Source organism: Actinomadura napierensis, from assembly GCF_039529375.1.
Lineage (GTDB): Bacteria > Actinomycetota > Actinomycetes > Streptosporangiales > Streptosporangiaceae > Spirillospora > Spirillospora napierensis.
Genome location: NZ_BAAAMR010000012.1, coordinates 1 through 113709 on the forward strand (window position 1 = coordinate 1; position 113709 = coordinate 113709).

At 71.0% G+C, this 113709-nt stretch carries 100 protein-coding genes, 1 tRNA gene and 7 pseudogenes (1 of these 108 only partly in view); 46 read left to right on the plus strand and 62 right to left on the minus strand.

Going from position 1 to position 113709, the window contains the following annotated elements; genetic code table 11:
• Nucleotides 1–79: 79 nt before the first annotated feature.
• Both ABD296_RS09340 and ABD296_RS09345 read right to left on the minus strand, forming a co-directional pair.
• Nucleotides 80–1240 carry an inorganic phosphate transporter gene (locus ABD296_RS09340; protein ID WP_344263701.1) on the minus strand — a complete coding sequence of 387 codons (1161 nt, stop codon included), beginning with the start codon at nucleotides 1238–1240 and terminating at the stop codon, nucleotides 80–82.
• The gene (locus ABD296_RS09345) at nucleotides 1237–1854 is read right to left on the minus strand and encodes a DUF47 domain-containing protein (RefSeq protein ID WP_151539314.1); all 618 of its coding nucleotides are present in this window, start codon (nucleotides 1852–1854) and stop codon (nucleotides 1237–1239) included. The genes ABD296_RS09340 and ABD296_RS09345 overlap by 4 nt, the downstream gene beginning before the upstream one ends.
• A gap of 217 nt (nucleotides 1855–2071) precedes the next feature.
• On the opposite strand from ABD296_RS09345, the gene ABD296_RS09350 reads away from it, so the two are divergent.
• On the plus strand, nucleotides 2072–2275 hold the full coding sequence (locus ABD296_RS09350) for a heavy-metal-associated domain-containing protein (RefSeq protein WP_344263705.1): 204 nt from the start codon (nucleotides 2072–2074) through the stop codon (nucleotides 2273–2275).
• 109 nt (nucleotides 2276–2384) lie between these two features.
• Here the strand turns inward: ABD296_RS09350 and ABD296_RS09355 are convergent, their stop codons facing one another.
• The 3 genes from ABD296_RS09355 to ABD296_RS09365 all read right to left on the minus strand — a co-directional run bounded on the left by ABD296_RS09355 (nucleotide 2385) and on the right by ABD296_RS09365 (nucleotide 7980).
• Nucleotides 2385–2579 (minus strand): hypothetical protein, encoded by a 195-nt coding sequence (locus ABD296_RS09355; RefSeq protein WP_344263707.1) that lies wholly within the window; start codon nucleotides 2577–2579, stop codon nucleotides 2385–2387.
• 244 nt (nucleotides 2580–2823) lie between these two features.
• Nucleotides 2824–7035, minus strand: a complete 4212-nt coding sequence (locus tag ABD296_RS09360) for an AAA family ATPase (protein ID WP_344263709.1) — start codon at nucleotides 7033–7035, stop codon at nucleotides 2824–2826.
• A 423-nt stretch (nucleotides 7036–7458) separates the two neighbouring features.
• Nucleotides 7459–7980 (minus strand): gamma carbonic anhydrase family protein, encoded by a 522-nt coding sequence (locus tag ABD296_RS09365; RefSeq protein WP_344263711.1) that lies wholly within the window; start codon nucleotides 7978–7980, stop codon nucleotides 7459–7461.
• A 343-nt stretch (nucleotides 7981–8323) separates the two neighbouring features.
• Here ABD296_RS09365 and ABD296_RS09370 point away from each other — a divergent pair, with 343 nt between their 5' ends.
• Together ABD296_RS09370 and def are read left to right on the plus strand one after the other, a co-directional pair.
• Entirely contained in the window at nucleotides 8324–9349 is a 1026-nt protein-coding gene (locus tag ABD296_RS09370) for a DivIVA domain-containing protein (protein WP_344263713.1), read from the plus strand.
• Nucleotides 9350–9463: 114 nt separating this feature from the next.
• Nucleotides 9464–9997, plus strand: coding sequence for a peptide deformylase (gene def, locus ABD296_RS09375; RefSeq protein WP_344263715.1), 534 nt, complete (start codon nucleotides 9464–9466; stop codon nucleotides 9995–9997).
• A 110-nt stretch (nucleotides 9998–10107) separates the two neighbouring features.
• Here def and ABD296_RS09380 read toward each other — a convergent pair whose 3' ends face one another.
• Both ABD296_RS09380 and ABD296_RS09385 read right to left on the minus strand, forming a co-directional pair.
• Entirely contained in the window at nucleotides 10108–11736 is a 1629-nt protein-coding gene (locus tag ABD296_RS09380; protein WP_344263717.1) for a sensor histidine kinase, read from the minus strand.
• Nucleotides 11736–12467 carry a response regulator transcription factor gene (locus ABD296_RS09385; protein WP_344263921.1) on the minus strand — a complete coding sequence of 244 codons (732 nt, stop codon included), beginning with the start codon at nucleotides 12465–12467 and terminating at the stop codon, nucleotides 11736–11738. Before ABD296_RS09385 ends, ABD296_RS09380 begins: the two co-directional genes overlap by 1 nt.
• A gap of 468 nt (nucleotides 12468–12935) precedes the next feature.
• Between ABD296_RS09385 and ABD296_RS09390 the strand changes: the two genes are divergently transcribed.
• Nucleotides 12936–13310 (plus strand): hypothetical protein, encoded by a 375-nt coding sequence (locus tag ABD296_RS09390; RefSeq protein ID WP_344263719.1) that lies wholly within the window; start codon nucleotides 12936–12938, stop codon nucleotides 13308–13310.
• Nucleotides 13311–13530: 220 nt separating this feature from the next.
• A complete protein-coding gene (locus ABD296_RS09395) occupies nucleotides 13531–14673 on the plus strand; it encodes a S1C family serine protease (protein ID WP_344263721.1) in 1143 nt (380 codons plus the stop codon).
• A gap of 222 nt (nucleotides 14674–14895) precedes the next feature.
• Here ABD296_RS09395 and ABD296_RS09400 read toward each other — a convergent pair whose 3' ends face one another.
• Nucleotides 14896–15729 carry an oxygenase MpaB family protein gene (locus ABD296_RS09400; protein WP_344263723.1) on the minus strand — a complete coding sequence of 278 codons (834 nt, stop codon included), beginning with the start codon at nucleotides 15727–15729 and terminating at the stop codon, nucleotides 14896–14898.
• Nucleotides 15730–15824: 95 nt separating this feature from the next.
• Here ABD296_RS09400 and arfB point away from each other — a divergent pair, with 95 nt between their 5' ends.
• On the plus strand, nucleotides 15825–16250 hold the full coding sequence (arfB, locus tag ABD296_RS09405) for an alternative ribosome rescue aminoacyl-tRNA hydrolase ArfB (protein WP_344263725.1): 426 nt from the start codon (nucleotides 15825–15827) through the stop codon (nucleotides 16248–16250).
• A 9-nt stretch (nucleotides 16251–16259) separates the two neighbouring features.
• Here arfB and ABD296_RS09410 read toward each other — a convergent pair whose 3' ends face one another.
• From ABD296_RS09410 to ABD296_RS09425, 4 genes are all read right to left on the minus strand, one after another.
• Entirely contained in the window at nucleotides 16260–17975 is a 1716-nt protein-coding gene (locus ABD296_RS09410; RefSeq protein WP_344263727.1) for an ABC transporter ATP-binding protein, read from the minus strand.
• Complete coding sequence (locus ABD296_RS09415; protein WP_344263729.1) at nucleotides 17972–19807, minus strand: ABC transporter ATP-binding protein; 1836 nt, start codon at nucleotides 19805–19807, stop codon at nucleotides 17972–17974. Before ABD296_RS09415 ends, ABD296_RS09410 begins: the two co-directional genes overlap by 4 nt.
• Nucleotides 19804–20184: a cupin gene (locus ABD296_RS09420; protein WP_344263730.1), complete on the minus strand. Its 381-nt coding sequence runs from the start codon at nucleotides 20182–20184 to the stop codon at nucleotides 19804–19806. The genes ABD296_RS09415 and ABD296_RS09420 overlap by 4 nt, the downstream gene beginning before the upstream one ends.
• A gap of 73 nt (nucleotides 20185–20257) precedes the next feature.
• The gene (locus ABD296_RS09425) at nucleotides 20258–21721 is read right to left on the minus strand and encodes an MFS transporter (protein ID WP_344263732.1); all 1464 of its coding nucleotides are present in this window, start codon (nucleotides 21719–21721) and stop codon (nucleotides 20258–20260) included.
• A gap of 165 nt (nucleotides 21722–21886) precedes the next feature.
• Between ABD296_RS09425 and ABD296_RS09430 the strand changes: the two genes are divergently transcribed.
• Together ABD296_RS09430 and ABD296_RS09435 are read left to right on the plus strand one after the other, a co-directional pair.
• Entirely contained in the window at nucleotides 21887–23029 is a 1143-nt protein-coding gene (locus ABD296_RS09430) for a sensor histidine kinase (protein ID WP_344263734.1), read from the plus strand.
• Nucleotides 23026–23685 (plus strand): response regulator transcription factor, encoded by a 660-nt coding sequence (locus ABD296_RS09435; protein ID WP_344263736.1) that lies wholly within the window; start codon nucleotides 23026–23028, stop codon nucleotides 23683–23685. The genes ABD296_RS09430 and ABD296_RS09435 overlap by 4 nt, the downstream gene beginning before the upstream one ends.
• 112 nt (nucleotides 23686–23797) lie before the next feature.
• On the opposite strand, the gene ABD296_RS09440 is transcribed toward ABD296_RS09435, so the two are convergent.
• From ABD296_RS09440 to ABD296_RS09450, 3 genes are all read right to left on the minus strand, one after another.
• Nucleotides 23798–24880 (minus strand): hypothetical protein, encoded by a 1083-nt coding sequence (locus ABD296_RS09440; RefSeq protein ID WP_344263738.1) that lies wholly within the window; start codon nucleotides 24878–24880, stop codon nucleotides 23798–23800.
• Nucleotides 24881–25058: 178 nt separating this feature from the next.
• The gene (locus ABD296_RS09445) at nucleotides 25059–25871 is read right to left on the minus strand and encodes a crotonase/enoyl-CoA hydratase family protein (RefSeq protein ID WP_344263740.1); all 813 of its coding nucleotides are present in this window, start codon (nucleotides 25869–25871) and stop codon (nucleotides 25059–25061) included.
• Between the two features lie 8 nt (nucleotides 25872–25879).
• The gene (locus ABD296_RS09450; RefSeq protein ID WP_344263742.1) at nucleotides 25880–26653 is read right to left on the minus strand and encodes an SDR family NAD(P)-dependent oxidoreductase; all 774 of its coding nucleotides are present in this window, start codon (nucleotides 26651–26653) and stop codon (nucleotides 25880–25882) included.
• A 164-nt stretch (nucleotides 26654–26817) separates the two neighbouring features.
• On the opposite strand from ABD296_RS09450, the gene ABD296_RS09455 reads away from it, so the two are divergent.
• Together ABD296_RS09455 and ABD296_RS09460 are read left to right on the plus strand one after the other, a co-directional pair.
• Nucleotides 26818–27666 carry an SDR family oxidoreductase gene (locus ABD296_RS09455; protein WP_344263744.1) on the plus strand — a complete coding sequence of 283 codons (849 nt, stop codon included), beginning with the start codon at nucleotides 26818–26820 and terminating at the stop codon, nucleotides 27664–27666.
• 7 nt (nucleotides 27667–27673) lie between these two features.
• On the plus strand, nucleotides 27674–28687 hold the full coding sequence (locus ABD296_RS09460; RefSeq protein WP_344263746.1) for a DNA topoisomerase IB: 1014 nt from the start codon (nucleotides 27674–27676) through the stop codon (nucleotides 28685–28687).
• 217 nt (nucleotides 28688–28904) lie between these two features.
• Here ABD296_RS09460 and ABD296_RS09465 read toward each other — a convergent pair whose 3' ends face one another.
• The 5 genes from ABD296_RS09465 to ABD296_RS09485 form a co-directional block, all read right to left on the minus strand.
• The gene (locus ABD296_RS09465) at nucleotides 28905–29663 is read right to left on the minus strand and encodes a metallophosphoesterase family protein (RefSeq protein ID WP_344263748.1); all 759 of its coding nucleotides are present in this window, start codon (nucleotides 29661–29663) and stop codon (nucleotides 28905–28907) included.
• Complete coding sequence (locus ABD296_RS09470; protein ID WP_344263750.1) at nucleotides 29660–29896, minus strand: BON domain-containing protein; 237 nt, start codon at nucleotides 29894–29896, stop codon at nucleotides 29660–29662. The genes ABD296_RS09465 and ABD296_RS09470 overlap by 4 nt, the downstream gene beginning before the upstream one ends.
• Complete coding sequence (locus ABD296_RS09475; protein WP_344263752.1) at nucleotides 29893–30534, minus strand: hypothetical protein; 642 nt, start codon at nucleotides 30532–30534, stop codon at nucleotides 29893–29895. The genes ABD296_RS09470 and ABD296_RS09475 overlap by 4 nt, the downstream gene beginning before the upstream one ends.
• A gap of 479 nt (nucleotides 30535–31013) precedes the next feature.
• Entirely contained in the window at nucleotides 31014–31409 is a 396-nt protein-coding gene (locus ABD296_RS09480) for an SCO5389 family protein (RefSeq protein WP_344263754.1), read from the minus strand.
• 68 nt (nucleotides 31410–31477) lie between these two features.
• Nucleotides 31478–32827, minus strand: coding sequence for a glycoside hydrolase family 1 protein (locus ABD296_RS09485; RefSeq protein WP_344263756.1), 1350 nt, complete (start codon nucleotides 32825–32827; stop codon nucleotides 31478–31480).
• Between the two features lie 1079 nt (nucleotides 32828–33906).
• Between ABD296_RS09485 and ABD296_RS09490 the strand changes: the two genes are divergently transcribed.
• Nucleotides 33907–34230 (plus strand): C40 family peptidase, encoded by a 324-nt coding sequence (locus tag ABD296_RS09490; protein ID WP_344263923.1) that lies wholly within the window; start codon nucleotides 33907–33909, stop codon nucleotides 34228–34230.
• A gap of 132 nt (nucleotides 34231–34362) precedes the next feature.
• Here ABD296_RS09490 and ABD296_RS09495 read toward each other — a convergent pair whose 3' ends face one another.
• On the minus strand, nucleotides 34363–35436 hold the full coding sequence (locus ABD296_RS09495; RefSeq protein ID WP_344263758.1) for an alkene reductase: 1074 nt from the start codon (nucleotides 35434–35436) through the stop codon (nucleotides 34363–34365).
• Between the two features lie 101 nt (nucleotides 35437–35537).
• Here ABD296_RS09495 and ABD296_RS09500 point away from each other — a divergent pair, with 101 nt between their 5' ends.
• Complete coding sequence (locus tag ABD296_RS09500) at nucleotides 35538–38171, plus strand: helix-turn-helix transcriptional regulator (protein WP_344263760.1); 2634 nt, start codon at nucleotides 35538–35540, stop codon at nucleotides 38169–38171.
• A complete protein-coding gene (locus ABD296_RS09505; RefSeq protein WP_344263762.1) occupies nucleotides 38168–39037 on the plus strand; it encodes an ADP-ribosylglycohydrolase family protein in 870 nt (289 codons plus the stop codon). Before ABD296_RS09500 ends, ABD296_RS09505 begins: the two co-directional genes overlap by 4 nt.
• On the opposite strand, the gene ABD296_RS09510 is transcribed toward ABD296_RS09505, so the two are convergent.
• Together ABD296_RS09510 and ABD296_RS09515 are read right to left on the minus strand one after the other, a co-directional pair.
• Nucleotides 39032–39733 carry a dienelactone hydrolase family protein gene (locus ABD296_RS09510; protein WP_344263765.1) on the minus strand — a complete coding sequence of 234 codons (702 nt, stop codon included), beginning with the start codon at nucleotides 39731–39733 and terminating at the stop codon, nucleotides 39032–39034. The genes ABD296_RS09505 and ABD296_RS09510 overlap by 6 nt on opposite strands.
• Before the next feature lies 1 nt (nucleotide 39734).
• The gene (locus ABD296_RS09515) at nucleotides 39735–40172 is read right to left on the minus strand and encodes a PaaI family thioesterase (protein ID WP_344263767.1); all 438 of its coding nucleotides are present in this window, start codon (nucleotides 40170–40172) and stop codon (nucleotides 39735–39737) included.
• Here ABD296_RS09515 and ABD296_RS09520 point away from each other — a divergent pair.
• Together ABD296_RS09520 and ABD296_RS09525 are read left to right on the plus strand one after the other, a co-directional pair.
• The gene (locus ABD296_RS09520) at nucleotides 40167–41453 is read left to right on the plus strand and encodes a cytochrome P450 (RefSeq protein ID WP_344263769.1); all 1287 of its coding nucleotides are present in this window, start codon (nucleotides 40167–40169) and stop codon (nucleotides 41451–41453) included. The two genes, ABD296_RS09515 and ABD296_RS09520, sit on opposite strands and share 6 nt — an antisense overlap.
• Nucleotides 41454–41496: 43 nt before the next feature.
• Nucleotides 41497–41572, plus strand: a tRNA-Lys gene (locus tag ABD296_RS09525).
• 236 nt (nucleotides 41573–41808) lie between these two features.
• Here the strand turns inward: ABD296_RS09525 and ABD296_RS09530 are convergent.
• Entirely contained in the window at nucleotides 41809–42999 is a 1191-nt protein-coding gene (locus ABD296_RS09530) for a tyrosine-type recombinase/integrase (protein ID WP_344263771.1), read from the minus strand.
• Nucleotides 43000–43600: 601 nt separating this feature from the next.
• Between ABD296_RS09530 and ABD296_RS09535 the strand changes: the two genes are divergently transcribed.
• Together ABD296_RS09535 and ABD296_RS50540 are read left to right on the plus strand one after the other, a co-directional pair.
• Nucleotides 43601–44719 carry a hypothetical protein gene (locus ABD296_RS09535; RefSeq protein WP_344263773.1) on the plus strand — a complete coding sequence of 373 codons (1119 nt, stop codon included), beginning with the start codon at nucleotides 43601–43603 and terminating at the stop codon, nucleotides 44717–44719.
• A gap of 281 nt (nucleotides 44720–45000) precedes the next feature.
• Entirely contained in the window at nucleotides 45001–45372 is a 372-nt protein-coding gene (locus ABD296_RS50540; protein WP_407061463.1) for an integrase core domain-containing protein, read from the plus strand.
• A gap of 21 nt (nucleotides 45373–45393) precedes the next feature.
• Here ABD296_RS50540 and ABD296_RS09540 read toward each other — a convergent pair whose 3' ends face one another.
• From ABD296_RS09540 to ABD296_RS09550, 3 genes and pseudogenes are all read right to left on the minus strand, one after another.
• The gene (locus ABD296_RS09540) at nucleotides 45394–45606 is read right to left on the minus strand and encodes a hypothetical protein (RefSeq protein ID WP_344263775.1); all 213 of its coding nucleotides are present in this window, start codon (nucleotides 45604–45606) and stop codon (nucleotides 45394–45396) included.
• 743 nt (nucleotides 45607–46349) lie between these two features.
• The gene (locus ABD296_RS09545; RefSeq protein WP_344263777.1) at nucleotides 46350–47969 is read right to left on the minus strand and encodes an acetate--CoA ligase family protein; all 1620 of its coding nucleotides are present in this window, start codon (nucleotides 47967–47969) and stop codon (nucleotides 46350–46352) included.
• Nucleotides 47970–48043: 74 nt separating this feature from the next.
• Nucleotides 48044–48991, minus strand: a pseudogene (locus ABD296_RS09550) (GNAT family N-acetyltransferase); the annotation flags it as partial.
• A gap of 623 nt (nucleotides 48992–49614) precedes the next feature.
• On the opposite strand from ABD296_RS09550, the pseudogene ABD296_RS50545 reads away from it, so the two are divergent.
• The 4 genes and pseudogenes from ABD296_RS50545 to ABD296_RS09575 all read left to right on the plus strand — a co-directional run bounded on the left by ABD296_RS50545 (nucleotide 49615) and on the right by ABD296_RS09575 (nucleotide 52770).
• Nucleotides 49615–50555 (plus strand): annotated as a pseudogene (locus ABD296_RS50545) (pyridoxamine 5'-phosphate oxidase family protein).
• Between the two features lie 118 nt (nucleotides 50556–50673).
• Nucleotides 50674–51501: a DUF6544 family protein gene (locus ABD296_RS09565; RefSeq protein WP_344263781.1), complete on the plus strand. Its 828-nt coding sequence runs from the start codon at nucleotides 50674–50676 to the stop codon at nucleotides 51499–51501.
• 116 nt (nucleotides 51502–51617) lie between these two features.
• On the plus strand, nucleotides 51618–52061 hold the full coding sequence (locus ABD296_RS09570; RefSeq protein ID WP_344263783.1) for a universal stress protein: 444 nt from the start codon (nucleotides 51618–51620) through the stop codon (nucleotides 52059–52061).
• A gap of 28 nt (nucleotides 52062–52089) precedes the next feature.
• Nucleotides 52090–52770 carry a CBS domain-containing protein gene (locus ABD296_RS09575; protein ID WP_344263785.1) on the plus strand — a complete coding sequence of 227 codons (681 nt, stop codon included), beginning with the start codon at nucleotides 52090–52092 and terminating at the stop codon, nucleotides 52768–52770.
• A gap of 24 nt (nucleotides 52771–52794) precedes the next feature.
• Here the strand turns inward: ABD296_RS09575 and ABD296_RS09580 are convergent, their stop codons facing one another.
• The 6 genes from ABD296_RS09580 to ABD296_RS09605 form a co-directional block, all read right to left on the minus strand.
• On the minus strand, nucleotides 52795–53787 hold the full coding sequence (locus ABD296_RS09580; RefSeq protein ID WP_344263787.1) for a tetratricopeptide repeat protein: 993 nt from the start codon (nucleotides 53785–53787) through the stop codon (nucleotides 52795–52797).
• Entirely contained in the window at nucleotides 53784–55088 is a 1305-nt protein-coding gene (locus ABD296_RS09585; RefSeq protein WP_344263789.1) for an MFS transporter, read from the minus strand. Before ABD296_RS09585 ends, ABD296_RS09580 begins: the two co-directional genes overlap by 4 nt.
• 39 nt (nucleotides 55089–55127) lie before the next feature.
• On the minus strand, nucleotides 55128–55334 hold the full coding sequence (locus ABD296_RS09590; protein ID WP_344263793.1) for a hypothetical protein: 207 nt from the start codon (nucleotides 55332–55334) through the stop codon (nucleotides 55128–55130).
• 218 nt (nucleotides 55335–55552) lie between these two features.
• Nucleotides 55553–56122, minus strand: a complete 570-nt coding sequence (locus ABD296_RS09595; protein WP_407061459.1) for a hypothetical protein — start codon at nucleotides 56120–56122, stop codon at nucleotides 55553–55555.
• 296 nt (nucleotides 56123–56418) lie between these two features.
• Nucleotides 56419–58155 carry a sensor histidine kinase gene (locus ABD296_RS09600; protein WP_407061460.1) on the minus strand — a complete coding sequence of 579 codons (1737 nt, stop codon included), beginning with the start codon at nucleotides 58153–58155 and terminating at the stop codon, nucleotides 56419–56421.
• A gap of 128 nt (nucleotides 58156–58283) precedes the next feature.
• On the minus strand, nucleotides 58284–59288 hold the full coding sequence (locus ABD296_RS09605; RefSeq protein ID WP_344263797.1) for an Acg family FMN-binding oxidoreductase: 1005 nt from the start codon (nucleotides 59286–59288) through the stop codon (nucleotides 58284–58286).
• Between the two features lie 214 nt (nucleotides 59289–59502).
• On the opposite strand from ABD296_RS09605, the gene ABD296_RS09610 reads away from it, so the two are divergent.
• From ABD296_RS09610 to ABD296_RS09635, 6 genes are all read left to right on the plus strand, one after another.
• Nucleotides 59503–60204 (plus strand): response regulator transcription factor, encoded by a 702-nt coding sequence (locus ABD296_RS09610; RefSeq protein ID WP_344263799.1) that lies wholly within the window; start codon nucleotides 59503–59505, stop codon nucleotides 60202–60204.
• A 249-nt stretch (nucleotides 60205–60453) separates the two neighbouring features.
• Nucleotides 60454–60606: a hypothetical protein gene (locus ABD296_RS09615; protein ID WP_344263801.1), complete on the plus strand. Its 153-nt coding sequence runs from the start codon at nucleotides 60454–60456 to the stop codon at nucleotides 60604–60606.
• Complete coding sequence (locus ABD296_RS09620) at nucleotides 60603–61220, plus strand: universal stress protein (protein ID WP_344263803.1); 618 nt, start codon at nucleotides 60603–60605, stop codon at nucleotides 61218–61220. Before ABD296_RS09615 ends, ABD296_RS09620 begins: the two co-directional genes overlap by 4 nt.
• Nucleotides 61180–61581, plus strand: a complete 402-nt coding sequence (locus ABD296_RS09625; RefSeq protein WP_344263805.1) for a pyridoxamine 5'-phosphate oxidase family protein — start codon at nucleotides 61180–61182, stop codon at nucleotides 61579–61581. The genes ABD296_RS09620 and ABD296_RS09625 overlap by 41 nt, the downstream gene beginning before the upstream one ends.
• An 86-nt stretch (nucleotides 61582–61667) precedes the next feature.
• Nucleotides 61668–61823, plus strand: a complete 156-nt coding sequence (locus ABD296_RS09630) for a hypothetical protein (protein ID WP_344263807.1) — start codon at nucleotides 61668–61670, stop codon at nucleotides 61821–61823.
• A 235-nt stretch (nucleotides 61824–62058) separates the two neighbouring features.
• Nucleotides 62059–62550, plus strand: coding sequence for a DUF2231 domain-containing protein (locus ABD296_RS09635; protein ID WP_344263810.1), 492 nt, complete (start codon nucleotides 62059–62061; stop codon nucleotides 62548–62550).
• A 46-nt stretch (nucleotides 62551–62596) separates the two neighbouring features.
• Here the strand turns inward: ABD296_RS09635 and ABD296_RS09640 are convergent, their stop codons facing one another.
• The 8 genes and pseudogenes from ABD296_RS09640 to ABD296_RS09665 form a co-directional block, all read right to left on the minus strand.
• Entirely contained in the window at nucleotides 62597–63277 is a 681-nt protein-coding gene (locus ABD296_RS09640) for a zinc-binding dehydrogenase (protein WP_344263812.1), read from the minus strand.
• Nucleotides 63278–63338: 61 nt separating this feature from the next.
• Nucleotides 63339–63650: pseudogene (locus tag ABD296_RS50550) on the minus strand (alcohol dehydrogenase catalytic domain-containing protein); the annotation flags it as partial.
• 97 nt (nucleotides 63651–63747) lie between these two features.
• Nucleotides 63748–64158, minus strand: a complete 411-nt coding sequence (locus ABD296_RS09645) for a hypothetical protein (protein ID WP_344263814.1) — start codon at nucleotides 64156–64158, stop codon at nucleotides 63748–63750.
• A gap of 334 nt (nucleotides 64159–64492) precedes the next feature.
• Nucleotides 64493–65134, minus strand: coding sequence for a TIGR03085 family metal-binding protein (locus tag ABD296_RS09650; protein ID WP_344263816.1), 642 nt, complete (start codon nucleotides 65132–65134; stop codon nucleotides 64493–64495).
• Nucleotides 65135–65276: 142 nt separating this feature from the next.
• Nucleotides 65277–65492, minus strand: a complete 216-nt coding sequence (locus tag ABD296_RS09655) for a hypothetical protein (RefSeq protein ID WP_344263818.1) — start codon at nucleotides 65490–65492, stop codon at nucleotides 65277–65279.
• Nucleotides 65489–65977, minus strand: coding sequence for a hypothetical protein (locus tag ABD296_RS50555; protein ID WP_407061461.1), 489 nt, complete (start codon nucleotides 65975–65977; stop codon nucleotides 65489–65491). The genes ABD296_RS09655 and ABD296_RS50555 overlap by 4 nt, the downstream gene beginning before the upstream one ends.
• A complete protein-coding gene (locus ABD296_RS09660; RefSeq protein WP_344263820.1) occupies nucleotides 65941–66084 on the minus strand; it encodes a hypothetical protein in 144 nt (47 codons plus the stop codon). The genes ABD296_RS50555 and ABD296_RS09660 overlap by 37 nt, the downstream gene beginning before the upstream one ends.
• A gap of 24 nt (nucleotides 66085–66108) precedes the next feature.
• On the minus strand, nucleotides 66109–68472 hold the full coding sequence (locus ABD296_RS09665) for a phosphoketolase family protein (protein ID WP_344263927.1): 2364 nt from the start codon (nucleotides 68470–68472) through the stop codon (nucleotides 66109–66111).
• Nucleotides 68473–68609: 137 nt separating this feature from the next.
• Here ABD296_RS09665 and ppk2 point away from each other — a divergent pair, with 137 nt between their 5' ends.
• On the plus strand, nucleotides 68610–69425 hold the full coding sequence (gene ppk2, locus ABD296_RS09670) for a polyphosphate kinase 2 (RefSeq protein ID WP_344263822.1): 816 nt from the start codon (nucleotides 68610–68612) through the stop codon (nucleotides 69423–69425).
• Nucleotides 69426–69438: 13 nt separating this feature from the next.
• Here the strand turns inward: ppk2 and narI are convergent.
• Nucleotides 69439–70111 (minus strand): annotated as a pseudogene (narI, locus tag ABD296_RS09675) (respiratory nitrate reductase subunit gamma).
• Between the two features lie 380 nt (nucleotides 70112–70491).
• Between narI and ABD296_RS09680 the strand changes: the two are divergent.
• A complete protein-coding gene (locus ABD296_RS09680) occupies nucleotides 70492–70656 on the plus strand; it encodes a hypothetical protein (protein ID WP_344263824.1) in 165 nt (54 codons plus the stop codon).
• A gap of 120 nt (nucleotides 70657–70776) precedes the next feature.
• Here ABD296_RS09680 and ABD296_RS09685 read toward each other — a convergent pair whose 3' ends face one another.
• From ABD296_RS09685 to ABD296_RS09725, 9 genes are all read right to left on the minus strand, one after another.
• The gene (locus ABD296_RS09685) at nucleotides 70777–71271 is read right to left on the minus strand and encodes a pyridoxamine 5'-phosphate oxidase family protein (protein ID WP_344263826.1); all 495 of its coding nucleotides are present in this window, start codon (nucleotides 71269–71271) and stop codon (nucleotides 70777–70779) included.
• Nucleotides 71272–71475: 204 nt separating this feature from the next.
• Complete coding sequence (locus tag ABD296_RS09690) at nucleotides 71476–71676, minus strand: hypothetical protein (protein WP_344263828.1); 201 nt, start codon at nucleotides 71674–71676, stop codon at nucleotides 71476–71478.
• Between the two features lie 498 nt (nucleotides 71677–72174).
• Complete coding sequence (locus tag ABD296_RS09695) at nucleotides 72175–72483, minus strand: hypothetical protein (RefSeq protein ID WP_344263830.1); 309 nt, start codon at nucleotides 72481–72483, stop codon at nucleotides 72175–72177.
• Between the two features lie 20 nt (nucleotides 72484–72503).
• Nucleotides 72504–72989, minus strand: coding sequence for a hypothetical protein (locus ABD296_RS09700; protein WP_344263832.1), 486 nt, complete (start codon nucleotides 72987–72989; stop codon nucleotides 72504–72506).
• Nucleotides 72990–73174: 185 nt separating this feature from the next.
• Entirely contained in the window at nucleotides 73175–74368 is a 1194-nt protein-coding gene (locus tag ABD296_RS09705) for a hypothetical protein (RefSeq protein WP_344263834.1), read from the minus strand.
• Nucleotides 74361–75095: a 4Fe-4S single cluster domain-containing protein gene (locus ABD296_RS09710; RefSeq protein WP_344263836.1), complete on the minus strand. Its 735-nt coding sequence runs from the start codon at nucleotides 75093–75095 to the stop codon at nucleotides 74361–74363. Before ABD296_RS09710 ends, ABD296_RS09705 begins: the two co-directional genes overlap by 8 nt.
• The gene (locus ABD296_RS09715) at nucleotides 75092–76567 is read right to left on the minus strand and encodes a hypothetical protein (protein ID WP_344263838.1); all 1476 of its coding nucleotides are present in this window, start codon (nucleotides 76565–76567) and stop codon (nucleotides 75092–75094) included. The genes ABD296_RS09710 and ABD296_RS09715 overlap by 4 nt, the downstream gene beginning before the upstream one ends.
• Nucleotides 76568–76581: 14 nt before the next feature.
• Nucleotides 76582–77316, minus strand: coding sequence for a hypothetical protein (locus tag ABD296_RS09720; RefSeq protein WP_344263840.1), 735 nt, complete (start codon nucleotides 77314–77316; stop codon nucleotides 76582–76584).
• A gap of 2 nt (nucleotides 77317–77318) precedes the next feature.
• On the minus strand, nucleotides 77319–78041 hold the full coding sequence (locus ABD296_RS09725; protein ID WP_344263842.1) for a hypothetical protein: 723 nt from the start codon (nucleotides 78039–78041) through the stop codon (nucleotides 77319–77321).
• A gap of 365 nt (nucleotides 78042–78406) precedes the next feature.
• Between ABD296_RS09725 and ABD296_RS09730 the strand changes: the two genes are divergently transcribed.
• The 7 genes from ABD296_RS09730 (at nucleotide 78407) to ABD296_RS09760 (ending at nucleotide 90788) form a co-directional block, all read left to right on the plus strand.
• Nucleotides 78407–80719: a serine/threonine-protein kinase gene (locus ABD296_RS09730; RefSeq protein ID WP_344263845.1), complete on the plus strand. Its 2313-nt coding sequence runs from the start codon at nucleotides 78407–78409 to the stop codon at nucleotides 80717–80719.
• Entirely contained in the window at nucleotides 80716–82233 is a 1518-nt protein-coding gene (locus ABD296_RS09735; RefSeq protein WP_344263847.1) for a hypothetical protein, read from the plus strand. The genes ABD296_RS09730 and ABD296_RS09735 overlap by 4 nt, the downstream gene beginning before the upstream one ends.
• A complete protein-coding gene (locus ABD296_RS09740) occupies nucleotides 82230–84197 on the plus strand; it encodes an AAA family ATPase (RefSeq protein WP_344263849.1) in 1968 nt (655 codons plus the stop codon). The genes ABD296_RS09735 and ABD296_RS09740 overlap by 4 nt, the downstream gene beginning before the upstream one ends.
• On the plus strand, nucleotides 84194–84775 hold the full coding sequence (locus ABD296_RS09745) for an FHA domain-containing protein (protein WP_344263851.1): 582 nt from the start codon (nucleotides 84194–84196) through the stop codon (nucleotides 84773–84775). The genes ABD296_RS09740 and ABD296_RS09745 overlap by 4 nt, the downstream gene beginning before the upstream one ends.
• A complete protein-coding gene (locus tag ABD296_RS09750) occupies nucleotides 84772–88539 on the plus strand; it encodes a CHAT domain-containing protein (protein ID WP_344263853.1) in 3768 nt (1255 codons plus the stop codon). Before ABD296_RS09745 ends, ABD296_RS09750 begins: the two co-directional genes overlap by 4 nt.
• 382 nt (nucleotides 88540–88921) lie before the next feature.
• The gene (locus ABD296_RS09755; protein WP_344263855.1) at nucleotides 88922–89779 is read left to right on the plus strand and encodes a hypothetical protein; all 858 of its coding nucleotides are present in this window, start codon (nucleotides 88922–88924) and stop codon (nucleotides 89777–89779) included.
• On the plus strand, nucleotides 89772–90788 hold the full coding sequence (locus ABD296_RS09760) for a hypothetical protein (protein ID WP_344263857.1): 1017 nt from the start codon (nucleotides 89772–89774) through the stop codon (nucleotides 90786–90788). The genes ABD296_RS09755 and ABD296_RS09760 overlap by 8 nt, the downstream gene beginning before the upstream one ends.
• Here the strand turns inward: ABD296_RS09760 and ABD296_RS09765 are convergent.
• On the minus strand, nucleotides 90777–91487 hold the full coding sequence (locus tag ABD296_RS09765) for a Crp/Fnr family transcriptional regulator (RefSeq protein WP_344263859.1): 711 nt from the start codon (nucleotides 91485–91487) through the stop codon (nucleotides 90777–90779). The genes ABD296_RS09760 and ABD296_RS09765 overlap by 12 nt on opposite strands.
• A 160-nt stretch (nucleotides 91488–91647) precedes the next feature.
• Here ABD296_RS09765 and ABD296_RS09770 point away from each other — a divergent pair, with 160 nt between their 5' ends.
• The 3 genes from ABD296_RS09770 to ABD296_RS09780 all read left to right on the plus strand — a co-directional run bounded on the left by ABD296_RS09770 (nucleotide 91648) and on the right by ABD296_RS09780 (nucleotide 95022).
• Complete coding sequence (locus tag ABD296_RS09770; protein ID WP_344263861.1) at nucleotides 91648–92181, plus strand: VOC family protein; 534 nt, start codon at nucleotides 91648–91650, stop codon at nucleotides 92179–92181.
• Between the two features lie 451 nt (nucleotides 92182–92632).
• Nucleotides 92633–93793, plus strand: a complete 1161-nt coding sequence (locus ABD296_RS09775) for an FxsB family cyclophane-forming radical SAM/SPASM peptide maturase (protein WP_344263863.1) — start codon at nucleotides 92633–92635, stop codon at nucleotides 93791–93793.
• A gap of 107 nt (nucleotides 93794–93900) precedes the next feature.
• Nucleotides 93901–95022, plus strand: a complete 1122-nt coding sequence (locus ABD296_RS09780) for an HEXXH motif domain-containing protein (protein ID WP_344263865.1) — start codon at nucleotides 93901–93903, stop codon at nucleotides 95020–95022.
• On the opposite strand, the gene fxsT is transcribed toward ABD296_RS09780, so the two are convergent.
• Entirely contained in the window at nucleotides 95019–97523 is a 2505-nt protein-coding gene (gene fxsT, locus ABD296_RS09785; protein ID WP_344263867.1) for an FxSxx-COOH system tetratricopeptide repeat protein, read from the minus strand. The two genes, ABD296_RS09780 and fxsT, sit on opposite strands and share 4 nt — an antisense overlap.
• A gap of 245 nt (nucleotides 97524–97768) precedes the next feature.
• Between fxsT and fxsA the strand changes: the two genes are divergently transcribed.
• Both fxsA and ABD296_RS09795 read left to right on the plus strand, forming a co-directional pair.
• Complete coding sequence (gene fxsA, locus ABD296_RS09790; protein ID WP_344263869.1) at nucleotides 97769–97939, plus strand: FxSxx-COOH cyclophane-containing RiPP peptide; 171 nt, start codon at nucleotides 97769–97771, stop codon at nucleotides 97937–97939.
• Nucleotides 97936–99783, plus strand: a complete 1848-nt coding sequence (locus tag ABD296_RS09795; protein WP_344263871.1) for an nSTAND1 domain-containing NTPase — start codon at nucleotides 97936–97938, stop codon at nucleotides 99781–99783. The genes fxsA and ABD296_RS09795 overlap by 4 nt, the downstream gene beginning before the upstream one ends.
• On the opposite strand, the gene ABD296_RS09800 is transcribed toward ABD296_RS09795, so the two are convergent.
• A complete protein-coding gene (locus ABD296_RS09800) occupies nucleotides 99761–99934 on the minus strand; it encodes a hypothetical protein (RefSeq protein ID WP_344263873.1) in 174 nt (57 codons plus the stop codon). The genes ABD296_RS09795 and ABD296_RS09800 overlap by 23 nt on opposite strands.
• A gap of 207 nt (nucleotides 99935–100141) precedes the next feature.
• On the opposite strand from ABD296_RS09800, the gene ABD296_RS09805 reads away from it, so the two are divergent.
• Complete coding sequence (locus tag ABD296_RS09805; RefSeq protein WP_344263875.1) at nucleotides 100142–101479, plus strand: helix-turn-helix domain-containing protein; 1338 nt, start codon at nucleotides 100142–100144, stop codon at nucleotides 101477–101479.
• Between the two features lie 109 nt (nucleotides 101480–101588).
• Nucleotides 101589–102386, plus strand: a pseudogene (locus ABD296_RS09810) (IS481 family transposase); the annotation flags it as partial.
• Here the strand turns inward: ABD296_RS09810 and ABD296_RS50560 are convergent.
• The 4 genes and pseudogenes from ABD296_RS50560 to ABD296_RS09825 all read right to left on the minus strand — a co-directional run.
• Nucleotides 102343–102510, minus strand: a pseudogene (locus tag ABD296_RS50560) (MBL fold metallo-hydrolase); the annotation flags it as partial. The pseudogenes ABD296_RS09810 and ABD296_RS50560 overlap by 44 nt on opposite strands.
• 63 nt (nucleotides 102511–102573) lie before the next feature.
• Nucleotides 102574–102963, minus strand: coding sequence for an IS110 family transposase (locus tag ABD296_RS09815; protein WP_344263877.1), 390 nt, complete (start codon nucleotides 102961–102963; stop codon nucleotides 102574–102576).
• Between the two features lie 544 nt (nucleotides 102964–103507).
• Nucleotides 103508–104230 carry an amino acid kinase family protein gene (locus ABD296_RS09820; protein ID WP_344263879.1) on the minus strand — a complete coding sequence of 241 codons (723 nt, stop codon included), beginning with the start codon at nucleotides 104228–104230 and terminating at the stop codon, nucleotides 103508–103510.
• Nucleotides 104230–105267, minus strand: a complete 1038-nt coding sequence (locus ABD296_RS09825) for a hypothetical protein (protein WP_344263882.1) — start codon at nucleotides 105265–105267, stop codon at nucleotides 104230–104232. Before ABD296_RS09825 ends, ABD296_RS09820 begins: the two co-directional genes overlap by 1 nt.
• A gap of 532 nt (nucleotides 105268–105799) precedes the next feature.
• Between ABD296_RS09825 and ABD296_RS09830 the strand changes: the two genes are divergently transcribed.
• Entirely contained in the window at nucleotides 105800–106060 is a 261-nt protein-coding gene (locus tag ABD296_RS09830; protein WP_344263884.1) for a hypothetical protein, read from the plus strand.
• Between the two features lie 223 nt (nucleotides 106061–106283).
• Here the strand turns inward: ABD296_RS09830 and ABD296_RS09835 are convergent.
• Nucleotides 106284–106685: pseudogene (locus ABD296_RS09835) on the minus strand (tyrosine-type recombinase/integrase); the annotation flags it as partial.
• 398 nt (nucleotides 106686–107083) lie between these two features.
• Here ABD296_RS09835 and lspA point away from each other — a divergent pair.
• Nucleotides 107084–107599 carry a signal peptidase II gene (gene lspA / locus ABD296_RS09840; RefSeq protein ID WP_344263886.1) on the plus strand — a complete coding sequence of 172 codons (516 nt, stop codon included), beginning with the start codon at nucleotides 107084–107086 and terminating at the stop codon, nucleotides 107597–107599.
• Between the two features lie 525 nt (nucleotides 107600–108124).
• Here lspA and ABD296_RS09845 read toward each other — a convergent pair.
• Both ABD296_RS09845 and ABD296_RS09850 read right to left on the minus strand, forming a co-directional pair.
• Complete coding sequence (locus ABD296_RS09845) at nucleotides 108125–108904, minus strand: site-specific integrase (protein ID WP_344263888.1); 780 nt, start codon at nucleotides 108902–108904, stop codon at nucleotides 108125–108127.
• Nucleotides 108832–109293: a phage integrase central domain-containing protein gene (locus ABD296_RS09850; protein ID WP_344263890.1), complete on the minus strand. Its 462-nt coding sequence runs from the start codon at nucleotides 109291–109293 to the stop codon at nucleotides 108832–108834. Before ABD296_RS09850 ends, ABD296_RS09845 begins: the two co-directional genes overlap by 73 nt.
• 497 nt (nucleotides 109294–109790) lie before the next feature.
• Here ABD296_RS09850 and ABD296_RS09855 point away from each other — a divergent pair, with 497 nt between their 5' ends.
• Nucleotides 109791–113180: a type ISP restriction/modification enzyme gene (locus tag ABD296_RS09855; protein WP_344263930.1), complete on the plus strand. Its 3390-nt coding sequence runs from the start codon at nucleotides 109791–109793 to the stop codon at nucleotides 113178–113180.
• Between the two features lie 302 nt (nucleotides 113181–113482).
• On the opposite strand, the gene ABD296_RS09860 is transcribed toward ABD296_RS09855, so the two are convergent.
• Nucleotides 113483–113709 carry the final stretch of a site-specific integrase gene (locus ABD296_RS09860; protein WP_344263893.1) on the minus strand. 478 nt of this gene lie beyond the right edge of the window, so only the last 227 of its 705 coding nucleotides appear in the window; the start codon falls outside the window, past its right edge; it ends in the stop codon at nucleotides 113483–113485.

A 113709-nucleotide genomic window follows, 5' to 3' on the forward strand; every position in this document is an offset into this window, starting at 1 on the left:
CACCGCGGAGCGCCAGCGGAGCGGCGAAACAGCCTGTCGGCCGCAACGGGGGTTCCAGGGGGTCGCCCCCCTGGGAAGATCACGCCCAGAAGTGCACGACCCAGTACACGACGGCGGCGACGATCGCGGCGGCGGGCAGGGTGAGGACCCAGGCCGTCACGATGTTGCCGGCCATGCCCCAGCGGACGGCGGAGAGCCGCTTGGTGGCGCCCGCGCCCATGATCGCCGAGGTGATCGTGTGGGTGGTGGAGATTGGAGCGTGCCAGAAGTAGGCCGTGACGTAGAGGACGATCGAGGCGGTCGACTCGGCGGCGAACCCCTTCGGCGGGTCGACCTCGATCACCTTGCGGCCCAGCGTCCGCATGATCCGCCAGCCGCCCGCGTAGGTGCCGAGCGACAGCGCCCCCGCGCACGACACGATCACCCACAGCGGCACCGAGTTCCCGCTCGAGTGCCCGGTGGTGACCAGCGCCAGCACGATGACGCCCATCGTCTTCTGCGCGTCCTGCAGGCCGTGGCCGAGGGCGAGGGACGCCGCCGACAGCGTCTGCGCGATGCGGAACCGCCGCACCACCCGGCTCGGCTGCGCCCGCCGGAAGATCCACAGGATCGCCACCATCACCAGGTAGGCGAGGGCGAAGCCGACCACCGGCGAGACCACCATCGGCACGACGACCTTGTCGACCACGCTGTGCCAGTTCACGTAGGACGACGAGGCCAGCCCGGCGCCCACGACACCGCCGATGAGGGCGTGCGAGGACGACGACGGCAGCCCGAAGTACCAGGTGATCAGGTTCCAGGTGATCGCGCCGAGCACGCCGGCGGCGATGACGGTGAGGCCGTGCAGCCCGCTCGGCGGGGTGATGACCTCGCTGATGGTCTTCGCGACCTCGACGCCGAGCAGCGCGCCCAGCATGTTCATCACCGCGGCCATGCCGAGCGCCACGCGCGGCGTCAGCGCCCGCGTGGACACCGCCGTCGCGATGGCGTTCGCGGCGTCGTGGAAGCCGTTGGTGTAGTCGAAGACCAGCGACACCACGATGACCAGGACGAGCACGGCCATCTGCGCGTCCGACCGCAGGCCGAGCGCGCCCGCGGCCATCACCAGGACGATCCCGGCGAGCAGCAGCAGCCACGCCCGCGCGCTCACCCGGCGCGTCGCCTGCTCGCCGATGGTGGGGCCGGCGTCCGCCGACGGGTCCCGGACGAGGGTCGAGCCCGGGTCCTCGCCTGCGCTCATGATTCCTTGACCGCGATGGTCTCGACCGTGTTCGCGACGTGCTCGAACGCGTCCGCGGCCTCTTCCAGGCAGTCGATGACCTGCTTGAGCTTGAGAACGTCCAGGGTGTCGTACTCGCCGCTGAACAGCTGCGCCAGCAGCTTGCGGTACACCTGGTCGCCCTGGTTCTCCAGCCGGTTGATCTCGATCCAGTACTCGCTGAGCTCCTTCATGGAGCGAAGCCGGGGCATGGCCTCCGCGGTGAGCTCCGCGGCACGCTCCAGCACCTCCACCATGTGCACGATCCCCTTCGGGAACTCGTCGATCTTGTAGAGGACGACGAGGTCGGCGGCCTCCTCCATCTCGTCCATGACGTCGTCGATGGTGGAGGCGAGGCGGTAGATGTCCTCGCGGTCGAACGGCGTGATGAACGTTTCGTTCAACCGGCGCATGATCGCGTGGGTGCATTCGTCGCCCGCGTGTTCGCAGGCGCGCATCTTCTCCGCGATCGCCGCCCGATCGGCGCCGTCGCTGATGAGCTCCACGAGCAGCCTGGCGCCGGTGACCAGGTTGTTCGCCGAGTCGGCGAACATGTCGTAGAAGCTGTCCTCACGCGGCGTGAGACGCAAGCGCACGTCGTTCTCCTGATGTGCCGGAACAGTCCGGAGAGGATCGTAGGCGCTACCGGCCGTAAAGAGAACCTTTGCCCCAGCTTCGGCCGGTGTCCCCCATCCTCCCACCTACAAGATTGCCCTAGATCACCAGGTACATACCCCTGCGGTTGCACCGATCCAGGCGGCTGCGCATAGGCTCGGGGCCGGAACACCGGCCGTACGGAGAGTGACGACGAGCGTGAGTGAGATTCGTTACAGCGTCCCGGCGATCAGCTGCGGGCACTGCGTGACCGCCATCAGCGGCGAGGTCCGGCAGGTGCCGGGCGTCAGCGATGTGGCCGTGGACGTCGACACCAAGCTCGTCACCGTCCGTGGAAACGGGCTGGACGACGCGGCGCTGCGCGCGGCGATCGACGAGGCGGGGTACGACGTCGCAGGCTGACCTGCGGGTTCCGGATGCCGGACGGCCGGATAACGGACGGCTCGCGGGGCGCCTCGGACGCGAACCGGGGACGTCCGGACCGGACGTCCCCGGGCGGATCTGGCCTCCGCTAGTCCTGCGCGGTCAGCTCGCGACGACCGGCCTCGCCGGAACGCACCCCGAGCACCATGTCGATTTCCGCGATGGTCAGCGGCCGCTCCGCCGCCGCCACCGCACTGAGCATCTCGGCATAGAGTTCGATCTCGTCCAACGCAACGCGGTCGTGGACGCGCAGATCAAGGTTCTGCTGGCGCACCGCGTCCACCTCCGTTCGTTCCCCACACCCGTCTCGAGGCTACGCGTCCCACCCCGGCGGGCACATGACCCAAGAGGGCCATTCGAGGGCCACTCACACTCGTGGTCTTCCCGGGTCAGGTGGGCATGATGCACCCGATCACCGGGGAGGGGTCCCGGCCGGGCGCCGTCAGGGGCGGTTGTCGGACGCCCCGCCTCGTGACCGGCGAGCGACCCGCCGAGCGACCTGGGCGGGCGAGCTGGGCGGGGGCCGGTCAGGCGCCCCGGTGGAAGTCGCCGAGCATCTGCTCCAGCGGCGTCTCCGGCAGGTCGCGGGCGGTCAGTCGGGCCACCGTCGCCGCGTTGACGTCGGCGCCCGCCAGCCGCGCCGCCTGCCGCGCGATCGTCTGCTCGAACAGCGCCCGGACGGTGCGGGCGTAGGCGAACGCAGGGTCCTGGCGCAGCCGCTCGAACCGGGTGAGCAGCTCGACCCGCAGCTCCTCGTCCAGCATGTACAGGTCCCGCTCGGCGTACTTCTGGAAGAGCCGGACCATCTCCCGGTCGCTGATTCCGGCGAACTCCACGATCCGCCCGAACTCGGCACGGAACTCCGGATTGCCCGCCAGGAAGCCCTCCATCTCCGCCGCCGGGCTGGAGCAGACCACCACGAACCGCCCGGCGCGCTCGCGCATCCGGCGCAGCAGCTCGTTCACCACCGCCGGGCTGCGGTCCAGCACATAGGCCTCCTGGATCAGCAGCACGCCGCCGAGCGCCTGCTCGACCATGCCCGCGACGCGGCTCTCGGTGTCGGGCTGGTCGCGCCCCGCCAGATGCACCGGCCGGCACGCCACCACGTGCCCGGACTCCAGCAGCCCGAGCGCCGCGTAGACGCCGCCGACGAGCCCCGCCACCGTGGTCTTGCCCGTCCCCGGCGGCCCCACGAAGACCAGGTGGTGGCCCTCGCGGTCCGCGACGCCATAGCGGACCCGGTCGGCCGACCGCGCCGCCTCGTCCGCCAGCTCCCGGACGACCGCCTTGACGTCGTCCAGGCCGGTCAGCTCGTCCAGCCGGCGCAAGTAGCCGTCGATGTCGCCGGGCGGCCGCAGCGCCGGCTCGATGCCCTCCGCGACGCCGTTCAGGTCGTCCGGGGTCAGGACGAGCCGGTCGTGGGACGCGCCCGCCCGCGCCATGTTCCGCCGGCTCGCCTGGTCCAGGTAGGCCTCCACCAGCCGCGCGTTCACCAGGTCACCGGGCCCGCGGAGCCGCTCCAGGTCCTCCTTGGCGACCTCCAGAGCGGGCGCCCCGATGGTGACGCGCCGCTCGCCCGCCAGCAGGTGCAGCAGCGTCATCCGGTTGTCCAGGCCACTGAAATCGGGCATCCGGTGCACGCGGAACGCCTGCACCAGCTTCGGATGGTCGCGCAGCAGGCGCTTGTAGGCGCGCGGTTCGCACGTCGCGATCAGCGGCGTCGTGTTCACCGGGTCGCGGCGCGCGCGCCGCACCGCGCCCGTCACCGCCACCGGGTCCGGCGCGGCGGCGATCGCCACGTCCAGCCGCTCGAACAGGATCGCCGGGCCCGGCTGCCGGAGGACCCGCTCCATGGCCTCCACCGGCGCGTCCCGGACGTCGTCGGCGTCGTGCGCGCGGATCGCCCCGTCGCCGATCCCCGCATCCGCCAGCGTCAGCGCGATCAGCCGGGCCAGCCTGCGCTGCCCGGTGTGCGGCTCGCCGACCAGCAGGACACCCGGGACGCCGGTCGGCGCCGCGCCCGGCCGGCCGTCCACCCGGGTCGCCTCGGCGCCCTCGCCCGCCGGTGCGTTCCACTCCTCGGCCTGCGCGCGCAGCTCGTCGAGCAGCCCGCCCGCGTCGTGCTCGCCGGACACGAACCCGATCCCGAACCGCTCGAGGGTCGGGCGCCGGCCGCGGTCCTGCGGCGGCGGGATCTCGTGGACGGGCCGCTCCGGCGCCGGCGTGTCGTCCAGGAAGTCGAAGTCGCCGATCATCGTCTCGGACATGACCCGGGTGCCGGGGCCGGGCGGCGGAGCCTGCGCGGGGCCGTTCTCGATGTCCTCCGGGCCCATGATCCGCGTCCCGGGCGGCTGCGCGCCCCCCTGGGGCGGCGGCACGGCGGGTGCCTGCGGCGGCATGTTGGGTGCCTGCGGCGGCATGTTGGGTGCCTGCGGCGGCATGTTGGGTGCCTGCGGCGGCATGGCCGACACCTGCGGGGTGCCGTCCTCCACCCGCGTCGCGTACCCGACCCCGACCGCGGGCGGCCGGGGCGGCGCACCCTCGTCCTCCGTGCGGGTCGCGTACGGATCGAACGCGGCGGGCTGTTCCGGCGCAGGCGGCGCCTGAGCGCCCTGCGGATTCTGCGGGCTCGGCGGGCTCTGTACGGCCGGGGGAACGTTCGCGCCGGGAGGCAGCCCCTGCACCGGTGGACCGGCGCCGGGCCGCTGATAGCCGAGCTGCGTGTACGGCGGCACGACCGGATCGTCGTGATCGTCCTCCTCGGGCGGCGAGAATCCACCGGGGTGCGGCGTCCCCGCCCCGCGGTCGGGCGACGTGGCCTCCTGATCCTGCGCCCCGAACCCCGGGGCCTGTCCGCCATAGGACCCTGGCGCGGGCCCGGCGGCTTCCTGCCGCATCACAGCCTCATCGCCATAGACGGGGTGCCCCGCCGCATCGCCCTGCACTCCCGGAAGCGGCGCAGGCGGAGCGGCACCGAAGCCCGGATAGGGAGGCTGCTGTCCTCCACCAGGAGGCAACGGCGCCTGGCCGGCGTCCGCATACGGTGCGCCTTGGTCGGGCCGCTGGCCGTGGGCCGGGCCCGGGACGCCCGGTATCGGGGAAGCACGCTGGAAGCCGAGTTCGGTGTAGGGCGGCGCCACGTTGCCGTCGCCCTCGTCGGCGGGCGGGGACCCTCCGACCGCCGGATCCGGCGCAACGAACCCGCCTGCCTGCTGCGGACGCCCCGCCGGACCGGGCGCGTTCTCCCAGCCCGGCTGGGCCGGCGGCTGGACGAACGGCTGCGCCGGGCCCTGCGGCTCCGGCGGCCGGGGAGACGATCCGGGCGCCACCCCCGGCTGGCTCTGCATGCCGACCTGCGGCGACGGCGGCGGGCTCGGCGGCGGCGTCTGCGTCGGCGCGGCGGCGGTCGCGCGGGCCCGGGTCCGCCCGATGATCCCCGCGATGATCGCGGTGGGCACGGGGAAGCCCCGGGGGCGCGCGGGCATCCCGCCGAGGCGGCACCACGCGAGGTCCAGCTCGTACATCGCGGCGAGGAGCGTCTCGGCATCCTCCCCGGAGCAGGCCGACCCCAGCGGCTCCGGCAGCCGCAGGTCGGCCGGCCACAGCCGGCGCAGTGGGTGCCCCTTCTGCTCCGTCACCGCCTGCACCGTGTACCGGATCTCCGGGTCCAGCCACGGGACGATCGAGTCCGCGACGTCCTTGCGGACCACGTCCAGGTCGGCGGCCAGCAGCGCCGCCGCCACCATCCGCGGCTCGGTGTGCGCCGGATCCGCCGGATCGCCTGCCGACCGCGCGAGGACCTCGCTCAACGTGTAGAAGGCGTGCCGGAAGTTGTCGCCCGGCGAGCTCTCGTTCCGCAGCGCCGGCACCAGATGCGGCGGGCACCTCGTCAGCCACTGCTGGACGATCGCCTGGTCGCCGTACGGAAGCGCGCCGTAGTCCACGGTGGGGTTGCTCAGCGTCGTGCCGAGGATGGCCAGCAGCGCGTCCGCCCGGATCTGGAACCGCACGTCGTCCCGCAGCGCGCTCGCGACCGCCCACATCGTCCGCAGGACGACCACCGCCGCGTCGACCCGGCTGGCCCGCAGCCGCTCGGAGTACAGCCCGACCAGCGTCTCCAGCGGGGGCGGGGTCATCCAGCGCGGACCGTCCACGTCCGGCAGCGGCCTGGCCCGGTACGGCTTCCACAGGTCGAGCATCTGCGCGTCCAGCCGGGCGTCGAACGCCGGCGCCGACGCGCACCACATCATCACGCCCCACGCGACCGCCACCGTGGACGGCGTCTCCTGCGTGAACTGGGACCACCAGTGCGGGTAGTCCGGGGCGGGCAGCGCCGCCGCGGACTCCACGGTCGCCCGGACCTGCGCCGTCAGCTCGCTCGCGAACCCGTGCCCGACGAACGGCAGCGACGCCGGCGGATCATAGGAGAAGTCGGGCCCCGCCGGGATCACGTGCGGCGGCAGCTGCGGCACCTGCATCCCGCCCTGCTGCGCGGGACGCGCCGCCATCCGCACCGCGCGCGTCCGCGGCGGCGGGCACAGGTACCACTGCCCGTCCGACGGATGCAGCCGGTACCACCGGGCCCACGCCCCGAACAGCCACCACGTCCCGTCCGGCAGCACGAGCATGCGCCCGGCGATGGCGTGATGGCGCTGCTGAGGAGGCGCCGACGGCCACCATTGGGCGGCCACCATCGCCCTCGTGTCGCGCTCGGCCTCCGCGAACGGATCCTGCCCCATCGGGGGGCTGGGCGGCGGAGCACTGCCATAGCCCGGTCCCCACACCACGTGGGTCATGGTAGTCAGACAGAACGCCCCCGAACTCCCCCCGATCCACCCCACCCCGCATCCCCCCAGCTCAAACCCCCCAACCCCACAGGCAGCCCATCGGGCGATGTGACAGTTCGGGGCGGCGCGAGGTTGCCCCTCACGGCGGCGCGAGATTGCCGCTCACGGCGGCCCGAGGTTGCCGCTTAGGGCGGCGCGGGGGTTGCCGCTCACGGCGGCGCGGGGTTGCCGCTTACGGCGGCCCGAGGTTGCCGCTTACGGCAGCGCGAGGTTGTTGCCGCTCAGGGCGGCCCGAGGTTGCCCTTTACGGCAGCGCAGGGTTGCCGCTTAGGGCGGTCGAGTGCGGTGGGGCGGGGTTAGTGCCAGGGGGCGGGGTTAGTGCCAGGTGGTCTGGCTGTGGCGTTTTGCTTTCTGCATGTAGACGTCAGGGGTGTGGGCGAGCACCAGGCGGTCGGTGTCGTTGAGCTCGCGCACGATCTTGCCCGGGGTGCCCGCGACGAGGACGCCCGACGGGATCTGCTTGCCGGGCGGGACCAATGCGCCGGCCGCGATGAGCGTGCCCGCGCCGATCCGGGCGCCGTTCAGCACGATCGCGCCGATGCCGATGAGCGATCCGGTCTCGACGTGCGCGCCGTGGACCATGGCCTTGTGGCCGAGGCTGACCCGGTCCTCCAGGACGGCGGGCAGGCCGGGGTCCGCGTGCAGGCAGCTCAGGTCCTGGATGTTGCACTCGTCGCCGACAACGATCTCCTCGTCCTCGCCGCGCAGCACCGAGCCGTACCAGACGCTGGACGCCCGTCCCAGCGTCACCCGTCCGACCACCACCGCGCCGGGCGCCACCCACGCCTCGGCGTGGATCTTCGGTTCGTCCTCGCCCAGCGACCCCACATAGCTCATGCGCCCGATGCTAGGCCGTGCCCTGAACGGCCCGGGCTCCGAGGGGCCCGTCCGGCGCGGGGCCCTTGGCGACGATGGTCGGGCGCGCGTTCGGGGGCGGGCCGGATCCGGTCCGCGACACGAGGGCGCAGGTAGGGGCGTTTTTTCGTGAAATTGGATAGTTTGTCGCTCCTCGCCACCTGAAGAAACGACAGCGAGAAGGGCGTTCCGGTTGCGCGATCGGGGCGGATCACACGAGAGTCGATGCTGACGTTTCTGCTGCGGGCCCGCTGACCCGGCGGGTGAGGATTCGCAAACCGACCCTGACGGGGTGATACCCCCGCCAACGACCCCCCAAGGCATCATGAGCAACGAAGCCGAAATCCTGCCGAACCTCCTCCAAGACGAGTCCTTCGAGATCGTCATGCGCGGCTACAACCGCCGCCAGGTCGACGACTACATCGCCCGCGCCCAGCAAAAGCACCGCGAGCTCGAGGCACGGCTCGCCCGTGCGCAGGACGACGCCGAGCGCGTCCGCCGGGAGATGGCCGAGGTCCGGGAGGCCCGCAAGCCCACCGGCGACGACCTGAGCGACCGGCTGCGCCAGATCATCAACCTGGCCGAGGACGAGGCGCAGGACAAGATCGCCGAGGCCGAGGCCAAGGTCACCGAGATCCGCAAGGACGCCGAGCAGGAGTCCAAGCGCATCGTCGACGACGCCCGCGCGCACGCCGACAAGAACCTCTCCCAGGCGCAGGAGAAGGCCGACCACATGCTCGCCGCCGCCAAGAAGGAGTCCGACAGCGTGCTGTCGGCCGCCAAGCAGGAGGCGGAGCAGACGGTGACCAGCGCCCGGCTGGAGGCCGAGCGCACCCTCACCGCGTCCGAGCGCCGAGCCAGCGTCATCAACGAGGGCGCCACCCAGCGGCTCACCGCGCTGACCAAGAACCACACGCAGGCGCTGCAGCGGCTCACCGAGATCAGCGAGACCCTGCACCGGCTGCTGACCGCCGAGAACGAGGCCGGCCCGCTGGAGAAGATGGTCGAGGACGCCGTCCGGCAGTCGCCGCCGCCGCGCAAGCAGCCGGCCCCGGCGCAGCCCGCCCCGTCCAGCGCCCCGACCGGCAGCCCGTCCGGCGCGCCGTCAGGCAGCCCGTCCAGCGCGACCGGCCCCAAGCCCGTTCCGGCGGCGGCGAAGCCCGCCCCCGCGCCGCCGCCGGCTCCGGCCATGAAGAAGCCCGAGCCGGACGCCCCGGCCGCCGCCCCCGCTCCGCCGGTCCCGCCGCAGGCCAAGGCCCCGCGGACGATCGAGGACACCGACGGCGGCCCGTCCGCCGGCCCCGCCCCCATCACCCCGCCGGCCCCGCGCGGGCCCGCCGACCCGAGCTGATCCCGAGCCCCGCAGCAACGTCACGGCTCTCCGAAGCGGTGCGCCCGGCCCACGCCGGTCGCACCGCTTCGCGTCCGCGTCCGGAGGCCGGGGCCGCCGCATAGGATCATCCGGGTGAGCAAGAGGACCACTACGCGCAACGGAACCGCCCGCCCGATCCGGCTCCTCGGGGATCCGGTGCTGCGCACCGAGTGCGATCCCGTGCGGACGTTCGACACGGCCCTGGAGAGGCTGGTCGACGACATGTTCGTCACGATGTACGAGCAGGACGGCGCGGGAGTGGCCGCCAACCAGGTCGGCTCCGGTCTGCGGGTCTTCGTGTACGACTGCGAGGACGACCGGGGGCGCAGGCACGTCGGCCACGTCGTCAACCCGGTTCTCGTGGCCGCCGACGGGGAGCTGCTGGTCGAGTCCGAGGGGTGCCTGTCACTGCCCGGCATGCGCTTCGAGACGGCCCGCCACGCGCATGCGGTGGTCGAGGGCGTGGACGTGCGGAACAGGCCCGTCCGCGTGGAGGGCACCGGGTACTTCGCCCGATGCCTCCAGCACGAGTGCGGTCATCTCGACGGTGAGGTCTACATCGACGTCCTTTCCGGGGACGAGCGGCGCGAGGCCATGCGGGCGATCCGGGCTCTCCAGCGTCCCTGACCCGCGTCGGTGCCTTCTCCATGGGCTCCTCCTGTCCGAACCGATGAGGCCATGCTCCGGCACCCGCACCCCGGACAGAAGTAGAACGTCGTTCTGTGGATAACCCGCACTCAGCCGGTGTCGAGCGGTAGCAGCACCCGGAAGGTGGCGCCCTCGCCCGGGCTGGAGTCGACCTCCACCAAGCCCTCGTGCGCGGCCACGAGGGCGGCGACGATGGCCAGGCCGAGGCCGGTGCCGGTTCGGCCGTCCTCGCGCGAGCGGGACGGGTCGGCGCGGTAGAAGCGCTCGAAGACGCGTTCGGCCTGGTCGGGGGCGAGGCCGGGGCCCTGGTCGACGACCTCCAGCGCGGCGGCGGGCGCGCCGCGCAGCGTCCCCGGCGACAGCCGGACCTCCACCGGCGTGCCCGGCGGCGTGTGCGCGACCGCGTTGGCGAGCAGGTTGCCGAGGACCTGCCGCAGGCGCGGCTCGTCCCCCAGCACCTGGTAGGCCAGGCCGCCCTCGACCGACAGCTCGATCGAGCGGTCCGGCGCGACGACCCGGGCCTCCTGAACGGAGTCGGCGGCGACGGCGAGCAGGTCGACCGGGCGCCGTTCGACGGGCCGCTGCCGGTCGAGCCGGGCCAGCAGGAGCAGGTCCTCCACGAGCAGGCCCATCCGGTTGGCGGTCTCCTCGATGCGGCCGATCATCCGGCCGATCTCCTCGGGGGTGCGGGCGGCGCCCTGCCGGTAGAACTCCGCGAACCCGCGGATCGCGGTGAGCGGTGTGCGCAGCTCGTGGCTGGCGTCGGCGACGAAGCGCCGCATCCGCTCCTCGGACCGGCGGGCCGTCTCCTCCGAGCGCCGCGCGGCCGCCTCCGACTCGGCGCGGGCGCCGAACGCGGCCTCGATCTGCGCGAGCATCGCGTTCAGGGACCGGCCGAGCCGTCCCATCTCGGTGCGCGGATCGGCCTCCGGCACGCGCCGGGCCAGGTCGCCGGCCGCGATCGCGCCGGCGGTCTCCTCCACCTCGGCGAGCGGGCGCAGGCTGGCGCGCACCACCCACACGCCGAGGACGACCAGCACGGCGAGCACCAGCAGTCCGATGATCACGTCGATGGCGATGAGCCGGTTCACAGTCCGCTGGACCTCGGCCAGGCTGACCGCGATGAGGACGGTGGCGCCGGTGCCGGAGATCGGCTCGGCGAGCACCCGCCACTGCGCGCTCGACCCGCCCGTCCCGGACACGGTGAACGGCCGGTCGATCTTGCCGCCGAGGTCGGCGGGCAGCCGCGGGGAGCCGCGCTCGCCCACCGCCGGGCTCTCCCTGAGCGGGCGGCCGTTCGCGTCGCGGACCTGCGCGTACATCTCGCTGGGCACCCGGACGTTGAGCTGCAGCCCGCCCTGCTGGGTCACCTGGATCATGACGCGCCCGACCGAGGAGCGCAGCTGGTCGTCGGCGCGTCCGACGAGGTACTGGCGCAGCACCGAGGTGCCGGCCGCGCTCATCACGGTCATCCCGAGGGTGACCAGGACGAGCATCCCCGCGATCAGCTTCATCTGCAGCGGCGACCGCGTCCACAGCCGGCGCGCCCACGACGGCCATCGCCAACGCCGCGGCCCCTGACGCGCCTCCCCGCCGGGGTGCGCGGAGTGCGCACCGGACAACATCCCCGCAGGGTGCGCACCGGACGTGTCCCCGGGATCGGGCATGGCGGGCGTGCTGGACGCGGCGGGAGCGGCGCCCGGGACGCGCGGTTCCATCAGGCCGGAGGTTCTCTCAGGACGTAACCGACGCCGCGCAGGGTGTGGATGAGGCGCGGTTCGACGTTGTCGACCTTGCGGCGCAGCGCGGACACGTAGGACTCCACGATGCCCGCGTCGCCGCGGAAGTCGTAGTTCCACACGTGGTCGAGGATCTGCGCCTTGGACAGGACGCGGCCGGCGTTCGCCATGAAGTAGCGGAGCAGCTTGAACTCGGTCGGCGAGAGCTGGACGGCCTTGCCGCCGCGCCACACCTCGTGGCTGTCCTCGTCGAGTTCGACGTCGGCGAACACCATCCGGGGCGGCGGTTCGGCGACGCCGCCGCGGAAGCGGCGCAGCACGGCGCGGATGCGCGCGATGACCTCCTCCAGGCTGAACGGCTTGGTGACGTAGTCGTCGCCGCCGATCGTGAGGCCCTTGATGCGGTCCTGCACCGCGTCGCGCGCGGTGAGGAACAGCACCGGGGTGTGGTCGCCGCCGGACCGCAGCCGCCGCGCGACGTCGAAGCCGTCGATGTCGGGCAGCATCACGTCGAGGACGATCAGGTCGGGACGGTGCCGGCGCGCGGACTGGACGGCGTCGGCGCCGTTGGTCGCGGTGAGCACCTCGAAGCCGGTGAAGCGCAGGCTGCCGGCCAGCAGCTCCAGGATGTTCGGCTCGTCCTCGACGACGAGCAGCGTCGCCTCGGATGTGCGCGCGCTCGCGCCCGCGTTCGCCGTCCGTTCAACCAATGACACGCTCTCCCTCCAGGGTCGCCTTCGACGTTCCCACCCGAACCTGAATGTCCCCTGAAGGCGAGCCGAGCATTCCCTCCACCCGTGGGTCCTACCCTCCCGCGGCGGCCTCGGCCTCGATGGCGCGGATGAGCATGCCGAGCTCGGCGTCGAAGACCTCGGCGGCGGTGATCTCGCGGAGGTGGGGTGCGGCGGCGCCGGGGCAGGCCCTCGCGGTCGCCGGCGCGCGCGCCGAGGCCGGCGTTGCGGTGCCGTTCGATGGGGCCCCCGTGCGCCTCGCGGCGCATCCCGGCGGCGACGCGGCGCAGCCGTTCGGGCCAGGGGCCGGCGCCGAGGTCGGGCGGGACGACGTCGTGCGCGGCGATCGCGTCCATGACCAGCGCGACGAGTTCGTCCTTGCCGGAGACGTGCCGGTAGAGCGCCATCCGGGAGACGCCGAGGTCGGCGGCGAGGGCGTCGGCGCTGATGCTGCTCGCGGGCCCGGCCGCGCCGCGGGTCGCCCGCCGCGCCGGGTCCCGCGTCCCCCTCCAGGCCGGGACGGTCTGCGCGGTCGCCGCGTTCGCGTTGCTCGCCTGGGCGCACGGGGCGCTGGGGGAGGTGTACCTCGCCTGCGCGGTCATCGGGATCGGCTACGGGCTGGCGTTCGCGTCCATCGGGAACCTCGTCGTGGAGAACGCCGCGGTCGAATCCGGATACACGGCCGCCTTCGCGGTGCTCACCGTGACCGGGGTGATCGCGCTGGTCAGCGCCGCCGCCATTCCGCGCCGGCCGGGAATGGCGCGCGATTCTCAAAAGATCGGAGGGTGCGGATTCAGGCAACGTTCAGGTACGTGCGCTTGAGTAGACGGCACAGGGCGCGCCCCGGTCCGGACAGGGACCGGATCCCGCGCCCTGGCCATTCCTCCGCGCCGCCGCGGCCGAGAGGGCGACACGCCGCACGCCCTCCCGGCCGCGGCTTTTTTTGACACAGGCTTTATCCAGCACACTTTCAGGTCGGGTCCAGGTGGGTTCCAGAACTCCGGCGCAGATTCATAGGCGACGGCAAGACGAGGGAGTTCACATGGACGCCGGCAGGCCCGAGGAGCCACAGCAGCAGGCTTGGGATCGGCACGTCGCCGGATCCGAGCGGCGCGCAGCGTACGAGCAGCAGGCAGCAACCGAACAGCAGGCGGCACCGGAGCAGCACGCCGCACCGGCGCAGCACGCGGTGCCCGGGCGCCCCCCGGGGCCCGGGCGGCCGGACTTCGCCCCGCACGGGCAGTGGCAGGAGCAGGGAACCTGGCACGCCGCGCCGATGGCGGGCGGGGGCGCGGCCGGACCGCCGCACTGGGGCGTTCCGCCGGCCGGGGCCGCTGAGCCGGCCCGCCGGGGCCGGATGTGGACGGCCCGCCGGAAGGCCGCGGCGCTGGTCGCGGGCGCGGCGCTGGCCGTCGGCGCGGGCGGCGCGGGAGCCGCGGTGGCGATGGCCTTCACCGGCCACGACACCGTCTACTCCAGCCCGGTCGCCGTCTCCGGCGCCTCCAGCAAGGCGAGCACGACCGCGCAGGTCGCGGCCGCCGTGCAGCCGAGCGTGGTGTCGATCAGCAGCCGGTCGCAGATGAGCGAGAGCGAGGGGTCCGGGGTGATCCTGCGCTCGGACGGGGTGATCCTCACCAACGCGCACGTGGTCTCCGACGGCGGGCAGCTCTCGGTGAAGTTCAGCAACGGCAAGACGGCGAACGCGACGCTGCTGGGCTCCGACACCGCCAACGACATCGCGGTCATCAAGGCCCAGGGGGTGTCCGGGCTGAAGCCCGCGACGATCGGCGACAGCGGCAAGCTCGCGGTCGGCGACACCGTCCTCGCGGTCGGCAACCCACTCGGCCTCAGCGGCTCGGTCACGTCCGGCATCGTCAGCGCGCTCGGCCGCCAGGTGCAGGAGGGCGACTCCGGCGGGGGGCAGCAGCAGCTACCGCCCGGCCTGCAGGGGCAGCTGTCCCAGCAGCAGGAGGCCGTGATCGAGAACGCGATCCAGACCGACGCGGCGATCAACCCGGGCAACTCCGGCGGCGCGCTGGTCAACAGCGCCGGGCAGGTGATCGGCGTCAACACCGCGATCGCGACCTCGGGCAGCAGCTCGGGCAACATCGGCGTCGGCTTCGCGATCCCGATCAACCAGGCGAAGCAGGCCGCCGACAAGATCATCGCGAGCGCGTCCGCCTAGGGACTCACCGGGGAACGCCGTCCGGCCGTGCTCTGGGGGGAGCGGGAGGCCGGGCGGCGGGCCCCGGTGCGAGGGGCCGCACACCGGACCGGGCCGGGTACCGGGTGCGGCCCCGGCATGGGAGAGCGGCCGCGTGACCCCTCGTGGGTCACGCGGCCGTTCCCCATGCACCGGCCACCGCCGCCGGGCGACAAGAGAACCGCCGCCGGGCGACGAGATGGGTCAGCTGGACGGGACGCGGATCGCCGGCCGACGCCCGGCGGCCGCCTTCGCCAGCATCTTCCGCGTGCTGTGCAGGTAGTACTCGCGCGGCAGCGTCCGCACCCGCACCGGCAGCCGCGGGTACACCAGGGAGAGCGTCCCCATCAGCAGCCGGAACCGCAGGCGCCGGGCCCGGTTCCACTTCCAGCCGTACTGCTCGCGGATCGGCGCCGGCATCAGGCCCGCGGTGATCAGCCGGACCGCCGCCAGCCCCGGCGCGTTCATTGGGCCGCCGGGCAGCCTCGGGTTCAGCACCTGGTCGGCGATCGCCCGGGACGCGTCACTGATCTTCAGGGTGTTGAGCATGCCGGCGTAGTACGCGCGGAAGTCCCGGTAGGTCGCGGGCAGCCGGTCCTCCGGGCAGCCCAGGATCGTCGCGTAGACCTTCGTCTGGCCGTAGAACTCCGCAAGCTCGTCCTCGGTGAACGTGCGGCGGAACAGCAGCTGGTAGAACTGCGCGGCGACGGCGAAGAGCGTGGCCGCCACCCACACCTGCAGTTCGGGGTCGTTCGCCTCGTAGTCCGGGCCGGTGACCTGGGCGTGTCCCCGGGTGACCAGGGCGCTGAAGGTCTCCGCCTCCTCCCGGGTCCCGAACTGCACCGCGTAGAGCCAGCCCATGGTGTTGCGCAGCCGCCGCAGCGGGTCCTCGGCGGTGTAGCTGTGGTCGTACACGCCCTGCGCGACCTTGGGGTGCGCGGTCTGCAGCAGCGACGCGGCCCCGCCCGCCGCGATCAGCGCGCCCTCCCGGGTGATGTGGCGGATCAGGTCGCCGTCCTGGAACAGTCCTTGGCTCATGGCGATCAGTGTAAGTAAGTACTTGCATGACATGCATCCCCGGGGGGCGGTAAAACCGCACGACATGATCCCCCGGGGCCGGGGATAATCGGGGCATGCCCGACGACATCCGCGTCCGCGGCTCGGTCTCCATCCCGGAGTCCGAGCTGAACTGGCGCTTCTCCCGCTCCTCGGGACCCGGCGGGCAGCACGTCAACACCAGCGCGACCGCCGCCGAGCTGTCCTTCGACGTCGCCGCGTCCCCGTCGCTGCCCGAGCCGCTCAAGGCCCGCGCGCTCGACCGGCTCGCCGGACGGCTCGTCCGCGGCGTCCTGACGATCCGCGCCGAGGAGTACCGCTCCCAGACGCGCAACCGCGACGCCGCCCGGGCCCGGCTCGGCGCGCTGCTGGCCGAGGCCACCGCCCCGCCCCCGAAGAAGCGCGTCCCCAAGAAGATCCCGCGCGGTATCAACGAGCGCCGGCTGGAGAACAAGAAGCGCCGCTCCGACGTCAAGCGGCAGCGCTCCCGCCGCTGGGACTGACCTCCTCGCTCACTCCCCCGCCGCCGGCGCCAGGGACAGGTCCCAGAAGTCGGCGTAGCGGCCACCGCGGCGCAGCAGCTCGTCGTGGCCGCCCTCCTCCACGATCCGTCCGCCGTCCAGGAACGCAATACGGTCGGCGCGCCGGACCGTCCGCAGCCGGTGCGCCACCATCACCACGGTGCGGCCCGCCATCAGCCGCTCGATGCCCTCGTGGACGGCCGCCTCGTTCACCGGGTCGAGCGCGGAGGTCACCTCGTCCAGCAGCACGATCGGCGCGTCCTTCAGCAGCGCCCGCGCGATCGAGACGCGCTGGCGCTCCCCGCCCGACAGCAGCGCGCCGCGCTCGCCAACCTTCGCGTCCCACCCGCCGGGCAGCCGCCCGACCACCTCGTCCAGCCGGGCCGCCGCGGCCGCCGCCCGCACCTCGGCCTCGCCGGCGCCGGGACGGCCGAGGCGCACGTTCTCCTCGATCGTGCCGTCGAAGAGGTGGACGTCCTGGAAGACGATGGCGATCCGCGACATCAGCGTCTCGGTGTCGACCTCGCGCACGTCCACGCCTCCGACGCGCACCGCGCCCGCGTCCACGTCGTAGAACCGCGCGAGCAGTTGCAGCAGGGTGCTCTTGCCCGCGCCCGACGGCCCGACGACCGCGAGCCGCCGCCCCTCGGGCACGGTCAGCGACAGGCCGTCGACCACCGTGCGGTCGCCGTGCCGGAAGGTGACGGACGCGAACTCCAAGCCGTGGTGCTCCGGCAGGGCCGGCTCGGACGGTTCCGGCAGCGGCTCGGCGCGCAGCACCGCGTCGAGCCCGGTCAGCTCGGTCCGCGCGCCGCGCAGCCGCCCGCCGAGCTCCGACAGCGACAGCAGCGGGTCCGCGCAGCGGGCGGCCAGCACCAGGATCGTCAGGATCTCCGCCGCGCCGGCCTTCCCGCCGAGCACGAGATCGGCGCCCAGGGCCAGCAGCACGGTGAACATCGCCTGCACCGTGAGTGACAGGCCGAGGATGCCGGGCAGCGCCGAGAGCGTGGAGCGGCGGGACGCGCGCTGCAGTCCGCGCAGCGAGCCGTCGAGCGCCTCGAAGCGTTCGCTGGTCCGGCCGCCCGCCCGCAGCACCGGCTGGGCCTGGAGGTATTCGATGACCCGACCGGCGGCCTCGTGGTCGCGCTCGACGCGGTCCGCGTCGGCGGCGGCCATCGACCGTCCCGTCCGGGTCTGGATCAGCGCGACGACCGGCACGGCGACCGCCGCGGCGAGCCCCATGCGCCAGTCGAAGGCGAGCATCACGCCGACGATCGTCAGCGGGGTCACGCAGGCGGAGACCAGCGGCGCCAGCAGATGCACGATCACGCTCATGGCCTGCAGCACGCCGCGGCTGGCCAGGACGGCCACCTCCCCGACGCGGCCCCCGCCGTACCAGCCAAGGGGCAGTCGGGCCAGATGGTCGCCGAGCCGGTGGTACATGCCGCGCAGCAGCGTGGTCCCGGCACGGAAACCGGACATGTCGCTGACGTAGCGCAGCACCGCGTAGGCCGCGACCGCCGTCCCGAAGGCGATCAGCCAGGGCCGCGCGTCCTCGGGAGTGCTGCCGAACAGCTCCCGCAGGACGGGGACCAGCAGCGCGTAGGACAGGCCCTCGACCACCGCGGTCGCCGTCATCAGGGCCACGGTGCGGCGCACCGGCCGGGCGTACTCGTGTCCCAGCACGCGCAGCAGCATTCGGATCATCGGGGCTCGTCTCCTCGCAGTGGGCCGCCGTCGCGTTCGATGTCGTCCGGGACCGCCGACCGGTGGGCCCGCCAGAGCGCGGCGAACCTGCCGTCCCGGGCCAGCAGCTCGGCGGGGGCGCCGCGCTCGGCGATCACCCCGTCCTCCAGCACCACGACGGTGTCGGCCTCGGCGATCGTCTCCAGGCGGTGCGCGATGACGAGGACCGTCCGGTCGCCCTTCGGCGTCGCGAGGGTCCGGCGGACCGCCTGTTCGGTGTGCGGGTCGGCGAAGGCGGTCGCCTCGTCCAGCACCAGGACGGGCGCGTCGGCGAGCAGCGCGCGGGCGATCGAGATCCGCTGGGCCTCGCCGCCCGACAGCTCCACCTCGTCGCCGATCACCGTGTCGTAACCGCGCGGCAGCTCCAGGATCCGCTCGTGGACGTTCGCCCGCCGCGCGGCGCCGACCACGTCGTCCAGGTCGGCGTGCGGTACGGCCAGCGCGATGTTGTCCGCGACGGACGCGCGCAGCAGCCGGACGTCCTGGAACACGAAGGAGACCATCCGGTACAGCTCCCGGCTGCCGAGTTCCCGCAGGTCGACGCCGCCGAGGGCGACCGAGCCGCCGACCGGGTCGAAGAACCGCGGCAGCAGTTGGACGAGGGTGGACTTCCCGCTCCCCGACGGCCCGACGACCGCGGTGACCGTCCCCGGTTCGAGCACCAGGTCGATCCCGCGCAGCACCTCGTGACCGGGCTCGTAACCGAACCGGACGCCGCGCAGCTCCACCCGGTGCCCGCGCGGCGCGACCGGGTGCGCGGGCTCGGGCAGCGACGGCACGGCGAGCACGTCGCGGATCCGGCCGACCGCGCTCCGGGCGGCCTGCATGTCGTCGAAGCCGTGGCCGAGGGCCGCCACCGGGGCGGTCAGTCCCAGCCCGAGCAGCAGGAAGGGCAGCAGGTCCGCCGGGGCCATTCCACCGGACGTGATCAGGGCCGCGCCGCCGATCAGCACGACCAGCAGCACGAACGGCGGCGACAGCGCCAGCTGCATCCCCGCGGCGACCGGGGCGAGGCCGCGCACCCACCGGAAGAACGTGTCGACGAAACCGTCCACGGCCGCGCGGAACTCGCCGTGCGCGCGCCGTCCGCCACCGAACGCCTTGACCACCGAGATGCCCTGGACGAACTCGACCGCGGAATCGGCGATCCGCCCCATGGCCGCGTCGAACTCCTTCTGCTCGCGCTGCCGGGCCGGCCGCATCATCAGCGGGACCACCGCGACGGCGAGCACCACCGGGATCAGCGTGATCAGCGTGAGCCGCCAGTCGACGGTGAACAGGTAGACCAGCGACACCAGCGGCACGACGAAGGCCGAGACCAGCATGCCGGGGGTGTGGGCGATGAACGGGTGCACGGCACTGACGTCGTCGCCCACGACCTTCGCCAGCTCGCCGGTGCGGCGCCGGGAGAACCAGCCGATCGGCACCCGCCCCAGCCGCGCGGCCAGCCGCCGCCTGAACGCCAGCTGCACCCGCCCGTCGAGGAGGTGTCCGAGCCAGGACGACGCGGCCGTGAACACCAGCCGGGCGAACAGCCCGGCCGCGCCCGCGATCACGACGTTCCGGACATGGCCGTGGTCGATCGGGCCCGTCCTCAGCACGGCGCGCCCCAGCTCGACGACCGCCAGGAGCGGCGCCAGCCCCACGATGGCGCCGATGACCTGGAGGACGACGACCGCGGCGAACGCCCATCCGTAAGGGCGCAGCAGTCCGGCCAGGGGCCGTCCCGCCGCCGCGCCGGCCTCCGGCGGCGGCGCGGACCGCTCGCTCCGCTCGGCGAGGCCGGCGGTCACCGCTTCTCCAGCCGGCTGCCGCACGGCAGGGTCACGACCATGATGTTGCTCGGGGTGTCCAGCTCGATGCGGTGCCACCGCCCGCGCGGGACGATCGCGGCGGTCCCGGCCATCAGCCTGATCTCCTCCTCCTGCTGTCCGGGCCCCTCCGGGCGCAGGTAGAGGCGGATCTTCCCGATGAGGCAGGACACGACCTCCTCGGCGTCGGGGTGGACCTCCCAGTGGTCGGCGTGGACGTCGGCGCCGGTCTTGGCGTGGAAGGTCCGCACCTGCCAGCCGTCCCGTTCGGAGCCGTCCGTCCGCTTCTCCGTGCCGATCCGGCCGCCGGGGCGGAGCCGGAGCGGGGAGCTGAAGAGATCGATCGGGGTGAGGGTCATTGCGGGACGTCCTTTCCTGCGGTGGTCCGCCTGCGCGCGGTGTGCCGGTGCGCGGTGGTGTGCCGGTGTGCGGTCAGCTCTGGGCGGGGACCGATCGGAGGTCGCCGGCCTGCTCGGCCGCCTGCGGCGGGCCGCTGCCGCGCAGGACGGTGAAGGCGATGAGGGCGGCGGCGAGCAGGAGCACGGCGCCGAGGGTCAGGCCGAGCGCGTACCCGTCGTTGAGGGTCCGGAAGGTGACGGTATGGCCGGTGCGGTCGTGGGCCGCGGTGCCGAGCGCGGCCAGCCCGAGCGAGCCGCCGATCTGGCGCGAGCTGGCGAGCAGCCCCGAGGCGGCGCCGGTCTCGTGGGCCGCGACTCCGGCGGTGGCGACGGAGACGACGGGTCCGAGGCACAGCCCGAAGCCGATGCTGGCGACGATCGAAGGCCCGAGGACGTCGACGGCGTAGACGCCGTCCGGACGGATCATCCCGAAAAGGGCGAACCCGGCCGCCGTCAGGAGCCCGCCGGAAACCAGGAGCGTGCGCGGCGAGAGCCGGTAGCCGAGCTTGACGGCGAGCACCGCTCCGACGATCACGCCGAACGCGAACGGCGCGAATTCGACGCCCGTCTGCGCGGGCCCGTGCCCGAGGACGCGCTGCAGGTAGAGGGACATGAAGTAGAAGGACGAGGCCAGGGCCGCCCCGACCAGCAGGTTGTAGGCGTTCGCGCCCGCGACCGAGCGGTTGGCGAACAGGCCGAGCCGCAGCAGCGGCTCGCGGGAGGTGGTCCGCTCGACGAGGACGAACGCGGTCAGCAGCACGGCGGCCGCCGCCAGGGTCGTCAGGGTGACCGGCGAGGTCCACGCGTACCGGTCGGTGCGGACGACGCCGAACACCAGCAGGGTCATGCCCGCCGTGGCCAGGACGGCGCCGAGCACGTCCGGCCGGCCGGCGCGGGCCACCGGCCGGTCGGCGGCGACGCCGCGCCAGGCCAGGACCAGCGCGCCCGCGGCCATCGGCACGTTCACGAACATCACCCAGCGCCACCCGGCGTACTGGGTGAGCAGGCCGCCGATCAGGACGCCGAGGGCGGCGCCGATCGCGTTCACCGCGCTCCAGATGCCGAACGCCCGGACGCGCGCCTTGCCCGCCGGGAACGTCGCGGACAGCAGCGCCAGCGCGGCCGGGGCAAGGGCGGCGGCGCCGACGCCCTGCGCGGCCCGCGCGGCGACGAGGTGCCCCGGCTCCTGGGCGAGGCCGCCGGCGAGGGAGGCCAGGCCGAACAGGCCGAGGCCCGCCAGCAGGACCCCCTTGCGGCCGTACCGGTCGGCGGCCTTGCCGCCCAGCAGCAGCAGCCCGCCGAAGGTGAGGGCGTAGGCGTGGATCACCCACGTCACGCCCACCGCGCCGAACCCGAGTCCCTGCGCGATCCGCGGGAGCCCGACGTTCACGACCGACAGGTCCAGCGACACCATGAACTGCACGACGGCCACCACCGTGAGCGTGAGCCCCGGCCGCGCCGCCGGCCCGATGACCGGTTTCTCTTGGATCGTGTGCATGCCGCACATCGTGTTCTCCGGGGCGGCCGGCGGTCATCGTGCCGGGGAAGACTCCTGCGGGTGGCACCGGGGGCGCAGAATCGGCGCGACTACTTCCCCGGGAGTAGTGAATTGATACGCCGCGGCGCCGAAGACTCGCGCCGGGAAAGCCCGTAATCTGCACAAATGATGTTCCTCGACCCGCGGCGGCCGCTCGCCCAGGACGGCCTGCTCGCCGTGGCGATGGCCGTCCTGCTGTCGGTCGTCATGCTCTACTCCCCGAGCGCGGACGCGCTGGACCTCGCGGCCGTCCTCGCCGGCTCGGCCGCGCTCGTCGGCTGGCGGCGGGCGCCCCTGGCGACGCTGCTCGTCTGCGCGGCCTTCATGCTCGTGGTCGCGGCGCGCACCCAGCCGGGCCCGGCGGTCGCCTATCCGGTGATGGTGGCGGTGTTCGGCGCCGTCCGGGCCGGCCGTCAGATACCCGCGGCGCTGGTGACGGCGGTCTTCCTCGGGGCGGCCCTGGCGGTGAACCTGCCCGGCGCCGACGACGCGGGACAGAACTTCCAGAGCATCTCGCTGCTGGTCGGCTGGTTCGTGGCGGCCGGCGTGGCGGCGACCGTGACCCGGCACCGGCAGGCGTACCTGGAGGAGGCCGAGCAGCGGGCCGCCGAGGCCGAGCGCACCCGCGACGAGGCGGCCCTGCGCCGCGCGGGCGAGGAGCGGCTGCGCATCGCCCGCGAACTGCACGACTCGCTCACGCACAGCATCTCGGTCATCAAGGTCCAGGCCGGGGTGGCCGTCCACCTGGCGCGCCGGCGCGGCGAGGATGTGCCGCCCGCGCTGGTCGCGATCCAGGAGGCCAGCGGCGACGCCATGCGCGAGTTGCGCGCCACGCTGGAGGTGCTGCGCGACTCCGACCCCGCCGACGGCGACGCGCAGGCCAGCGGCCTCGACCGGCTCGACGACCTGGTCGGGCGGGCCCGCTCGACCGGCCTGCAAGCCACGGTGACGATCTCCGGGGAGCGGCGCGAGCTGCCGGTCGAGGTCGACCGGGCCGCGTACCGGATCGTCCAGGAAGCGCTCACCAACGTCTCCAGGCACGCCGGCGGAGCGGCGGCGGCGGTGTGCCTCGACTACGGCGACGACACGCTGGTCGTGCAGGTCGAGGACGACGGAAAGGCCGACCCCGACGCGCCTCCGGTGCCCGGCAAGGGCCTGCTCGGCATGCGCGAGCGCGTCACGGCGCTCGGCGGCCGGCTGCGGGCCGAGCCCCGCCCCGAGGGCGGCTTCACCGTGCGCGCCGAACTCCCCCTCGGGGAGCCGGCGTGATCCGCGTGCTGATCGTGGACGACCAGGCGCTGATCCGCGGCGGCTTCCGCGCCCTGCTGGAGATCGAGGACGACCTCGAGGTGGTGGCCGAGGCCGCGAACGGCGAGCAGGCCGTCGCGCTCGCCGTCGAGCACCGGCCCGACGTCGCCCTCGTCGACATCCAGATGCCGGTGATGGACGGCATCGAGGCGACCCGGCTCATCGCCGCCGACGAGCGGCTGAGCGGCGTCCACGTCGTCATCCTCACCAACTACGGCCTCGACGAGTACGTCTTCAACGCGCTGCGCGCCGGCGCCTGCGGCTTCATGGTCAAGGACACCGAGCCCGCCGACCTGCTGCAGGGCGTCCGGGTCGCGGCCCGCGGCGACGCGCTGCTGTCGCCCGCGATCACCCGCCGGCTGATCGGCGAGTACGTCACCCGCCGTCCCGCGCCCGCGCCCGAGGCGCTCGGCGTGCTGACCAACCGCGAGCGCGAGGTGACCGCGCTGGTGGCCCGCGGGCTGTCCAACGACGAGATCGCCGCGCAGATGGTGATCAGCCCGACGACGGCGAAGACGCACGTCAGCCGGGCGCTGACCAAGCTCGGCGCCCGGGACCGCGCCCAGCTGGTGGTGCTCGCCTACGAGTCCGGCCTCGTCACCCCGCGCCGCACCTGACCGGGCGGTCGCTCAGGCGAGAACGTGCGAACGCCCGTCCCGGGGGTGGACAGGACGGGCGTCCGGGTCTCGGTCCGCCGGGAGCCGGCGGGCCCGCGCCGAAGCGCGGGGATCAGCCGTAGTACTCGACGAACGGCACCTTCTTCCCGGTCTGCGACGCGGTGCCCGCGCTGACGATCCCGGCGGTGCCGGGACGGGCGTCGGCGTCGGACGCCTGGACGGTGCCGCTGCGCGCCGGCCCGTTCAGCGTCGTCCAGGACGTGCCGTTGTAGTGCATGTACTGGGTCTTGGTGCCCGTGGTGATCGGCAGCATGACCACGCCGCCCTTGCCGTCGGAGGACAGCCCGATCCCGGCCGTGTTCAGCGGCGTGTTGACCGTCTTCCAGGTCGAGCCGTTGTACTGCAGGATCGCGTTGGTGATCTGCGCGTTCTGCCGGACGCGCAGCACGTACACGTTCGTCGGCGAGTTCTCGACGATCTTGTACAGGGTGCCCTGGTAGGCGGGCGTGCCCATGGCGCCCGGCACGGCGATCTTCTTCCACGCCTTGCCGTCGTAGTGCATCACCAGGCCGGTGACGGACGTTCCGGTGGCGGACGTGGTCCCGGCTAGCCAGACGTCGTTCTTCGACTTGACGTCCACGGCGGTGATCGCGGACGAGGCGGGCAGCGGGACCTTTGCGTCCACCCACGCGGTGCCCGTCCACCGCAGGACGGCGCTGAGGCCGCCCGCGGTCGGGTCGATGCCGGCGACGGAGTAGGCGGTGCCGTCCGGCGCCGCCGCCACCTGGCTGGGCAGGCCGACCAGCGGATAGGACACCTTGCTCCACTTGGTGCCGTTCCAGTACAGGCCGAGGGTGCCGCCGAGGTTGTAGCCGACGATCCACGCCTTGGACGCGCTCGCCACGGCGACGTCGGTCGGGGTGAAGCCGACCGGGCTGGCCTGGGCGACCCAGGACGAGCCGTTCCACTTCGCGATCTTCGTCTGCGGGCTGAAGAACGATCCGGCGGCCCCGACGGCCCAGCCGGCGTTCGTGGCGCCGAAGTCGACGCGGTCGAGGCTGCCGTCGTAGGTGAGCCCGGCCCCGCCGACGTTCTTCCACCCGGCCGCGGCCTGGGCGGGCGCGGCGGCCAGCGCGAGCGTTCCGGCGGCACAGGCGATCGCCATGGCCGAGGCCGGCACCGCGTTCCGTCTCATCTGCACTCCCAAGATCAGTCCCAGTGCGGCAAAAGAGTACGGGAAGACTTACCTCCGGGTAAGAGGATCTTGCCACGCGGCCAGAACAGGACGTCTCGGACACACCGGAAACGGCGGACGCCCGGAGCCGGGACCGGCTCCGGGCGTCCAACGAGGACAGCGCGCTACGGCAGGGCCGTCACTCGCCCTTCCAGTTCGGCTTGCGCTTCTCGGCGAAGGCCGCCGGGCCCTCCTGCGCGTCCTTGGAGGTGAAGACGGGCAGCGTGATGTCCTGCTGCTTCTTCCACGCCTCGGCGGACGTCCAGTCGGCGGACTCGACGATGACCTTCTTGGTCGCGGCGAGCGCCAGCGGGGCGTTCTCCGCGACCTTCAGCGCCAGCTCCTTGGCCGCGGCGAGCGCGCCGCCCGGCTCGGCCAGCCGGTTGACGAACCCGAGCTCGGCCATCCGCTCCGCCGGGTACTTGTCGCCGGTCAGGGCGATCTCCATGGCGATGTGGAACGGGATGCGCTGCGGCAGCCGCAGCAGCCCGCCGCCCGCGGCGACCAGGCCGCGCTTGGGCTCGGGCAGCCCGAACTGGGCCTCCCGGGACGCCACGATCATGTCGCAGGACAGCGCGACCTCGCAGCCGCCGGCCAGCGCGTAGCCCTCGACCGCGGCGATCAGCGGCTTGGCCGACGGGCGCTCGGTGATGCCGGCGAACCCGCGGCCCTCCACGGTCGGGTTGTCGCCCGTGAGGAAGCCCTTGAGGTCCATGCCGGAGCAGAACGTGCCGCCGGCGCCGGTCAGGACGCCGATGGACAGGTCCTTGCGGGAGTCCAGCTCGTCCATGGCCGCGGCGATCCCCTTCGCCACCTCGCCGTTGACCGCGTTGCGGGCCTCCGGGCGGTTGATGGTGATGATGAGGACGGCGCCGTCTTCTTCGGTGAGCACGGCGTCGTTGCCGGGGGGCGTGGGGGGTCGCCCCCCCTCGGGCGATACAGCGTCGGTCATTCAGTGCCTCACTTCGGCTGGAAGCGGATGCCACCGTCGAAACGGATGGTCTCGCCGTTCATGTAGTCGTTCTCGACGAGGGACTTGACCAGGTGCGCGAACTCCGACGCCTTGCCCATCCGCTTCGGGAACGGCACCGGCGCGGCGAGCTTGGCCTTGAACGCGTCCGCGGCCTCGCCCTCGCCGTAGATCGGGGTGTCGATGATGCCGGGGCAGATGGTGTTGACCCGGACGCCGATCGCGGCGAGGTCGCGGGCGGCAGGCAGCGTCATGCCGATGATGCCGCCCTTGGAGGCCGAGTAGGCGATCTGACCGGTCTGGCCCTCGATGCCGGCGATGGACGCGGTGTTGATCACCACGCCGCGGGCGCCGTCGGCGTCGGCGGGCTCGGTCTTGGAGATCGCGGCCGCGCCGATGCGCATCAGGTTGAAGGTGCCGATCAGGTTGACCCGGATGACCGTCTCGTAGGACGCCAGGTCGTGCGGCGTGCCGTCGCGGCCGACGGTGCGCGAGGCCCAGCCGATGCCGGCGCTGTTGACGATGACGCGCAGCGGGGCGCCGGTGTCGACGGCGGCCTGGACGGCGGCCTGCACCTGCTCCTCGTTCGACACGTCCGTCTTGACGAAGACGCCGCCGACCTCGTCGGCGACCTTCTTGCCCTTGTCCTCGTTCATGTCGGCGACGACGACCTTGGCGCCTTCGGCGGCCAGCGCGCGGACGGTGGCCTCACCGAGGCCGCTCGCGCCACCGGATACGACGGCGGAAACTCCGTTCAGGTCCATAAGCAGCACCTTACGTGAGGGACCGAATGTGGTTCGGGATGATGTTACCCACACGTCACCCCGACGTTCTGCTCACACCCCGGCGGATTGCCCGGGCGCGATGTTACTCGGGAGTCACAATACGGCGAACGTTTGCCCGGAGGCGCCCCGGGCACCCGTCCGGCATGACCGAACCTCCGGCACAGAGCCAGTCCTACCCAGGCCGCACCGGGGACATGACGCCCGAACCGCGCGACGAGATGCGCGACTACACCGGCAGCGGCCTGCTCGACGGCAGGCGCGCGCTGATCACCGGCGGCGACTCGGGCATCGGCCGCGCGGTGTCCGTCGCGTTCGCCAAGGAGGGCGCCGACGTCGCCCTCACCTACCTCGAAGAGGACGACGACGCCCGGCACACCGCGTCCCTCGTCGAGGCCGAAGGGCGCCGCTGCTTCACCTTCGGCGGCGACCTCGCCGAGGAGCGGCACTGCCGCGAGACCGTCGAGCACGCCGTCCGCGACCTCGGCGGACTCGACGTCCTCGTCCTGCACCACGGCACGCAGACCCCGGTCAAGGACGTCCGCGAGATCGACGACGCGCAACTCCAGCGGACGTTCGCCGTCAACGTGTACGCGCTGTTCTGGACCGTCCAGGAGGCCCTGAACCACCTGGGGCCCGGGTCGTCCATCGTGTTCACCGGGTCCATCAACGGGCTGCGCGGCAACAAGACGCTGATCGACTACGCGGCCAGCAAGGCCGCCGCGATGACCTTCGCCACCTCCCTCGCGCAGAACCTGATGGACCGCGAGATCCGCGTCAACTGCGTCGCCCCCGGCCCCGTCTGGACCCCGCTGATCCCCGCCACGTTCGACGCCGAGCGGGTCGAGGGCTTCGGCGGCCAGTCCCCGATGGGCCGCCCCGCCGACCCCGACGAGATAGCCCCCTCCTATGTCTTCTTCGCCGCGAACAGGCAGTCGTCCTACTACACGGGCCAGACGCTCGTCCCGGCCGGCGGCGAGATCCATCCGGGCTGAGGCGCCCATGGAGTTACAGCGCAGCGACCCGTCCGAACCGGGCTTCGGACGGCGCAAATGCGGCAGGGGCTTCCTCTACCTCCGCCAGGACGGCCGCCCGCTGGACGACGCGGCGGAGAAGGAGCGGATCCGCGCGCTCGTCATCCCGCCCGCCTGGCAGGACGTGTGGATATGCCCGGACGCCGACGGCCACATCCAGGCGATGGGCACCGACGTCGCCGGCCGCCGCCAGTACCTCTACCACGGCGCGTGGCGCGAGCAACGCGACCGCGAGAAGCACGACCACGTCCTCGACCTGGCCGAACGGCTCCCCAAGGTGCGCGACGCGCTCGCCGGGCACCTCGCGGCGCGCGGCTACGGCCGCGAGCGGGTGCTGTCCGCCGCCGTCCGCCTCATCGACCTCGGCTTCTTCCGGATCGGCAGCGAGGAGTACGCGGCGGAGAACGGCACGTTCGGGCTGGCCACCGTGCTGCGCGAGCATGTGACGTGCCGGCGCGGGCACGTGACGTTCGACTACCCGGCGAAGGGCTCGAAGGACCGGTACCAGTCCGTCGCGGAGGAGACCGTCTGCAAGGTCGTCGTCGGCCTGATGCGCCGCAAGGACGACTCCCCCGAGCTCCTCGCCTACCGGATCCGCGCCGGCTGGCACGACGTCACCGCCGCCGACATCAACGACTTCATCCGCGAGGTGACCGGCGGCGACTTCACCGCCAAGGACTTCCGCACCTGGCACGCCACCGTCCTCGCCGCCGTCGGGCTCGCCGTCTCGACCGGCGCCGGCACCGGCGAGACCGCCCGCCACAAGGCCGTCGTCCGCGTCGTCAAGGAGGTCGCCGAGTACCTCGGCAATACCCCGGCCGTGGCGCGCGCCTCCTACATCGACCCGCGGATCATCACGCTCTACGAGGAAGGCCGGACGATCTCCCCCGCGCTCGGCAAGCTCGGCGTCGACGCCTCCCCCGGCGAACTCGCCACCCAGGGCCCGGCCGAGCAGGCCGTCCTGGACCTGCTCCGCACCTGACCCCCACCCGCATCCGGCACCTGACCCCCATCCCGCATCCGGCACCTGACCCCCATCCCGCATCCGGCGCCTGACTCCCCTCCCGCACCCCGAGTCCGGCGCCTGACCCCCGTCCCGCATCCGGCATCCCGCGTCCGGTGGCCGCGAAGCCCCGCCCCTCCCGGCCCCTCCCCGCCCCTCCCCGGCGATCTCACGGCCACCGGCCATCACGGGAAGGTCACCACGCGGAGACCCGCTCCTCCGCGACGGGCGCCGCCGCCTCCGCCACGTCCAGGCAGTACAGCGCGTAGGCGTGCTGGATCACCGGGAGCGCGACGTTCCGCACCCGGACGCCGCCCTGCGTCATCCCCTTCTCCGTCCCCTTGTGCGCGTGCCCGTGGATCGCCAGCGCCGGCGCCGCCGCGTCGATCGCCTCGCCCATCAGGTAGCTCCCGAGGAACGGGTAGATCTCCGGCGGCTCGCCCTCGAGCGTGTCCTCGGCGGGCGAGTAGTGCGTCAGGCTCACCCGCAGGTCCGCGTCCAGCTCCAGCAGCGCGGTCCCGAGCCGGTCCGCGAACGCCTTGGTGTGCCGGATGAACGCCTTCATCTCCGGTTCGCCGAAATCGCTCGCGCACCTGCCCTCGAACCCGCCGCCGAACCCCTTGCCGCCCGCGACGCCGAGCCGCTTCCCGTCGCAGTCCACGACCGTCCCGTCCCCCTCCAGCACGGTCACCCCCGCCTCCTTGAGGACGCCGGTGATCTCGTCCTCCTGGTCGGAGTGGTAGTCGTGGTTGCCGAGCACCGCGATCACCGGCACCCCGAGATCCCGCAGCTCGCCCGCCGCGACCCGGCCCTCCTCGACCGTCCCGTGCCGGGTCAGGTCGCCCGCGACGAGGAACACGTCCGCCTGCCCGGCCAGCCGCCCGAGCCGTCCCCGGTACGCCCCGGCCATGTCGGCCCCCACGTGCAGGTCCCCGGCCGCCGCCACACGGATCATGAAAGCCTCTCCTCCCCGTCCGGCTCCGTCACCGCGACGACGTGCAGCTCGTTGCAGATCTCGTGGCCCTCCGCGGCGGCCCGCGCGGCCTCCTCGACCGCCCGCCGCCGTTCCTCGCTGGCCACCTCGCCGCGCAGGTGCACGACGTTGCCCCGCACGTCCACCCGGATGCCCAGCTCGTGCGCCCGCGACGTGAGCGCCTCCTGGATGTGCGCCGGCAGGTACTCGGTCACGGCACGCCCCCCTCGATGACGCCGAGCCGCGACAGCAGGGCCAGGAACGCGTACGCGTACGGCGAGTCCACCGTCTCCGCGGCCACGTACGGCCAGTCCACCTGCTCCCGCAGCGCCCGGCTCACATGCAGAAACCCGCTGAAGTCGCACGCCGTCTCGCTGAACGCCAGAAGCCGCATGACCACCAGGTCCGTCGCCGGCAGCACCGGCATGTACACCGCGCCCACCGACATCTCCGTGGCCCGCCCCAGCAGCTCGGTGTCCACCGGACGCCCCGACGGCGTGTGGATCAGGTCGATGAGGTGCTCCCCGTCGCAGACCTTGGTCAGCCAGTTCTCCGGACTGTCCAGATGCCCCATGCCCGCCCCGGCGAGGGCCTCCAGCGCGTCCCCGACGTCACGCTCCCGCACCACGAAGTCCACATCGTGCGTCGACACGGCCGCCCCGTGCGCATAGGCCGCGAACCCGCCCGCCAACGCGTAGTCGACCCCCGCGTCCCGCAGCGCCGCGGCGGCCCGCTTCAGGCTCAGCAGCAGCCCGTCCCCGGCCCCGCCCGGCCCCGGCGACCCGCTGCCCCGCACCACACCGAGATTCGGCACGCCCCCCGCGCGCCGCGTCCCGGTCTGCACATCCCCCACACGCGACTCCTACCCCTCACCGCGCCGCTACCCCCATTTCCCCACCTCATACCCACCCCCCACCCCTCCCGCCCCCACAAAACCAACCCCCAACCACCACACCCCACGATCACCCGCCCACCGGCGACTGGGTGGCGTGGACGCCCGGGGCAGTCCGGACGTCCACGCACACCGGCCCCAGGCCCCAGCGGTCGACACACGCAACCCGCGATCACCCATCCCGAACTCCCTGCCGCTCGGCCGGCCGACGTGGGCTCCCGCGTCACAAGCAAGCTGCGCGGGCGCTTGCGACTGGGAGCGGCCGCGCCGGACTGACGCGGGCGCCCAGCTCGTGCCGCGGTGGACGACATCGCTGGTTGGCGAATGCGCGCCGAGGGCGCCCCGGCGGCGCGGGTCGGGTTACGTCGATAGCGTCGACGCTCCACCGGTGGACGGTGGATGGTGGACGGTCCGGGCGGGGTTCCTTGGGGCTGGGCGGGTCAGCAGTCGACGAGTTCCGGGGACTGGTTCAGGAGCTGGGCTCGGGGCGAGACAAAGCATGCGTGGCGGTCGGCGGCGCCGTCGGCGTCGAGGTCGAAGGCTGCGACGCGGTGGCAGTTCTGGAAGGCGAGCCGGACGCCGAAATGCCGTTCGAGCGCGCCGCGCATCGCGTCGCTGGCGAGGACGCGCAGCAGCTGGCCGCGTGCGTGCTCGTCCGGCGGCGGGGTCTGGTTGTCGGCGAACCCGGCGCCCCCGTCCCGCATCCGGGTGGCGACGCCGCTGATGACCTCCCACGCGTAGGGCAGTGACTCGCGGACGCACGCGATGAACGAGGCGTGGTCCACCTCGTCCCGCAGCGCCTTCTCCAGCAGCTGGTCGTCGACGGTCAAGGACATGGCCGTGCTCCCTTCCTCCGTGGTGCGGACGGATTCAGGGTGACATGAAAACGATATTCATTCCAGCATCACCGCGCCGGAATCCGGTAGGCGGCGGGCGGGGTCGGGGTGGTGCCGAAACAGGTCGCGACCGGATCCTCGACCGAGCACCAGCCGGGTCGCCGGACCGGCACGTATCCGGAAGGGACACCGCGGTTCGCGATGATCGAGCGGTACGTCGCGACGGCGTCGGTCGGACGGCGGGCCAGGGACGGGTCGGTCAGCGCGTCCACCGTGTAGAGGCCGAACCGCGGCCGGTAACTGCCCCACTCGTAATTGTCGGTGAGGCTCCAGTAGTTGTAGCCGATCATCTTGACGCCGTCGGCCATCGCCCGCTGGATCCAGTAGATGTGGTCGCGGAGGTGATCGCTGCGGGTGTAGCCGTCCGGGCGGGGCTTGCCGTTGTCGGTCGACATGCCGTTCTCGACCACGTACACCGGCAGCTTCGGCAGCCGCCGCTGATAGCTCTTGAGGACGTAGTACAGCCCCTCCGGCTCCGGGTCGATCTTCCAGAACTCGCCGGTCAGCGCGTACCCGGCGGTGAGGTTCTCCGCGTTCGCACCGTAGTAGTAGTCGATGCCGATGAAGTCGATCTTGTCGGTCACCTCGTTGAACAGGGCGGCGTCGAAGATGCCGTTCAGCGCCGTCCCGTAGGCGACGTTCGTCGAGACCGGGGCACCCGGATCGATCTTGTGGATCATGTCGTAGGCGGCGCGGTGGGTCTTGACGATCGCGGTCCGCATGGCGGCGAGCTGCCCGAGATCCATCGGCCGCATCGTCAGCTCTTTGTACATGTACGCACTGGCCTCGTTGAACGTGATCCAGATGACCCCCTGGTGCTTGTAGCGGTCGACGATGAACCTGGCGTTGCGCAGCCAGTCCGCCTGCGTCTTCGGGTTGTCCCAGGCGCCCTGGTCGGCCACCCATCCGGGATACACCCAGTGGTCCAGCGTGATCATCGGCCGCATGCCGGCGGCGCGGATCCGGCGGATGAGGTCGTCGTAGTAGGCGATGGCCTTGGGATCGCGGACGCCCGGCCTGGGCTCGATCCGCGCCCACTCGATGGAGGTGCGGAACACGTTCGCGCCCAGGTTCCGCGCGAGCTTGATGTCGCCCGGGTAGCGGTGCAGGAAGTCGACCGACTTCTCGTACGGATCGCTGATCCCGGTCGCCTTGCGCTTGACGTAGCGCGTCCAGTTGCTGTCGGGGAAGGAGCCTTCGCCCTGGAACCCGGACGTGGCGACGCCCCACAGGAACCCAGGGGGGAACTTGGCGGTCTTCGAGGCCTTCGCGGCGGACGGGGCGGGGCCGGTACGGGCATGGGCGGCGGGCGGGGCGGTCACCGTGACGGCGACCGCGAGGGCGAGAGCGGGGAGCACGCGCGCGAGGCGCGTTCTGCCGGACCTGCGGAACACGGAACTCCCTCCGGGCACCGGACATGAATCTCTCTCGGACTACAGGGCCGCGCGGGGGCGGAGTCAATCCCTGGGACGTGGCCGGATCCGGCAACGCTGGGTCCTTGATCCGCCACGCATTGGAGAGACGTGACCGAAGTAACACCTTCGCGACCATTTGCCCGGCTCCTTTCGGACGGTGAACCCGCGGGATCCCGCGACCAGCCCAGTCAAACGCCGCCGCCGGAGCATCGGAACTGGAATCGCGTTCTGTGGATAACCACCCGGCCGCACAGGCTCCACCAGGCCCGATCGGCCGCATTTCCGCAGCTTGTGGCCCACTTCACAGAAGCCCGGAAAATGATCTTAATTTGCCCAGGCCGGGCGGCTACCGCCACTCCCGCCCCGGCCGCCCGAGAGGCTTTGTGATCTACCTGAGATTTGCCTGACTCACTCGAGTCTGGCTACGTTCCTGCTCGGTTCATGCGGCACGGCATGCCGCTCGGACAACAGAACACGCACCGACGCGCGGCGGAGGCACGTGTCCGGCCACTCAGACAGCGGCCGGCGCCGTCCCACCGGACGCCCCCATGACATCGGGCGAGCCCGCGTCGACCGCCTAATCCGTGCAGACGAGAGGCACGGAGCCGGAAGCGGCCGTAGGCCGCGGCGCCCGCCCATGGCGCCGCGGACACCCGAACGGGCGCGAGGCATCCAGAACCCCGCCGGTCACACGCGGGGTGACGGCTGCCCGGTAGGCACCAACCGCGAGATCTGGAGTCATTCTGCATACCCCCCGAAACCCCCTGAAGACCGGACTCACCGCTGGTGGCCTCGCGCTCACCGCGACCACGGCGCTCGGAGCGACGCTCCTGACCGCGGCCCCTGCGGACGCCGCCACCAACGTCCCGCAGCGTGTCACGCTCGCGACATCGGCCACCAAGGCCGCCGGGACGAAGGCTGCGAGCACCAAGACCGCGCCCGCTAAGGCCACGTCCACGACGTCACGCGCCGCCAAGCAGGGCAAGCGCGCGGCCGTAGCCGTCAAGTACGCCTACAAGCAGATCGGCGACCCGTACCGGTACGGCGGTACCGGGCCGGGCTCGTGGGACTGCTCGGGCTTGGCGCAGGCATCCTGGCACAAGGCCGGCGTCAAGCTGCCGCGCACGACGCAGCAGATCTACCGCGCGGTGAAGCACAAGGTCTCCTGGAAGGGCGCCAAGGCGGGCGACCTGCTCTTCTTCTATAGCGGCCGGTCGCACGTGGGCATCTACGTCGGGCACGGCTACATGATTCACGCGCCCAACTCGGGCTCGCATGTGAAGAAGGTCAAGCTGACCCACTACTACAAGAGCCAGTTCAACGGCGGCGTACGGCCCGGTTACTAAGCCGGACGCACAGGCGAGGGCCCCGCACCGGACGACACCGGCGCGGGGCCCTCGGCCTGACCACCGTCCACATCACAACAAGCCCCAAGCCCAAGCCCCATTGACACAGCCCTAGTCCACACCTGGAGTTGGCTACGAAAGGGCGGGGTAGTCGGTGTAGCCGCGGTGGTCGCCGCCGTAGAAGGTGGCTCGGTCGGCCTCGTTGTAGGGGCCCCCGGTCTTGATGCGGGCGGGCAGGTCCGGGTTGGCGAGCCACATCTCGGCGAAGGCGACCGCGTCCGCGACGCCCTCGCGCAGCGCGTCCACACCGTACTCCGGCTTCGCCGGGAAGGATTCCGGCGTCGGGTGCGGGTTGAGGATGAGCGTGCCGGGCCACGCGGCACGCACGCGCCGCGTCCTCTCACGGTCGCCCAGCTCCAAGACGTGGAGGTACGCGAGTCTCAGCGGCGCCAGTGCCTCCATCAGCGCGGCGTACAGTTCGTCGGTGTCGCTTTCGCTGACGCCATTGGCGTTGCTACCTGGCGACACACGGAATCCCACGCGTTCGGGTCCGATCGCCGCCGCGACGGCCTTCGCCACCTCGACGCCGAACCGGATGCGGTTCTCGATAGTCCCGCCGTACGCGTCGGTCCGCTTGTTACTGCCGTCCGTCAGGAACTGGTGGATGAGGTAGCCGTTGGCGCCGTGCAGTTCCACACCGTCGAAACCGGCCGCGATGGCGTTGCGCGCCGCAGCGGCGAAGCCGTCCACCGCCTCGGCGACGTCGTCCAGGGTCATCTCTCTGGGTTCCGAGTGGTCGAGCATCCCCTCCGGTGCCCACATCTGCTCCCCCGTAGGGATCGGGGACGGTCCGATGGGGAGGCCACCGTCCGGGTAGAGCGAGGGGTGTCCGACACGTCCCGTGTGCATGAGCTGCGCGAAGATGACGCTTCCCTCCGCGTGGACGGCGTCGGTGACCGCCCGCCACGCCTCCACCTGCTCGTCGCTGTGCAGGCCTGGCGTCCACACATAACCCTGGCCCCGCACGCTCGGCTGCGTCCCCTCGGTGATGATGAGGCCCGCGCCGGCCCGCTGCGCGTAGTACTCGGCCTGCAGCGCGGTCACCTTGCCGTCGTGGACGGCTCTGCTCCGCGTCATCGGTGCCATCACCAACCTGTTGGCCAGCTCCAGCTTCCCGGCCGACAGCTGCTCGAACAGTTCCTCCATGACGTCCTCCTAGTGGCGTTCTCGCTGGTGAAGAAGCTACGAGCAGGGCGGTACGCGGCGAATCAGTAAGGTTGCTGTAGTACGCCCCGTAGTTTGGGTTCGTGCTTTACGGGCGGAACGACGAACAGGCACGGATCTCCTCGCTGCTCGCCGGGGCGCGTGAGCAGGGGCGCAGCGGCGCGCTGCTGCTGCGCGGCGAGGCGGGCATCGGCAAGTCGGCGCTCCTCGACCACGCCGCCGACCTGCTCGCGGACGGCGACGGGGCGCGCGTCCTGCGGGTCACCGGGATCGACGCCGAGTCCGGCATCGCTTTCGCCGGGATCAACCAGCTGCTGTGGCCCGTCCGCGACCGGCTCGACGGCCTGCCCGGACCGCAGGCGGAGGCGCTGAGAGCCGCGCTGAGCGGCTCCGGGCCGTCAGGCGACGCTCCACCCGCCCGGGACCGGTTCACGACCGGTCTCGCCGTCCTGACGCTGCTGGCCGACCTCGCGGAGGACGGGCCCGTCCTGTGCCTGGTCGACGACGTCCAGTGGCTCGACGGCGCGACCGCCGAGACGCTCCTGTTCGCCGCCCGGCGGCTGGCGGCCGAGGGCGTGGTGATGCTGTTCGCCGCGCGGGACGACGCGTTCACCGGCACCGGCCTCCCCGAACTGCCCATCGAACGGCTGGGCCGCGACGACGCCGAACGGTTCCTCGCCGGGCATGGCCTTTCGCCGGCCGTCCGGGATCGCGTCCTTCACGAATCGGGCGGGAATCCGTTGGCGCTACGCGAGTTCGGCATGGCGGGAGCCCGGTTGCCGGACGGTTCCCGGCCATTGCCCGTCACCGACCGCGTCATCGCACGGTTCCAGAGTCAGATCGACGAGCTTCCCGACAAGACCCGCCTAATGCTGCTCATAGCCGCCGCCGAGGGACGCGGATACATGCCGAGCCTGCTCGGCGCCGCGCACGAACTGGGCGTCGGCCTAGAGGACCTGGAGCAAGCCGAACGGGCCGGCCTAGTGGAGGTGAGCGGACGGTCCATCGCCTTCCGCCACCCACTCGTCAGGGCCGCCGTCTATCAGGGTGCTGTGGCGGCTTGCCGGCTCACCGTCCATCAGGCACTGGCGTCTTCCTCTGAGGACGCTGATTGCCGCGCGCGGCACCGTGCGTCTGCGGCGCTGGGGCCGGACGAGGACGTCGCGGTCGATTTGCAGGACGCCGCAGAGCGCGCGCGGAAGCGCACCGGCTACGCGACGGCAGCAAGGCTCTACGAGCAGGCGGCGTACCTCAGCCCCGACATGGACACACGCGGCGCACGGTTCCGTGCCGCAGCCAACATGGCGCTTCAAGCCGGTCGGCCGGACGAGGCGGAGGATTTCGCTACCAAGGCGGGTGCGCTCACCGACGACCCAGCGGAACTCGCACACCTAGGACATGTCCGCGCGGTAGTCGAGTACGAACGCGGCAACCGGCGCGCCGCCGCACGCATGATGGTCGAGCACGCGGCCTACGCGACACGGGACGACAGGGCGGCGATGCTGCGGGCAGGCGCCGCCTATGCGTGGACCTCCGGAGAGAGACCGGCCCTGCTGCGCGCCGCCCAATCGCTGCCGGACGACACGTTCGTCGGCGGTCTCGCACTACTGGCCGGTGACGACCTCGAACACGGAGTCCCTCTGCTCACCGGTCTGGTCGCGCAGGCGCGCCTGACCACCCCGGAACCGGGCGTCACCGCCGACCTGGACGAGACGGCGCGGCTCGCGCTGATCCTCGGCGACGACGAGGCGGCGCTGGAGCTGGCCACCGTCGAGGCCGCGCGCTGCCGGCTGAACGGCCTGATCGGCGCGCTGCCGGGCGTCCTGCGGACGCAGGCGCAGGCCCAGGTCGCGACGGGCCGGCACACGGACGCGGAGGCCACGCTGATCGAGGCGATCTCGCTCGCCTGCGACACCGGCCTGCCCAACGACGAGTGGCGGCTCTCCGCCGTGTTCGCCCGCGTGGCGGCGGTCGAGGGCGACGAGTCCCGGCTGCGCGACATGCCGGAGAAGACCGGCGGGGCGCTGGGCCTCCTCGAACTCGGGCTCGGACGATATGACGACGCGCTCCGCCACCTGGAGGCCGTCCCCCACCAGTACAGTGCGGACACCATGCTCGCTACAGCGGACCTGATAGAGGCCGCTATGCGCGCCGGACGACCCGAACGCGCCCGCGCACCACTCGCCCGGTTCCGCGCCTGGGCCGACGCCGTGCAGCAGCCCTGGGCATTGGCGACCGCCCTGCGATGCGAAGCCCTGCTGGCCGACAGCGCAGAACCCTACGAACAAGCCGTCCGCCTACACGAAAAGGCGACGCGCCCATTCGAAAGAGCGCGAACCGAGCTTCTCTACGGAGAGTGGCTACGCAGGGCCCGTCGTCGCTCCGACGCCCGTACGCCTCTTCGATCCGCCATAGAAATCTTCGAGCGGCTACGCGCGAAGCCCTGGCTGGACCGCGCACGCGCCGAACTGCGCGCCACCGGTGAGTCCGGCTCTACATCGATCCCCACCGCGCCGGTGCTCCTCGACCGCCTCACCCCCCAGGAACTCCAGGTCGTACGCCTCGCCGCAAAGGGCATCAGCAGCCGCGAGATCGCGGCGCAACTGTTCCTCAGCCCCCGGACGGTCGAGTACCACCTCTACAAGGCCTATCCCAAGCTCGGCATCTCCTCCCGCAAGGAGCTCTCCCGCCTAACCGTGGAACCCTCCTCCACATGACCACAACCGCCGCCGAACGCTCGCACGCCTCGCTCCTCGCCCTCTCCGTAGGGGACGCACTCGGATCCCAGTTCTTCGTCCCCGAGAACCGCCCCGCCTTCGAGGCCCAGACCCTTCCGCCAGGCCCATGGCAGTGGACGGACGATACGGAGATGGCCGCGTCCATCCATCTCGTCCTCTGCAAGCACGGCACTGTCGACCAGAACGCCCTTGCAGAGAGCTTTGCCGAACACCACGATTTCGACCGCGGTTATGGTCCGTCCACAGGGCGTCTGTTGCGGCTCGTGCGAGAAGGCGGCGACTGGCGGACGCTCGCCCGCGAACCCTTCGACGGTATGGGTTCCTGGGGCAACGGCGCCGCGATGCGTGTGGCGCCACTGGGGGCCTGGTTCGCAGGCGACCCGTCCGAGGCCGCCCGCCAAGCGGCCCTTGCCTCGGAGATAACACACCCCCATCCCGAGGCCATCGCGGGTGCGATCGCCGTAGGCGTGGCCGCGGCCATCGCACCCGGCAACCCGTCACCGGGCGGCTTCCTAGATGAGGTCCTGGAGCACACGCCACAGGGCACGGTTCGCCAAGGCATCGCCGAAGCGCGCCGGCTGCTGACCATCGGCGACCCGGCGACCGCCGCAGCCGTCCTGGGCAACGGCCGCCAGGTCGCCGCACACGACACAGTGCCGTTCACACTCTGGTCTGCGGCCCACCATCTCGGCGACTTCGAGCGGGCCTTCTGGGCCACGGCTGCTGCGGGCGGCGACATCGACACCACCTGCGCGATAGTCGGCGGCATCATCGGACGTCCACCCGCAGCCTGGCTCGCCGAAACCGAGCCGCTCCCTAAGTGGTGCCTACAGGCCGCGCTATGAGGCGGGGAGGTAGCGGCCGAGGAACTCCTCCGTGAGGCGCCATGCCCGGTCCGCCGGCTCCGGCTGGTAGAACATCGGAGCCTTCCGGTTGTGGAAGGCGTGCCCGCCGTCCTCCTGGACGTGGATCTCCATCCGGTCCCGCCCCTCTACGGCGCGCTCGACGGCCGCGACGTCCTCCCGCGGGATGTAGTCGTCGGACCCGCCGAAGTGGAACTGCAACGGCGACCGCACGGCGTCGAGCGCCCCGAGCGCCCCGGGAACACCACTGCCGTAGAACGACACCACGGCATCCGCCTCAGCCCGTGTAGCGAGCAGATACGCCAGCGTCCCGCCGAAGCAGAACCCGACGACACCCACCCGTCCGTCGACCTCCGGCAGGCCCTTGAGAGCTCCCAGCGCCGCCTCCGCGTCGTCCTGGCCCTTGTCCCAGTCGAACTGGGACACCATGGACATCCCCTTAGGCAGTGCCTCTTCGGTGTGCTTCGTCGTCCAGTTCGGTTGGATCCGCCAGAACATGTCCGGAGCGGCCACCACGTAGCCCATCGCCGTCAGGTCCGCGGCGACCGCCTCCATGTACTCGCCCACACCGAAGATCTCCTGGAAGAGCAGGATCCCCGGACCCCGCCCGCTCTCGGGCGTCCACACGTGCAGGCGGAACTCTCCGTCCGGCACCTTCACCATTTCGATTCGGGTCATGTCACCCGATGATCGCGTACACGGCGCTCGCCCGCGCGACCGTCGCGTCGCCGGCCGCCATCACGATGTCGGCGAACGCCAGCGTCCGCCCCAGCTTCCCTAGCGTCACCGTCACCAGCACGTCCGTCCCCATAACGGGACGCATGAACGACGTGTTCAGCTGAACCGTCGTCATGGGAACGAAGCCGCCCTTGGCGCCCGCCACAGCGATGACGACGGCGGTGTCAGCAGCCGCCATCAACGCCTGCCCCGACATGGCGCCGCCCTCACGCGCCAACCGTTTGGACCACGGCAGCCGCAGCATTGCGGTGCCGTCCCCCACCTCCTCTACGACGAGCCCCAGGTCCAGTACCCAGGGCGCGAAGTTGTCACGAAGGATCCCGGCAGCGTCCTCAGGCTTCAACGTCACACCGCCATGATGCACGCTGTGGGCATGCACGAGGAGATCTTCCAGCCCGCCACCTATGCCGCCGGAGTCCCCTATGACGCCTTCCGGAAACTGCGCACGGAATCACCCGTCGCCTGGGTCCCGGAACCCGCCGTAGGCTCCTGGCCCGCAGGCAGCGGCTACTGGGCGGTCTTCTCCCACGCCGACGTGAAGCACGTCCTGCGCTCCCCCGACCTCTTCTCGTCCAACCTCGGCGCCACCCAGATCCGCGACCCCGACACGCCCGAAGACCTGGCGTTCGTCCGCGCGATGATGCTGAACCAGGACCCGCCCGACCACTCCCGCCTGCGCCGCATCGTCGCAGCGGCCTTTACGCCCCGCGCAATACGCGCTCTAGAGCAGACCATCGACCAACGAGCGCGCGCCCTCATCGCCTCGGCCCTCCATAAGGAAACCGACTTCGTCGAGTTGGCCGCAGACCTCCCCGTGTGGACGCTGGCCCACATCATGGGCGTCCCCGACAGCGACCGCCGACTCCTGTACGACTGGGCGTCCCGCGTCATCGGCTACCAAGACGACGAGTACGCCGGTCTCTCCACGGCCGACACCGCCGCCATGAGCCCGATGGCCCAGGAGGCCATGCAGTACCGCCCCGCCTCGTTCGTCCACCCGGACGGCCGCCCCATCAACCCGCGCTCCTACGCCGCCCTCGCGGACATGTTCGCCTACGCCCACGCACTGGCAGCCGTCAAGAAGCAGAACCCGTCGGACGACATCATGTCCCGCATGCTCGAAGGCGGACTCACCTCCCACGAGTTCGAGAACATGTTCTTCCTGTTCGCCGTCGCCGGCAACGAAACGCTGCGCAACGGCATCCCGGGCGGCCTCCTCACCCTCCTCGACCACCCGTCCGAACTCGCCCGCCTCCGCGCCGACCCGTCCCTGCTCCCCTCCGCCGTCGAGGAGATGCTCCGCTACTGGCCGCCCGTCATGGACTTCCGCCGCACCGCCACCACCGACCTCACCCTCTCCGGCCGCGACATCAAGGCCGGCCAGAAGGTCGTCGTCTACCACGCGTCCGCCAACCGCGACGAGACCGTCTTCTCCGACCCGGACCGCTTCGACGTCACCCGCACCCCCAACGACCACGTCAGCTTCGGCTTCGGCCCCCACTTCTGCCTCGGCGCCCACCTGGCCCGCACCCAGATGCGCGCGATCTTCCGCGAACTCCTCCCCCACCGCATCGACCGCACCGGTCCCCCCGCCCGCCTGGCCTCCAACTTCCAGAACGGCCTCAAGCACCTCCCCGTCCACCTCACCCCCACCCGGTAACCCCGTCGCGAACCCCTCCCCCCTCTCGGTACGCTTGCTGGACGGGTCGCTAGCTCAATTGGCAGAGCTCCGGACTTTTAATCCGTAGGTTGTGGGTTCGAGTCCCACGCGACCCACCACCCCTGACCAGGGCAAACGCGGCTTCTGTAGACTGTTGGTGGTCATGCCTGGGGCCGGACTGAGGCCGCCCTGGGGCCGCCATGCACGCAGGCCAAGCCGAACACCCCGTGGCGCCCAATCCTGGCGAAAGGCAAGGCCGAGTTCCCGCGCCGAGTTGCTCGCAGCCGCCGCGCCTCCGGTATGCGGTTAGTCCCTCACAGGTCGACGAGCAAGGACAGGGAGCGAATGCTCTCGATTACACCGCAGAAGCCGTGTTATCGACGCGAACCCGAACAGCAGGCCGAGCCCGGATGCGATGCCACACCGGTTCGGGACGCTGAGCGCTCGACCGGCGCCGCACCAGGCCAGCCCGGGTATGGCCCGCCACCCGCCGTCGACGCCGGGCCGGTGCACGGCCCCGGCGCTGGGTGGTGCCAGGCACCACACCGGCCGCGCGGAGCAGGTACGCGGCGGTCTTCTCCGCGGCGGTGTGCGCGACCTCGGGGAGCACGGAGGTGTAGGTGTCCGCGGTCAGCACGATGCTGGAATGCCCGAGCATCTCCTGCACCACCTTCAATTCCACCCCGGCCGCCAGCGCCAGAGTGGCCGCGCCGTGCCGCAGGTCGTGCAGCCGGATCGGCGGCACATCGTGCTCGGCGATCAGTTTCTGGAGCACGTGGGTGAGCCGGCCCGGGGCGACCGGGTCACCGTTGAGGTTGGTGAAGACATACCCGCTGTCCCGGTACCCCTCGCCATAGGCATCCGCCTCTGCCTGCTGCCGGGAGCGGTGCACGCACAACGCCGCGATGGTGGTGCGGTCCAGCGCGATCACCCGGGTGCTGTGCGCGGTCTTGGGCGGGCATACCGTCAGCCGCCCGTCCCTGGGCTGCAGTTGGCGGCAGATCACCGCGGTTCCCTCGTCCAGGTCGACATCGCACCAGCGCAGCCCGGCTGCCTCACCGCGCCGCAGCCCGCGCAACGCGATCAGATGGTAGGCCGCATACAGACGATGCCCGGCGATCGCGTCCAGGAACTGGGCCGTCTGAGCAGCGGTCCAGACGGCCACGGCGGGCCGCTCCCCGGTCTCGCGCCAGTGCTGGACACGGGCGGCGGTCCACACCACCGCCCGAGGTCGCCGGGTCGGAGGCAACGCCACCAGCGACGCCGGGTTCTCCTCCACCAGCCCCGCCCGCAACGCCGCGTTCATCGCCGCCCGCAGCGTCGCGCGGATCCGATCCAGCGTCGCGGCCGACAACCGCCGGCCCGCGGCCTGATGCTCGCGGGTGATGACCTGGAATATCTCCTCCACATGCGCTACCGCCACTTCCGCCAGCAGCAGATGCCCCAGCAACGGGGTCAGATACCGACGCACATGATCTGCGTAACCGGTCACCGTGGACGGCGCGCCCCGGTGGTTTTCCAGCCACCGCTGCAGCCACTCGGCCACCGTAAGCGGACTCCCAGCCGGGCCACGCAACCGCACCAGCGCCTCTAGAGCGGATTTACGGGTCTGGAAACCGCCACGGCGGACACGGCGCCGACGACCATCCGTCCCGGTCCCCAGTTCCAGTCGCAGGTACCAGCTGCCGTGGCTGCGCTCGGCCGCCAACCGCTGGCACCTGCTGCCCAAGGTGCGGCCGGTGTCTGGATCCTCGCAGCCACATCGCCGGTACACGCCACCGGCACTCCTCGCTCTTCTCATAAAGGGCAGGGTGGGTCTGCAGTGGATGCGTCGACCATCACGGACGGCGACAGACTGGCCTACCGAGCACGACAGCACAGCCTCGGGCCAGGGCGACACAAGCTCCTCCTGGTTTGCCTCCCATCACGGAAACCAGGGCACCTCGCTCAGACGCCGATGGTCGGATCTGCCTGCGTCGTTCTGGTTCTCCTGACCCGCCCGGCCACCTGGCATCGGACCGACCTGGTGTACGAAGAGCGCCGTTACGGGCGGTCCCCCTGCACGATGGGATCACGGAAACTCGGCGAGTCGTGCGCCTAAGCGTGTGCACACTGAGGGCATCGTCAGACGGACGGAGGTCGAAGCGATGGCAGCGACGTCAGCAACGCCCCCCGAAGGCGTCATCGAGATCGACGGCATGCTCTGGAAGCCGAAGCCCGGCGCGACCACCACGGCCGAGGAATTCATCGCGGCGCGGACGCTCTTCGGCGAGATCAACCGCGACAGCAGATGGAACCCGTGGATCCTCGATGAGCGCCAGGCCGAACTCGATGAGGCGATCACCCTCATGGATCAGTGGACGCGAGCCGAACCCGGGCACCGCCATCTGGCGTTGAAGCAGTTGGAAGCGCGCTGGGAGCGCGAGGACCGCAAGCTGGAACGTGAGCGCGCCGCTGCCGTCAAACAGCGCGAGGAGCGCAAGCAGCACTATGACCCGCAACGGACGCAGGCACGGCTTTCACTCATCGAGAATCAGTCCATCCTCGACCACCTGCAAATGGACCTGGATGCGTTCCGGGACGGTTCGCGTTTTTCAGCTATGGATCCAGGCAAGCGCCAGAAGGAGATGGCCGAGCTTGAGACTAAATTCGAGCGTATCCAGGAGAACGTGAAGGGCCTTGAGGCCAAAGTGGGAGACCCGGAAGAAGTCATCGACGAGAACGGCTGGTTGCCCAGGGAACGGCGGGAAGAGGCACTCCTTCAGTACAAGTACAACAGGGAGTTCGCGGTCCGGGACCTGCGAAAGCAACTCTCCGAACTGCAATCCACCTACAAAGCCTCGAAGGACCGGAAAGAGCGCTCAGACCTGCGCCTCAAGATCAGCCCGGCACAGCGCAAGCTCGACAATCTGCTCGCAGTTTCCGAACTTGCCGCCGAGCAGATGTGCAGCGAGTGCGCCACGCCGATATTCAAACACGGTTGGGTGACGCCGCCCTACGACGGCCCATGTCCGGCTTGGCCGGGGTGGGCGAAGCGGATACAAGGGGCACGGGAGATGCTCCTAGCCGCCGGCGAGGCGAACAAGCAGCGCCACAAGCCAGCGGTGCCGCCGCCACCCAAGCCGGAACCTCTGGCCGTCATCCCGTCGGGATTGCCGATCGCGGAGATCACGGCGCGCCTGACCGAGTTGCATGAACAGTTCCCTGATGCCGAAGTGCGACGCGGACGGACGAACCGATGGGAGCTGTGGCCAGCGAAGAGCTAGACCGCGATCTTGAAGCCTCTCTGAAGGCATGTGTCGGTCGGCCCGGCTGCTGGTCGCCGTGTTCGTCGGTCACCCGACCCTGCCGCGCGGTCACGGCGGCCTGCTCGGAGAGGGGCATCGCCACTGCACTGTTCGTCCCGTCTCGCCCTGCTTGACATCAGAAGGACTCATTCATCCCTTGTGTCACAGCAGTCTGCCAGAGAGGGGGCGATCCATGGTTTGAGCGCGTCGCTGAAGTACTGGACGTGGTCGCTGGTAAACCCGGTCCGGGTCAACGTGCGGTGGATCACCGGCAGGAAGTCGACGCACCAGGCCCGGAATCTGCTGATGGAACTGGACGAGAGCGCTCAGCGTTTTCGTTTCCTCGTCCGCGCCGGGACGCCAAGTTCTCCGAGGCCCTCGACGCCGGTCACTGCGGCCAGCATCACCGTACTGCGGACACCACCGCAGACCCCACGAGCAAATGCTCAGGCGAGCGGCGGGCCGGCAGCGTCCGCCGTGAGTGCACCGACCGGCTGCTGGTCTTCTCTCGGAACCATCTGGAAGCCGTGTCGAGGGTCTATGCCGATCATCTCAACGGCCATCGTCCGCATCGCTCCCTGGGACAACGACCGCCTGCTCCCCCACCTGAACCTGTCCCGCTCGATTATTGAGTTACGTGGCCTGAGCTGCAGTTATGCGGCGTGGTGGTATTCGTTGATCACGCCGGTGACGACGGGTCTTCGCCGGATGGATCGCAGGTCGTTGAGTTCGACCGGGTCCTGGATGGGCTGGGCTTCGGTGTCCGGGGGGCGTTGGTTTCGAGCTTGGTGCGGCCGATGGCCGTTGTAGTGATCCAGGTACTCGCCGAGCACCAAGACCAGGTGCCGCTCCCCCAGGATCAACACCCGGCCCAGCAGTTCGCAACGAAGGGTTCCGCCCCCCTTCGCAGATGGCGTTCATCCGCGGCGTCCGCGGAAGGGTCCTGATGATCCGGACACCTTCGGCTTTGAACACCTCATCGAAGGCGCCGGTGAAGACCGGGACGCGGTCGTGGATGAGGAAGCGTAACGTGCCGATGCGGTCGGCCAGGCCCATGGCCAGGTTGCGGGCCTGCTGCACCGCCCACGCCCCCGTCGGGCACGCGGCCACCCCGCCCAGATGCACTCTGCGGGCGCCGTGCTCGATGAACACCAGCACATAGAGCCGCTTGAGCAGGACCGTCTCCACCACCACGAAGTCGCAAGCGATGATCGCGTGTGCTTGAGCAGTCAAGAACTGCCGCCACCTCGGCTCCGCCCGACGCGGTGCCGGATCGATACCGGCTGCGTACAGGATCTCCACACCGTCGACGCCCCGATCGTGTAGCCGAGACGGGCCAACTCGCCTTGGAGCCGCCGATGCCCCCACGCCGAGTCCTCCCGCGCCATCCGCAGGATCAGCGTGCTGATCGCCGCACCTGTCCAGGGGCGACCTGGACGGCGCCGATCAGTGAAAGTCCACTTACGGGCGACCAGGGCACGGTGCCAGCGCAGGATCGTCACCGGAACCACCGGAAAGAGTTCGGCCCACAAACGATGGACGTCGCCGGGACGAAGGTCCCTCCCGCCGCGTCTTGGCAGGGTGGCCCTCACAGCGGTAGGCCGGCGCCTCAGCGGAGGCGGCGCAGGTAGGGGTCCCAGACCTGGCGCGGGGCCAGCCGGATGCGCGCGTCGACGGCCACGACCCCGTCCGGGCGGACGACGGTGGGGTTGAGGTCGAGTTCGGCGATTTCCGGGTGGTCGGCCACGAGCCGGGAGAGGCGCAGCAGCGCGTCGCGCAGCGCCGGCAGATCGCCAGCGGGACGGGCGGCATGGCCGGCGAGGACCGCCGACACCCGCGGCTCGCCGACCAGTTCGCCGGCCTCCTGGTCGGTGAGCGGCGCCAGCCGGGCGGCTCGGTCGGCCAGGGCCTCGGTGTCGACGCCGCCCGATCCGAAGATCACGACCGGGCCGAAGACGTCGTCCTGCACCGCGCCGCACAGCACCTCGACGCCCTCCGCGGCCATCCGCTGCACGAGCACTCCACGGAGCCCTTCCCCGAACCGGTCGGCCAGCCACCGGTAGGCGCTGCGGACATCCCCGGGCCCGCGCAGGTCCAGTTGCAGGGCCCCGGCCGCGGTCTTGTGCAGGACGCCCTCGACATCGGCCTTCAACACCACCGGGCCGGCCAGGTCGGCGGCCGCATCGATCGCCTCCTGCTCCGTCCGCGCCCAGCGCCACGGCGCCACCGGCAGCCTGTAGGACTCCAGCAGCTGGAACGTCTGGACGGGCGGCAGCCAGCCGCCGTCCGCCTTTTCCGCAAGGAAACCGCTGATGAGGCAGGACGCCTCATCGGCGCGCAGGTCCGGCAAAGCGGGCGGTAGGCCGGGCGCCCTGTCGCGCCGCCGCGTGTAGGACCAGGCGTGCGCCAGCGCGCGAGCGGCGTTCTCCGGGTAGGCGTAGCAGGGTATCCCTCGATCCGAGATCAGCACGCTCTCCGGTTGGCCCAGGACGACGGCGGCGATGGGCTTGGCGCAGCCGACCAGCGCACCGGTCAGATCAGCCAGGGCGGTCGGTGCCACGACGGCGAGGACGGCGTCGACCGACGGGTCGGCCGCGACCTGGGTGAGCGCATGCTCGAAGGTCTCGGCGGAGACGCCGGCCGTGGTGTCGACGGGATCGGTGACGGCGGCGCTGTCGGGAAGCAGTGCGGTCAGGCGGTGCTGCGTGGCCGGGTCCAGGCCGGGCACGGTGAGGCCGACGTCGGCGCAGGCGTCGGCGGCCAGGACGCCCGCGCCCCCGGCGTTGGACACCACGGCCACGCGCGGTCCGGTGGGCGCCGCTTGGCTCGCCAGCATCGCTGCGGCGTCCACCAGCTCGCCGAGGTCATCGGTCGCGATAATGCCGGCCTGCTCGAACAGGGCCCGGCGGGTGGCCTCCGGCGTGGCGGCGGCGGCCGTGTGCGACGCCGCCGCTCTGGTGCCCGGCTCTGAACGCCCCGCCAGGACCGTCAGCAGCGGCATCCGGGACGCCACCCGGCGCGCCGTGCGGGCGAACTTGCGCGGGCTGCCGAAGGACTCCACGTGCAGCAACCCCAGCCGCGTAGTCGGCTCCGACTCCCACCACATGAGCATGTCGTTGGCGCTGACGTCGTACTTGTCGCCCAGGGACGCGAAGGACGATACGCCGATGCCCAGGCGGGAGAGGTGATCGATGAGGGCGATACCGACGCCGCCCGACTGCACCGCCACCCCGGCCGTCCCGGCAACGAGCGGCGCGCCGCGAAGGTGGCATCCAGCTCGCTGCTCGTGTCGGCCACTCCGAGGCAATTCGGACCGACCAGCCGGATGCCGTTCTCCCGACAGGCCGCCAGCAACTCGCCGCCCTGGTCGGCGGACAGGCCAGACGTGATCACGACGATGGCCGGGATGTCGAAGGCCCCGCACTCGGCCGCCGCCGCGACCACCGCGTCCGCCGGGACGGTGAGGACGGCGAGGTCGACCAGCTCCGGCAAGTCGGACACCGCGGCGACGCACGGCGCCCCATGCAGCTGGGTGCCGGCGGCGCGCGGATTGACCGCGTACAGCCGTCCCGCATAGCCACCCAACGTGATGTTGCGCAGGACGGACGCGCCGACCGTGCCCGCCCGCCGGCTCACGCCGACGACCGCCACGGCACGGGGCCGGAACAGCGGCATGAGGCTGGCGACGTCGGCGCTCCGCTCCCGCTCGGCCACCACGTCCAGGTAGTGCTCATCGGACACCAGCGGCATCGTGATCTCGACGACGCCGGACGACACGCGGCGCTTCGCGGGCAGTCCGGCGTCGGCGAAGACGCGCAGCATCGGCCCGTTCTCCGCCAGGGTGTCGGCCCGGAACGCCACGACCGCGCTCTCCCGGGCCAGCGACCCCAGATGTTCCAGCAGCAGGGTGCCGACACCGCGGTGGTGCATCCGGTCGGCGACGGCCATCGCGATCTCCGCCTCGCCGTCCGTGTCGGACGGTTCGTACTCCGCGATGCCGACGAGTTCGCCGCTAAGCCATGCGCCCAGCGCCGCGTGCCCGGAGCCGTCCGGGCGGCAGACCTGTTCGGCGATCCTGTCCGCCATGGCCCGGTTCAGCCCGAAGAACCGCCGGTACAGGCTCTCGTCGCTGAGTTCGCGGTGCAGCGCGCACACCGCCTCGCGATCGGTCTCGACAAGCCGCCTGATCTCCGCCTGCGTACCGTCGGTGAGCAGCGCGTACACCCGACCGCTGAACGTCTGTGCCCTCATTCTCCCAGCCTCCGACGGCAAGGTCGGGCGGTTCAGCCCCCTAACGTCACATCATCGAGGGACCTTCGGCCCACACGCCACCCGATGATCGCCTGACCGATCTGCGCCACTTCGCCCGTTCCACCGGCCGCGGCCGACGCTTACATGGCGTCATGGCCTCCGGAAGACCGCCCATCCTGACGTCCAACGACCTGCTATGGCTTCTCAACGGCGGAACTCCGGTGAGTCCCGCGGATCTCCAAATGCTGGTGGTGATCGCTCAGCCACCCGCCAACACCGGTCTGCGGCTCGGCGACGTTGTGCTGATCGACGGCCGCAAGGACGAAGGACTCGGCCCTTGGACGGTGAAAGTCCTCGCGACGGCCTTAAGCGGATACAGCGTCGGACCCGGAACCTGCCGCCGTATGACCGTCGCTCGTGCGGGGCCTCATGTCCTGGTCGGTACTGACGGTCGCGGCGCGGCGGGAGTTTCGTCCGGGGCCGGGGACCGACGGCCAGCGATCAGTGAGATGGCGGGTGATCGGCTGATGATGCGGCAGGCGGGCCGCTCATCGAGGAGGCGCCTATGCGCACCCAATCCGTCCGCCGGCGACTGGGGCTCTGGATGGGCATGAGTCCTGGTCGTGGGCATCGGGTTCCGGTGCCTTCCTGCTGCCGGGCTTACTGGCCAATTACAGCCCCATCTCCCCGGTCGCCTGGGTCTTCACGGAGCTTCCGGCCATGAGGCGGCTCCTCGAGGATGGCTGCGTGGTGATCGCGGCCGGCGCGGAGGCGTCCCGGTCGACCCGGACCACCATGGCGTCGAGGCGCTGGTCGACGAGGACCTCACGGCCGCGCTCCTCGCCACACGTCTGAAAGCTGACACGCTGCTGCTGCTCACCGACGTCGCGGGCGTCATGCGCGACGATGACACGGTGGGCGCCCGGCCGATCCGTGAAATCAGCCCGGAGCGGCTGCGCGCTCGGGATCTGCCCGGCGGCTCCATGGGGCCCAAGGCCAAAGCGGCGTGCCGCTTCGCGGGAACACCGTCCCGGTGTCGTCGCGGTCATCGGGCCCCTCACCGACGCCCCTGTGCTCCTCTCCGGGAGGGCGAGCACGAGAATCGAGGCACCATGAGCACCGAATTGCAGACCCTCGACGAGGCGACCTGCCTGTCCCTGCTGCGGAGCGTCCCGGTCGGCCGGGTCGCCTGGTGCGCCGAGGACGGCACCGCGTCGATCCTGCCGGTGAACTTCGTCATGGACGGCGCCGCGCTGGTTTCCGCACCGCGCCCGGCTCCAAGCTCGACGCGATACGGGCGGGCCGCCGGTTGACCTTCGAGGCCGACGACCTCGAACCGGCCCTGCGGACCGCGTGGAGCGTGCTGCTCACCGGGACCGCCGAGGCCGTCACCGACCCGCCGGAGGTCGAACGGCTCGCATCACTGCCGCTGGCACCGTGGCTCGACTCCCCCAGGCCGGTCTTCATCCGGCTGACACCGGAGAAGATCACCGGACGCCGCATCCCCCTCCACCCGGGCGGGGTGACCACCGAGCACATCGACCCGACCGACGAGCCCTCCTGATCCGCACCCGTGGCGGAGCCCAGGACGTTGGTTCGGATCCGCGGGACCAACGGCCGTTCCCACCGACCGTATTCGGGTGCTTCTCTCGAAGGAGTTCCCGAACGGAGGAGGCGGGTCAATGGACGCCGGTTTCCAGGTTCATGGCAGGTCACCGGTCGCCGTCCCGCTCCGGTGTCCTACCCGGCCGCCGGTTCCTGGCCTGACGGCGGCGGCCGAGCGGGACTGGGCGGACCTGGCGACGACCCCGGAGCACGGGCGGCCGTTCGGGCCGGAGCTGGTCCGGCATCTGCCCGAGCCGGCTCGCCGCTGGCTGAGCCACGCGATCGAGCCCGGCACACCTCTGTCATGGGCAGTGCGGCTGCGCATGCACGGACGGATCCGGCTCGGCGCGTGGCGGACCTTCCGCGCGACCCAGATCCTGCGTCCGCCGCGCGGCTTCATCTGGGCGGCCTCGGTCCGCGTCGCGGGGCTGCCGACCACAGGGTTCGACCGCTACAGCGGCGGGGACGGCGAGATGCGCTGGCGCGTGCTCGGCTTGCTCCCAGTCATGTCGGCCACCGGTCCCGACATCACCCTCAGCGCCGCCGGCCGGCTGGCCGGCGAATTCGTCTTCGTCCCCGCGGTGGCACTGTCACCCGCCGTGACGTGGGAGCCGATCGACGGTGAGCGTGCCCGCGCCAACGTGGTCATCGGCGGCACCGCGCACTCGGTCACCCTGACCGTCGCGCCCGAGGGCTCGCTCACCGAGCTGACGCTCGATCGCTGGGGTGCGCCGGACGGCGAGAGCTTCGGCCGGTACACCTTCGGCGCCCGTCTGCAAGGCGAGACCTCATACGCCGGATACACCATCCCCTCCCTCGTTCGGGCCGGATGGTGGTATGGAACCCGGCGCTGGAGTCGCGGGGAATTCATCAGATTCGCGCTCGATGAAGCCGACTTCCTCTGAGCCCCGGAGGAATCCGATCGCTCGGGCGGGCCGAAGGTCCCGGCCACAGGGGACGCTCGGCACTGACCTCCCGGCGCGCCGCTTGCGAGGCTGGAAGTGGCTCAAGGAGGTCACCAATGCAGGTCATGCCCGAACACCGCGCCGTCGTCGTCGGCGTGGACGGATCCCCCAACTCCGTCGCCGCGCTCCGCCGCGCCGCCCGGGAGGCCGTGGAGCGGCACGCACGCCTAGACGTCGTCCGCGTGCTGCCCTCCGCCACCAGGCCCGCCCCCGGACTGCTCCGGACCGCCAGGGAATGGCTGCGGTTGCGCGACCTGGTCGCGCACGCCATCCCCCGCACGCAGCACCTGACCACCCGGCTGCTCGTCCGCCGCGGACGGCCGGGAGAGGTCCTCGCCAAGGCCGCCGAGCACGCCGAGCTGCTGGTGGTCGGCGCACGGGCGAACTCCGAGAGCGGCAACCCGTTCGGTGGCGACACCGTGCCCGTCGTCCGCGGGCTGGCGCGCTGCCCGGTCGTCATCTGCGCCGACCAGAGCACCGCGTCCCAGGAAGTTCTGTGACATCCCCCCGAACCATCTGGAGGCGGCCATGAAGCGCCGTACCGTCAAGGACGTCATGACCACGGAAGTCGTGACGGTGACCGAGGACACCCCGTTCGTCGAGATCGCCGAGACGCTGGCCGACCACCGCATCAGCGCCGTGCCCGTCCTGGACGCCGATGGACGCCTGGCCGGCATCGCCACCGAGGCCGATCTGCTCCGCAAGGAGGAGTTCAAGCCCGACGACCTCGGCCAGCGCCCGCTGTGGGGCCGCAGGCGGCACCACGCCCTCACCAAGGCGCGCGCGGTCGATGCCCGGGGACTGATGAGCACTCCCGCCGTCACGGTCAAACCGGACGCCACGGTCGCCGAGACCGCCAGGCTCCTGGCCTCCCGCGGCTTCAAGGCAGCTCCGGTCATCGATGGCGACGGGGCCCTGTGCGGCATCGTCGCCCGACGCGACCTACTGAGCGTCTTCCACCGGAGCGACGACGAGATACGCGACGAGATCGTCCGCGACGTGCTGGTGTGCCGACTCTGGCAGGACCCCTCCGAGGTGAGCGTCCAGCTGCAGGACGGCGTCGTACGTCTCTCCGGACGCATGGAACTGAAGAGCTCCATCCCGATCGTGGTGCGGATGACCGCCGCGACCGAGGGCGTGGTGGACGTCGTCAGCAGCCTCTCCTACGAGCACGACGACACCTATCCGACCGCGTATCCGAGAGCGTGAGGCGGCGACGTCCGGCCAGGTGGGTCAGGCGTCCGCGTCCCTGTTCTCGGTGCGCGGGGGTTCGGGGCACAGCCCCGCCAACGCGTCGCGGCAGGACCGCAGGACCGGGTGATCAGGCGCCACCGTGGGTTCGAGGATGCGGACGGCACGCTGGTAGAGCGACTCGGCCGCCACGGCGTCGCCGCGGTCTTCGCACAGCCGCGCGAGGTTATGCAGGATGGTTGCGAGGTCCGGGTGCCCGGGCCCGTGGATCCTCTCCCGCAGCACCAGGGACCTGCGGTACAGCCGCTCGGCCCGGGTCGTCTCCCCGCGCCGGTGGAGCAGGGCCGCCAGGTTGCCCTGGGTGATCGCCACCTCGAGGTGATCGGGTCCGAGGACGCGGGTGAAGACGTCCAGGGCGCCTGTCAGCAGCGCTTTGGCCTCGGCGTCCTCTCCGAGGGCGTCGAGGATCGCCGCGAGCGCGGCCCGGTCCGCGGCCACGTCGACGTGGTCGTCGCCCAGCGCGCGGCTGCGCAGCTCGACCGAACGCCGGGCATGGACGGCCGCCTGGGCGTAGTTTCCCCGGGCGTGTTCGAGGCCGCCGAGGTTGTGGCAGAGGCCGGCGATGTCGTTCGGGTCGGATCCGCTCGTCCGCTCGATGATGGCCAGGGCGTCCCGATAGAGCCGGGACGCCTCCTCGAACCGGCCCGCGTATTTGAAGGTGACGGCAAGCTCGTTGAGCAGGTAGGCGGTCTCCACGGCGTCCGGCCCGTGCGCCTGCTCGGCGTGCCGGATGCCGCGGCGGAGCAGCGACGCGGCCTCGGCGTAGTGGCCCTGGAGGCGGGCCAGCTTGCCGAGCGCGTGCAGGGCATCCGCCCGCCAGGCGTCCGCCTGCGCCCCGGTCGCGCCGCCGGCCAGCCCCAGGATCCGCTGGTAGGGCACCTCGGCCGCGCCTTGATCGCCTGACTCATCGAGTGCCTGGCCGGCTGCGAACAGCGACGTGACCTCGTCCACCACGGCGGCGTCCGGCTGCTTCATGTCGATCCCTCTTCCGGTCGGGGCGCGCCGGACCGTCCGAGATCGAGGCCCGCGGGCAGAAGCCGCTCAACGCGCTGGGTCAGCGCGGCCGCCACGGCGAGCAGCGCGACGCATCCGACGAGGAACGCCGCCGCGGCGCCGCCGGCGAAGGCCAGGCCGCACGCCGCCGGGCCGACGATGAAGCCGGTGGTGTACGCCAACGCGTGCAGGCCGTTGTACCTGCCCCGGGAATGCGCCGGGGCCAGGTCGTTCACCAGCGGCGCCACGGTCGGCGACAGGAACGTCTCGCCGACCGCGAAGACGACCATCGCCAACGCGAACACGACGAGGCGGCCATCGGCCAGGAGGGTCAGTCCCCAGGCGGCCGCCCAGCAAAGGCAGACCAGCGCCATGCCGTGGGTCCGCCGCCGTCCGGCCATGATCTTCAGGACGGGCAGCTGGACGGCCAGCACGGTGACGCAGTTCGCCGCGTAGACGATCCCGAGCCCGCCCGCGGTGAGGCCGCCCTCGCCGGTGGCGTACGCCGGGAACGCGGCGTGGAACTGCGCCGCGCCGGCGGCCACGGCCAGCGACACCCAGACCCAGATCCAGCGGAACGGCCTGTCGGCGATGGCGTGCCGGAACCCGCGCGTGCCGTCGTCGGCCTCGTCGATGTTCGCCGGCGGCCTGCGGGCGAGGCCCCGGCACAGCGTCAGCACCGGGATCAAGAGCAGGAAGCTCAGCGCGTCCAGGAGGTACAGGCGCTGGAAGCTCGCCGCCGAGGACAGGTCGGCCAGCAGCCCGGACATGGCCGCGCCCAGCGCGAGGCCGAAGTTCATGGTCGCGTGGCGTACCGCGAAGACGGTCGATCGCTGTTCCGGGGCGGCCAGGCCGCCGAGCAGCGCGTCCTGTGCGGGCCAGATGATCGCCGCGCCCAGGCCGAGCAGCCCGCACGCGACGAACGCGGCGGGCACCGAACCGGCGCCGACCAGCGCGGCCGATCCCGCGGCTGCGACCACCAGACCGGCCACCAGGGCGTTGCGGGCCCCCGCGCGGTCCGCCAGCTGACCGCCGGCCGGGTTGCCCAGAAGGCCGGCGAAGGCGACCGCGGACACCGCGAGCCCCGCCCAGCGCACGTCGAGACCGCGCACGGTGTGCAGGTAGACTAGGAGGAAGGGAAGGGTGAGACCGCTGCCCGCGGCCGAGGCCGCGTCCGCGGCGAGCACCACCCAGACCGGCCGCGGCAGGACGGGAACGAACCGAGGGACCCGGAAAGTGCCACCCGCGGCGCCTCGGACAAGCCGTTTCGCCGACACGTTCATGACCGACCTTTCGGATCCCTCGCCCAGGACGGGCCGCTCCTACCTTCGTGCGACCAGGATCTCGTTGTGATTGATCGAGATCCCCTTGCGGGTCGTTCCCACCACGGTCTCGTTGTGGTTCACCGAGATCCCCTTGCGGGTCGCTCCCACCACGGTCTCGTTGTGGTTCACCGAAATTCCCTTGCGCGTCGCCGCCACGACGATCTCGTTGTGATTCAGCGAGATTCCGCGGGAACGCCGTTTCATACCAGTCATTTCACTGCCCCCTTGCCGGTGCCTGATCGGTGCATTGGGGTAAGACTCGCATTCGGGGACGAGCGCCGGGAGAGGCGAAGGTCCCCTTGCCGCCACTGGAGGTCCTGAAACGGACATTTTGGAGGGCTACGCCACCCCCACTCCGTCTGCTGCACGCCGAAAAGGCGCTCACCGCGGTGAGCGCCTCCCGGGTGTCTTCGTCTATCGGGTCACTTGAGGATCGGGAGGCGCTTGACCAGCGGAACCTTGGCCCACCCACGGCCGAGGCCGAGGGTGTCGCCGGCGCTGACCAGGGCCAGGCCGACGATCAGGACCGCGTAGATCAGGTGGTCGTCCATGACGACGTTGTTCTCCGGGGGCAGGGTCGCCGACCACATCATGACCAGCAGCGCCGCACCGCCGGCCGCCGCGATCCGCATCCCGATGCCCAGGATCAGGGCGGCGCCGATGCCGCCGAGCCCGATCATGAACAGCCAGTCGGCCCAGGCCGCACCGGCGATGTCGTGGTAGAACCCGGCGAGCGGGCCCTTGGGCGAGAACTTCAGGAATCCTTCGGTGGGGCTGCCGCCCTTGGTCCACGCCTTGGCGGCGGGGGTCTCGTGGCCCAGCCCGAACAGCTTGTCCAGGAACGCCCACAGGAACACCCAGCCCAGGGCCAGCCGCGCGACCGCCCAGACGTAGCGGGCCGCGGGCGACTCGGTCAGCGGTTTGGGCGTCACCACCCGCACCAGCGCGTGGTGTCCGTGCCGGGTGCTCATCTTGTGCTCGGAGACCGCCATCGCGTCTCACCTTCCATCGCATCGCCTGTTCTCTTACCACCTCGAACTCAACTCCATGAGGGACGCGTGCTGTAGGACCGTTCGGCGCATGATCGGTGGGACCTTGGTCCCATTGTCCGGCCGTTTCTACGCTCACAAAGCGTCCGAATTCGGGCCGGGCGTCCCTGCCGTACAGAGCGCCAGCCGGCACCTAACCCCACCAAGAACAACTTGAGTGGGAGGGCAGTATGAAATCGTCGAACGCGTCTGGGCCGGGTGGGCCGACTTCGACCGGCATCGCATCGGGCCGTGAACGGTCAACCGTCCTTGAGCGGGACGCGCCAGACCAGGACCGTGCCGCCGCCCGGCCGCCGCCGAGTGTCGAAGGAGCCGCCGCACACCTCGGCGCGTTCGCCCAAGTTGCGCAGGCCGCTGCGGCGACCACCCTCAGGAATGCCCACACCGTCGTCCTCGACGCGCAGCGTCAGGTCGTCGCCGACGTCGATGGCGACGACGGCCTCGCCGGCCTGCGCGTGCCGTGCCACATTCGACAACGCTTCGCGCACGACCGCGAGCAGTTGCTCACCGGTCTCGTCGTCCACGGCGGTATCGAGCAGCCCGTCGAGCCGGACCGAGGGCGAGAACCCCAGTTGCTCGGCGGCGTCATCGACGAGGGAGTGGACGCGGCTGCGCAAGGACTCCTCGTCTCCCGTCGCCTGCAGGGCGAAGATCGACGACCGGATCTGGCGGATGGTGTCGTCGAGGTCGTCCACGGCGCGCTGCACCCGGACCGCGACCTCCCGCTTCTGCGTGATCTTGATGGCGGCCATCAGCGTCATCGCGATGGCGAACAGCCGCTGGATGACGGTGTCGTGCAGGTCCTTGGCGATCCGGTCGCGGTCCTCCAGGAGGGCGAGCCGTTCGGCGTCGCGGCGCCGGTCGGCCAGTTCCAGGGCCACCGCCGCCTGTGCGGCGAACGCCTCCAGCAGCCGCTGCGTCCCTTCGGAGAAGGCCGGCCCGCCGGGTGCATTGATGACCGAGAGGACACCGCGGGCGGAGGAGCCCGCACCCAGCGGCACCACCAGTAGCGGGCCGATCTCCAGGTCGACCGGCGTATCGGCTTCGCGGGCGGCCGCCGCGCCGTCGGCGAGGCGCAGCGCCGTACCTTTCGCGAACACGTCCCCCGCGATCGAATGGCTCCTCGGGACCCTCAGCCCGCGCATGCGGTCGGCCTCGGTACCGTCGGCAGCCTCCACGACGAACTCACCGCCCGCCTCGTCGATCAACGCCACGGTGGCCAGGCCCGCATCGGCGATCTCGCGCGCCCGCTCGGCGACCACGGCGGTGACCTGGTGCGGATCGGTCCCCGACAACAACGCGGTGGAGATCTCCGCCGAGGCCTCCAGCCACCGCTCCCGCCGTCTGGCCTCCTGGTACAGCCGCGCGTTCTCGATCGCGACGCCCGCAGCCGTCGCCAGCGCGGTGACGACGACCTCGTCCTCCTCGTCGAAGAGGCCGCCGTCGGCCTTCTCCGTCAGGTAAAGGTTGCCGAAGACCTCGTCCCGGACCCGGATCGGGACGCCCAGGAACGTGCGCATCGGCGGATGACCGGCCGGGAAGCCGTACGACTCCGTGTGCTCGGACAGGTCCGGCAGCCGCAGCGCCTGCGGCTCCTTGATCAGCAGCCCTAGAATGCCGAGGCCGTGCGGCCAGTGGCCGATCGCCCCGATCTCGTCCCCGGTGACCCCGACGGTGACGAACTGGACGAGGTGCTCTCCCTCCTCGTCGATCACGCCGAGCGCACCGTAGCGGGCGTCGACCAGCGTGATGGCGGCTTCGGTGATGCGCCTCAGCACCGTCTCCAGGTCCAGCTCACCGCCGATTGAGACCACGGCCTCCAGCAGCGCGTGGACCCGGTCGCGAGTCGATCTCGCCGCCTCCAGCCGCGTCTGGAGTTCGGCCAGGAGATCGTCCAGCTGCAGCTGAGGGAGGATCAGCCGCGCCTTGTCCTCGCCCGGCCCGGGCTCATCGGTCACGGCTCCAGTATCGTCCATCGCGAAGCGGGATCACAGACGAGGAAACGTCGGCCCGTGACCCGGCGGTCAGGCCTTCAATGCGCTGCCGCCGGCGGTTCCTCGTCGGTCGCCGAGGTTGGTCCCCCGATCCTGTCGGAACCTCCGGATCACGGCTCCTCGATCATGACGTCTGCGACCGGACGCCGCACGGTCGTGAGCTCCTCCCCCGCCGGCATACCGATCCGCAGGATCATCTGCGGGTAGGCGTCGCCGCAGAAGTGCTTTCGTATGAACGCCCGCAGCTCGGGAATCTCCAAGGCCTGCGTGTGATACGCGGCCGACAGGTCGTCCTGGGCGGCGCGCAACAGCATGCGCTCCAGCGCCTGGCCGGCGCGCAACCACGCGGCCGGAGTGTCCTCGGCCGTCACGAGCAGCACGGCGATGCCCGCGAGGGCGGTGCCGTCGTCCTTGGGCTCGGCTCCCCATCCCTGGCCGCGGGCGAAGTCCCGCTGCGGGAAGTGCGGTTCGGTCTTGGGCGTCCGCCTCGGATAGGAGACGTGCTGCACACCGTCCTTGCGTGCCGTGGTGGGCGACGGCGCCCAGCGGGCTATTTCGGACGTGTAGGCGGGCATGCGGTGCTGGATGTGCTCGGCCGCGTCCGTCAGCGCCGCCAGCGCGCCCTTGACGTGGACGTCGACGGCCTGGACGACCCGAGCCCCCTCCTGCTCGGCCGTCAGCCGGAGGGCCGCCAGCAGTCCGGTCGGCACTGGATCCGGCCGGAACCCGCCGCGGTGGCTGTGCCGCCGTTCGATCTGGGCGTACTCTCTGTCAACCTCGCTGGAAACCGGCTCATGACCGGATTGCACCTCGACATCGGCCAGCAGGTGCGGACGGTCCGCGTCCGGCAGCAGCCGCACGTCCGGCTCGTATCCCCGCTTCCGTAGTGACAGCCGTAGGTTGTACAGGGCCGCACCGCAGCTGATCAGCATTTCCCGGCCCTGCGGGTCGGCGACATCCAGGCGGCGATCGGGGTCGGCGCGCAGGCTGATCCGCGGCCCGCGGACGCTGAAACGCCAGGGCTGGGTGTTGTGCACCGACGGTGCCCGCACCGCGTCCTCCACTGCGCCGCGGACGACGTCACGCCCGATCGCGGTCCTGTGGCTGGTACGCATGACTCACTCCTTCCGCCCTTTGCTTCCAGCTCATCACCCACCTCTGACCTGCTGAAGGGCCGAAAGTCCTTAGCGAGGCGGCACCCCGCCCGCCCGGTGGGAACGGCCGGCGGGACGTTCGTCCCGGTGATCGCGGGACTTTCGGTGCCTGTGAGGCGGCACGCCCGCGGGGTAGCGTCCATGGCATCAACACCGATCCAAAGGAAAGATCACCATGACCGGCCCGGACGACCAGAACGCTCCGCGGGGCGCGAAGACGATCCGGGTCTTCCTGATGGACGACCACGAGGTCGTCCGTCGCGGTGTCGCCGCCCTGCTGTCCGCAGAGGACGACATCGAGATCGTCGGCGAGGCCGGCACCGCCGAGCACGCCCTGGCGCGCATCCCGGCCGCGCGACCCGATGTAGCCGTCCTGGACGTCCGGCTCCCCGACGGCGACGGCGTCAGCGTCTGCCGCGAGATACGGTCCCAGATAACGGACCTGGCGTGCCTGATGCTGACGTCGTTCGACGACGAGGACGCCCTCTTCGAGGCCGTCATGGCGGGGGCCTCGGGCTATGTCCTCAAGCAGATCCACGGTTCTGACCTGGTCGGAGCCGTCCGGACCGTCGCTTCCGGCCAATCGCTCCTGGACCCGCGCAGCACCGCTCGGATGCTCGAGCGGATCCGGGCACGCCAGGAGAAGAAGGACCCGCTCAAGGGTCTCACCGAGCAGGAACGCCACATCCTGGAGCTCATCGGTGAAGGGCTCACCAACCGGCAGATCGGTGAGCGCCTTTTCCTCGCCGAGAAGACCGTCAAGAACTACATCTCCAGCATCTTCACCAAGCTCGGTATGAGCCGCCGCACCCAGGCGGCCGCTCTCGCCGCACAACTCAAGGCGGATTCCGCGAGGGACCAAAGTCACAACCAGTGATCAGGGCGAGCGCCGCGCCACAACTCCCGCCCATGGACGACCACGCTCGCGGAGGGCCGCGCCGACTGCCGGCGAGCCGTGCCTTGGCCTGCTCCTCGAACGCTTCCGGGTCGGAAGGCTGGCCGGGCCGAAAAACGCGGCTGAATCCCACCATGCACAGATGACTAGCGGCGCGAGTCCCGCATCCCGCCCGACCTGCTCGACTGGTTCGAGTCGCCGTTCGCCATCTTCCGCGGCGGCGTCCCGGCCATGCGGGTCGAGGACTACGTCGACGGCGACGACCACGCCGTCCGCGCCGAGCTGCCCGGCATCGACCCCGACAAGGACGGCGAGGGCATCGGACCGGCTCTGCGGTCCGATGCCCTCGCGGCGTCCGGTGCGGAACGGAGAAGAGAGCGATGACACACCTTCCCGAAACAGACCGGATCGTCGTCGGCGTGGACGGATCCGCCGCGTCGGTGGCGGCACTGCGCTGGGCGGCCGGCGAGGCGGAACTGCGAGACGCCGAGATCGTCGCCGTCCGGGCCTGGCGGGCCTGCCGGGACTGGCTCGCCTCCTACGCGGTGGCGGCCGCCCGGCCGTCCCCGGGCCAGGACCGCGGACGTGCCCGGCGCGGACTCGCGGCGGACGTCCTGCGGGCTCTCGGCCCGGAACCTCGTGTGCCGGTCCGCCAGGAGCTGGTCCGCGGGGAGGGCGCACGGGCTCTCATCACCCGCGCCGCCGGCGCGCGGCTGCTCGTTCTCGGCGGCCGGCGCGGCGACACCCCACCGGAAACGCCGCTCGGGCCGGTGGCCTCTGCCTGCCTGAGGCACCCTCCGTGCCCGGTCGTCGTCGTCCCGCCCTACTCCGTTCCCGAGCGGCCCGCGGACGACGGCGTCGATGGGCAATGGCGGACAACGGGAGCGGGACGGACGGCACCCGACCGCATGACCTTGGCCTCTGCGGACTCCGCCGTCCATGGCGAACCATGGAGTCATGAACGACGAGACCGGCGCCCGGAACCTCAGCCGGGCTGAGTGCAAGACGCTCCTCAGCTCCGAGACCATCGGCCGGGTCGTCTTCACCGACCAGGCCCTGCCCGCGGTGACGCCCGTCCGGTTCACCGTCGACGACGGTGGCCTGGTCGTGTGCGCTCCGGCCGGTGAGCGTCTCGGCGCGGCCGTCCGCGGCACGATCGTGGCGTTCCAGGCCGACCGGTTCGATCCCGCGGGACTGACCGGCTGGACGATCACCGTTGTCGGCCACGCCCGTGCCGTCGGGTCACCCGACGAGCGGGTGCGCTCCGCTCTGGGTCCTTCGGGCCCCGGCACCGAGTACTTCCGCATCCCCTTCGAGCGGTTCTCCGGCCATAGCGTCGGCCACACCAGCACGGCGTGATCACCGCTAGAGCAGGCCCTGGGTCCCGCCCTTCCACGTACGAAGGCCCCTGCAACGTAGACACCCCGTCCAGGGAGAGTAGGCCCATGAACACCAACTTCTCGCACTTCGCCCTCGCCGGAGCCGACAAGGTGCGCAAGCTCGCACGGCGCCCCTCGACCATGGACGAGGCGAAGCCTCCCAGAGTGCCGCCCGCCGGACGGGCATGCTGTTGCCTGGCCAACCTGTGGACGTCGCGATGATGTCTGTCACCGACCAGCTGGTACGGCAACGAATGGGGCTACACCCGCCGGCTCTTGGACCTCGTCGACCACATCGCCGCCCACCTCGTGAGGGGCCGCTGAACCTCTCGCGCCGACCTGGGGACGCCGTGCGGCGCGACCTATGAGGGTTCTCTGAAAGCGGGCGGAGTCGTAGGCAACGGACACGAAGGCGGGACATTCTCGTCCGGTCCTCCGTCTCCGTGAAAGGCCGGTCATGCCGTCGACCCTTTGGGGCCTTCCCGCCCACCCGCTTGTCGTCCACCTGGTGGTCTTCCTCGTACCGCTCGCCGTCGTCGCAACGCTCGTCGTGGCGCTGTGGCCACGGGCGCGACGGGTGTCGGCCCCTTGGGTGCTCGCTGTGACGACCGTCGCGGTGCTCTCGATCCCACTGGCGACCTCGAGCGGCGAGAACCTGGAGCACCAGGTCCCGCACAGCGCGCTGGTGGAACGGCACGCCGAACTGGCCGACATGCTGCTTCCGCTGGCAGGAGCGATGTGGCTGGGCCTCGCCGTCCTGACCGGCGTCGGCTGGTACGCCCGCCGTCAGCCCGCCGCGGCGCCGCGATGGGCCGGTGCGGTGACCGTGGCGGCGGCGGTCCTGGCGGTCGGTGGGGCCGTCGCATCCGGTGTCCAGGTGGCCCGGATCGGGCACAGCGGCGCCGACGCGGTATGGCACGACGTGGCCGCTCATCAGGGCCGCCGCTGACGACCATGGGCAGGAGCCGCGGCCGCCGGGGGATGGCCGGGCCTCCTTAGGGCCCGCATTCAACGAGCCAGGACGACCTTGAGGGCGCCCGTGTCGGCGGCGTCGGCGAAGACCTCGTAGGCCTTGGGGAACTCGTCGAGGTCGAAGTGGTGGGTGATGAAGCGTCTGGCGTCGAGTTGCCGGCCGGTGAGCAGGCGCACAGCAGGGTGGGCGTGGAGAAGGTGTCCACCAGGCCGGTGGTGATCGTGACGTCGCGAATCCACTGCTCTTCCAGGTGCAGGGGCGCGGGCTCGCCGTGCACGCCGATGTTGGCGATGCGGCCACTGGGGCGGGCCAGCGCGACGGCGAGCTCGAAGGCGTCGGGGACGCCGACGGCCTCGACGGTCACCTCCGCTCCCAACCCACCGGTCAGATCGCGGACGGTCGCGGCCGGATCCTCACGGGAGTTGTTCACCAAGATGTCCGCGCCGAACCCCTTGGCCGCCGCGAGGCGGCTGTCGGCCAGGTCGATCGCGATGATGCGGCTCGGGCTGAACAGCCGCGCGCCCATGATCGTGGACAGGCCGATCGGGCCGGCGCCGACGACCGCGACGACATCGCCGGGCGCCACGTGCCCGTTGAGGACGCCGACCTCGTACCCGGTGGAGAGGACGTCGGCCAGCATCAGCACGTCCTCGGCGAGGACGCCCTCCGCCAGCCGGTGCACGGAGGTGTCGGCGAAGGGCACGCGGACGTACTCGGCCTACGTTCCGTCGATCTTGTGCCCGAGGATCCAGCCCCGGCCCGAGGCACTGCCCGTACCTGCCCTCGCGGCAGAACCGGCAGGTCCCGCAGAAGGTGATGCAGGAGACCAGCACCTTGTCACCCGGCTCGACCGTCCGAACGCCGGAACTGACCGTCTCGACGGTTCCGACGGTCTCGTGACCGAGAATCCTGCCGTCGGTGACGGCCGGGACGTCGCCCTTGAGGATGTGCAGGTCCGTCCCGCAGATCGTCACCGCGTCGACCCGCACCACCGCGTCACCATCATCGCCGATCTGCGGTTTCGGGACCTCTTCCCGGGCCTTCTGACCGGGACCGCTATACACCAGCGCTCGCATCGGGTGCGCCCCCTCCGTTGCTGCGGTTCTCTGTCGTTTCCAGCGTTGTTCTCGACAGACCGGCGCCGGCAGTGCCCAACATCCTTGCGTGAGGGCCTTACGTCCTGCCGGGCCCCGCCTGGGCGCTGCGCGTCCTTAACCCCAGCTGAACCTTCCACATCGCCTCCGCCAGAGCGTGGAATTGATACAGCAGGCGGCGCAGAACGGGATCGCCCGCGTCCGCCGTCGCGGCGGCGTGCTCTGCGACGATCGTCAACCGAACGACACGGCAGCCCAAGAAGTGTGCGAGGGCTTCCCGCCGCACGCTGCCCGACAGGGCCTCGAGCAGGATCGTCTCGGCGGCGCCCAGCTCGCGCATCACCTCGCTGGTTGCGGCCCGTACGTCCGCTCCGGTGCCCTGGCCGTTCCTCGCGAGCAGCTTCAGTTTGCTCAGCGCGGGGAGGCAACGCCGATGGTGTTCGCGCAGGATGTCTTCAAGATGCGGTGCCTCCACGACGGTCACGCCCATCTATCTCCCCGTTCACGAGTAAGCGTCCGATCTTCCGATGACGGAAACCGGACCGACCGAGCTCGCCTGTATCTCCACCGTCGCGGCCGGCGCTCTGTCTTCGGTAGGGAGGCAGGTCCCCGTCCAGAGGACGAAGGTCCCGCAACCCATCATGTGGCCGAAGGCATGAGAACGGCCGCGCCACGCTCACCGGCGGGCCCGAAGGTCCTGGCCGTAGGACCAAGGTCCCTGGGGAGGGTGTGGCGTTGGGGGCCATCGTTGAGGTGCAAGCCTGACCCTGGCGTTCGGGCGCTTGCAGACGATTCGGAAGGCGCGGCCGCCGTACAAGCCGCTGCTACATGCCCAAGCGTGCGTGCTGCAAGGCTCGGACCGCGGCGGTGGGCCCGCTGACCTGGACGTGCGCGGTGTCTTTGCGGCCGAACAGGTAGAGGAGCAGCTCACCCGGGGGCCCGGTGATGCGGGCTGTGGGGTGGCCGCGTCGTGCCCGGACGGTGTGGGTGGTGCCGGCCCATCGAAGTTCGATGCCTACGCCGCGCAGGTGCCGGGCCAGGAACCAGGGCACGCGGGTGAGGCTGTGCCACAGAGCCTGATCCATGGCCGGTTGGGTGGTGCGGGGCGCGCGGGCGTTGGCTCTGCGGACGTCCTCGTGGTGGACGAAGAACTCGGTCAGGTTGGGGACACGGCGGACCCATCCGATCCGGAAGAAGCCCGGTGGCGGTCCCGACCGGAACGTTGCTACGAGCGTGGTGAAGTCGCTGGCTGCGAGCGCTGCGCGGCGCCGTTCGGCGAAGTGGCTCCACCTGCCGGGCAGGACCAGGCCCGGGCCGGCGAGCGGATCGTTCTCACGAAGGACCAGGTGCGCGGCCAGGTCGCGGGTCGTCCACGGCGCAAGGAGAGTCGGTGCCCGGGGACCGAGCTCGTCGAACAGGTCGGCCAGCTGTGCTCGTTCGACGGCGTCCAAGAACAGACCGGCCATACCGGCGGAGCGTAACCAGGCCGGCGGCGGACCACGAGCCTCCGACCGCATGAGGACATCCAGTGGCCGTGCCGGGAAGAGCTGCGGACGGTTGCGGAGCGCAGGACCAGCGCAGGACCGCGCGCGGGGGTGGGGGTTTGCGTTAGGGACGGGGCTGGTGAGCCGCCGGGAAGTCTGGTCGGCATGTCCTTCGCTCGAGGTCTTCGCGGGCGGAGACGACGACGGTCGCCACGGCCGCGCCGGGCGGGCTGATCACCGCGTCGGCGTGGGCCGCGGCGTTGCGGTCCTGGTCGACGGCGAAGCCCAGAAAGGCCAGGTCCGCAGACAGCCGCCGTCTCGTCTCAGGGCTGGTGTTCACCGACTCCGCCGGTGAACACCAGCACGTCCAGTCCGCCCAGCGCGGCCGTCATCGCGGCCGCGCAGGGGCGTGAAGCCCATGGTCGTGTCGACCGAGCGCCCTTCGGCCACCGCCGTAAGCGACGCCCCCGATCCAGGTGGCAGACCACGAGGCGCAGGCGGCCGGGGTCGGTTTCCAGGAGTTCGGCCGCGCGGCGGGCGGCGTGGGCGTGCGAGAGGCAGTGGAAATCCGTAGCGGCGCAGGCCGAAGCGTTCACGCCGCTCGGCGGGTAGCGCGTAGGTGGCGGCGGCGTCCGGCAGGGTGGCGTGAAAGGCCGTGTCGAAACAGGCCACCACCGGCACGTCCGAAAGGGCCCTGCGGATCTCGCCCAGTGCATACAGCGACAGCGGCTGGTGCAGCGGCGCCAGATCAGCCAGCGCGTGCAGCCGCTTGGTGACCTCGTCGTCGATCAGGACCGGATGGGTGTAGTCGCGGCCACCATGCACGAAGCGGACGCCGACCGCAGTTCGATGTGGACGCTCGCCGTGTCGTCGGCCTCCAGGAGGCTGAGCTTGATGCTGCTCGACCCCGGGTTGACGGTGAGGACTCGCATGTCGGGCTCCTTCGGTCCTGCGGCTCAGTACGGCCAGGTCCAGTCGCGGACTTCGGGGGCGTCCTCGCCGTGCTCGCGGGTGTAGGCGCGCAGCCGCAGCCGTTCGTCGGCCATGCGCTGCCGGACGTTGGCCACGCGGCCGCTGAGGGAGGGGACGCGGTCGATGACGTCCATGACGAGGTGGAAGCGGTCCAGGTCGTTGAGCATCACCATGTCGAAGGGCGTGGTGGTGGTGCCCTCCTCCTTGTAGCCGCGGACGTGCAGGTTGTGGTGGCCGTGGCGGCGGTAGGTGAGCCGGTGGATCAGGTAGGGGTAGCCGTGGAAGGCGAAGATGACGGGCTTGTCGGTGGTGAACAGGGCATCGAACTCGACGTCGGGCAGTCCGTGCGGATGCTCCTCGACGGGTTGCAGACGCATGAGGTCGACGACGTTGACGACCCGGACCCGCAGTTCGGGGAAGGAGCGCCGCAGCAGGTCCACCGCGGCGAGGGTTTCCAGGGTCGGGGTGTCGCCGGCGCAGGCCAGGACCACGTCGGGGTCCGCGCCGCCGTCGGTGGAGGCCCATTCCCAGATGCCGATGCCGCGGGTGCAGTGGGCGATCGCCTGGTCCATCGGCAGCCAGACCGGCGCGGGCTGCTTGCCTGCGACGATGACGTTGACGTAGTCGCGGGAGCGCAGGCAATGGTCGCCGACCGACAGCAGGGTGTTGGCATCCGGCGGCAGGTAGACCCGGGTGATCTCGGCCTTCTTGTTCAGCACCACGTCGAGGAAGCCGGGGTCCTGGTGGGTGAACCCGTTGTGGTCCTGCCGCCAGACGTGCGAGGAGAGCAGGTAGTTCAGCGACGCGATGGATCGCCGCCACGGCAGGTGCCGGGTGATCTTCAGCCATTTGGCGTGCTGGTTGAACATGGCGTCGACGATGTGGATGAAGGCCTCGTAGCTGTTGAACAAGCCGTGCCGGCCGGTCAGCAGGTAGCCCTCCAGCCAGCCCTGGCACAGGTGCTCGCTGAGCACCTCCATGACGCGGCCGCTGCGGGCCAGGTGCTCGTCGGTGCTGAAGGCCACGCCCTCGAAGACGCGGTCGGTGACCTCGAAGACGGCGCCGAGCCGGTTGGAGGCCGTCTCGTCCGGCCCCATGATCCGGAAGCTGTCCGGGTTCGCGGCGACGACGTCGCGGAGGTAGCCGCCGAGGACGCGGGTGGCCTCGGCGGTGACGGTGCCGTGCTTATCCACCGGCACCGCGTAGGCTCCCAGGTCGGGAAGGTCGAGGGGACGCAGCAGGAGCCCGCCGTTGGCGTGCGGGTTGGCACTCATCCGGCGATCCCCCGTCGGCGCCAGGTCCCGCACCCCCGGCACCGGCTGCCCAGCCTCGTCGAAGAGTTCCTCCGGCCGATAGGACCGCAGCCACGCCTCCAGTTGGGCCAGATGGTCCGGGCTGTCGCGGACGCCGGCGAGCGGCACCTGGTGGGCTCGCCACGTTCCCTCGACTGGAAGCCCGTCGACCTGTTTCGGGCCCGTCCATCCCTTCGGCGTCCGCAGAATGATCATCGGCCAGCGGGGGCGGTCGGTCGCTCCCTCTCGGCGGGCGGCGCGCTGGACGCGGGCGATCTCGTCCAGGGCCTGGTCGAGGGCCGACGCCATGGCCCGGTGCATGGTGGCGGGGTCGTCCCCCGAGACGATGATCGGGGCGTGTCCGTATCCCTCGAACAGCTTGACCAGCTCGTCCTCGGAGATGCGCGCGAGCACGGCCGGATTGGCGATCTTGTATCCGTTCAGGTGCAGGATCGGCAGCACCGCCCCGTCGTGCACCGGGTCGACGAACTTGGTCGAGTGCCAGCTGGCCGCCAGCGGCCCGGTCTCAGCCTCCCCGTCCCCGACAATGCACGCCACCACCAGGTCGGGGTTGTCGAACGCGGCGCCGTAGGCGTGTGCCAGCGAGTAGCCGAGTTCGCCGCCCTCATGAATCGACCCGGGCGTCTCCGGTGCCACATGGCTGGGGATTCCACCGGGAAAGGAGAACTGCCGGAACAGCCTTTTCATACCGGCCGCGTCCTGTGAGATCGCAGGGTAGACCTCGCTGTAGGTCCCTTCCAGCCACGCGTTGGCGACCGCGGACGGCCCGCCGTGCCCCGGCCCCATGATGTAGATGGCGTCCAGGTCGCGTGCCCTGATCACCCGGTTCAGGTGGACGTAGCAGAAGTTGAGCCCCGGCGAGGTGCCCCAGTGCCCCAGGAGCCGCGGCTTGATGTGCTCCGGCCGCAGCGGCTCGCGCAGCAGCGGGTTGTCCAGCAGGTAGATCTGCCCGGCCGACAGGTAATTGGCCGCCCTCCAGTAAGCATCGACCGACTCGAACTCAGAATCGGTCGGCAGGCTGCTTCGCGCCGTCATGGACGTCACCGTTTCTCCTTCAGATCGCTGATCCTCAGCGCACCAGGCGGCGGGGCTCGCGCATCAGGGCCGAAGGTCACATGCCGCGGCTCGTCCGGTTCCGGGACGGCCAGCCGCATGCGGTACAAAGGGCCGCTATGAGCAAGGCACCGGGCAAGGTCAAGCGGCTGCGCCGCGATGTGTACGAGAGCGAACTGCGCCGCCTGCAAGCTGAGCTGGTGAAACTCCAGGAGTGGGTGCGCGCCGAAGGCGCCCGGGTCGTGGTGGTGTTCGAGGGACGGGACGCGGCCGGAAAAGGCAGCACGATCAAGCGGGTCACCGAGTACCTCAACCCGCGCGTGGCGCGGATCGCGGCGCTGCCCGCCCCCACCGACCGCGAACGCACGCAGTGGTACTTCCAGCGCTACGTCGAGCACCTGCCCGCGGGCGGCGAGATCGTGCTGTTCGACCGGTCCTGGTACAACCGGGCGGGCGTCGAGCGGGTCATGGGCTTCTGCACCCAGCAGGAGTACACGCGGTTCCTGCACCAGTGCCCGATCTTCGAGCGGCTGCTCGTCGAGGACGGCGCCCTGCTGCGCAAGTACTGGTTCTCGGTCAGCGACGCCGAACAGGAGCGGCGCTTCCGGAGCCGGCTCGACGATCCGATGCGCCGGTGGAAGCTGTCCCCCATGGACCTGGAGTCGATCTCGAGGTGGGAGGACTACTCACGCGCCAAGGACGAGATGTTCGTCCACACCGACATCCCCGAAGCGCCGTGGTACGTCGTGGAGAGCGAGGACAAGCGGAGGGCCCGGATCAACATGATCGCCCACCTGCTGTCGACCATCCCTTACCACGAGGTGGAACGCCCGCCCCTCGAACTGCCCCCGCGTCCCGCCCCGAAAGGCTACGAGCGGTCGCCCCGCGAGATGCAAACCCAGGTCCCCGACCACTCCGCCACGCTGCGCACCTGATCGGAGACACCGGTCAGGTCCGTTCCCATCCGCGGCGAGGCGGAAGCGCACCCAACTGCACGTCGCGGGACCGGTAGACGATGTAGGGGCGGGTGAGGTACCCGACCGGGGCGGTGAGCATGTGCACCAGCCGAGTGAACGGCCCGATGCCGAACAGCACCATCGCGCTGATCACGTGCAACTGGAACAGGATCGGCCCGTCGCTCATCAGGCCGGCGCGCAAATCGAGGTAGAAGATGGAGCGGAACCACACCGAGACGGATCGTCCGATAGTCGTAGCCGCCGCCGAGCATGCTGGCGACGACGGTGGCGGACAGGCCGAGCAGGATGGTCACCGCGAGCACCGCGTACATCAGTTTGTCGTTGCGGGTGGTGGCGGAGAACACCGGTCCGACCGTCCGACGCCGGTAGATCAGGATCGCCAGGCCGACGATGGTGTACACTCCCGCAATGGTGCTGAGGTCCAGCGCCATGACGTGGTACTTGTCCTCGCTGACCCCGACGGCGTCGGTCCAGTTCTCGGGGATGAGGATGGCGCCGACATGGCCGAGCAGGACGACCAGGATGCCGAAGTGGAACAGCGGGCTGCCGATGCGCAGCAGCCGGTTCTCGTACAGCTGGGACGAGCGGGTCGTCCAGCCGAACTTGTCGTAGCGGTACCGCCAGACGTGCCCCAGCACGAAGATTCACCTGGCTGCGATCGCCGAAACGGCCCCCGGCAGGCTCCTGCTGGCCGTCGACGGCAAGCTCGACCACACCTACGCGATGATCATCCCACCGTTGCTGGGACAGGACGTGGTGGCCTCCACGCCCGGTCTGGCCGATGAGAAGCGCCTTGTTCCGGTGCGGGACACCTACCGGTTGACCGCTGATCCGACCACCTACACCGTGGGCATTGCGGCGACCGTGACCGCACCATGGACCACCGCCGTCCCGGTCGGTGTTCCCAAGACGGGATTCCCCACCGAGGTCCAGGCGCGTATCGCCCCCGCCAACTTCGCCTCCCGGATCCCATGGCGAAGAGCAGATCCGCCACAAGAGCCTCGGCGAGATCCCGGCCGTCTGCATGACGGACGCGGACAGCAACGGCGTCATGATGCTGGCCGACCGAATGCTCCCGCCCAGGAAGGCGGGCTTGCTCGTCCCCGGCCCGCAGGCGCACGCGGCCAAGCTCGCGTTCGAAAAGTACTTCCTGTGGAAGGCGCGCGAAGGCCACCTCCGACTACCGTGACCGCCGCAGGCGACCCACGGTGCTCTATGGGGCGCCAACGGATCGCCGCGGGCGACCGGTCCGCGTCTGCGGCCGCAAGGTCAGGAGGCCTACCGTGTCAGCCGGGGTGCGATCCGCCGGTCACTCCGTTTGGCCGAGCACAGTGCCCTTGTCGTCCTCATGCTGCAGGCCGCCGACCTGGACTCCGCCGTTCAAGGCAACGCCAGGCCCACCCGATATGCGACGTCCGGACAGCATCTCAGGACGGACCCTGATGAACTGGTCCCGTTGCCCCGGCGCCCATGTCCGCAGTTCGGCATTCTCCAGCGCGGCGATCTGGCCGGGCGCGGAAACGCGGCGAGCCGGACCGACGGCGACCACCGACCAGCCCGTCTGCGCGTCGGTATCGAAGTCGTCGATCTCGAAGGCAACGATGGCTCCGGTCGCAGCGGTGGCCAGCCGAGAACTCTCCGAGGTCCGGAACACGATGTCCTCGCCGTCGAGGACGTAGTTGACCGGTTGGACCGCCGGCAAGGCGTTGTGGGTGAAGACGATCCGACCGACCTCGGCATGCCGCAGCAGATCCCGGCATTCGCCAGGACCGAGGACCTCCAGACCACTGCGATCGAACTCCATCTCTCCAGCATGCCGAGACGCGCGCACGCCCGGTTAGGGCCCAAGGTCCCGACTCGCAGATCCCTGATCCCACAGGTCAGGCCACTGCTGCTCTGAAACGCCAGGCATCGCGCGCCACGTGATCCCTCTTTGAGGATCTCCGTGGGAACTCCTTCGACCGGAGGATCAGCCACTGGCCCAGTTCCCGTTCCGGAGGATCCCTTCTCAGCGGTTCGCCCTGCATTGAACCGCGCCGGGTCTGATGGAGGCTCTGGCGAGCCAGCCCGGAGAGATCGGGTCGCCGTTGCGGTTGGTGAACACATACCCGCTGTCGCGATAGCGCTCGCCGTAGGCGGCCGCCTCCGCATGCTGCCGGGAGCGGTACGCGCGCAGCGCGGCAATCGTGGTGCGATCCAGCGCGATCACCCGGGTGCTGTGCGCAGTCCTGGGTGGGCATACCGTCAGCCGCCCGTCCCTCGGCTGCAACTACCGACAGATCACCGCGGTGCCCTCGTCCAGATCGACATCGCACCGGCGCAAACCCGCCGCCTCACCGCGCCGCACCGGTGTGCGGGGTATGGACCGCCGCGATCACCCGGTAATGGAGGCGGGAGCCAACTCCCGGTCGCATAGGTGCGCGACGTACTCGACGGCGGTGGCCTCTTTCGCCGACAGCGCCGCGCGCCCAACAGAGGCGCATCAGGTGGCGAAGGAGGCCCGCTGCCGCTCGTACTCCCGCCTCGTGTTGGCCGCGACGCTGTCGAACAGCGGCGCGCAAGTGGCGTCACTCAGGACAAAATAGTCCTCCCTGTGCGCCAGCGCCGGCTCGGCGGCCGGGGCACAGGCGTCGACGGCGGGGCCGGGTTGGCGGGCCGGAACGGCGGCGGCGGTGCGGCCATGGCGAGGACATTCCGTCCGGGCAGGTCAGGATCGTGCGCTGATGAGGTTGGCGGCTTGGACGAGCCACGAGACGTAGACGGCCTCCTGCTCGGTGCGCGAGCCGAGCAGGGCGGCGAGTTCGGCGGCGCAGCCGGTGAGGATCCGCTGGCGCTCAGGGTCAAGGGTTCCGTCGTTGGCGATGAAGGTGTGGATGCAGCCGGCCAGGTAGGCGTTCAGGGCGGGGACGGACTCGCCGCTAGGGCCCTCGATCCGGCGCAGCCCGGCGGGGATGGGCGCCGCGTGATGGGTGGCCCACAGCGCGGACACCGCGTCGTCGGGCGTGTAGTTGCTCATGCCGGGGGTTCCGCATGGACTCATCGGTCGGCGGGCCGGGCGATGCGGGTTGTGGTGGCGGAACGCTCGGGCGCCGGATCGATACCGGCGTCGTTGAGGATCTCCCAGACGGTGGAGGCCGCGACCTTGACGCCGAGCGTCATAAGTTCGCCGTGCACCCGCCGGTAGCCCCAGCCCGGGTTCTCCCGCACCAGACGCAGCACCAGCAGCCGGATGGAGTGGACGATGGGCGGTGGGCGGTGGGCGGTCGGCCCGGCCGCTTGGGTTTCGAGCGGGCGGCATGCCGACCCGCGATCAGGTCCCGGTCCCAGCGCAGCACCGTGTCCGGCCGCACCAGCAACCGCATCCGCCGCAGCACCCCCGGAAGGCAACCGGTGCAGCAGCGCCGCCACAAACGCCCGGTCCGCCGTGGTCAATCGCACCCGCTTTCCGGCAAGCCGGCGCTCCAGCACGCCGATCTGGTGCCGCAACACCAAGATTTCAGTGTTCTTGTCCCGATCGGTCATTGGAAGCAGACGCAGCACCGCGAACGCGTTGGTCCGGTCATGTAGGCCAGTCGCAACAGCACAGCCGCCCATCATCCTGCGGCAACCACCTCGCCGCGGCCTGTCCATGCTACTGATCAAGCCCCGCGTCGGAGCCACCCCCTGCGCCTCTCACCTGCACGGACGTAGTTTTCGGCAGGCACAGGTCAGTCGGGGACGGTGAGCCAGCAGACCTCGGTGAAGCCCTTGTCCTCCAGCTTGGCGATCACGCGCTCGAAGCGCGCCGGGTTGAGGCCGTCCAGGTCCTGCGCGATCACGTCCCGGTACAGCAGGTCCGGGACGATCAGGGCGAGGTCGCGCGCCGGGTTCGCCTTCAGCGCCTCCCGGATCGGCGGGGAGCCGAGGATCCGGTGCACGGCGATGGAGGCGTCCCCGACGTACCCGTTCGGGGCGGGCTTCACAAGGCCGCGGTGCAGCGCCGCGCGCAGCCGCACCCGCGCCTGCTCCCCGAGGTCGCGGTTCGTCCGGCGGACGGCGGCGCGCAGCCCGGCGACCAGGCCGGGGACGACCTTCGTCTCGTCGATCCCCGGCGGGAAGACCAGAAACCGGCCGTCGCCCTGCTCCTGCGCCGGGACGGACGAGGGGTCGACGCCCGCCTCCCGCAGCGCCGCGTCCAGGACGGCGAGCAGCCGCCGCTGGGTGCGCTCGGCGGCGCCGATGCCGTGCCTTCTGTAGCGCTCCACATCGGCGGCCAGGCACAGCCGGACCGCCGCGCCCCCACCTTCTGGTCCGGGCAGCGGCACCGCGAACCGGGGCTGGACGTCGAAGGTGTACGCCGCGCGGTGCGTGGTGAACTCGAACACGGTCCGCGCGATCTCCACCTCCGCGCTGAGCGTGCCGGCCAGCTCCGCGAGCCCCTCGGGGACGTCGAGCAGGGCGCTCACCAGGTAGGACCGGCCGTCCAGCGCCCGCCCCTGCGGGTCGCGGTAGGCGCAGCCGAACCGGTGCGTCTGCAGGCCGGAGACGCGGACCGCGACACGCCCGGCGCCCGGCCGGAACCGGCCGGTCCACGGCGCCGCCGGCGGCTCCGGACGCACCCGCCGCGCGATGGCCCGCTCGTCGGCGAGGGTGACGCGGAACCGCGCGGCCGTGTACCGGCGGCGGCCACCCAGCTCGTCCAGGTCGAAGGCGAAGACGGCCTCCACGGCGCGGCCGCGTCCGCGCGGCACGTCGTCCACCGGGTACAGCAGCGGGCTGCCGAAGCTGACGCCCGACTCGCGGACGTGGCGGACGTCGCCCGGACCGTAGTGCTCGTCCTCGGAGTACAGCGGGGCGTGGCCGAGGACGTCGGCGGACGGCAGCGGCGCGAGCCCGTGCAGCTCGGCGATGTACTCAGGCATGGTCCCTCTCCTCGGTTCGACGGGACGGCGGGATGGTGGGGCTCGACGGGGTAGGGCGCGCAGGCCGCCACGAGACGGTGCGCGGCGGGGCGCCCTCGCGGGCCAGGCCGGTCTCGAGCCGCCGCAGGTCCCCGCGCTGGGGGACGCCGACGACCTGCAGGCCGTCCCCGTCCGGGAAGATCTCCAGCGGGGCCGGGTCGGCCTCCCGGTCCAGATGCTCGGCGTAGCGGCGGCGGCCGAGGCCGGTGAGCGGCAGTAGCGACTGGTTCGCCGAGCCGCGCCACACCAGCCGGGTCGGCCGGGCGGCGTCGTAACGTCCGGTGATGACGGCGTCGGCGTGCCGGAGCACCGCCGCGCCGATCCGCAGGGCCTCATCCGTCTCGTAGCCGGTGTACACCAGGATGTCCACGGCGTGACGCAGAGCGGGGCGCAGGGCGGCGAGCAGGGCGGCCAGCGCCGGAGCCTGGTCGAGCGGCTCACCGCCGGACACCGTGACCCCGTCCGCGCCGCGCACCAGCAGGCCTCGGCAGGCGGCGGCGAGCGCGGTCACCGGCAGCCCGGTCCCGCCAGCCGGGTCCCAGGTGTCCCGCGACATGCATCCCGCGCAGGCCAGGCCACAGCCCTGCACCCAGATCACCAGCCTGCGCCCCGGACCGAGCACCGTCACCGGATGGACGATCCGGCTGACGCGCAGCACCGGCTCCGCCCGCGCGCGCGGCGCCCTCACGGAGCGCCGCCGTCCCCGCCCGCGGGCGGCTCGTCGAGGTACGCGGAGACGGCCTGCGTGGTGGTGGGCCTGCCGATGCCGAGCGCCACGGCGTCCAGGTACACCTTCTCAGCGGCGAGGTGCTCCTGCGCAATCGCGGTCCTGTGCTCCTGCGCCTCGTGCCAGTGCGCGCGGAGCTGCTCCTCCTCCGGGACCAGCGTCGAGTCCCGCGTTCTCGACTCCTCCGACGTCGCCTCCAGGAACAGCGCCTGGGCGCGCTCGCTGACCCGGACGGCGGCGCGGTAGGCGGCGACCGCGGGGTGCTCCTCCGCCATGCCGAGGGTGAACGCGATCAGCCCGGACAGCAGCAGGATGATCGCGAACACGGCGGTCATCGCGATGTGCCCGTGCTGCAGACCGAGCTGGTGCACACCGCCGATGTCCTGGCCGGTTACCGGGTCCCTCCGGGGGACGAGCAGGACCTGCTGGCGCAGCCAGCCGAGCGCGAGCGCCCCCGCCGCCCACAGCACCATCGTGGCCGCCACCAGGACCGGCGCGATCCGCTCCACCGGCATGAGGTGCCGGTGGCGGAACAGCCGGCCCGCCAGGTGCGGCGCGGCGACCATGCCGAGCGCGACCGGCAGCGTGTAGGCCCAGGTCAACCAGTCGTCGGCGCCGTGCAGGTGCAGGAAGATGTCGTGGTAGATCGGCACCTCCACCGCGATCAGCGCCACGAGGATGTACCGCTTGTACCGCTCCGGCATCGGCATGGCGAAGGGCGAGCCGTCCGCCGGACCCATCCAGCCGAGCCGGCGCCGCCCGCCGCGCGTGACGGGCGCCGCGTCCGCCTTCTCCCGGTCGCCGGAGGCGGGGGCCGGTCGCTCGCCGCCCGGTCCGGGATCCGCGGATCCCAGGTTGGGAGGGCCGTGCGGGTCGGCGTTCCGCACGGTGTCGCCGGTGTCCCCGGTGTCCCCGGCTTCTGCTGTGGCCGTCGGGTCGTCCGGGTCGTCGTCGGGGACGTCCGCGTCGTCCCATCCCGGACGGTCCGGCGGCATGTGCTGCCCGGCGAGCACGTCGAGGCCCGCCAGCGTGATGTCCTCCCGCTCGTAGGCGCGGTCGCGCCAGCGCAGCGCCTGGTCCAGGCCGGCCTGCGCGGTGGCGGCCGCGTGCCGCTCGTCGCGGCGCTGGTGGCGGACCTGCGCGAGGATGGCGCGCGCCGCCGCGAACGCGCTCGCGGCGTTCAACGCGACGGCCTGCTCGCGCTCGTGCCGGAGGCGCTCCAGGTACGGCAGCCGCGTTCCCGGCGCGAAAGACCACTCGTCGTACTCGCGAGCCGCGGCGGCGCGCGCGCCGTCCAGCATCGCGCGCCCCTGCACGCCCGGCGGGACGACGGCGGGGGGCGGCACGCCCGGCGCGGCGGTGCCGGCGGCGGTCTCGGGGTCGGGGCCCTCCCGCCGCCAGCGGCGGCGCGGAGCGGACTGTGGGGCGGCCATGCTGTCCTCCGGGGTCAGTCGTACTTCACGGTGGGGTGTCCGGCAGCGGCGAACAGCTGCGTCCAGAAGGCGTTGAGCCCCACGGACTGCCGCGTGTCCTTCAGCGTCCGCCCGCGGTCGGTGATCTCCAGCGCCGTCCCGCCGAGGTCCGGGACGCGGCCCTTGAACGGGCCGTCGAGGATCGCGCGCCGCTTCGCCGCGGTGCTCAGGTCGGCGTGGGTGAGGTCGACCGTCCGGTCGGTCTGCAGCATGTCGCTGACCACGAGGACGTGGTAGGTGTCCTTGCCGTCCGGCCGCTGGTCCGCGGCGCGGGCGAGCGCGCCGAGCACGTCCGACCCGGGGTGCCGCGCGTGCAGGCAGGCCAGCACGGCGTGCGCGTCCTTGACGGCCTGGCTCTGCCGCCCGGCGCGGATCGCCTCCTTGTCGGTGCCCCCGCCGAGGTCGGGATCGAGGTCGAGGTCCTTGTGCGAGCAGACCGAGCCGCGGGAGTCGGTGTCGAGCGGGACGTAGGTGAGCGTCTTGCACTTGTTCGTCCGCAGGAAGCCGGGGAGTAGGTCGGCCACGCGCGTATCGGCGTCGAAGTTCTGCCCGGACGCGGAGCCGTCGACGACGACGCCGCACGGCGCCGCGTAGGAGTCGCCGCCGGGGTCGCAGCCGGGGACGCCGAGCGCGGTCGCGACGAGCACGACCCCGGCGGCCGCGCAGACGCGCTCGCGGTGGTGGAACCGGACGGATGCCCGGACTCGCATGGTCAGCCTCCTGTCTCGGGCTCGGGGGTCCCGTAGAAGTAGCGCAGGATCTCCAGCGCGCGGGCCAGCGGCCCGAAGCGGTAGCCGGACGCGTCGTCGCCGGTGAAGACGTCGGGCAGCCGGATGAGGAACTCCTCGGGGTGCTCCCAGCGGGAGTCGAGCGCGATGGGCTCGGGCTTCCACGCCGCCGCGTCGAACGGGACCTGCCGGCCCTCGCCGTCGGTCATCAGCGGCGGCTTCGCCCTGCCCCGCCGGATGGCGCGCAGCCGCCGGTGCCACCGCTCGACGACCTTCCAGTGGCAGCAGAGCAGCTGGTTGGCCTCCGCGACCGCCCCGGCCACGACCGAGCGCTGCGGCTGGACGGCGTTCGCCCACCGGCCGAGCGCGCTCTGCAGCCGGCCGAGGTGGCGGCGCTCGAGCGTGCCGGCCTCGTGGTGGTAGACGACGTCGGTCGCGCGGCCCATCATCTCCTCGACGAGCCGGTCATGCCGGCGCTGCGCCTCGGCGGCGTACTTCTCCGACACCACCGCGACCCTGGCCTGCAACTCCTCCCGGTAGCCGGGGCGGGCCGGGCGCACCCGGCCGGCCCCGTCCAGCGTGGCGGGCAGCTCGGGCAGCCCGCGGCGGGCGTCCTTCCAGCCCTCGCGGCGTGCCCGGAACCGGTCGGTCCAGTGGGCCGCCGCCGCCCGGAACTCCTCGTGCGCCCTCGCGCTCCGGCTGTCCATTCGCATGCACTGTCCCGCCTTGGGGGAAATTTCCTGAAGGGGTAGCGAAATGCTTATCACCTGCACCTTGATCGCCGCAAACGGCATATTTACATGGAAAGAGCGAGAGTCTGCGTACCGATGCACGTTCCACGGACTCGGCCGCTTTACATGGAACGGGGCGCAGTGCATGGAACCTGCTGTGAGCTGCGGAACCTGGGCCGTCTCGGGCGCGCGGACGGAAGCGGGTGGCGCTATTCCATGTGGAGCGTAGAGTTTCATGGAATGCACCCGATATGGCGGAAAAATTGTGTATGCCGGGCGAATAGGATAAGAGTGGGAGTCGCTGGCCGCCGCACGCGCGGCCCGGAAAGGAGAAACGGCCCATGACCGAGCCGTCGCCCCCGACCCGGCGCCGGCTGGGCGAACCCGTCCCCGGTCCGCAAGCGACCCGGCGGCGCGGCGGCGCGGCGGCGCCGGGCCAGCCGGAGACGGTCCCGCCCGCGCTGCTGAACCGGTTCCGTGAGGTCTCGCCGCTCTCCATGGCCGGCGGCGAGGCCGACGTCTTCCGCGCCGTCGCGGACGACGGCGAATACGTGCTGAAGCTCTACCGCGGCGAGATCAGGCCCGAGCCTAAGGTGTGGGAGGCGCTGCAGGCCGGCGAATCCCCTCGGCTGCCGCGGCTGCTCGACTGCGGCGTCGAAGGCGGCCGCGCATACGAGATCCACGACTACGTGCCCGGCGGCACCCTCCACGACCTGCTCCGGCGCACCCCCGGCGGGCTCCCCCTGGAGACCGTCGAGGAGGTGGTGCGCCAGCTCGCCGGCGCGCTCCGCGAGCTGCACGGGCTCGGTATCCCGCACCGCGACCTCAAACCGCGCAACGTCCTGGTCCGCGGCGAGGACGCCCTCGACCTTGTGCTCGCCGACTTCGGGATGTCGGTCCACCTCGGCGGCCGGTCCCAGGCGCGCACCAGGTCCGGGTCGCGGACGACCCTGTACGCCGCGCCCGAGCTGTTCAACGGGCTGGTCTCCGCGGCCGGCGACTGGTGGTCGCTTGGGATGCTCGTCCTGGAGGCCGCGGCGGGCGAGCACCCCTTCGCGGGCATGGACGAGGACAACGCCGGCGACCAGATCATCGCCGGCAACATCCCCCTGCCCGACGACCTCGACCCGCGCGTCCGGTGGCTGTGCGAGGGGCTGATCGTGCACAGCAGGGACGACCGCTGGGGCGCCGAGGAGGTTGCCGCCTGGCTCGCCGGCGACCCGCCGCGGCCTCCCCGCGACCGCGGCCCCGCCCCGTCGCCGCAGCGCCGGCAGCTGCGCTTCAACGGCACGCCCTACACCGAGCGGTCCACGCTCGCGCTCGACCTGACCCGCAACTGGGGGCTGGCCGTCCAGCGGTTCTTCGAGCCGATGGCCGAACCGTGGGCCGAACTGCGCCGCTGGCTCGCCCAGTTCGACGACCCGGACGGCGAGGACTCCAGCGAGCGGCTCGCCGTCCGGCTGGAGCGGTCGGGCCTTCCCGGGAACGTGAACCTGCTGCTCCTGCTGCGCTGGCTCGACCACGGCCGGCCCGTCGTCTACCTGGGCGAGTCCCTCTCCATGACCGACCTGCCCGGCCTCGCCAGGAAGGCGATGGACGGCGACGGGACGGCGGCACAGCTCCGCGAGATCGTCGATGACCTGTGGGACCACGGCCTGCTCCGCGAGCTGGACGCCGAACCGGGCTGCGCCGGCTTCGCCCAAGTCGACCGGCGCTGGCGGTACGACGTCGAACGCTGGGCCGTCGTGGCCGCCCGGCTCGCTGGCGACCATCCCGAAGTGCGGGACGTCCTGGCCAGGTGGAGCGGGCCGCGGCAGCGGGCGTACCTGCTGTGGCTGGCCGGCGATCCCGGCGCGGTCGGCGAGCTGCGCGCGCATCTGGACCGGGAGCGGCCGCGTGTCCACAAGGTGCTGAGGCGCGCCAACGCCCGGCTCGACTGGTTCGACGAGATCCTCGCCAAGGCGCACGAGCCCGCCGGGGTGCTCACCGCGTACGCGGTGAGCTGGCAGGCGCGCGCGGAGGTGGAGCGGCTGCGCCGCCAGGCCGACCGCCGCGACCAGCGCGTGCGCGAGTGGAACCGGGTGGAGCGCTGGCGCCGCCTGGACCGCCCGGTCGCGCTGGGCTGGGCGGGCGCGGCGATGGCGGTGGTGCTCATCGCCTGGACGCTGCTGCTGTTGCTCAGCACGGCCTTTAACGCGCGGGTGGAGATCGCGTCGCCGGTGGCGCTGCTGCAGGCCTGGATCTTCATGGTGGTCACGCTGGCGCTGCAGGCCGGCGCCGAACTGTGGCTGGCCGCGGTGATCGGCGCCCCCTACCATCCGCGCTTCTCGCTGATGCTGGGCGTCGGGAGGGTCTTCCGCGACGTCGGCGGCCGGTTCGCGACCCGGGGAACGCTCGGGTTCGTGGTCGTGGCCGGGACAACCCTGGCGCTGATCGGCGTGACCGTTACGGCGCCGTTCCTGCTCCCGCTGATCGTGCTCCCGGCGCATGTCGCGTGGGTGCACGTCCGCTACCGGCGCTGGCAGGAGGAGTACCTGCGGCGCCGCTCCACGGCCGTCGGCCCGGACGGGGCCACCGCGCAGAGGACAGCCGCCCGGCGGGACGGCCCGCGCGCGCCGTCCGGCCGTCCGGCCCGGGCGAGGGGGACCCGATGAGCAACGGGAAGATCGTCGCGCCGATGCTCGCGCAGCAGGCGGTGCCGTCGGCGGTGTCGCAGGCCGGCCTGACCCACGCGGCCGGCAGCGCCGCGACGCACTCCGCCGCGCATTCGGCGGGCGTCGCCGCCGCGCACACCGGGCACGCGGCCGCGACCGCTGGGATGCACGGGCTGGCCACCGCCGCGACCGTCGCGGGCACCGCGGTGCTCGCGGTCGGGCTCGCCGCGACCGCGGTCGTGATGACGCGGGCCGCCATGGGCGGCCTGCGGGACTTCGGGGAGAGCATCCTCGCGGACGCGGCGCAGTGGGAGCAGCAGTGCGCGGCCGCGCAGGAATGGCAGCAGGCGGTACTGGCCGTCGTGGACGTCAACGCCCGGCTCGCCGCGGTGCTCGCCGCCGGGAGCCGGCTCGACGGCGGCCCCGGCCCGGACCTGCCCGGCCCGCTCGATCCGGCGGGCCGCGCGGTCGCCGAGCTGCGCCGCTGGTGCGCGGAGACCGAGCGGCGGCTCGACGAGGCCGAGCGGCGGCAGGCCGGACGGGTCATCGACGCCGGGATGGGCGAGCTGGCCAGGCGCGGGACGTGGCGCGCGGACGCCGCGGCGGACGGGCTGGTCCGCTGGGCGGAGCAGGCGCGGCGGTGGGAGGCGGAGTCCGCGCGGGTCGAGGCGCTGGCGGCGGCGTCCGGGCGCGGCGGCGAGCGCGGCGACCGCGAGAAGACCGCGACGGTCGACCGGATCCTCGGCCGCATCCTGCCGAAGGCGTCGCCGGAGGAGGCGGCGACCCTGCTGGAGGCCGCCGGGAAGGCGCTGTCCACGCGCAACGCGGCGGCAGCGTCCTCGTGGCTCGGCGAGCTGCGGGCGCGCGAGCGGCAGGTGGACGCCGCCGTCCGCCGACGGCGCGCGGCCATCGAGGACGCCACCCGCTTCCTGGCGGGGCTGCGCCTCGACCGGATCTCGCCCGAGCTGTACCCGGCCGGGCTTACCGCACCGTTCGCGGACGTGGTGGAGCGGCTCGAAGCCGTCGCGGCGGGCCGCGAACCGCTCACGTCCGAGCTGCGCATGCGGGCCGAGGACGCCCTCCTGCACATGCGGGACATCGCCGACCAGAGCCTGGTCACCGAGACCCTCGCGGCGGCCTGCGTGCGGCTCGGCTACACCGTCCGCCGCGGCGACGGGGCCGCCCTGATGAACCTCACCCGCCCGGAGTGGGACGGCGACGAGGTGCGGTTCGAGCTGGCGGAGGGGCAGGTCGTCGCGACGTTCGGCGACGGCCCGGCGGGCGACCCGGCGACCGTCGTGAACGCGGAGCGGCTGCGGCGGTGGCGCGACGACTTCGACTGCGTGCGCGGCGACGTCGAGGCGCTCGGGCTGGAGATGACCCTGCTCGGCGTCGTGGAACCGCACGGCACGGCGACCGAAACCGCCGCACCCGCCGGGAGCAACCGGCGCGGCGACGAGGAGGGCCGCGGCAGGAAGCGGCCGCAGGCCAGGGAGAGGAAGCGGCCACGATGACCACGACGACACCGGACACGCCCCCGATCTCCGGGCCGGGGGTGCGCATCGACAAGCCGGAGGGAGGACGTCCCGCGCCCTTCGACGGCTGGCCCGCCTTCATCCGCGAGTTCGAGAGCACCCTCGCGGTCCACTCGCAGTTCGTGTTCCACGGCAACCTGCGCGACTGGTTCCTTGTCCCCGGCCGCGACGGCGGTTCCACCGTGGTCCCGCTGGCCTCGCTAGTCTGGCGGGTCCTGGAGCGGTACGGCTACAGCTGCCTCGTCGTCTACGACCAGGTGGACGGCTTCACGCTGTTCCCGAGGACGGACGGCGACCCGCGGCGCGCGCAGGAGCGGCAGGCCGTCGAGCGGCTCCTCGACGGATCCGGTGCGAAGGAGGCGGGAGACGACAAGGACGACCCGCTCGCCCAGCTGTACGAGCGGATCAAGGCCGTCACCCAGCACCCGGAGCTGCGGATCGGGCTCGTCGTGGACTACGCGTCCCGGCTTGTCCGCGACTCCACCGAGCTGTCCCCGGCCGAGCAGGACTTCTTCGTCGGCTGCCTGAAGCTGTCGGAGACCGCGCCCCGCAAGGGCGGCTTCGAGAACCGGCCGAGCCCGCTGTACAACCCAGTGGTCTGGCTGGTGCAGAGCGACCGCGACCTGCCGGCGTGGCTGGGCGACGGGAACGTCCGGGTCCGGAACATCGCGGTGCCGTCCCCCGACCTGGGGGAGCGGGAGAAGACGGCGCGGCTACTGGTCGGGGGGGCACCGAGCGCCCGCGAACTGGACGAGCAGGGCCGGCCGGGCGAGCTGACCGGGCGGGCGGACTCTGCCGCGAAGGAGTTCGCCGCAGCCTCCGAAGGGCTGACCCTGGCGGCGATGAACGAGGTCATGAAGCTGGTCGCCGACCGAGGGACGGGGCTGTCCAGCCTGCCCGAGGCCGTCCGCACCTACAAGCTGGGCGTGCTGGACAACCCGTGGCGGCGCGGCTACCTGCTGGACCGCATCCGGCAGGCCGAGACGGAGCTGCCCGCGCGGGTGATCGGCCAGGAGCGCGCGGTGGCGGGGACACTGGACGTGCTGAAGCGCGCGGTGCTCGGGCTGACCGGCGCGCAGGCCCGGCGGTCGGTGGACCGCCCGCGCGGGACGCTGTTCTTCGCGGGGCCGACCGGGGTGGGCAAGACGGAGCTGGCCAAGGCGATCGCCGCGCTGCTGTTCGGCGACGAGTCGGCGTACCTGCGCTTCGACATGAGCGAGTTCTCTGCCGAGCACGCCGCGGACCGGCTGGTCGGCGCGCCGCCCGGTTATGTCGGGTACGAGGCGGGCGGGGAGCTGACCAACGCGGTCCGGCAGGACCCGTTCCGGGTGGTGCTGTTCGACGAGATCGAGAAGGCCCATCCGCGGCTGCTGGACAAGTTCCTGCAGATCCTGGAGGACGGCCGGCTCACCGACGCGCGGGGGAACACCACCTACTTCTCCGAGACGATCCTCATCTTCACCTCCAACCTCGGCATCCAGGAGTGGGATCCGCAGCGCGAGATCCGCATCGTCAAGGTCACCCCCGACCAGCCGTACGAAGAGGTCATCGAGCGGGTGACGGAGGGCGTGCAGCGGCACTTCAACCTGGTCCTCGGCCGTCCCGAACTGCTCAACCGGCTGGGCGGCAACATCCTGGTGTTCGACTTCATCCGCCCCGAGCCCGCGCGGCGGATCTGCGACAACGCGCTCGGCAACGTGCTGGGGCTGGTGGGCAAGGAGCTCGGGCTGACCCTGGCGCTCAGCGAGCGGGCACGCGACGACCTGCTCGCCTGGTGCACCGAGGATCTCGCGAACGGGGGCCGCGGGATCCTCAACGCGGTGGAGACGGGGTTCGTCAACCCGCTGGCGCGGGCGCTGTTCGAGCGGCGCCGCCTGGAGCCGGGCGGGCGGCTGACGGTGACGGCCGTCCACCGCGAGCCGCCGTCGGTGGAGCTGCGGTGAACGAGCTGGTCTGCGCCGGCTGCGGTGCCGCCGCGACGGGCGATGTCATCTGTCCGGCGTGCGGGCGCTTCGACGACTACCGGGTGGCGGACACACCCGCCGCGACGGCCCCGCATGACGTCACGGCCGCGCAGGCAGGCACCAAGGCACCGGGCGGCGGAGATCCGGCGGGACGGCCCGCGCCGCAGGCACCCGGTCCCGAGCCCGCACCGCGAGCGGGGAACGCGGCAGCGGCGACCCTTTCGGTACTCAACCTCGCCTACGTGTTCACCACGGGGGAGAAGGTCTCCGTCCCGCCCTGCGGCTCCTCGCTGCTGGGCCGCGACCCGGAGTTCTCGGAGGCGGCGCGGCTCCTGGAGAAGGACGACCTGGTGTCGCGGCGGCACGCCACGATCGGCCTGGACGAGGACGGCACCCCGTGGATCCGCGACGAGTACTCCCTCAACGGCACGTTCGTGAACGGCGAGCTGATGCCCGCCGGCGACCGCAGGACCCTCCGACACAAGGACAAGGTCCGGATCGGCGACGTGCTCATGACGATCGTGCGTGAGGCCCCGCCCGGAGGAGGACGGCGATGACAGGCTCCCGGAACACCGGCGACTTTTCGGACGCCGCGATCGCCGCGCTCCGCGCGCGGCTCGCGTCGGCGGCCCCCGGCGACCGGCCGGACGCGCTGGCCGCGCTCGGCCGGGCGCTGTCGAAGAGCGCGTCGTTCGGCGCCGGCGACGCCCCGGACGGGGCGGACCGCGCGGGGGAGGCGATCGCCCTCTACCGCGAGGCCGTCGCCTGCGTGCCGCCGGACGACGCGCGCCTGCCGGCGCTGCGGTTCGAGCTGGGGAACCTGCTCGCGATCCGCTACCTGCGGGTGGCGGGCGCCGAGGCGGACCGCGACGAGGCGATCGACCTGTTCGAGCAGTGCCTCGCCGACGATCCGGACGCCGTGCGGCCCAAGCCCGACACGGAGCCGGAGAGGGGAGCGTGGTCGGCGGGTTGGCGAGTGCAGACCGCGGGGGTGTGGCTCGGCGTCCTGCTGATGTTCCGCGTGCTGCGGCTGCCCGTCCCGCTCGGTGAGCGCCCGCCCGACCTGTACGACCTCGCGCCGCTGATGACGGGCCTGTCGGCCATCGACTCCCCGGACGTGCAGCGGGCCGTGGCCGTCCTCACCAGGTTCGCCAACGCGGACGACATCGACCCGGAGCTGGGCCGGGTCGCGGTGGTGCTGCGGGCCGTCGCGGTGCTGTTCCAGGCGTACAACACCGCCGAGGAGGACGACGTCGACCTGTCGCGGGCGATGGCGCTGCTAGACCAGGCGGGCGAACGCCTCGACGAGGGCGACCCGGGCCACCGCGAGGTCGTCGGGCTGTCGGTGTTCCTGGAGGCCGACGCGCGCCGGGAGCGCGGCGAGCAGGGGCCGCCCGACCCGCGGATGGTGGCCGACCTCGAACGCGCCATCGAGCTGGAGCCGGGCGACATGCTGAAGGCGGCGCTGGAGATGCAGCTCGGCGCGGCGCGGATGCAGTCGTGGCTGCGCACCGGCGACCCGGCCGACCTGGCGGAAGGCCCCGAGCTGGTCGAACGGGCGCACGAGCACATGCGGGCGCGCGGCGGCGACCACCCCCTGTACGAGGACGGCCTGCGCTGGCTCGCCGGGCTGACGATGGGGGTGACCGCGTTCCAGCCGACCCCCGGCGGCGTGGAGAAGGTGATCTCGCTCGCGGAGCAGGTGCGCGCCCGCCGGGACCCCGGCGACCGCGACGGGCGGGCCAAGGACACCTACCTGCTCGGCATGGCGACAATGCTGAAGGCCGCGCTGACGGGCGGGCAGGACGACTGGACGCGCGCGTCGCGGCTGCTGGAGGCGGCCCTGCGCGACATCCGCGACGAAGATCCGCTCGCCGTGACGATGCTGACGACGTACGGGTCGGTGCTGCTGGACCGGCACACGCGGCGCGGCGGGATCGAGGAGGCCGAGGCCGCTCGGCGCTACCTGGAGCGGGCCGAGGCGATCTGCCGGACGCGGCGTCCGCCGGACGGCGACGAGTTCGAGTGGCGGACCGTCCAGGGCCTGCTGGGCGCGGCGGCCGCGACCTGCGCGTGGCGCGACGGCGACGAGGACGGGCTGCGGCGGGCGGTCGGAAACCTGCGGGAGGCGCGGTGGGCGCTGCCTGGGACCTACCCGTGGCGGTCGCGGCTCGACATGGAGCTGGGCCGGGCGCTGCTGCGGCAGGCCGACGTGCTCCTAGTGGCGGGCGCCGGGGAGGCACTGGACGCGGCGCGCGAGGGCGCGGCGCTGCTGGCGGCCGCGCTGGACGCCGACGCGATCGACGCCGGCAACCGGCTGGCGCTGAGGACCGTCGGCGGGCTCGCCCGCGTGCTGGACGGGGTGCTGGAGCGCGACCTGGCCGCGATGGACGAGGGGATCGCGCGGCTCGGCGAGGCGGCGGCGGTCCCGGAGGTCCTGCACGGCCAGCGGGCGGGCGCGCTGTGGTCGCTCGGGGCCGCGCATCTCGTCCGGTCCCGGATGGAGGCGGAGGGCCTGCACCAGGGGGCGGACGGCCCGGGGGACGCGGCGAGCGCGGCCGACCACCGCGAGCTGGGCGTGGCGCGGCTGGAGCAGGCGGCGGGGCTGCTGGCCACCGAGCCGGCGAGCCCGATGACGGGTCGTGTCCTGTGGGAGCTGGCGGGCGCCTACCGCGGCCGGAGGGAGGACGGGGACGCGGCGCTGGCGATCTCGGCGGGGTTCGGGGCGCTGCGGGCGCGGATCGGGGACGTCCTGCTGCAGACGGGCGTGGAGTACGGGCTCGCCGCGGCGCGGGGCGTCGCGGAGATGGCGCAGCGGGTGGCGCGGTGGTGCGTCGCGGAGGGCCGGGCGGCAGACGCGGCGGCGGCCGTGGAGCTGGGCCGGGGACTGGTGCTGTACGCGGCGACGTCTGCGACGGCGGTGTCGGAGCTCCTGCGCGTCCGCGGGTTCGGCGAGCTCGCGGACGAGTGGGACGAGCAGGGGGCGGTGGACGCGGGGCCGCCGCCCCCGCGCGAACCGGTGGCGACGGGCGGCGCGGCGGACACGGCGGCGGCGCTGGCCGGTCCGCTGCTGGACCCGCAGGTGCCGGGGGACCTGCGGCAGCGGATGTTGGACGCGCTGCACCGCGCCGGGGACGCGGCCGCGCTGACGGCGGCGCCGGAGCTGGCGAGGGTGGCCGCCGCGCTCGCCGCCGTCGGCGCCGACCTGTTGGTGTACCTCGTGCCGGGGGAAGGCGGCGAGCCGGGGCTGCTGCTGGTCGCCGACCGGGCCGAGGTGGTGCGGGTGGTGGCCGCCCCGGCGCTGCGTCTCGACGACGAGCGGGCCGCCGCGTACGTGGGGTTGCCCGGCGTGGCGGGCGACGGCGCCGACTGGCGGGACGCGCTCGACGCGGTGGGCGCGTGGGCGTGGTCGGCGGCGTTCGAGCCGCTGCTCGCCGACGCCAGGGAGCGCGGCATCGCGGGGGCGCCGCGCGTCGTGCTCGTCCCGTGCGGTGCGCTGGGCGGCATCCCCTGGCAGGTCGCGTACCGGACGGGCGCGGACGGCGGGCGCGGCTACGCCTGCCGGGAGTTCGTGCTGTCGTACGCCGCGTCGGCGCGGCAGTTCGTGACCGCGGCCGGGCGGCGGCGCCGCGACCCGCTCGAGGATCCGGTGTTCGTCGCCGACCCGACCGGCGAGCTGAAGACCGCGGCGGAACTCACCCACGTCCTGCGCCACGTGTTCTACCCGGACGCGCGCGGGCTGGGCTACACCCGCCGTCCGGGCGAGCCGTCCGCGACCCCGGAGGAGGTCCGCACGCACGCGCCCGGACGGCGCGCGCCCGGCGCGTCGATGCTGCAGCTGACCTGCCACGGGGTGACGACCGCGTCGGCGGCCGGGTCGCATGTGAAGCTCGTGGACGCGGCTGGCGACCCCGCGCAGCTGCGCGCGGACGAGCTGCTGCGCCGCTCGCACCGGCGCGAGCCGGACGCGCCCGGCGGCCTGGTGGTGCTGTCGACCTGCGTCAGCGACGTGACCCCGGCTGACCACGACGAGGCGCTCACGCTCGCGACGGCGTTCCAGACGGCGGGGGCGGCCGCGGTAGTCGGGTCGCGGTGGCGGGTGGCCGGGAGCGTGACGCCGCTGCTGATGTTCATGTTCCACCGGGCGCTCGTCCTGGACGGCGCGGACCCGGTGGACGCGCTGCGCGCGGCGCAGCTGTGGATGCTGGACCCGGACCGGCCGATCCCCCCGGAGATGCCGGAGGACTACGCCTGGGACGCCAGGCGGCTGGATCTGGCCGATCCGGTGTCGTGGGGGGCGTTCACCCACCAGGGCAACTGATCCGCGGCAGCCCGGTGGGGCCGCCCGCCGGTGTGCGGGCGGCCCCACCGGGCCGCCGGGTTCACGGCCAGTCGTCGTCGCCACCGCCGAATGCGCGCCACGGGGTCATCGCGTCCTCCTTCACAAACTGCGCGAATTGATCGAACGGCGCTATCGTGGCGCGGTCCCGGCCGGCGGACCCCGGACCAGTACGGGATTCGGAAACCGAATCGGCGTCGGCGCCGATGCCGGTTTAGGGATGACCACATCGCGCGTTTGCGGACAGAAGTTCGCCGCCTCGCCCGTTTCCGCTCCGCAGAAACACGGCAAAGCTTCAAAATGTCGCTTGAAATGTGTCATGCGGGCAATACTGGTGCCCTGAGGAGCGATGAGGCTGGGGGACATGGCGACACCGCAGGATCTCGAGACGACCACCGCTGGCGCCTGGTTCGAGGGGTTCGCGCGCCGCTCCGGGGAGGCGAGGAACCACTGGGACACCAAGGTCGCGTACTACGAGGCCACCCGGCGCGCGCTGACAGATCATCCCGGGCGCCCGCTGAGCCACAACGAGATCTTCGAGGCACTCGCGTGCGCACCGGTGAAATCGACCTACTATCAGGTGGCGGGCAATAACGCGAAGAATCCTCTGATTGACTGGTACGCCAAAGCGGGAGAACGCGGCGCCGCCATCGCGCGCGCCTTCGCACCCTCGAAAGGGCCGTGGCCGGTGCCCGTCCACGGGCTGGTGAACGAGGCGAAGGCGTGGACGTACTGGCGCGGCCGCCCCGGCTGGCTGGAGAGCCTGCGCCGCCTCGGCCGGACCGGCGACGTCGGCGGCACCGTCATGACGCGGACGCTGCTCGGCGTCGTGGCCGAATGGGCCGTGTCCGAGCCCGCCCTCGCGTCCGCGCTGGACGACGGCCCGCCGGTGTGCGCCGTCGAGGACCTACTGGTCATCCGGAACTGGGAGCCGACCGTGGAACAGGCCCGCGGCGTCCTGCGCCAGGTCGTGCGGGATGCGGTGCGGCTCGGCGAGGTGAACGGCTACGTCATCGACGGCGCCGAGGCGCGGCTGGAGGGGCCGCGGATGCCCGACCACCGGGAACTGCAGGCCCGGCTGTCCAACGCGATCATGGAGATCCAGGACAGCGCGCCCGGCATGCCCCCGCGGATCCGGCTGCGGATCGTCGCCCTCATGCGCGACGCGGTCGACGAACTCGCCGCTTACGCGGCCGAGCACGACGGGGAGGGCGATGCCTGAGACCACCCGGGCGCGGCTGCGCGTCCGGCTGCGCTCGCTGATCGCCGCCGAGGCCCCCGGCGCCCTGTACGCCGACCTGCTGGCGGACGCGGCCAAGGCGCTCGGCCCCGGCGACCCGCTGCTGCTCGACATCCGCTGCCACCAGGAGATCGCCGCGAGCCGGGGCCGGACGCCGCGCGCGTCGCTGGAGGCGTGGACGGCGCTGCGCGAAGCCGCCGCGCGCGCCCTGCCGGAGACCGACCGCACGTTCGCCGAGATCGAGTCCCAGTACGTCCGGCTGCTGCGGATCTACGGCGAGTTCGGCGCGCTGGACGAGGTCGTCCGGCGGCGCACGCGCCGGCTGGAGCTGCTGGCCGCGGACGGCGCGAACGAGGACGGCGCTGACGAGGACATGGCCGGCCGCGCCAGCACCGATCTGAGCGTCGCGCTCGTCGACCGCGGCCGGTTCGGGCGCCTTGACCCGCTGGTGGCCGACCCCAGACCCGAGGAGGACCTGCGGAAGGCGTGGGACCTGGCCGCCGCGGAGACCGAGCGGCGCGCCGCCGCGTTCGCGCCCGACCATCCGTTCACCTGGCACGCACGGTCCGTCGCCTGCGCCGCGCAGGTGTCGCTCGCCCTGCACCACGGAAAGGAGGCGGAGCTGGACGCGGCGCTCGAGACGACCGACGCGCAGGTCGACCACCTCCGCCGAAGCCGGTACCGGCACGACGCGCTCATGCGGGCACGGCTGCGGCGCGCCGAGGTGCTCGACGCCCTGGGCAAGCACCAGGACGCCGAGCGGGAGGCGACGTTCGTCAGCGATCAGTGGCTGCACCGCGTCGAGGGGTTCGACCCCAGCCACGCCCTGCTCGTGCTGGCCCGGACGCAGGCCGCGCGCTTCCCGGCGGACGCGCTCGACAACGCCGAGCTTGCGCTGGAGTACCGGCGCAAGGAGTTCCCCGAGCGCGGGCACCGGGTCGCCGAGGCCCGCGAGCTGGTCGAGGCGCTGCGGGGCGCGTCAGCACGCTGACGCCGCGTGCCGCCGCAGCGCCTCGATGTCCAGGATCGTGATGCCCCGGTAGCGGGTGCGGACGGCCCCGGCGCGGCGCAGCAGCCGCAGCGCCTTGCCGACGGCGTCCTCGCGCGCCCCGATCAGCATGCCCAGCTCCGCCTGCGAGAGCCGGATGCCGACCTCCCAGACGCCGTCGCGCCACTGGCCGTGCCGCCGCACCAGCTCGTCCAGCACGCGCGCGAGCCGGGTCGGGACGTCCGCGGCGACGAAGTCGAGCCGCCGGTCGTTGGCCCAGTCGAGCCGGTCGGTGACCATCCTGGCCAGCGACGCCCAGGCGTCCGGGTACCGCAGCAGCAGCCGGTTGAACGTCGTCCACGGGAAGACCCTCACGGTCATCGCGGTGCAGGCGGTGACGGTGGCCGACCGGGTGCCCTGCCGCAGCCCGGCGCCCTCGCCCACCACGTCCCCGGCGAACCGGAAGCCGAGCAGGATCTCGGTGCCGTTCTCGGCGGCGCACACCACCTTGACGCACGCGGTCGTCCGGGGCGTGGCCGACTCCAGCAGGTACACCTCGGTGCGCGGTTCGGCCTGGCGGACGAGCACGGTGCCGGCCGCCACCGGGCGGGGCCGTCCCGCCGCCAGCATCTCCGCCCGGACGTCCGGGGGGAGCCGGTCCATGAGGGTGCCCGGCAGCCAGGTCGCGAGGTTCGGCGACATCGTGTTCTCCGGCGCTTGCGTGGCGGGCTTCCGAGTATCGCCCACCGGCCGCCGCGGGCCAACGCGCCGGGTGCGGGCTCGGTCAGTAATCGAGAAGTGAGGTTGACGGTCCGGGAACTAGCGTGACCTGTGTGGACGTCGAGAGAGACGAGGAGCGGTCATGAGCGATGGTTCGACGCAGGGGATCAAGACGGTGCTGCACCCGGTCTCCGATCTGGAGGCGGTGTACACGGCGCTGCTGGGCCTGCCGTCGCAGGCGGACTCGTCCTACTATGTCGGCTTCGATGTGGCGGGGCAGCACATCGGGCCGGTGCCGGACGGGGGACCACAGCGGATGGAGTCGCCGGTCGCGTACTGGCACGTGCCGGACATCGAGGCGAAGCTGGCCGAGGTGACGGCGGCGGCGGGGGCGACCGCGAAGGAGGCCGCGCAAGATGTCGGGGGCGGGGCCCTTGGTGGCGACCGTGACCGATCCCGACGGGAACATCTGCTCCAGGACAAGCGACGGGCGCTCCGCCGGGCGCCTGCGCTACAGGAGGGAACGGATGAGCAGGGGCACCGACGGCCGGCGCACGCCACCGACAGCCACGATCTGATCCGGGTGCACGGCGCGCGGGAGAACACCCCTCAAGGACGTCTGGAGCGGTGGGTGCAAACCTGCCGCCGCGAGCTCCTGGACCGCACGTTGATCTAGAACCAGCGGCATCTGCTCCACGCCCTCCGCGAGTTCGAGACCCTCGACAACCAGCATCGGAAACGAGTACGAACATGCCGCTTTACCTGCCCGGACGAGGCTTTCGGCAGGGACCGTGACCTATCGATCGGCCAATCAAGCGAATGGGGTTCGATCCACGATTGAGCAACTGGAGCTGTCGAACGGACCTCCACATCCAACTGGGCACACTTTTGAAGACTCCGCGTGACCCGCCGCACCGAACTGATAGTCGTGGCGGTGACGCCGAGCCCGACGCCCTCGGCCCTCCGAAACGCCAGGCGCACAAGTCCCCCAATCCGTCAGACAGAAGGAAGATCGTCGGTAACAGAGTGACTTCCCAGCGATATCAACTGGAATCGCGGAGCGTAACGATCGACTCGACGGGCTCCGTCCGGCCGTACGATGGCGAATCTTAGATGAGCGGGAAGTGATGGGTGTGGCCGAGGATGCGGTCCCTTTTCGGCAGTTCGTCCTAAAATTGCACAGTAGATGCAACCTTTCGTGCGAATATTGCTATATGTACGAATTGTCCGACCAGGGGTGGAGGGCGCAGCCCCGGCGGATGAGCGAGCGGACCGTCGACCGGGTCGCCGAGCGGATCGCCGAGCACGCCCGCCGGCACGCGCTGCGGGAACTCGAACTGGTCCTGCACGGCGGTGAGCCGCTGCTCGCCGGAGCCGGGCTCATCCGGCGGGCCGTCCTCGGGGTGCGCGGTGCCGTGGGCGACGGCGTCACGGTGACCGCGCGAGTGCAGACGAACGGGGTCCTGCTCGACGACGCCATGCTCTCCCTGCTCGGCGAGCTCGACGTGCGGATCGGCGTCAGCCTCGACGGAGGGCCGCAGGAGCACAATCGCCACCGGGTCCGCGCGAACGGCCGGGGAAGCCACGCCGAGGTGACGGCGGGGCTGTGGCGGCTCCGCGATCGCCGTTTCCGGCGCCTGTTCAGCGGTCTGCTCTGCACGATCGACCTGAGGAACGACCCGGTGGCGACCTATGAGGCGCTCATCGTCCACGCTCCACCCGTCGTCGACTTCCTCCTCCCGCACGGCAACTGGGACGATCGGCCGCCAGGGCGCGGGCGAGGGCCGGACACCCCGTACGCCGACTGGCTCATCGCCGTTTTCGAGCGCTGGTATTCCGCCCCGGCCGTCGAGACCCGGGTTCGGCTGTTCAGCGAGATCATCGGGCTCCTGCTCGGCGGCCGCTCGGGCACCGAGGCGGTGGGGCTGTCGCCCGTCGCGCTGGCGGTCGTGGAGACCGACGGGAGCGTCGAGCAGGTCGACAGCCTCAAATCGGCGTTCGCCGGTGCGGCGGGAACGGCATTGCACGTCGAGAAGGACAGTTTCGACGCGGCGCTCGAACATCCCGGAATCCGGGCGAGGCAGGCAGGAATCGCGTCGCTGTCCACTGAATGCCGCGCCTGCCCCATCGTGCGCATCTGCGGGGGCGGGCTTTACGCGCACCGCTTCGGCAAGGGGAACGGTTTCGCCAACCCGAGCGTCTACTGCCGGGACCTGGAACGCCTCATTCGCCACATCGACGGCGTTCTCCAGAAAGACCTGAGCCGCCTCCCCAAGGCCATCCGGTGATTTCGCGCAGGCATCGTATCCCGGAGAGCGCATTCCTCGAACTCGCCCGGGGCGGTGGCGGGAGAGAGGCGATCAAAGCACTCCTCGCCGGACAAAGAAGCAAGCGGATGCTGCTGCTCCACAGCCTGCGGCACCTCGACGAGGACTCCTACGCGCTGCTCACCCGGCTCCAGGCCTCGGCTCCGCGCGCGGTGGACACGGTGCTGACATATCCCTCGGTCGGAGTCCGCACTCAGGACGCGCTGCTCGGCAACCGAGAAGGCGAGCGCGGCGGCACCGCGATGCTCGGTGCCTTGACCGCCGCCGCGGCGATCCGCGCGGGCATCGCGTGCACGGTCAACGTGCCGGTGAGCAACGGAACCGCATTCCTCCCCTCTCTGGGGCTGCTGTACGCACCGGGCGCGGATTCGGTCCGCTTTGAGTGCGGAGCGAGGGAGCACGAGAAAGAACCGGGATGGCATCCCATCCGCACGCTGCAAGCCGAGCAGAAGAGGCTTCGACTGGAACTCGCTCTCGACGACATCGATCCTTACCGCTCCCCGGACGTCCCGTCACTGCGCGCCAGGATTCCCCTCGCCGAATTGGCCATCTGGGAGAAACTCCTGCGCGAGGCATGGATTCTGCTGGTCTCCGCACATCCGGCGGCGGCAGTGGAGAGCGCGGCGATGCTCCGGGTCCTTGTTCCGATGCGGCCCGCCTCCGGGGGCGAGCAAACGAGCGCGACTTTCTACGATTCGCTGGGCGCGGTCGGGACGTCCCTCCCACCGGACGCGCTTTCCTTCGCCGTGACGCTCGTCCACGAGATGCAGCACACGAAGTTGACCGCGCTTCTCGATCTCCTGCCGCTCACCATGCCGGACGGGGAGGAGCGCTACTACGCCCCCTGGCGCGAGGATCCGCGTCCCCTCAGCGGACTGCTCCAGGGCGCCTACGCCCACCTGGGCATCGCCGCCTTCTGGTCGCGGCAGCGCCTTGTCGAGCAGGGCGACTCGCGCGACCGTGCCCACCTCGAGTTCGCGCGATGGCGCGCCGGCGCGACGCGAGCCGCGCGGATAATCGCCGGAAGCGGACGGCTGACTCCGGCCGGAGTGCGGTTCGTCGACGAGATGCTGGACGCTCTGGACGGGCTCGATGCCCAGCCCGTCCCCGATGCCGCCGGAAGGGCCGCCGCGGCCGCCGGTGAGCGACACCTCCGCAGATGGAGGGAGCGGTTCGGGACGTCCCGCTAGATCGGCGGAGGATCGAAGTCGAAGTCGAGGTGTCGGCGCTTCTGCGCGACGACCGCGTCCGGATGGGCGGTTCCGAGGGTCTCCTCGTACTGCCGCATGGTCTGCTGGAAGAGCGCGGAACCCTCGTCCGGAGGGTCGCCGTGCTCCAGATCGACGGACAGGTTGGCGGCGCACGCAAGAGTCATCGGGTGCAGCGCGCCGAGGATCCGTTCGAGCCGGGCGAGCGCATCCCTTTCGAGCTCTATGGCGGACGCGAACCGGCCCAGCGCCGCATGGTCGCTTGCGAGGTTCAGCAGGACCGCGAGCGCGTAGAGATGATCCCGGCCCAGCCGCGCCTCCAGCCGCTCCAGTGCTGTGGCGTTCATCGCGCGGGCGCCCTCTGCATCGCCCATGACGCGGCGCAGCAGCGCGACGTTGGCGGCGGATCCCTGGATGAACGGATGATCTTCCACGTAGGTCTTCGCGTAGTGCTGGTAGGCGTCCGAGCAGAGTTCGTACGCTTGCTCGGCCCGGCCGAGCGTGCGCAGGATGTTGGCCAGCGCCATCCTGGCGCACAGCGTGTCCGGGTGGCCGGGGCCGAACAGCGCCAGGTACTGCGCGTTCACCCGCGCGGCGAGTTCGCGCGCCTCCTCGGTCTCCCCGACCTGCCGGAGCGCGATCGCGAGATCCTTGGCGTTCAGCAGGACGGCGGGATGATCCGGCCCCAACTCGTCCGTGCCCCAGGCGGCGGCGTCCCGGCCGAGGTCGACGGCCTCGACGTAGTGGCCGCACAGCCTGCTCGCCCGTGCCAGCCCGTTCCACGACATCAGCCGGCTCGCCGGCCACACCTCCGACTCCGCCGCCGTCTTCAGCCGGTACACCTCGATCAGCAGCTTCCGGGACGCCGAGAAGTCTCCGGTCAATCCGTAGTCGAGGGCCAGGTTGTTCATGACCCGCAGGGTGCGCTGGTCTCTTTCGCCGTAGCGATCCAGGTGCCGGCCCAGTAGGTCTTCATCCTGCTCCAAGGCCGCCTGGAAGTCGCCGTGGGCGCGCAGGTCCGCGCCGATGCTGTTGGTGAGCTGCAGAACCTCGTCCTGGTCCGGGTCCGGGAGCGCCGCCAGCATGTCCAGCGTCTCCCGGTTGTAGGCGCGTGCGAGTTCGTAGTCACCGAGGCCCCGCAGGATGATGCCCCGCAGCCGCCGGGCGACCGGCACCAGGGGGTCGTCCGGCGCCGCCGTGGTCCGCCACGCCTCGAGGAAGAGCTCGACGAACACCCGCGCCGACTTGGGATCGCCGGAGACGTAGAGATAGCGGACGATGTCCACCCCGAGACGACGCACCTCGGGATGCTCGCTCTCCGCCATCTGTGAGGGTTCGACATGGGGCACGAGCTCCGCGTAACGCTGCCAGGTGGACTTCAGGTCGGGTTTCTGCGATACGGAACTGGCCATTAGCAGGTGCACGGTGTGCCGCCCCCGCTCCCGTTCCGCCTCGGGCATCGCGTCGCGGATGAGTGCCTGGACCAGCCGGTGCATCTCGATCGTCCGCCGGGCGGGATCCAGCCTGGCCAGCGCGTACCGGGCGAGCTCGCCGATGGCGCGGCTCAGCTGGATGGGGTCGCCGAGGAGTCCGCCCACGGCCGATTCGAGGCCGGAATGAGTGCGGATGAACAGGTCCCGGGGGATCGGTTCGGCTCCCAGCAGCGCGCAGTGCCGGAGCAGTTCGACCGCCGCGGGTGATGCTTCACCAAGCCGCTGGACCGCGATCGACCACGTGGCCGTCAGCGACAGCGGGTACTCGGTCGGCTTGCCCTCGCTGAGCAGCTGCGCGGTGCGCTCCCTGAGCAGCCGGAGGAACTCCTCGACGGACAGCCCGTTCTCGGCCTGGGCCGCCGCCTGCTCCAAGGCCAGCGGCAGGTCTCCGACCGCTTCGGCGAGCCGGTCGGCATCGTGCTCGTCCAGGGCCCCGCAGAGCCGCCTCCTGAGGAACTGAACGCTCTCCTCGCGGCCGAACACGTCGATCGCGATCGTGTCGACCACGGTGTCCCACCGGTGGTTGCGCGAGGTGATCAGCACATGGCCCGGGCCGCGCGGGATCAGCTCGTTGAGCTCCTCAGGACGGTCGGCGTTGTCGAAGATGAGCAGCCAGCGCCGGTACGGCACGCCGCGGCACAGCGCATCGACGACCGAACCGGCCGCCTCCTCGATCCCGGTGACGGTGGCCTCCGGCAGCCCCAGCAGGGGCGCGAGACCGGCCAGCGCCGACGGGACGAGCAGATGCTGGTCGGCGGGGATCCACCAGACGAGCTCGTACTCCGACCGGTAGCGGTGGGCGAACTCCACCGCCACCTGGGTCTTGCCGACGCCGCCCCAGCCGTGCAGCGCGTGGGGCATGACCGCAGTGGCGCTCTGGTTGACCTTTTCCCTGATGTCGTTGAGGACCTCGTCCCGACCTGTGAAGTTCTTGTTGCGCGGAGGGACCCTTCCCCAGATCTGCGAAGTCTTGTCGACCGAGCCGGTCATATAAGGCCACCTCCATTGCCATTCGGCCTGCGTCCGTCGAAACGAACGGCACGCTCGCATGAAAGAATTCGGCGCCACAAAATTCTGAAATAGGGGTGTCCGAAATGCAAAATGTGGCTATGGGAACAATCGTATGATAAATCAGCAATCCAGCGAAGGCGCGCCGGACGGCGGCGACCCCGCGGATCCGGGACCGGCGGCCTGGTGAATAATGGGAGCAGACATGCACGTGGGAAGGGGACCTGGTGGAGGGACCGTCAGCCGATCTCGACGGCGATTTGATCGACATTTCCGAGCTGTCGCTGGCCGACCTGGAGCAAATGGACTCTCCCGTGCTAGCCGCGGAAGTGCGCCGGATCCTCGACGTCCTCGGCAGTGACCGATGCCCGTACGCGAGGTTCGACGCGGTGGTGTGACACCCGGGCCCTTCGTCGGGCCGCGGCCCTTCGAGGAGGGCGACCACGGAACGTTCTTCGGCAGGTGGCGGGAGGTCCACGACCTGGCCGACCTGTGGAAGACCTGCCGGGTCACGGTGCTGCACGGCGCCTCGGGCGTCGGCAAGACGTCCTTGCTCCACGCCGGCCTGTTCCCGCGCCTGGCCGCCGACCGGAACGGCATCGTCACGCTGCGCCAGGGCGAGACCCCGGAGCAGCTGGCGCTCCGGGCTCAGGAGGCCTCCTCCGCGCTCCCGCCCCGCGAACCGTCCAGAGCCGGCCCCGGCGTACTGCTCGCGCTCGACCGTCCGCCGCGCGTCTACCGGGAGGACGGGCTGCACGAGCGCGGATTCGCCGCCGGGCTCGCGACGGCCCTGGCCCCGCTCACGGACGTCCATCTCGTCGTCTCGGTGCGCACCGACCGGCTCGCCGAGGCGGTGGAACTCGGCCGGGCGCTGGGGGTCGAACCCGAACTGTTCTCACTGGGGCCGCTGTCCCGCGCCTCCGCGCTGGACGCTGTCACGAAGCCGCCGTCCCTGTTCGGCGTGGACTTCGAACCCGGCGTCGCGGGCCGGCTTGTCGACGATCTGGCGGCGGGCGAGCAGACGGTGGCCCCGCTGCTCCTCCAGGTCGTCTGCAAGCTGCTCTGGGACGCGCTGCCGAAGGGCGAGAGGACGATCAGAGCGGAACTGCTGCCGGACGTCGAACTGGCCCTCTCCGTCCACTGCGTCGAGGTCCTCGACGAGATCACCGCCGCGCACGGCCTGCCCACCTGCGAAATCGGCTCCTGGCTGCGCGACTCGTTCCTGGCCCCCGACGACCGCACCGTCGCGATCCCCTGCGCCTCGCCGTCCGTGCGGTTCGACGGCTCGGTCATGCGGACGATCGAGAACCGCCAGCTGCTCAAAGTCGTCCTCCACGAGGACGTGCCCCACTACGAACTCCAGCACCGCCGGCTCGCCGACGCGCTGCGGCGGCTGGGAGAGGGCGACCCCGGGGTCGACGACGGCGAACCCGCCGAGCGCCTGCGCGCCGCGAGAGCCGCCCTCGCCGACGGAGAACCGCGGGTGGCGCGCAGGAACGCCGAAGTGGCGGCGAAGCAGGCGAAAGGGCCGGACAAGACCCGTATTCGGGCCGAGGCCCAATTCCTGCTGGGCGACGTCTTCAGCGCCGAAGGCGACTGGCAGGAGGCCGTCCATCGCTACCAGGGGTCGCAGAACCTCTACGGTCTGGCGCGCGACTTCCGCGCGATCGGCCTCGGCCTAGCCGCGGAGGGACGGGCCAGGCTCGCGCAGGGCGACACCACCGGAGCGGTCGAGGTGTTCCGCGCGGCGCTGAACCGGCTGCCCGGCGAGTCGGAGGTCTTCATCGGCCTCGCCCGCGCCCTGCTGGGCAAGGGCCAGTGGCCGGTCGCCCTGACCGTCCTCGAGGCGGTGCCGCCGCAGCAGGTGGCTGTTCCCGAGGTGCACCGGATACGCGGGGAGATCCTCGCGGACGTCGGCGACGCGGAAGAGGCGCTCCGCACGCTGAACCGCCTGCCCGGGCGGGCGCTGCCGCCCGTGCGCGCGGCGCGGGCGCTGGCCCTGGCCCGGCTGGGCCGTTCCGCCGACGCTCGCGCGGAACTGGACGGGCTCGGCCCGCTGGTGAGCGGCGCCGACGGCCCGGCGCTGTTCCGCCTGGCCCGCGCCCACCGGATCCTGGGCGAGATCCAGGCGGCGGTGGGCTTCGCGGAACGGGCGCACGACGCGACCGGGCCGGCGATGCTGCCGCACCAGCGGGACATGGGCATGTTCGGACCGTCCCTCAGCGGAGGCGGAGGAGAGTGACCGTCGCGGCGTAGCAGCCGCTGAACGACGCGACCGCCTGGCCCAGCCTGGGGAAGAAGGCGAACAGTACGAGCGAGAGCCCCGCGAGCGCCATGAGAACGATGATGAAGGCGAGGCGTCCGCGGGGGGCGGAAAGATGTGGGCAGGACATGGCACGTGACTCCTTCTCGGGACGTCGAACTCTCTAGAGTCGTTATAGATTCGCGGCTTTTGTCCGAAAGAAGGCGATCGCCCGTCCCGAGGTCAGGACGGCCCTTCCCCGGACAAACGCCGGACAACTCGAAATGTCCGGGCGGGTGAGACGAGCGTGGCGAAGCGAGGACCGAGACGGAAAGCGCTCCGGGGCAACGACGTCCGCGTGCACGCACTGGTCCAGGATCTACGCGGACTCCTAGATCAGTACGGACTGTCCTACCGCGCCTTGGGGGAACTGACGCACCACTCCAAGAGCACCATTTCGGAAAAACTCAGTGGCGCGGAGCGGCCGGACTGGGAGTTCGTCGAGTCCTTCCTCGACGCCTGTATCGCCACCGACCACGAGGGGCGCGCCCGGTGGCACCGCATCCTCCTCGACCGTTGGAACGCCGCCGACCCGTCCCGGGCCCCCGAGCCGCCGGACCCACCGGAACCCTCAAACGAACCACCGGACCCACCGGAACCCTCGAACGAGCCGCCGGACCCGCCAGAACCCTCGAACGAAGCGCAGGTCCTCTCCGCCGGAGGCCAGGACGGCCTGCCCGAACGCAACGCCGCCTTCATCGGCCGGGAGCGGATCCTCGCGCATCTTCGGTCGGCCCTGTGCGACGGACCCCAGGTCCTCCTCGGCGCCATCGGTGCGGGCAAGACCCAACTCGCCATCGAATTCGCCCACCGCTATCGCGATGACTTCCCGCTGATCTGGTGGATCCAGGCCGATCGGCGGGACCTGGCCCGCGCGGGCCTGGCGAGCCTCGGGCGGCAGCACCTGCGCGTGGCCTCCGACGGCGTCGACGAGGCCGTCCGGGCGGTCGATGCGGAACTGCGCTCGGCCTGTCCCGCGCTCCGCGGGCTCCTCGTCTTCGACGACGCCGACCGGCCGGACGAGATCGCCGACATGATCCCCCGCACCGGGGTCAGCGTGCTCATCACCTCGCGCGACTCGCGCTGGCGCGATCACTTCGCCGACATCGAGATACCGGTGCTCGAACCCGAGGAGAGCATCGCCCTCCTCAGGGCGAGGCTCCCTTCCACGATCACGGCGCCCGACGTCGACCGGCTCTGCCGGGCGCTCGGCGATCTCCCCCTGGCCCTGGAGCAGGCGGTCCTGCGCCTGCGCGACGGCGTGGACGTGGACGAGTACCTCCAGGGGCTCGCCGAACACCCGCAACGCACCCTCGGAGGCAGCAGGCCGCCGGACTACCCGACCTCGATGAGCGCGGCGATCAACCTGGCAGCGGACCGGCTCGGCAACGACCGGCAGGAGGCGCTGGATCTGCTGCGCTGCCATGCGCTCCAGGACCTCGACGACTGTCCCGGCGATGGCCCGTCCGGCGCCCGGCTTCCGAGCCACGTGATGAGCGAGGCGGTGCCGTACGGCCTGGCCACGACGGACCCCTCCACCCGCGCGATCCGTCTCCATCCCTTGGTGGCGGCTCTCCTACGCGACAACCTCACAGCGGAAGACCACGCTCGTCTCGCCCTCTACCTCGCGCACTAGGTGTACTTGGCCATGATCTTGGTGACACCTGACCGGGGGGTGTTTGATCAGCAAGAAGACCTCCGGACGTAGCGGAGTTTGCACGCTTCACCAACACCCGGAGGTCTGTGTGAGCCACGCTAACGCCCGTCTGACGTTGCATGGCAGATGTCTGCTGGTTCGCCGTGTCGTGGTCGATGGCCGCCCGGTCGCGCATGTGGCGGCCGAGCTGGGCGTCTCGCGGCAGCGCGCGCACCGGTGGTGGAACGCTACCGCCGCCACGGCTGGGACGGGCTGGCCGAACGCCGCAGCGGTTCCCGCTCCAGCCCGTCACTCGCCCCGGCCCGCACCGAGCAGAAGGTGCTGGACGCCCGCCGCGAACTGCGCGCCGGGCCCGACCACATCGCCGCCGCGACCGGGGTGCCGGCCCGAACCGTCACCCGCATCCTGCGCCGCCACGGCGTCCCGGTCCTGGCCGCCTGCGACCCGGTCACCGGCACCCAGATCCGCGACCCGCACCAGCGACCGCCGCTACGAACACCCCGAGCCGGGCGCGATGATCCACTTGGACGTCAAGAAACTCGGCCGCATCCCCGACGGCGGCGGCTGGCGGATACACGGCCGCAGCGAAGCCGTCCGCGGCCGCTGCATCGGCTACGACTTCGTCCACACCGCCATCGACGACCACACCCGCCTGGCCTACGCCGAAGTCCTGCCCGACGAGAAGGGCACCACCTGCGCGGCGTTTCTGACCCGCGCGGCGGCGTTCTTCGCCGCCCACGGCATCACCCGCATCCAACGGGTGCTGACCGACAACGCCCGCAACTACCGGACCAGCCACGCCTTCCGACAGGCATGCACCGACCTGGACGCCCGCCAGAAATTCACCCGCCCACGCTGCCCATGGACCAACGGAAAGGCCGAACGCCTTCGGGTCCGATGAGCGGCACGTCGAGGTCGAAGCTGGCGGCGGTCAGGGCGTCGAGGTCGCAGTGGTCGTAGTGTTCGTGGCTGACCACGACGGCGTCGATGCGGCCCAGGGTCTGGACCGTTGCGGCGACCGGCTCGCCTTGGTGGTAGGTCGGGGTCTGGGTGAACCACGGGTCGGTGAGGCTTCAACTCGGCGGTGTTTCGTCCCCTGGGCGTAGGGGGCTCAGGTCACGGCGCATGCGGGCCTGGTCGGCGATGACCAGGGCGTCGCGCGCGTCGGTCTTGCCTTGCCCCCGATAGCCCGCCGATGCCCGGTTGACGGCGCTGCCGGTCAGGTAGACCACGTTCTGGTCATGGCTGAACAGCACAGCGATCAGCAACGCGGCGGTCGAGTCGGGAACATCGACGGCCCACGTGGGGTCATCGTTGAGGGCGAGCACGTCGGCGAGCAACTGGCGTAGCTCGGCCTCGTCGTTGGCCACCCGGCGCGACAGCAGCTTGCCACCGTCGGCGTCCAGGGCGACACAGTGGTGGTGGGTCTTGCCGATGTCGACTCCGGCCCAGATCCGGCTCATCGTGCTCCCGAACGTCGTCGTTGCATGGAGTCCCGCAGACGACCACGCCGACGTCGTCCTACACAGCGATCAGCGCACTTCCCAAATCAGCGGCCGGGTCGTCGTGAGGTGCCAGGCGGCCAAGTCAAGCCAGCCACCGCGGGCAACATAACGTCAGCCATACCTGGCGCCCCTCGGGCGGGGCCAACCCTACGAACGACTCGCCCCTGCCCACCGACGAACGTAGGACATAACGTCTTGACGCGACCGCCGCCGCCCGTCACGCGGCCGTGCGCCGAGCTGTGCGGACGCCGTTCTCCCTCATGCTGTCGCCGGTTATCCGCCCTGTCCCGTCCCCCGGTGCCCGACAAATCCCGTCGTAGATTTTCGTTCCTTCGCTCGCTGTGCCTCCGTGCTGTGCACCTGCGCGGGGTCGGCGCCGCCGTAGCGTAGCCGGGTGCCTTGGATGTGCCGGAGCCTATGCGGCCGCAGACCTGACAGCCTTCCCGACTTCGCTGTGTTTGCTCCGGTGCCAAGTGAACTTGCACAGCACGTCGGGACGGGGTCACTGTGGAGTGATTACGGAACCAACTTCTTTGCCTTCCACAGCGTATTGAACGCTGTTGGGATCCGCGGCAGGTACAACGTGTATGTATTTACTGTGGTCGCGCGCGAGACTCAGGGCCGTGGAATCCATTACACGTAGCTTACGTGCCAGCGCTTGCGAAGCGCTCAAAGATGGAAGGAATCGTGCATTCTTGACGACACGAGGATCGTCATTGTAGACACCATCAGTCCCATGCTTTGACATAATGACAACTTCGGCCATGGTGTCGATTGCTGCATGCACTGCTGGAACATCTGTGGAGAATCCGGAGATTCCCATGCCGCCGGCAAGGATTCCCACTTGGCCATCGGAAAGTGCGGCCCGCAATTCCTCTCCACTATAGGGTATACCTATACCGTTACATGGGCCGCGAGAAAAGATTTCGGTTCGCACGGCCATGGACTCCAGTATGCCTTGCAGGAGGATAGCGTTGACGCCTGTGGCAGCCATGCCAGCCTCATCCGCTTGGAGGCGGTCCAACTCCCATGCTTTGGCACTTCCACCACGAAAGATGTTCCCTCCGCCCACGATGACCGTGGTAGTGACGCCCATTTTGCAGACGGTCCTGATGGACTGAGCGACTTCAGTCATCCGGTCAATATCCACGGGAGAATGTGAACCGCCAAGCGATTCACCGCTCACCTTAAGCACGATACGCCGGTATCGAGGCTCAACGAACATCACAGCGCTTGCTCCTCTTTCGCCCACAGTGTCATCGCTGCTTCCCAGATTATCTTGTATGGATCCCTGTGATCTGCGGAGTCACTATCGTGAAGGAGGTTGAAGACGCCTGTGACTGCCATGAATTGATGAGAATCCCTGATGGAAAACCTGTACAGACGCGCCCTGTCAAGCCCGTACTGAGGATTCTTCAACGGATCGAATCCGTGCACTACCATCGCCGCGCGAGGGACCAAGCGATTAGATAGACACTTAAGACCGCAATCCAGGTCAGGTACCGGGATGTGCTGGAAGGGGCGCAATTTCCACCAACCCGGGAAGCTGCGATTGAGAAACTCCCACACTACGCCTCCTGGAGGGGTCAGAAAAGTGACCCCAGCTTCAATGAGATCTCGTACGTTGACAGGCTCCCGGAGGCCGAGATCCTCCAAGCACAACAGATTGATCGGATCGAGGCGAAGCGGCAGAATTTGAACATGCTCCCTCCAATGGGTCACTACACCTATGGCGGGATCTTGTTCGGATGACATTAGAATAGACAAAAGCCTGACTTTAATGTCGTAATCGGGTTCCCCCTCCTGGAACATTAAGTCCACTTCGGCTGTCCGGCGAGGGGCGGGAACGACGTGAAAACTTGGCAATGAGTTAATGGTCCCCGGCAGTGCGTCACTGAGAGCTCGCAAGTACTTCATGCAGTTGGAGGTACAGAGCACGGGGATTCGCCGAGTTGCGGCAGTTGCTGCATCAATAGCCGATCGAGTCTCTTTGGCGACTACCTGCAGACGGGCTACGAAGACTTCACCCGCCTTAGTCAGTCGGTAGGTCTTGCGACCTGCCTCCCTTTCAATAATATGAACTTTCTGTGATTGAAAAAACGCCCGATCAAGTTCTAGCAATTGACGAGACACTGTACGCTCGTCACGCCCGAAGTTCGTTGCAAGCTCCTTGAAGGAGCGTTCGTGGCGAAATGACCGCAGCATCTCGATTGTTTCGTAGCTAAGGTGAGCCAAGATGGGGTCGAGTAGAGGCTCAGGCATGTGATCTCTTTTCTTCTTGTGCCGAGGGGGTACTGCGGCGACGGAAGTAGGAGTAGACCACTGCTGCCGGGGCCCCCGCCAAGGCAGTGACCATGCCTGTGACCAACTCGCCGTCGAACCGGCCTACTATCCCTCCAAGAATCACAAGGACCGTCGTCAGCTGCGATCCAACGAGGCAGACCATCCCGATTATCCACCGACGGCTGGCCTCAACGTCTGGCGAACGCTGAACTACGACCGCCGGGAGGTCGTGGAGGAGGAAGACCGGCGACCGCGAAGCGCTGGCTTGCTCGGGGGCTACATTCTCGGACGGTTCGGGCACGATACCCGCCATCTCGGATCACCAGTCTCCATCGCCGGGGCTTTGTGCCATGGTTCCCCGTGCCCGCAGACCGTGCAATGGCAGGTTCATGTAGCTATGACATGCATTGCGGCGACATATGCGGTAGTCCTACCGCATGAGATGCTACGGTTGCCGCAAGTTGCCGCAGAAGCTCTTGTCCTGCCCGCATTGGTGCCGTACGTTTTGGACATGAGTGAACCGCTGACGGGCCGAGAGCCTGCCGATGTCCACCCATCCGTTCATCGCGCCAGGCTAAGCATCTCCCTCACAGGAGAGGCGCTGGCGGCTGCGGAAGCTATCGCGCAGGAGCACGGTGTATCCGAAGGTGAAGCGGTCCGCAGAGCCATAGCGGTCCTCAAGTTTCTCAGCGACGAGATGGCCGCCGGCACGGTGTTTCGCATGCAAGCGCCGAACAGTGAACCAGAGCGGTTCCGACTCGTCTTCGCATGACCGAAAACGCTCGCCATGCACGTCCGAAACGCTATTACCGGTTTCGGTCAGTCATATATACCGAAATCTACCTTTGTACTTGATCATGGTCATACCGCAGCTGGACAGCCCCCGCCAAAGCCGATTACACAGTGGTGACCCACGGTCGTCCGGCCTCCGGGTTCTGCGCAGCGCGGACCGGCCGGGTGGAAGCTGAGGGCCGGACGCATGCGCTGGGGCCAGGTCAGTCGCCGAAGACATGCTCGACCATGTCGGCGACCTCGGCTATGCCGGCGCGGAAGTAGCGGCCGGTGGTGGCCACCGAGGCGTGTCCGAGCAGGTACTGCACCTGGGCGGGATCGGCGCTGCCGCGGCGCAGCCGGGTGGCGTAGGTGTGCCGGAGGGTATGCGGGCGCAGTCCCGCGATTCCGGCGACCCGGCCGACGGCGAGCACGACCTGGGTGATGCCGGAGATGGTGAGGGTGCCGCGCTGTCCGGTCCACAACGGCCCGTCTTCGCGGCCGCGTTCGGCGAGCCAGTCCAGCAGCGCCGTGCGCGCCGGGGCGGGGAGGGGCACGGCGCGCACTTGGTCGCCCTTGCCGTGCAGCCGCGCGCCGCCGGTCCGGGCGGTCACCGGGACGTCCTCGACCTGGAGGCGGCTCGCGAGTAGACCCCGGTCAGCGGTGGCGACGGGCCGGGTCTTGCTGGACGAGGGCGGCGTGTGACGCGCGCTGGTGCTTGTCGCTGAATCTGCAGCGCTTGATGTGGTGCCCGGTAAGCCCTCAGTGTCGGCTGAGCCGAAGCACGATAGTCGTCACATAGGCAGGCGGGCTATCTGTCACTGGCGCGTTTCGCCGATCTCTGCGACAAGGTGCCGGACGCGGTCGGTGAGGCATGCTCGTAGGTGGGCGTAGTGGTTGAGCGGGGCGGGTGAGGGGGTGCCGCCCGGAGATGATCCCTGCGACCAGCAACCGTTTGAGACAGACCTGGCAGGTGTAACGTTTTGAAGCCATGAGGAGTCGACACCGTCCGTACAATGGCCGGATGCGTCCGAAGGTCTCTGTCCAGGGCCTGCTCGCGCTGGTCACGCTGGTCGGCATCGCAGCGGATCAGATCACGAAGGCGCTGGCGGTGGCGGACCTGGAGGGAAAGGCTCCGAGGCACATTCTCGGCGACGGCCTGACCCTCGACGTCTACCGCAACTCAGGCGCGGCCTTCTCCTTCGCCCCGATGGCCACCTTGTTGTTCTCCGCGATCGCAGTCAGCGTCGCCGTCGTCATCGCCCGCCAGGCCTCAACCCTGCGTTCGAGCGCCTGGGCCGTGGCGCTTGGCCTGATCCTCGCAGGTGCCGTCGGCAACCTCGTCGACCGCCTGCTCCGCGCTCCCGGCGGCGGCCGCGGCGCGGTGGTCGACTTCATCGACATACGCTACTTCGCCACCTTCAACGCCGCGGACAGTTGCATCACAGCCGGGGCAATCCTCGCTGTGCTCCTGAGTTGGCGCGGCATCGTGATGTCGGATCAGACGACGCGCACCGAGGAGGAGACCCTCACAGGTTGATCACCGCATAGCGGACGCTGCGCTTGCCGAAAACTCCATCCAAGCTGGTCAGACAGGGCCGTCGATGAGCAAGCCACGAGACCGCCAACGGTTCATGTCGGCTCGTTGTCGGCTCGGCGGTTCCGAACCGGATCGGCACGCGGCGGCACCGTGCGGCACGCGAATCGGACTCGATGCGGACGGATCGACACCGGCCGACACCGAGCAGGCCGCACCGATACGGCAGTTTCGGCTTTTAATCCGTAGGTTGTGGGTTCGAGTCCCACGCGACCCACCACCCCTGACCAGGGCGAACGTGCTCTACACCACACATTGTTGATCACGCCTGGGGCCGGGATGAGGCCCTCCTGGGGACGGGGGTGCAGGCGCAGAAGCCCTGCAAAGCGATCTTCACCCCCAGGCCGTCGTTCGGGCAGGTTGGATCGCGCACCGTCCGGTCGTCAGGTGCGGAAACGGTATGTGGTTGTCCTTTCCCTATCGCCGTTCTCATGTCGGGAGCCGAGGCTCTGGGTCGCGTACGAGCCGCTACGACGCGGGAGGCTTCGCAGCCGGTCGAGTCCGGGGGCTCCCACGCGTATGCACGTTCGTCCTGCTGGTGCGCTTTCGGGGCAGCCGCGCCTGTCCGTTGCGCGGGGCGCCCCGCTTGCGGCGGGTCGGGCCTTTGCCGCGGCGGCGGTTGGTGCCGGGCACGATGCCGGCGGCGTGCATGAGCAGGGCGGCGGTCTTCTCGGCTGCGGTGTGGGCGACCTGAGGTAGGACGCTGGTGTAGGTGTCGGCGGTCAGCACGATGCTGGAATGCCCCAGCATCTCCTGCACCACCTTCAACTCCACCCCCGCGGCCAGGGCCAGTGTCGCGGCGCCGTGCCGCAGATCGTGCAACCGGATCGGCGGCACGTCCTGCTCAGCGATCAACCGCTGGAACTGATGCGTCAACCACCCCGGCGACACCGGCTCACCATTGAGATTGGTGAACACATAACCGCTGTCGCGGTACCCCTCACCGAACACATCCTGCTCGGCCCGCTGCCGACTCCGGTGCACCCGCAACGCTGTCACAGTGGTGCGGTCCAGCGCGATCACCCGGTTGCTGTGCGGCGTCTTGGGCGCGCACGCGGTCAGCTGGCCGTTCCTGCGCTGCACCTGTCGGCAGATCACCGCGGTTCCTACGTCCAGGTCGACGTCACACCACCGCAATCCGGCCGCCTCGCCGCGCCGCAGCCCGCGCAGCGCGATCAAGTGGTAGACGGCGTACAGCCGATGGCTTCGGATGCCGTTGAGGAACTGACGGTCTGCGCGACCGTCCACACCGCCACGCTCGGGCGCTCCCCCGTCCGCCGCCACTGCTCGACCCGACCCGCAGTCCACACCACCGCACGCGGCCGCTGCGCCGATGGAAGCACCACCAGCGACGCCGGGTTCTCATCGATCAGCCCCGCCCGCAGCGCGGCATTCAACGCCGCACGCAAGGTCGCCCGAATCCGGTGCAGCGTCGCCGCCGTAACCGGCCGTCCCTTCTGTTCGTGGTCGTGCGCGATCGTGGCCAGCATCCGCTCCACATGCCCGACCGACACCTCCGCCACCAGCAGATCACCCAGCAACGGCTCCAGATAACGCTCCACGTGATCGGTGTAACCGGCCACCGTCGACGCCGCACCCGGATGGTTCGCCAACCACCGCCCCAGCCACTCTGCCACCGTCAACGGGCTGCCCGTCGGCCCACGCAACCGACGCAGCTCCTCCTTAGCCGCCTTCCGGGTGGGAGACCCGCCCCGCCGGACCCGCCGACGGATCCCGCCCGGACCGCTACCCAGTTCCAGCCGCAGATACCAACTCCCGTGGCTCCGCTCGGTCGCCAGCCGGGGGCATCTGCCACCCACCGCCCGGCCCGAAGCCGGTTCTTCACACCCACACCGGCGGTACACGCCACCAGCACCTCGAAGACGTCCCATCCGACCATCGTGCGCTCCACCGGAACACCCCGGGCGAGACAACACCACCTCGATCAAGCCAGACGTCACCAACGCCACCCGCCACATCCACTCCTGCAGACAGCCTTGAACCTCGTCACAGAGACCGGGACGGCTCACTTGGCGGTCACAGTTAGGGATGTTGAGCCACCGGGCTGAGTTGTACCGAGTACGGGCTGAGCCGGATGTGGCCAACAATGCAGGTGTGACCGCTCAGCGACTTGATGAAGTCCGAAAAAGCGCTCACGGTGAGGAGGTGCCGCTCTTTTCTGGAGGTGGGCGTGGCACAGTCCCCCAAGCCCGAGACCAAGGCCGCACAAGCGATCGTGGCAGAATTCGGCCGGACGGTGTCCCAGAAACGGGGGTTGGGCGGAGCCGACGAGGACCAGCTACGAGGTCCCCTAGAGATACTCCTGCGGAAGCTCGGCACATTCATCGGCGTGGAGGCCGTTCCCTATGGCGAGGTGAGGCTCGGCTCACTCCGTGCGCGGCCGGACTACGCCGTGAACATCGGGCAAGTACGGGTCGGCTATGTCGAGTTGAAGAAGCCTGGCAAGGGTGTCCCCGGGGCGGCGGAGTGGCGCCCAGGGAGAGGTGACCAGGAACAGTGGAGTAAGCTCTGCTCGCTCCCGAACGTGATCTATACCGACGGCGTAACGTGGGCGCAGTACTCGTACGGCGAGCGGATTTCGCCGATCATCAGGCTCGCCAACACGATTTCCGACCTGCGCCGCCCCTCGGCGCCTGACGTCGCCGCCCTGGTGGGCGTCCTTCGACGGTTCCTGCTCTGGGAGCCGGAGTCCCCTCGAACGTTGACCTCCCTGGTGGGAATTCTCGGAGGCTTGTGCGGCCTCTTGAAGGACGAGGTTTACGCTGCGATCACCGGCCCGCTGAAGAAGCGGTCGCAGATGCGGCTGGCATTGCTCGCCGACGATTGGCGGGACCTTCTCTTCCCTGGTCTCGACAACGAGCGGTTCGCTGACGCGTTCGCGCAGACAATCACGTTCGCGCTGCTCCTGGCCCGTGTCGACGGCATCGACCTCCTAGGCGAAAGCTATTACGAGATCGCCCAGAAGCTCGGGAAGCGGCACCTGCTGATGGGGCAGGCGTTCGCCGTACTCACCAGCGGCGTGGACGACGAACTGGACACGATCGAGACTCTCCGCCGCGTCATCGACGTCGCCGACCTCGATGATCTGGACGTCAACCCGGCGGAGGCCTACGCCTACCTTTACGAACGCTTCCTCGCGACCTACGACCCCGCGCTTCGCAAGGACACCGGCTCCTACTACACTCCCATCGACGTCGCCCGCCATATAGTCAGATTTGTCGACGAGGTACTGCAAGAACATCTCGGCAAGGAGTGGGGCTTCGCCGACGACGACGTCGTGATCGTGGATCCCGCTATGGGAACCGGGACCTTCCTGGTCGAGGTCATCAGCGCCGTGGCCGACCGCGTCGGCGGCGAGCTCGGTCCTGGGACGCGCGAGGATTTCGTCCATGATCTGGTCTCGAAGAGGCTCATCGGTTTCGAGATCCAGGTCGCCCCGTATGCCGTCGCCGAACTTCGCATTCATGGCTCCTTCAAGACCCGGTTCCAAGTGGAGACGCCCCCCAAGGCGCGACGCTTTCTCACCGACGCGCTGGCCAACCCGAGCCAAGTGCAGCGGAAGCTGGGCGCCCCGTACCGGGTGATGGAGGAAGCACGCGACGAGGCGAACGACATCAAGCTCAAGGTTCCGGTGATGGTGGTCATCGGCAATCCGCCCCACGTGGAGAACGCGAAGGGCCGCGCCCCATGGATCGAACAACCACGACAGGGCACACCAAGGCCCCCGTCCGTCGCCGCGCGCCCCTCCATCGACGAGTTCCGAGCCGAGGGTCTTGGCCGCTACGAGTCCGACCTGCACGGCATGCCCTGGTACTTCCTACGCTGGGCGACCTGGAAGGTGTTCGAGGCCGAACAACGCATGCCGGCGGGCGTAGTTGCCTTCATCGTCCCGTCCAGCGTGACCAGAAGCCGAGCCTTCAGCGGTCTACGTGAATATCTGCGACGCAAGTGCAAGGTGGGCTGGGTCATCGAACTCACCCCGGAGGGCAACCGTCCGCCGATGCCCACGCGCATCTTCGGGCCCGATGTAGGTCGGCAACTCAGCATCCTCGTCTTCGCTAACGCTGCCGCCGATTCCGATGAGAGAGAAGCAGCCGACGTCCGGTATATCGCGTTGACCGGAACGAGCGAGGAGAAGCGCTCGGCGTTGAAGGAACTGAGGACGACAGGTCCATACTGGCAGCTCTGCAGCCGCGAATGGCAGGCCGCCTTCCTCCCTGCCGGCGACCCGATATGGACGTCCTCCCCCTCACTCAGCGATCTCATGCCTTGGCGCTCCAGGGGGATCACCCCGGGCCGGACTTGGGTCTACGCCCCCACGGCTGACCTGCTACAAGACCGGTGGCGCGAGTTTCTTGCCGCGCCGGTCAGAGAGCGCCGCGAACTCTTTCGGGAAAGCCGGGACCGAACTTTGCACAGCAAAGTGAAGCCGCTGCCCGGCTTCCCGCACGCCCTTCGACCGCTGACCGAAGAGTTCGGTCCCTGTCCCGAACCTATCCAAGTGGCCTACCGCTCATTCGACCGACAGTGGGTTATCCCTGACAACCGGCTCCTGGTCATGGCCCGCCCCCCGCTCTGGCAGGTCCGATCCGAGCATCAAATCTATGTCTCCGAACAGGACGCCCACCAGATCGAGGACGGGCCGGCATTGACGTTTACCGGACTGGTACCCGACCTCGATCACTTCTGCGGCTGGGGTGGCGGCGGAGTGCGCCCCCTCTGGCGCGACTCCACAGGCAACATTCCCAACATGACCGACAAGTTGCTCAACCATCTCAGCGGTGTACTAGGGCTCTCGATCTCCGCGCCCGATGTGCTGGCCTACATCGCGGCTGTGACAGCACATCCTGGATACACCCGCCGGTTCAAGCAAGAGTTGCGGCAGCCGGGCGTCAGAGTTCCGATCACTCCGGACCCGGCGTTGTGGAAGGACGCATTGACCATCGGGCACGAAGTCCTCTGGCTACACACCTACGGCAGCCGCGTCACTGACCCCACCATGCCACTCAGACGCTCTGAGCGCGCCGTCGTCGAGCACTTCGGCATCAAATGTCTGGCTCCGGTGAGATCACTCCCCGAGCAGCTTGCCGAACGCCTCCACTATGAACCCGGCACCCAAACGCTTTACGTCGGCAGCGGAGCCTTCGCACCCGTGCGGCAGGAAGTCATCGACTACACCATTTCTGGTCGGCGTATGGTGTGGCGTTGGTTGAACGACCGGACCGCCAGGCCCCGGAACAAGCGCAGGTCGTCGAAGCTCGACGACATCACGCCGACCACCTGGAGCCGGGACTTCACATTAGAATTCCTGGCACTTCTCTCCGTCTTGACAGGATGTGTGCTTCTACACCCAAAGCAGGTACGAGTCCTGGACGAAATCTGCGCAGGTCCACTGATCAGCCTCAGTGACCTCAGCGACGCTGGAGTCCTTCCTGTTCCGCTCGCCGCCACAAAGCCACCGTCATCAGCACCATCCAACTTCTCTGCCCTTCCCGGAAGCTGACTTTGGCCTAGCTTCCCCACAAAGCTTCTGCCCGCTACCGTTCCCGCTGTCGTTGCTGTCGGCCATGTCGGCTCGTTGTCTGCTCGGCGGTTCCGAACCGGATCGGCACGCGGCGGCACCGTGCGGCACGAGAATCGGGCTCGATGCGGACGGATCGACACAGGCCGACACTGAGCAGGCCGCTCCGATACGGCAGTTTCGGACTTTTAATCCGTAGGTTGTGGGTTCGAGTCCCACGCGACCCACTCAACGCATCGCCTATGTAGCTTGCGGATACACGTCACGTGCACGCAGTGAGGGGCTTACTCCTCCTCACCTTGGGAGGACGCGGGGAGGACGGAAGGCCGGGCTTCCAGAGTCGGGATCTTCCGTGGCACCAGTGCCGCAGCGGCTTCTGCGGCTTCGCGGGCGACCTCTGGGAGGACGCTGGTGTAGGTGTCGGCGGTGATGGCGAACGAGGAGTGCCTCAGCATCGCCTGAACCAGTTTCATGTCCGCGCCACCGGCGAGCATCAGTGTCGCGGCGCCAT

Coding starts and splice junctions, on each gene's coding strand:
- ABD296_RS09815 (WP_344263877.1), bottom strand. CDS start 102,963: ATGAGCCGGATCTGGGCCGGAGTCGACATCGGCAAGACCCACCACCAC.
- ABD296_RS09445 (WP_344263740.1), bottom strand. CDS start 25,871: ATGACCGACGCTGTATCGCCCGAGGGGGGGCGACCCCCCACGCCCCCC.
- lspA (WP_344263886.1), top strand. CDS start 107,084: ATGCGTCCGAAGGTCTCTGTCCAGGGCCTGCTCGCGCTGGTCACGCTG.
- ABD296_RS09395 (WP_344263721.1), top strand. CDS start 13,531: ATGGACGCCGGCAGGCCCGAGGAGCCACAGCAGCAGGCTTGGGATCGG.
- ABD296_RS09575 (WP_344263785.1), top strand. CDS start 52,090: ATGAAGCGCCGTACCGTCAAGGACGTCATGACCACGGAAGTCGTGACG.
- ABD296_RS09780 (WP_344263865.1), top strand. CDS start 93,901: ATGCTGCTGCTCCACAGCCTGCGGCACCTCGACGAGGACTCCTACGCG.
- ABD296_RS09825 (WP_344263882.1), bottom strand. CDS start 105,267: ATGCCTGAGCCTCTACTCGACCCCATCTTGGCTCACCTTAGCTACGAA.
- ABD296_RS09770 (WP_344263861.1), top strand. CDS start 91,648: ATGAGCGATGGTTCGACGCAGGGGATCAAGACGGTGCTGCACCCGGTC.
- ABD296_RS09420 (WP_344263730.1), bottom strand. CDS start 20,184: ATGACCCTCACCCCGATCGATCTCTTCAGCTCCCCGCTCCGGCTCCGC.
- ABD296_RS09425 (WP_344263732.1), bottom strand. CDS start 21,721: ATGCACACGATCCAAGAGAAACCGGTCATCGGGCCGGCGGCGCGGCCG.
- ABD296_RS09505 (WP_344263762.1), top strand. CDS start 38,168: ATGACCACAACCGCCGCCGAACGCTCGCACGCCTCGCTCCTCGCCCTC.
- ABD296_RS09765 (WP_344263859.1), bottom strand. CDS start 91,487: ATGTCGCCGAACCTCGCGACCTGGCTGCCGGGCACCCTCATGGACCGG.
- ABD296_RS09800 (WP_344263873.1), bottom strand. CDS start 99,934: ATGTCCTGCCCACATCTTTCCGCCCCCCGCGGACGCCTCGCCTTCATC.
- fxsT (WP_344263867.1), bottom strand. CDS start 97,523: ATGACCGGCTCGGTCGACAAGACTTCGCAGATCTGGGGAAGGGTCCCT.
- ABD296_RS09755 (WP_344263855.1), top strand. CDS start 88,922: ATGGCGACACCGCAGGATCTCGAGACGACCACCGCTGGCGCCTGGTTC.
- ABD296_RS09510 (WP_344263765.1), bottom strand. CDS start 39,733: ATGACCCGAATCGAAATGGTGAAGGTGCCGGACGGAGAGTTCCGCCTG.
- ABD296_RS09680 (WP_344263824.1), top strand. CDS start 70,492: ATGACGGACGCGGACAGCAACGGCGTCATGATGCTGGCCGACCGAATG.
- ABD296_RS09340 (WP_344263701.1), bottom strand. CDS start 1,240: ATGAGCGCAGGCGAGGACCCGGGCTCGACCCTCGTCCGGGACCCGTCG.
- ABD296_RS09585 (WP_344263789.1), bottom strand. CDS start 55,088: ATGAACGTGTCGGCGAAACGGCTTGTCCGAGGCGCCGCGGGTGGCACT.
- ABD296_RS09600 (WP_407061460.1), bottom strand. CDS start 58,155: ATGGACGATACTGGAGCCGTGACCGATGAGCCCGGGCCGGGCGAGGAC.
- ABD296_RS09630 (WP_344263807.1), top strand. CDS start 61,668: ATGAACACCAACTTCTCGCACTTCGCCCTCGCCGGAGCCGACAAGGTG.
- ABD296_RS09380 (WP_344263717.1), bottom strand. CDS start 11,736: ATGGAACCGCGCGTCCCGGGCGCCGCTCCCGCCGCGTCCAGCACGCCC.
- ABD296_RS09460 (WP_344263746.1), top strand. CDS start 27,674: ATGGAGTTACAGCGCAGCGACCCGTCCGAACCGGGCTTCGGACGGCGC.
- ABD296_RS09740 (WP_344263849.1), top strand. CDS start 82,230: ATGACCACGACGACACCGGACACGCCCCCGATCTCCGGGCCGGGGGTG.
- ABD296_RS09400 (WP_344263723.1), bottom strand. CDS start 15,729: ATGAGCCAAGGACTGTTCCAGGACGGCGACCTGATCCGCCACATCACC.
- ABD296_RS09620 (WP_344263803.1), top strand. CDS start 60,603: ATGACACACCTTCCCGAAACAGACCGGATCGTCGTCGGCGTGGACGGA.
- ABD296_RS09660 (WP_344263820.1), bottom strand. CDS start 66,084: ATGCGAGTCCTCACCGTCAACCCGGGGTCGAGCAGCATCAAGCTCAGC.
- ABD296_RS09720 (WP_344263840.1), bottom strand. CDS start 77,316: ATGCGAGTCCGGGCATCCGTCCGGTTCCACCACCGCGAGCGCGTCTGC.
- ABD296_RS09665 (WP_344263927.1), bottom strand. CDS start 68,472: ATGACGGCGCGAAGCAGCCTGCCGACCGATTCTGAGTTCGAGTCGGTC.
- ABD296_RS09610 (WP_344263799.1), top strand. CDS start 59,503: ATGACCGGCCCGGACGACCAGAACGCTCCGCGGGGCGCGAAGACGATC.
- ABD296_RS09705 (WP_344263834.1), bottom strand. CDS start 74,368: ATGCCTGAGTACATCGCCGAGCTGCACGGGCTCGCGCCGCTGCCGTCC.
- ABD296_RS09480 (WP_344263754.1), bottom strand. CDS start 31,409: ATGTCCTTGACCGTCGACGACCAGCTGCTGGAGAAGGCGCTGCGGGAC.
- ABD296_RS09370 (WP_344263713.1), top strand. CDS start 8,324: ATGAGCAACGAAGCCGAAATCCTGCCGAACCTCCTCCAAGACGAGTCC.
- ABD296_RS09820 (WP_344263879.1), bottom strand. CDS start 104,230: ATGTTCGTTGAGCCTCGATACCGGCGTATCGTGCTTAAGGTGAGCGGT.
- ABD296_RS09695 (WP_344263830.1), bottom strand. CDS start 72,483: ATGAGCAACTACACGCCCGACGACGCGGTGTCCGCGCTGTGGGCCACC.
- ABD296_RS09580 (WP_344263787.1), bottom strand. CDS start 53,787: ATGAAGCAGCCGGACGCCGCCGTGGTGGACGAGGTCACGTCGCTGTTC.
- ABD296_RS09830 (WP_344263884.1), top strand. CDS start 105,800: ATGAGTGAACCGCTGACGGGCCGAGAGCCTGCCGATGTCCACCCATCC.
- ABD296_RS09735 (WP_344263847.1), top strand. CDS start 80,716: ATGAGCAACGGGAAGATCGTCGCGCCGATGCTCGCGCAGCAGGCGGTG.
- ABD296_RS09855 (WP_344263930.1), top strand. CDS start 109,791: ATGAAGTCCGAAAAAGCGCTCACGGTGAGGAGGTGCCGCTCTTTTCTG.
- ABD296_RS09775 (WP_344263863.1), top strand. CDS start 92,633: ATGGGTGTGGCCGAGGATGCGGTCCCTTTTCGGCAGTTCGTCCTAAAA.
- ABD296_RS09390 (WP_344263719.1), top strand. CDS start 12,936: ATGCTGCTCGCGGGCCCGGCCGCGCCGCGGGTCGCCCGCCGCGCCGGG.
- ABD296_RS09635 (WP_344263810.1), top strand. CDS start 62,059: ATGCCGTCGACCCTTTGGGGCCTTCCCGCCCACCCGCTTGTCGTCCAC.
- ABD296_RS09715 (WP_344263838.1), bottom strand. CDS start 76,567: ATGGCCGCCCCACAGTCCGCTCCGCGCCGCCGCTGGCGGCGGGAGGGC.
- ABD296_RS09455 (WP_344263744.1), top strand. CDS start 26,818: ATGACCGAACCTCCGGCACAGAGCCAGTCCTACCCAGGCCGCACCGGG.
- ABD296_RS09760 (WP_344263857.1), top strand. CDS start 89,772: ATGCCTGAGACCACCCGGGCGCGGCTGCGCGTCCGGCTGCGCTCGCTG.
- ABD296_RS09535 (WP_344263773.1), top strand. CDS start 43,601: ATGGCAGCGACGTCAGCAACGCCCCCCGAAGGCGTCATCGAGATCGAC.
- ABD296_RS09595 (WP_407061459.1), bottom strand. CDS start 56,122: ATGGCGGTCTCCGAGCACAAGATGAGCACCCGGCACGGACACCACGCG.
- ABD296_RS09590 (WP_344263793.1), bottom strand. CDS start 55,334: ATGAAACGGCGTTCCCGCGGAATCTCGCTGAATCACAACGAGATCGTC.
- ABD296_RS09730 (WP_344263845.1), top strand. CDS start 78,407: ATGACCGAGCCGTCGCCCCCGACCCGGCGCCGGCTGGGCGAACCCGTC.
- ABD296_RS09650 (WP_344263816.1), bottom strand. CDS start 65,134: ATGGCCGGTCTGTTCTTGGACGCCGTCGAACGAGCACAGCTGGCCGAC.
- arfB (WP_344263725.1), top strand. CDS start 15,825: ATGCCCGACGACATCCGCGTCCGCGGCTCGGTCTCCATCCCGGAGTCC.
- ABD296_RS09570 (WP_344263783.1), top strand. CDS start 51,618: ATGCAGGTCATGCCCGAACACCGCGCCGTCGTCGTCGGCGTGGACGGA.
- ABD296_RS09360 (WP_344263709.1), bottom strand. CDS start 7,035: ATGGGGCAGGATCCGTTCGCGGAGGCCGAGCGCGACACGAGGGCGATG.
- ABD296_RS09565 (WP_344263781.1), top strand. CDS start 50,674: ATGGACGCCGGTTTCCAGGTTCATGGCAGGTCACCGGTCGCCGTCCCG.
- ABD296_RS09495 (WP_344263758.1), bottom strand. CDS start 35,436: ATGGAGGAACTGTTCGAGCAGCTGTCGGCCGGGAAGCTGGAGCTGGCC.
- ABD296_RS09625 (WP_344263805.1), top strand. CDS start 61,180: ATGAACGACGAGACCGGCGCCCGGAACCTCAGCCGGGCTGAGTGCAAG.
- ABD296_RS09725 (WP_344263842.1), bottom strand. CDS start 78,041: ATGGACAGCCGGAGCGCGAGGGCGCACGAGGAGTTCCGGGCGGCGGCG.
- ABD296_RS09465 (WP_344263748.1), bottom strand. CDS start 29,663: ATGATCCGTGTGGCGGCGGCCGGGGACCTGCACGTGGGGGCCGACATG.
- ABD296_RS09450 (WP_344263742.1), bottom strand. CDS start 26,653: ATGGACCTGAACGGAGTTTCCGCCGTCGTATCCGGTGGCGCGAGCGGC.
- ABD296_RS09605 (WP_344263797.1), bottom strand. CDS start 59,288: ATGCGTACCAGCCACAGGACCGCGATCGGGCGTGACGTCGTCCGCGGC.
- ABD296_RS09430 (WP_344263734.1), top strand. CDS start 21,887: ATGATGTTCCTCGACCCGCGGCGGCCGCTCGCCCAGGACGGCCTGCTC.
- ABD296_RS09645 (WP_344263814.1), bottom strand. CDS start 64,158: ATGGGCGTGACCGTCGTGGAGGCACCGCATCTTGAAGACATCCTGCGC.
- ABD296_RS09410 (WP_344263727.1), bottom strand. CDS start 17,975: ATGATCCGAATGCTGCTGCGCGTGCTGGGACACGAGTACGCCCGGCCG.
- ppk2 (WP_344263822.1), top strand. CDS start 68,610: ATGAGCAAGGCACCGGGCAAGGTCAAGCGGCTGCGCCGCGATGTGTAC.
- ABD296_RS09750 (WP_344263853.1), top strand. CDS start 84,772: ATGACAGGCTCCCGGAACACCGGCGACTTTTCGGACGCCGCGATCGCC.
- ABD296_RS09520 (WP_344263769.1), top strand. CDS start 40,167: ATGCACGAGGAGATCTTCCAGCCCGCCACCTATGCCGCCGGAGTCCCC.
- ABD296_RS09365 (WP_344263711.1), bottom strand. CDS start 7,980: ATGAGCTATGTGGGGTCGCTGGGCGAGGACGAACCGAAGATCCACGCC.
- ABD296_RS09615 (WP_344263801.1), top strand. CDS start 60,454: ATGCGGGTCGAGGACTACGTCGACGGCGACGACCACGCCGTCCGCGCC.
- ABD296_RS09700 (WP_344263832.1), bottom strand. CDS start 72,989: ATGACCGATCGGGACAAGAACACTGAAATCTTGGTGTTGCGGCACCAG.
- ABD296_RS09685 (WP_344263826.1), bottom strand. CDS start 71,271: ATGGAGTTCGATCGCAGTGGTCTGGAGGTCCTCGGTCCTGGCGAATGC.
- ABD296_RS09440 (WP_344263738.1), bottom strand. CDS start 24,880: ATGAGACGGAACGCGGTGCCGGCCTCGGCCATGGCGATCGCCTGTGCC.